The organism is Haematobacter genomosp. 1 (assembly GCF_002196855.1).
Lineage (GTDB): Bacteria > Pseudomonadota > Alphaproteobacteria > Rhodobacterales > Rhodobacteraceae > Haematobacter.
On sequence record NZ_NIPW01000012.1, the window covers coordinates 1 to 93,533 of the forward strand.

Genomic DNA, 93,533 nt, shown 5'->3' on the forward strand with positions numbered 1-93,533 from the left:
TGCACTGCTCACGCTCCTCCTCTCGCTGTCGCTCTCCCTGCTCGCATCGCCGCGCCGGCGATGGGTGGAGACGGCGGGGATGCTGCCGCTCGCCTCTTCCTCTCTGGTGATGGGCACGGGGTTGTTCATCCTGCTGAACCCGCTGGTCGATCCGGCGCAGCTGTCGCTCGGTGTCACGGCGGCGGTCAATGCGGTGATGGCGCTGCCCTTTGCCTTTCGCATCCTGCTTCCCGCCGTCCGGGCGGAGGAGGCAGGTTATGCCCGTCTGGCGGAGAGCCTCGGGATGCGCGGGGTGTCGCGACTCCGTCTCGTCACGCTGCCGCGGCTTCGGCGGCCGCTCTGCTTTGCGGGCGGGCTGGCGGCGGCGCTCTCCATGGGGGATCTGGGGGTGATCGCGCTTTTCGCCCGCGCGGACGAGGCGACCCTGCCCTTGCAGATCTACCGGCTCATGGGCGCCTACCGGATGGCGGAGGCTTCGGCGGCTGCGGTGCTGCTGCTTGCGCTGAGCTTCGGGATTTTCTGGATCATCGACAGGATGGGACGCGGTGCTGAGGCTTGAACAGGTCACGATCCGGCAGGGCGACTTCGTTCTCTCCGCCGATTTCACGGTGGAGGCCGGGCGGCGGGTCGCGGTCATGGGGCCGTCGGGGGCGGGAAAGTCCACGCTGTTGAACGCGATCGCCGGGTTCCTGCCGCTCGCTTCGGGCCGCATCCTCTGGGCGGGTGAGGATATCGGGGGGCTGCGTCCGGGTGCCCGGCCGATGACCGTGCTGTTTCAGGACAACAACCTTTTCCCGCATCTGACCGTCAGCCAGAATGTCGGGCTGGGTCTCCGCCCGGATCTGCGGCTTGGTGAACCGGAGCGGCGGCAGGTCGCCGCAGCCCTTGCCGATGTGGGGCTGGAGGGGTTGGGCGCGCGCAGACCCGCAGCACTTTCCGGCGGGCAGGCGGGGCGGGTGGCGCTGGCCCGCGCGCTCCTGCGGCGGCGGCCGCTCCTGCTGCTGGACGAACCCTTCGCCGCGCTCGGCCCCGCCCTCCGGGAGGAGATGCTCGCCCTTGTCGTCCGCATCGCGGCAGAGACCGCGGCGACCGTGTTGATGGTGACGCATGATCCCGCCGATGCGGAGCGGCTGGCGGATGAGGTGATCGTCGTGGACAGCGGATCGGCCTTTCCCCCGCGCCCGACGGCGGCATTGCTGGCCGATCCGCCCAGTGCTCTCGCACGCTATCTCGGCCAGCGGCGGAAATGAAAACGCGCGCCCCGGGGGGACGCGCGTTTTGTGTCCATGTCCGGTCCGGGTCAGACCTTCTTGTAGGCGTCCTTCGCGGCCTTCTTGACCGGCGCCCAGATGCGCTTGTTGGTCAGGTAGAGCAGCACCGCCAGCAACGCGAGGAAGATGACCGCCGTCCAGCCAGCCGTCTTGCGCTGCATCATCTTGGGTTCCGCGGCCCACATCAGGAACGCGGCCACATCCTGCGCCATCGCGCGCACATCGTTCGGCGCGCCGTCGGCAAAGGTGACCTGACCGTCTGCAAGGGGCGGCGCCATGGCGATCCAGCCGGAGGGGAAGGTATGGTTCTCGTAGAAGGTGGTGCCCGCCTCCACCTTCTCCTCGCCCGTATATCCGGTGAGGAGCGAGGCGATGTATTCCGGTCCGCCGATGCCCTTCGCGATCTGGTTGATCCCCAGCCCGTAGGGCCCGTGGAACCCGGCGCGGGCCTTTGCCATGAGGCTCAGGTCGGGGGCGTTGGGAAGCTGGTGGGGCGGGAAGTGATCCGCAGGCGTGCGCGGACGATCCTCCCCGGTTTCGGCATCCGTGATCGTCATCTGCGCGGCATAGGCGCGGATCTGATCCTCCGGCATCGCCGGGCCGCCGGGGTCGGAGAGCGAGCGGATCGGCACGAACTTCATGCCGTGGCAGGCGGAGCAGACCTCCGTATAGACCTGCAAGCCCCGTTGAAGCTGCATCCGGTCATAGGCGCCGAACGGACCTTCGAAGGAGAAGGAGAAGTCCTCCACATGCCCACCCTCCGCCGCCATGAGCGGGCTGGCGAGGGCGAGGGTGGCGACCGTGGCGAGCGCGAGTTTCTTCAGCATGATGTCTTCCTCACTCCGCCGGATGATCGCTCGGGATCGACAGGTCGGGCCGTGCGCCGGGCTTGCCGTAATGCTCGTTGAAATCCTCCTCGATGGTCGCGGGTGCGGCAGTCGGCTTCTCGATCACGCCGAGCAGCGGGAGGACGACAAGGAAGTACGCAAACCAGTAGGTCGCGGCGATGAGCGAAATCCAGGTGTAGATCCCCTCTGCCGGCATGGCCCCCACCCACATCAGCACCATGAAATCGACGCAGAGCAGGTAGAACCACCATTTGAACATCGGCCGGAACCGGCCCGAGCGGACGGAGGATGTGTCCAGCCACGGTGCCAGCGCCATGACCGCGATCGCGCCGAACATGGCGAGCACACCGAAGAACTTGGCATCCACGATGCCGAAGGTCACCCAGTGGACAAGTTTCACGACCCAGACATCTGCGGTGAAGGCGCGCAGGATGGCGTAGAACGGCAGGAAGTACCATTCCGGCACGATATGCGCGGGCGTGGCGAGCGGGTTCGCCTCGATGTAGTTGTCCGGGTGGCCGAGGTAGTTCGGCATGAAGCCCACGATGGCGAAGAACACCAGCAGGACCACGACGAGCGCGAACAGATCCTTGATGACGAAGTAGGGCCAGAAGGGCAGGGTATCCTTCTTCGCCTCCTCCTTGGAACCGCGCCGCACCTCGACCCCGGTCGGGTTGTTGTTGCCGGTGGTGTGGAAGGCCCAGACGTGGACGATCACCAGACCGGCAATGACGAAGGGCAGCAGGTAGTGAAGCGAGAAGAAGCGGTTGAGCGTGGCATTGTCCACCGCAGGCCCGCCCAGAAGCCAGGTCTGGATCGACTCGCCGATGCCGGGGATCGCGCCGAACAGGCCGGTGATCACCGTGGCGCCCCAGAAGGACATCTGCCCCCAGGGAAGCACATAGCCCATGAACGCCGTGGCCATCATGGCGAGGTAGATCAGCATGCCGATGATCCACGTCACCTCCCGCGGGGCCTTGTAGGAGCCGTAGTAGAGGCCGCGGAAGATGTGCAGATAGACGGCGACGAAGAACAGCGACGCCCCGTTCGCGTGCAGATAGCGGAGCATGTAGCCGCCGTTCACGTCACGCATGATATGCTCGACGGAGGAGAAGGCGAGGCTGACATGCGGCGTGTAGTGCATCACCAGCGCCACGCCGGTCGCGATCTGGAGCACGAGGCAGAAGACCAGCACGATCCCCCAGATCCACATCCAGTTGAGGTTCTTGGGGGTCGGGATCATGATCGTGTCATAGATCAGCGACACGACGGGAAGACGGGTGTGAAGCCACTTCTCGAAGCGGGTCTTCGGCTCATAATGGTCGTGGGGAATACCGGACATCTGGCTTACCCGAGCTTGATGGTGGTTTCGTCGGTGAAGGCGGCGACGGGAATGTGCAGGTTTTCCGGCGCCGGTCCCTGGCGGATGCGTCCCGCAGCGTCATAGTGCGAGCCGTGGCACGGGCAGAACCAGCCATCGAAATTGCCCGCGCCGTTGCCGAGCGGCACACAGCCCAGGTGGGTGCAGACACCCATCATCACGAGCCACTGTCCCGCATCGTCCAGCGCGCGGTTCTGGTCGGTCGCCTGCGCATCCGACGGTTTGTTGGCGTTGCGGGCATTGGTGTCCACGAGTTGCGACATCTCCACCCCGCGGGCCGATTCGATGTCGGCCTGCGAGCGGTGGCGGATGAACACGGGCTTGCCCAGCCATTTGACGGTGAGCTGCGTGCCCTCCGCCACATTGGCGATATCGACGTGGATGGAGGAAAGCGCCTGCACATCCGCGGAGGGGTTCATCTGGTTGACGAGCGGCCAGACCGCCGCGCCCCCTGCCACGACCGCCGCACCCCCCGTCGCGTAGAAGAGGAAATCCCTTCGGCTCGTCGTATGATCTTCTGCTTGGGACACGGAATCCTCCCTACCTAGCCGTCAGCACATGCTGTCGCCCCCGGGTTGTCCCCGGGGTCGCCTGCAAGGTTTCTAACGGTCAAATATCCGTGCGTCCAGAAGGCATCCCGCTTTCGTTGCCAAGCGCGAGCCTTGTGCAACAGCGGCGCCTGTGAACTGTCAGGGGCGCGTCGCCTCCATGGCGGGCCGCTGGTCGAAGCCGGTGAACCAGTGCGCCAGTTGCGGCCGCCCCGCCCGCCAGTCTCGCGCGCCGTGACGAAGGTCGAGATATCCGAGCGCGCAGCCCGTCGCGATCTGGCCGATGTCGAGCGGCCCGTGCAGGTGGCTCATCCATAGGGTTTCCAGCGTATCGAGCGCGCGGGACACCTTCTGCCACTGTCCCTCCAGCCAGGGAGCATAGTGCAGTTCCTCCGGCCGGAGCCGGTATTCCAGCGCCATGAGCAGGGCCGCATCCATGATGCCATCCGCCAGCGCCTCGAGCGTGAGCGTGGTCCAGAGCCGCTCTCCCACCGGATAGAGCGTGCCCTCCGCAACCGTGTTCAGATAGCGGCAGATCACCGGGCTGTCATAGATCGCAGGCCCGTCGTCCCGCTCAAGCGTCGGCAGCTTGCCCAGAGGATTGCCGGGAATCGGTGTCTCTCCCGTGCCCAGCGGATTGGTGGCGACGGTCACGCGCTCCACCTGCCCGGTGATTCCGAGTTCTGTGGCGGTAACCACACATTTGCGGGCAAAGGGGGATGCTGGGCTGTAGTAAAGGCGCATGGGTTCCATCCGTTCTGGCTCGCGCGGAGCCTAGGCGAGCGCGGGGCAGGGATCCAGTGCCCGCAGGGCTGCCCGCGCCATGCCGCGCTTGCCGCACAGCGTCAGCGATCCGCCGGCTGTTTCGCTCCACGCGCGCGGGATGCGGCCATCAGGATAGGCTAGCTGTAATGCCCGGAGATCGCCCCGGTCCACAGGGGCATGCTCCCCCGGCTCCGGCGCTGCGGTGACGTCCTGCCGGTTCCGGTCACGTGGTGGTAGCTTCGGGTGCTTGGAGCAACCTGCGGTCCGCCGGTGCGTAGCCGCGAGCATTTTCCGGTGTCCGCTATTCCGGCCGCGCGATTGCTGGTCGCCGTGCACGGGTCTGTCGATCCGCATGGGTAGTCAGTCTCAGAGGGTCACCCACAACACTTTACGCTCGTCCCGACGCATTTGGAGCGACATCTCATGGCCAGCGCGGCGCCAGCGAGAGCTGGGGCTCCGAGTCGCCTCCGCTGCCGGAGCAGGCCCGGCAATGCCTGCGCTTGGCCTGCTCCCGGAGAGCGCTCCGATCACTATGGCGGGGCGGTGACGCTGCTATCACCTTTCCATCCGCAGGAGGCCGCGCCCTCCCACGCGCGCCGGCGGCCCGCAGCCGGACATGAGCAGGCTGGTGAAAGGCTTTCCTGTCGGCGTTGGAGTGGAAATCTGACGAATCCAACCGGAAATCTACATGTTTCTGGTCATTCCGAGGTCCGATTTTCCAGTTTCCAGAGCATGGACAGGATACTTCAAAGCTTTTTTCATTAGCCTGTCAGCCTGTCAGCCTGTCAGCCTGTCAGCCTGTCAGCCTGTCAGCCTGTCAGCCTGTCAGCCTGTCAGCCTGTCAGCCTGTCAGCCTGTCAGCCGCGTTCCGTCATGGCCCGTGATCCGAGCCGGCACGATCTGACCCTCCGGCTGATCGGTCGCAAAGCGCACTTCCGTGAACTGCTCCGTCCGCCCGAGCCGCGGGTTCTCCATCAGGACCCTGTGCTCCCGGCCCGCCTGTTCCGCCAGATGGAGGCGCAGGCGCTCATCCCCCCGGGCGCGGAGCCGGGCGGCGCGGTCGCGAATCGACCGTCCGTCCACCTGCGGCATGCGGGCGGCGGGCGTGCCCTTGCGGGCGCTATAGGGAAAGACATGCAGGAAGGTCAGGCCGCAGTCGTCCACCAGTTTCAGCGAATTGGCGAACATCTCCTCGGTCTCCGTTGGGAAACCGGCGATGATGTCGGCGCCGAACACCATGTCAGGGCGCAGGCGGCGCGCCTCCTCGCAGAAGCGGATCGCATCGTCGCGCAGGTGGCGGCGCTTCATCCGCTTCAGGATCATGTTGTCGCCCGCCTGCAGGCTCAGGTGCAGATGCGGCATCAGGCGCGGCTCCGTGGCGATGGCCTGCATCAGCGCCTCATCCGCCTCGATCGAGTCGATGGAGGAGATGCGCAGGCGCGGCAGGTCCGGGACAAGCCGCAGGATGCGCTGCACCAGATCGCCGAGCCGCGGCTCTGCGGGCAGGTCCGCCCCCCAGCTCGTCAGGTCCACGCCCGTCAGCACGACCTCGTTGAAGCCGCGATCCACCAGCCGCTTGATCTGCTCCACCACCACGCCCGCCGGGACGGAGCGCGAATTGCCCCGGCCATAAGGGATGATGCAGAAGGTGCAGCGGTGGTCGCAGCCGTTCTGGACTTGCACATACGCGCGATGGCGGCCGAAACCGTCGATCAGATGACCGGCGGTTTCCCGGACCGACATGATGTCATCGACCGTGACACGCTCCGTCTCGCCGATGAAATCGGGAGCGCGCGCGATGCCGCGCCAGGTGTCGGCCTGCATCTTTTCGTGATTGCCGATGACACGGGTCACCTCCGGCATCGCGGCGAAGGTTTCGGGTTCCGTCTGGGCCGCGCAGCCGGTGACGATCACCGCTGCATCCGGGTTTTCCCGGCGCAGGCGGCGGATCTCCTGCTTGGCCTTGCGCACCGCTTCTGCCGTCACCGCGCAGGTGTTCACGATCACCGCATTGTCGAGCCCGGCGGCGGCCGACAGCTCCCGCATCGCCTCCGTCTCGTAGGCGTTCAGACGACAGCCGAGAGTGGCGAAGATCGGCGCGCGGGCATCCATCACAGGGCTCCGAGAAAGGCCGGGGTGAGCACCCCGTCAAACACATAGGCTGTCGGTGCGGTCATCCACACCCCGTCATCGCGCCAGTCGATCTCCAGCACGCCGCCATCGACATGAACCGACACGCGCCGTCCCGTCAGGCCGCGCCGCGCCGCCGCCACCGCCGCCGCGCAGGAACAGGAGCCGGAGGCGAGCGTCACGCCCGTTCCGCGTTCCCATATCCGCAGCCGGATGGCGTCCGGGCCGAGCAGGCTCACGAATTCCACGTTGGTCCGCTCGGGATAGAGGGGGTGGTGTTCGTACCGGGGCCCAAGCCGTTCCAGCTCCACCGCCTCTGCATCGGGGACGAAGAAGGTGCAATGCGGATTGCCCATGCCGGTGGCCACGGGATCCCTCTCGATCGGCAGGTGAAGCGTGTCCATCGCCTCCGCCAGCGGGATCTCCCGCCAGTCGAGCAACGGCGCTCCCATGTTGACGCGGGTCAGCCCGCCGCCCGCATCCTCCGCCGTGAGCAGCCCGCGCTCCGTCCGGAGTGCCAGCCGCGCCTTGCCGGTTTCGTCCATCAGGAACCGCGCGATGCAGCGCGTGGCATTCCCGCAGGTGGAGGAAAGCGAGCCATCGGCATTCCAGAAGGTCAGCCGCGCATCGACGCCGTCCTCCGCCTCGATCACCGCAAGCTGGTCGAAGCCGACCCCCCGGTGCCGGTCGCCAAGCGCGCGCGCCAGTTCCGGCGTGACATGCGCCGTCCGGCCTCGACCGTCGATCACGACGAAATCGTTGCCCAGGCCGTGCATCTTCATGAACGGCAGTCCGTCGGGGGTGCTGTTGTCCTTCATGCGCGACGATATACGCGAGCCCTGCACTTTTTGCCAGTGCCACGTCGGTTTTGCCCTTGACCCCGCCCCCACATGTTTCTAGTTACCCGCCTCACAGAGTGGGCCCATAGCTCAGTTGGTAGAGCAACTGACTTTTAATCAGTGGGTCACAGGTTCGAATCCTGTTGGGCTCACCACTAGATACAAGGGCTCAGGCGGAAACGTCTGAGCCCTTTGCTTTTGCGGACTACCATCGGGCTACCACGTCGCGCGATTTCGCGGTGCGCGGGGGATGGAGCGTAAACCCCGGATAACCATCACCTCGCGCCGGGAGGGCGCAGGAGGAGGTTCCGTCCCGCCAGTTGGCCTCCCCGCATCTTCGTGAAAGTCAGGGGCGGGTTGGGGAGAAGACGGCGCGCAGGGAGGGGCTGGGGCCGATGGTCAGGCGAGCTGCGCGCGCTTGGACGGCAGCGGAAGGGAGCAAATGCAAATGGCGGCTCTTCAAAATCGCTGTAACCTCTGTACCTTGTAACCCATATATCTAAATATATGTAATAACTACATAATTTCATAACGCGCAGGTTTCAAAAGCGGTTACAAAAATCAGATGGCTGTAACCACCTATCCATTTGAAATCATTCAATATATCTGATTTCAGGTGCCGCAACACCCTGGTTTTTCCCTCGATTTGCCCCCTCAGAATGGGCCTTTTTCCGTAAATCACCCGCATGAAAATGGCGGTCCCCCCCGCCGGTCCCGGGCCGGAATGCCAGATTTTCCGACCACCCCCCCCCGGGGGGTGGCACTGCCATCGGCTGGGCGGGATGGAGGCTCGCAAGGTCCGGAACTGGCGGGCGGGCGCCTGCGGCATCCGCCGCCTGCCACATCTCATCATGTTCATGTCTCCGCCGGTGCTGGCGCTCAGATGCGAGCGGATGGACCATGCGGCGCGACAGGATGCCTGCCCGACCGGGGCGCGGGGAGGGCTGCACCCGCTGCGAATACAGAAATCAATGTTTGAAGCAAGCGGGCGGGTGCTGCGCGGGGGGTTAGCAGGCCGAGGGAAACCGGCCCCCAGCCCGAAACGCAGAAGCCAGGCCATGCGCCCGGCGTGCGAGGGTTTCGGCCTGCGCACGCGGGAGCCCGCCGTCATATTCCATGATGGCCGCCCGCTCCTCGGCCAGCTCATGGGTAAGGAGCGCGTCGTCGTCTTGTAGTGACGGCGAAGCGGTCGCTTGGGCAAGGTTTCGTTGATGGCATCGACGCTGCGATCCCCGGCGTGGCCTGCGGGCTCTTCGGAAGAATTTGAGCGAATTGACAAAAAATCGTATGGAGTTTCGCCAAGCCTTGCTCTGTTCTCCTAAGAATCTTGTCTCCTAAGAATCTTGAACGAATACAGCAGCTTTGACCAGTATGTTTTTTGCCGGCTGCCTTTTATTTCATTTTAGACGCACCGCACGCGTCTATCTGGCCCATCTTTCAGACCACCTTCAAATTACGACCTCCCAGCGTTGTCATTCGCGTGGGATCGCTTCATGTTTATCTCACGCGGGTCCCGAGGTTCTCGACATTTATTTGCGGGCCGTAAAGTCCGTCTCGTCATGCGATGGATTGTTACGATCGTCGGTCGGCAGCCGGCGGACTGCCGCGAGGAGTTCCTCGATTGCCTGCTCTGCGGCCGCGAGCTTCAAACCCACCATCAATCCTTGCCGTCCAGCCATCGCGAGGAACACTCCCAGCACCTCATCAGAATGACTTTCCAACGCGACCAGATGCTCTCCGCTCGGACCGAATCTGCCGGCGAACCAGTTTTTTACCGTCTTTTCATTCGCTCCGGTCCAAGAGGGGACGACCTTCGCCCCCGCCCGACTATTTCCGAGGAATCGCTTCAAGGCTGATGCGATTTCATCTGCGAACCAATTTTCGGCCAAATGCTGGCCGTCCTCCGCATACCCGTTTTCGTTTGGAAAGAACTTGCCCTTTTTCGGAAACGACATTCCGACCTCCCTCGCGCTACATGGATGATGGAATCCAACAGAAGTTTCGCACGAATTGGATGAATTTGCTTGAAATAATGAGGAACAGGCGCTTGAGCAGTCGACCGTCGATCAATTCCGCGAAGAGCGAAGTGCCGCCGGATACGGATGTGCCTGCGGTTGCCTATGTCCGGATGTCGACCGATCATCAGAAGTACTCGACTGAAAATCAGCTCGATGCGCACCACCCCGGCGCTGGCCGAACGGCCGGTCTTACATGGGCGTAGCGTGCGGCACGTCGTGCAAGGCTGGCGCGGATCACCGACCGCCGGAGCCATACTCGCTTGGGTCGGCCGCAATGGACCATTCATCGACGATGATCGCCTCGCTGAAGAGCAGGACTTATTTCACTGTCTTGGCGTCGAAGTCACTGAAGGCGGCGTGGGAGAGGCCGCGCGCCGCATCAAGGCTGGCGAGTCCGCCGCGACTGTGAGTTTTCCCGGCGGCACGCCAGACTTCGCACGATCACCGCTCCCCGTTGTCCACGGTTTCGAAGACGAACCGTTAGCGGACTATCCAGTTGAAAACTTTTGGGAGATGGATGCTGCGGTCACGCATGTGCTTAACAAGCAGGCGCCCGCGACAAATTGGCAGGAAGATGGTTGAGGCCGCCCGGATGCGCTTTCCCAACCTTCTCCTTCCAAATGCGTTATACGAAGACGCCCGTCTAGCACGGGAGCCCTTCGATGCGACGATCCGCGACCGGTTCTACGCCCTGCTCGGGTATTTGGACGCCTACATGAGCGGACGCGACGAGTACGGCAAAGAGGGACCGATATCGAAGGATATACTGCAAACACATTTTCAGGGTGAGCGTGCGCTGTTCTCGCCGGAATCGGCAAGCAATAAGCGCAACTTTGAAAACGAAATGACCTTCGTCGACCCGGAAAGCGGCAGTACCATATTCGCGCACTTTCACGGCAAGATTAGCCACAGATTTTTCCGCCTGCATTTTGACTGGCCCGTACCGGCGACGGCTACACAGCTCAAAGTGCTTTACATTGGCCCGAAACTGACCAAGTCCTGACAGGCGTCGGCTGATCGGCGAAGCTCCGCTCCTGGCGCAAAGCCGCCGCCAGTCCAGCTTGCAGCGAAGGTCTGGCTCCCGCCCGGCGCGCCGAGGCCCTCGCACGTGCGGCGAGAACTTAGCACCTGCGGCGAAGGCCTGCTTCGTCCCGCTTCGCTTGCACTGACTGGTAAAGATTGGTCCGCGCAGCACAAACGGCAAGTTCGGGGAGGCTGCACTGCAGCATAGCACCGCCTGCGAGTGACCGGTAAGGGCCGGCTTCGACGCCGCGGATATAAAGTTAAGCAGACAAATACGCTGCCAGTCACGAACTGGACTACAGGATAGCGAACGCGTTGCGGTTCATCTGCCAGCCAGAAAGACCGCCTTTCTTGAAACAAAAGGCAAGACTTTCTGAAACGCCAAAAATCGGGAATGGTCGGAGCGAGAGGATTCGAACCTCCGACCCCCTGCTCCCGAAGCAGGTGCGCTACCAGGCTGCGCTACGCTCCGACCGTGGGAGGCGGACTAACCGATGACGGAGGGGTTTGCAAGGGGCCTTGCGGAGAGATTTGTCGGCTTGGAACATGTAGCGGGGTGGCGGCGGGAAAGGCAGGGGCTTGCGCCGAAGATTGGGTGGGGCAGGTGGCCCGGACGGCTGGCCTTGACGCAGCGGAGGGCTTACCGAACCCTCAGCGCGAGGGTTGGCGGGAAATCACCGAGAGCGGCTGGAATACCATGCCCTGCGGTGTCCGGGCGGTGAAGGCGGTGATGCCGAACACCCGCGCGACGGTCTCCGGGGAGAGGACCGTCTCCGGCTCTCCCTCGGCGACGATGCTGCCCGCATGCATCAGGATAAGGCGGGTGCAATGCCTTGCCGCAAGGCCAAGGTCGTGGAGCGAGGCGAGCACGGTGCCGCCCCGGGCAGCGATTCCGGCAAACACGTCCATGGCGTGGATCTGGGCGGCCGGATCCAGCCCGGCGATCGGCTCATCCGCGATCATGAGCGGCGTGTCCTGTGCGATCATCCGTGCGATGAGGACGCGGGCCTGTTCCCCGCCTGACAGCTCCGTGGCCGGCCGCTCGCGGAATTCCGTCAGGTCCAGCAGCGCCATGGCCTCCTCCACGATCTGCCGGTCCCTTGCCCCCGCCGGATGAGCCGCGCGGCCGAGGGCCACCACCCGCTCCACCGACAGAGGCCACGCGATCTCCCGGCCCTGCGGCATGAAGGCAGCCTGCCGTGCCCGCTCCGAAGTGGGGAGCGCGGCGAGAGAGGAGCTCCCGCCGCTGGGCAGAAGGCCGAGGGCCGCGCGCAACAGGGTGGTCTTGCCTGCGCCGTTCGGGCCGAGAAGACCCACGAACTCTCCCGGACGAATGCAGAGGTCGATGCCTGCCAGAACGGTGCGGCCGCCGCGACGGACGGTCAGGCCGTGGGTTGTCAGCAAGGTCATGTCGTCTCCCGCCGCAGCCGCCATATGAGATGGAAGAAGAACGGCGCGCCGACCAGCGCCGTGAGCACGCCCAGCTTCAGATCCCGCCCCGGCGCGATTGTCCGGGCGGCGATATCGGCGGCAAGGATCACCGCAGCGCCGCCAAGCGCGGAGGCCGGAAGCAGACGCGCAGGACTGGCGCCCACCGCGCGGCGCAGCAGATGCGGGACGACCAGCCCGACGAAGCCAACCGCGCCCGCCACCGCGGTGACGGAGCCGATCAGCGCCACCACACCGGCAAGCAGCATGAGCCGCAGCCGGGGAAGCGAGACCCCCATGGTCGCCGCCGTTTCCTCCCCGAGCGTGAGCGCCTCCAGCCCCCGGCGGGTGGCAAGGATCAGCCCGGTGCCGAGACAGAAGAACGGAAGCACCATCCAGACATGCAGCATGGAGCGGTCGGCGAGCGATCCCATCATCCAGAAGACGATCTCGTTCGCCGCGAAGGGATTGGGCGAGAGGTTCAGCACCAGCGAAGTCATCGCCCCCGCCAGCGCCGAAATGGCGATCCCGGCGAGGATCAGCGGCATGGCCCCGCCGCGACTGCCCGCGAGCATCAGGATCAGCACGAAGGAGAGCAGCGCCCCGGCGAGCGGTGCCGCCATGAAGAACGCGGGCGCGGCAGCGGCCAGCCCCGTCTGAAGCGCCAGCACCGCGCCGAGCGCCGCCGAGGCGGAGGTGCCGATCAGCCCCGGCTCCGCCAGCGGATTGCGCAGGAAACCCTGCATCGCCGCACCGGAGAGCCCGAGGCTCGCCCCGAGCAGAACCGCGAGCAATGCACGGGGCAGGCGTATCTCCTGCATGACGATCACCAGCAGGGGATCGCCCCGCCCCAGAAGCGCCCGGACGGCATCGAGCGGCGGCACCTCCGCCTGTCCGATGAGCAGCGAGGCCGCGAACAGCAGCGCCACCACCGCGCCGAGGGCAGGGAGCAGGCGGCGGGCAGTCACGGATACGCCGCCCTGTCCCGGAGCCGCCGGACCGCGTCGATCACATGCGGCGTGCCGCAAACCCAGTCGGCATCGGCCAGCGCCCCCTGCGCCGCCCCGGCCAGTGCGGCAAGGGCAGGGTGATCCAGAAGATCCTCGGCGCGGGACGATCCGGCATAACGCTCCCCCCGGATGATCAGGTCGGGATCGGCGAGCACCAGCTGTTCCAGCGACACCATGCCGCCGCCGCGAAGTCCAAGCTCCGACGCGATATTGGCAAGCCCCGCGGCGGCAAGGATCTCTCCCGCGAGGCTGCCATCGCCCGCCGTATAGCCGTTGGCATAATACAGCGCCGCGCGGCGCCGGTCGGCGGGCGGTTGGCCAAGCGCGGCGAGGTCGGCGTCGAACCGCTTGACGAGGCTTTGCGCCTCCGCCGTCCGGCCCAGAGCCGCGCCCATCCGCCGGACATTGTCGCGGATACCGGCGAGGCTGGTCTCCGGGTCAAACACCTCGACCGGCACGCCGATGCGGCGCAGGAGAGCGGTGGTTGCCGCGGAGCCGTAGCGCCCCGCCAGCACGAGGTCCGGTTGCAGCAGAACGATCTCCTCCGCCAGCCCGTGGTTCCGGGGGTAGCGGGCCGCCTCCTCCGTCATGGCGGAAGAGCGGGGATCGCTTGCGAGATGGCTGATGGAGACCAGCTGCCCCGGTGCCGCCAGCATCATGGCAAGCTGGTCGGTGCAGAGGTTCACCGAGACGACGCGCCTTGGTGCCATCCCGCCGGAGACGGCGGCGGTCCCTGCTGCGGGGCTGGACGCAGGGTCCTCCGCTCCGGCGTGTTTCTCCCCTGCGGATACCGGAGGGGCGGACGTGTCCAAGCGAGCGGCGCTCGGGGCCAGGGCATGGGGCGTCCTGCTGTCTGCCGAAGCGTCTTGCGCTGTTCCGGTCGCAAGGCCCGCGACAGCGGCAGAGGTTGCGAACAGGGGGGTCGGCCCCCGCTGCGCGGCAGAGACAAGGGCCAAAGATGCGCGACCGATGACGCGCTGTCGCGTGACGCGATCCTGCCGCGCGGCAGAGAGAGGAGTCAGAGACGCGCCCCTCCCCGGTGCGGCATCCGGCCCTCCTTCCGGCATAAGGGCGGCGCGTCCGGCGACTCCGGTGAGGAGGGTTTCTGCAACCGCCAGGGGTGCCGCAAAGGGTGCTTCCGATGCGATGCCCGAAACGGTTCCGGGAACCTTGAGCCGCCCCGCTTCAAGCCCCGCTCCGGTGGCCCCGGTGAGGGCGAATGTTTCTGAAACCGCCGATGCGCTGACCGAAGCGGTGCCGAGAGCCGCGATGCGCCCCGCTTCAAGCCCCGTATAGGGCACGGGCATCGACGTCAGGAAAGGTCGAGAGAATGGGGTAAGGACGGCGGCCGCAGGGAACGCGGGCGCCATCGAAGCGTCGGTCTCCGTCCGGGCGGCAAGCTCCGCGGCCTGCGCGGAAACCGCGAAGGTGAGAAGCGCCGTCCCGATGAGCCGTGCTACCATTTCGCCTCCAGCCCGAGATAGGCCTGCCGCCCTTGGTTTCGGAAACCCCAGACGTCCATGTACTCCTTGTCGAACAGGTTCACCACGCGGGCGGTGGCGCGGAGATTTTCTGTGAGATCGTAACCGGCGGCGAGGTTGACGAGCGTGTAGTTGCCCAGTTCCTTCGTCTCGTAGAAACCCCAGTACTGCGTGTCGTAATTGCCCGCCACGTAACGGATATCGGCGGTGAGCGATCCGCGACCGTTCAGCACCTGCTGCGTGGCGCCCAGACCAAGCTCATGCCGGGGGCGGCGCACTTCCACCGTGCCGTCAGGGTTCTTTGCGTCCAGATAGGTGTAGCGGACCGACAGACGCAGATCCTCCGTCGCATCGAACCGTCCGGCGATCTCCACCCCTTCCCGCGGGCTTTTGCCCTGCTGGTTGATGTAGCTCGCCCTCCCGTCCGGGGCGGCGCCATAGACATAGGTGATCTCGTCCTCCATCTTCTCGTTGAAGTAGGTGACGTCGATCAGCCCGCGTCCGTTCAGCACTTCCGTCTCGATACCGATATCGTAGCCGGTGTTGCGCTCGGGCTTCAAAGCGGGATTGCCGAGGGTGTAGCCGTCATTGGCGAAAAGCTCGTAATAGGAGGGTTTCACCAGCCCCCGCCCGGCAGAGGCATGTACCCGGAAGGCGCTGTCCGGGATCTGCCACGACAGGCCGATGTTCCAGCTCGTGAAATCCTCGAACGTGTCGAAATCGTCATGGCGGAGGCCCGCCTGCACATCCACGCCCGTGTCGAAGGAGCCGCGGTATTCCACGGCCACCGAATTGTTGGCGCGATCGTAGTCGCGGGCCGTGTCGTTCTCATCCTCCGACCGTTCGAGCATGAGGTTGACCAGGTGCCGCGCCTCGGCCACCGGCCGGCCGTCCAGCCCGTAGCTGAGCCGGTATTTCAGCGCCCGCGTCTCCCCCCGCGTCTCTGCGGCCTCCGTCGTGCCCTGCCGGAAGACCGAGTTCTGAAATTCCAGCCGGTTGACGAGCCGTCCTTCCAGCATTTCGTATTCGGCCCAGAGGGAGGCGGTGAACTCCTTGCGCTCCCCGGTGAGGTGCGGATCGTCGATCAGGTAATCGCGATAGCCGGTGGCGGCATAGTTGGTCGCGTCATAGCCGTAGTCTTCCTCGGAATGGCGCAGGGTAAAGCCGAGCTTCAGGGCCTCCGTCGCCTGCCAGTCGCCGGTCAACCCGATGGTGCGGCGGTCCGTCCCGTCCTTTTCGCTGCCGGTGAAGGCGGGGTTGTAGCCGTGATCGTCCCGCTTCGAGATGTTGAAGGACAGCCCGCCCCGCTCCGTCCGCTGGGTGACCCAGCCGGAGGCCGCATACCCGTTGCCGACCTCTACCGCGCCGCCGTAATGCGTGCCGATCTCTCCCTGCCGGGTGATGATGTTGATGACCCCCGCAGACGCGTTAGAGCCGAAATAGACCGACTGAGGGCCGCGCAGCACCTCGATTCGCTCGACATTCGCGGTTTCCAGCCCGGTCAGGATGTATTCGTCATTGCCGCCCGTCGCCGGAACCCCGTCGATGAGGATGAGCGTGTGGTTCGCCTCGGCGCCCCGGATACGGACCTGCGTGAAGCTCGGACCGGCAGAGGTGACGGAGACGCCCGGCACTCCGCGGAGCGCGTCCTGCACGGTGCGGATGCCGCGCTCATCGATCTCCGCCGCGGTTATCACGGTGAAGGCGCGCCCATAGGCGCCCGCGGCAATGGGGGTAAGCCCGCCCGACAACACGATGCTGTCCAGCATCACCGGAGAGCCGGCCTGGGCATGAGCGGCCAGCGGCGCGAGGGCGGTAAGAACTGTGAGTATCCTGATGCCGTTGAAGGTCATCGCAGGGGCCTTTCCAACGCAGTGCCGCATGGCGGCCCGCGAATTGCAGAATGGCCTGATGGGAGTCCCGCAGGCCGGTGACGTCACCTCTGCGGAAGGGCCGCTTTCCAGACGCCCCTCGCGCCGGAAATGGGTGAGCGCTGCGGCAGGTCTCCTGGCTCACGGGTCATTGCTCGGGCCGGTCTTCCCGGAGGCGGACCTCCAGTGACATTATGGGCCGTCGCTCGCCGCTCACAGTTGCGGGGGCAGCCGCGGTCTTGCCCGAAGGCGCACCGCAGTTCCCTTTTCATCCGGACTTGCCGGAACCGAAGCAGACCATGGATGATCCGCTCCGCCGATCCTTGTCAAGCGCGAAGGGGGTTACCCCTTCGCGGAGAGCCGGATCAGTTGGGCGAGTGCCCGTTGCCCATGCCGGCCTTGCGGGCCTCCACATTGAACACGACCGGGACTTCCCCGGCGTTTTCGAACACCAGAACCGCGTCCATCCGGTCGGCAGCGGACCACAGACGGGCTTTGGGCGCGGTGAAGCTCACATGCAGGCCGGTGGGGCTCAGCTTCACGGTCTCTCCGGCGGGAATGGTGATGGGGCCTGCGGAGGTGGTGGAAACCATGTTCCGAAAACGCTCCGCCGTACGGAGGCTCGCTTCACCCTGCGCCGGACGAATGGCGATCAGCCGGTCATCGGTCGCGCCCGTGTTCGTGACCGAGAAATAACCCTGCGGCGCCTGCCCGTCTCGGGTCGTCTCGAAAGCATAGGGATGCCCGACCGTCAGATCGCCGGCGCGGAAATCATGCGCGAAGGCGGGGGTGGCAAGCAGAAGCGACATCAGCGGAAGGCTGCGAAACATGGATACTCCAATCATACTGGGATCATACTGAGACCTGCCGGCGAAGCGGCGGGCACGCTCCCTAACAGAAAGGATCAGGGCATGCGAGGCGCGGCATCATGATTTTGCCATAATTTTGTGCATAGCTGCCATGATGGCGCGACATTATGTCGCGATGTCAGCCTGCCGGGCAGCCCAGCATATCCACCGCGCCCCTGTCGCCGATAAGCGTGATGCGCAGCCGGGAGCGGTCCAGCGCCAGCGTCTCTCCGGGAGGGGGAACGAGATCCGCGGATGCCGTCACGCCATGGGCCTCCCGCCGCGTATCGCTTTCCGACACCCAGACGGAGGGGTCCGGTGTCTCGAACACCGCAAGTTCCCGTCCGCCAAGCGGCGGTGCCTGAAAGGAGGCCGTCACGCGCAGGCCATCCGGGATTACCTCCACATGGCAGCGCAGGCTCTTTACCCCGGCCATGTCCGCATCCAGCGGGCCGGAGGCCAGGGCCGCGCGGATTGCCGGGTCCGGCTGTTTCGTCACCGGCAGGACGGCGTCAATGCGAAGATCGACCGGCACGCAGATGTCGCGGCAGACCCCCAGCATGACATGGCTCCGCAGCGAAATGGGCTGATCTGCGTTCCGGGCGCGGATTTCCAAGGGCAGGACCAGTTCGCGCGTATAGCCGACCGTGCGCATTCCGTTCAGCTCGAACACATGCGGCGCGGGCCAGTGCAGCGTCACCTCCGCCAGATTCTCCGACCCGCTCCAGTCAAAACTGGGCGGGATGCCCGCATCCCCCGGGGCGCGCCAATAGGTCTTCCACTGGTCGGCGAGCGTCAGGCGGATGGCCGCGACATGGCTGCCGTCGGCCTGCCGCCAGCCGGGCAGAACCTCTGCCTGCACCACGTCCTGCGGACGCGTTGGGGCGGCATGTCCCGCGAGGGCAGGCAGCAGCGTCGCTGCGGAAAAGGCGAGAAGGCGGAGCGGGCTGAGCATCATGGCGGGACTGTCGGCGGGATGTCGCGGGACTTGAAATCACATTCCGGCGACGAGATGGCATTGTCTCCCATGCGACGCAATCTCCGCTTGTGCCGATAGTCCGATGCGCCATCTTATGCTCATGAGCAGCAGGACCACGCATATGTCTGACCTGGGGGGCAAGCTCCTCATCGCGATGCCCGGTTTGGGCGATCCGCGGTTTGAAAGGAGCGTGATTCTGATCTGCGCCCATTCTCCGCAGGGGTCCATGGGGCTTGTCGTCAACAAGCCGGCCGCGGATATCAGTTTCGAGGCGCTGCTGGACCAGCTTTCCATACCCCACTTCGGGGGCCGCTGCCCTATCCATGTCGGCGGGCCGATGGAAGCCGCCCGCGGCTTTGTCCTCCATTCTCCGCAGATCGATGATGAGGAGGAGGCCGGGACGATAGAGGTCGGCCCCCACTTCGCGATGACCACCACGCCCGATATCCTGCGGGAGATCGCGCGCGGCACGGGGCCGGGGCAGGCGCTCCTGGCGCTGGGCTACGCAGGTTGGGGTCCGGGTCAGTTGGAGAACGAGATTCTCCGCGATGACTGGCTGGTGTGCAACGCGCTTCCCGACCTCGTCTTCGCCGCCGACAACGGAACGAAGTGGCTTGCCGCGATCCGGTCGATGGGCGTGGATCCGATAAGCCTGTCGGCCTTCGGCGGCAGGGCCTGAGGGTTCCGGCGTTCGGCGCGGTGGCCGCAGTGGCGGACCTCGCCATCGCAGTCCCTCCTGTGCGAGCGCGACCGATGTCGTCGCCTTGCGGGCATCCCGTCCGATGAGCATGCGGCTCAGCATCCGGTCCCCCATTCCTGAGGCGCGCCACCGGCCAATCCGGCGCAGCCTTTGAACAGAGAATGCGGCCCGAAGGGTTCCTGAGCCAGTCACCGCACAGCCAGATCATGGGATCTGACAAGGGTGGTGAAAAAGATCGGGAGGGTCATGCCTGCGCTGCGGGAATCGGCAGATCGGACCCGGACTTATCCGAAGCGTGTTTCGGGCGGGTGTTCGCAGACAGTAAAGGATTTCCGCTCCAACGCGGGTCTGAAAGCCTTTCTTCGGCAGCCTGCTAAGCTGATCGGCCAAACGGATCGGTCACGGGCCGCGGGGCGGCGGCCCGGCGCAACCTGTCGTTGATCGCGCGGCCCAACCCGCTTTCCGGGATGGGAGAGACGGCAATGACCGTTCCCGGGCCGGTGTCGATTTCCCGCATGTAGTGAAAGAGGTTGGCCGCAGCCTCCGTCAGATCGCCTGCGGGAGAGAGGTTCAGCGTGGCACCCGCATCCTGGGGCCCGAAGCCGAGCCATGCCTCCCCTGCCGCGGGGCGGGTGGCGAGGCGCATCTCGGCCCGCGGCGCGTAGTGGGAGGAGAGCTGCCCCGGCGCGACGGGCCGCGCCGGATCGGCCGCGGGCGCGGGGATCGCACGGCCCAAAGCGGCTTCCAGATCCTCGAGCGCCAGCCCGCCGGGGCGGAGCAGCAGCGGTGCCTCCAGCAGCCCGACGATCGTCGATTCCACCCCCACGGCGGCCTCTCCGCCGTCGATCACCGCTTCGATCCGCCCGTCAAGACCGTCGAGCACATGGGTCGCGCGGGTCGGGCTGACCCGGCCCGAGGGATTGGCGGATGGCGCGGCCAGAGGCCCGCCGAACCGGCGGAGCAACGCCTGTGCGACGGGATGCGCGGGCACCCGCACCGCCACGCTGTCATTGCCCGCCGTGACCAGCGGAGACAGCCCCGCTTCCGGCAGCAGGGGCAGGACGAGCGTCAGCGGCCCCGGCCAGAAGGCGCGGGCAAGCCGCTCCGCCTCCGGTGTCAGTCGGGCATAGCGGCCCACGCCTGCCAGATCGGCGACATGGATGATGAGAGGATTGAACCGGGGCCGCCCCTTCGCCTCGAAGATGCGCGCCACCGCGTGATCCTGCCGCGCATCGGCGGCCAGCCCATAGACCGTTTCCGTCGGCAGGGCCACCAGCCCCCCCTCTGCCAGAAGGCGTGCCGCGGTCTCTATCCCCGCGCCGTCGGGGGTGAGACGGCGTGTGGTTCCAGTGACGCTGCGTTGGGGCTTGCCGGTCATGTTGCTTTGTTTAGCCTTCGTGCCAGTTGATGCCGAGATACGCGCCCGGGCGGTCGCCGCCAAGGTGCGAGGGGAGAATTCGATGGCTTTTCGCGCGCCGGTGAAGGATCAGACCTTCATCTTCGATCATATCGTTGGTTTTCAGGGCCTCTCCGCCACAGAGCCCTATGCGGATGCCACGCGCGATCTGGCGCAGCAGATCCTCGATGAGGCGGCCAAGCTGGCGGGGGATGTCCTCGCGCCGCTGAACCGGGCGGGCGACCTGACGCCCGCAAAGCTGGAGAACGGCGTCGTCCGCACCTCTCCCGGCTTTGCCGAAGGGTATCGCGCCATCGCGGAGGGCGGCTGGGTCGGCATGTCGGCGGCCCCGGAATTCGGCGGGATGGGCCTGCCGATCACGCTGGCCACGGCGGTGAACGAGATGTTCTCCGGCGCCTGCCTGTCGCTGCACCTGAACCCCCTGCTCACCCAGGGCCAGATCGAGGCGCTGGAGCATCACGCCACGGATGAGCTGAAGCGCCTTTACCTGCCGAAACTGACCTCCGGGGAATGGAACGGCACGATGAACCTCACCGAACCCGGCGCGGGGTCGGATGTCGGCGCGCTGGTGACGAAGGCGGTGGACAACGGCGACGGCACCTTCGCGATTTCGGGGCAGAAGATCTTCATCACTTGGGGCGACGGGGATTTCATGCCCAATGTGTGCCACCTCGTGCTGGCGCGGCTCCCCGATGGCGGGCCGGGCGTCAAGGGGATCAGCCTGTTCCTCGTGCCGAAGCTGCTCCTCGATGAGGACGGCGAACCCGGACCCAGAAACGGCGTGCGCGTCGTGTCGCTGGAGCACAAGATGGGCCTGCATGGCTCGCCGACCTGCGTGATGGAATACGACAATGCGACCGGCTGGCTGATCGGCGAGCGGCACGGCGGCATCAAGGCGATGTTCACCATGATGAACAACGCCCGTCTCGGTGTGGCGACCCAGGGGGTCGGCGTGGCGGAGGCTGCCTGCCAGCAGGCGCTGGCCTATGCGCTGGACCGCAGGCAGGGCAAGACGCCGGTGCCGGGCGGGGGCACGATCATCGACCATGCCGACGTGCGGCGGATGCTGGCCGGCATGAAGGCGCAGACCTTCGCCGCCCGCTGCATCGTGCTGGACTGTGCTCTCGCCCTCGACATGGCCAAGGCCACGGGCGAGGCGGAGTGGGAGGCCCGCGCCGGTGTTCTGACCCCCATCGCCAAGGCCTTCGCCACCGATACCGGCAACGAGGTCACGCAGACCTCCATCCAGATCCACGGCGGCATGGGCTTCATCGAGGAGACGGGCGCCGCCCAGCTTGCCCGCGACGTGCGGGTCTGCGCCATCTACGAGGGGACGAACGGCATTCAGGCCGCCGATCTCGTCGGCCGCAAGATGATGGACGGGGGGGAGGCGATCAACCGCCTGATCGACGAGATACAGTCCGGGGCGGAGGCCGCGAAACCCGACCATCCGCAACTGGCTGAGGAGGTCTGGAACGCCGCCGAGTCGCTCCGTGAGGTAACGGACTGGCTCGTCGCCCAGCCCGTGAACGACCGCTTTGCCGGGTCCGTGCCCTATCTGCGGGCCTTCGCGCTGGTGCTGGGGGGATCCTACCACCTTCGGGCCGCCTGCTCCGATCCGGCAGAACGGGAGGCGCTGGCCACCTTCTTCATCCGCCGGATGCTGCCCGACCATGTTTCGCTCCTGCGGCAGGCGCATGAGGGGGCTGCGGGGCTCTATGCTGTCACGGCAGAGGAACTGGCGGTTTGAACGCGCTGCGCTATCCGCTGGAGGCGCCGCCCGCACCGGGTGACGTGGCCGAAATCGCCGAGGGCGTGTTGTGGATCCGGGTGCCACTGCCGCTGCGCCTCGATCATGTGAACGCCTATGCCTTCGACGATGGCGATGGCTGGACACTGGTCGATACCGGTTTCGACACGCCCCCCACGCGTGAGATGTGGGAGGCCGTCCTGTCGGGCCCGCTGGCGGGCCGGCCCGTCCGCCGGGTGATCGGCACCCACCACCACCCGGACCATATCGGCCTTGCCGGATGGTTCGTGGAGAAGCACGGGGCGGAGCTGGTCACCACGCGAACGGCCTTCCTCTTTGCCCGGATGCTGCGGCTGGAGGCCCATGATCGCCCGCCGGAGACACAGCTTTCCTACTGGCGGGCCTGTGGCATGGATGCGGCGATCTATGACAAGCGCGCGAACGACCGGCCCTACAACAGTTCCGATGTCGTCCATGCCATCCCCGGCACCTTCCGCCGCATCGCGGAGGGGGATGCCATCCACATCGGCGGGCGGGATTTCGAGGTGCATATCGGCAACGGCCATGCGCCGGAGCATGCGACGCTGTGGAGCAGTGACGGCAGCCTCGTGATTGCGGGCGATCAGATCCTGTCCACCATCTCGCCCAATCTCGGCGTCTATGCGACGGAGCCGGAGGCCGATCCGGTGGGCGACTGGCTGGAAAGCTGCACGCGTCTGGGCCGTTATGCTCGCGAGGGGCAGTTGGCGCTTTCCGGGCATAAGCTGCCGTTCTTCGGGACCGGGCCACGGCTCGCGCAGATGATCTCCGGCCATGTCGCGGCGCTCGACCGTCTGGAGGAGGCGCTTGCCACCCCGCGTCGTGCGGCGGAGTGCTTCCCCTTCCTGTTCCGCCGCCCGATCGGCGAGAGCGAGTATACGCTCGCGCTGGGGGAGGCGGTCGCCCATCTCAACCACCTGACCCAAACGGGCAGGGCGCGGCGCTACCGCGAACCGGGGAGCGAGGCGTGGCTCTGGAAGCGCACCTGACATGAGGTCCGGGATCCGGGGAGCCAGGGGTTGGGAGCCAGGATCTGGGGGTAGGATCTGCGGCCTCAGAACTGCGGGGCAGAACGGCAACGTTCTGTGCCAGTGACGCGGCTGGTCCTTCCGTCGGTGGTGACAGGGGCCTCCCGATAAGCTATCGCTTCGGAACGAAGAACTGACAGGAAGGCGAGATGATGCAGGACCACGCCCAATCCCCCGCCCACGAGCATGGCACGATGGATATCTCCGCGCAGGAGAAGACCTTCGAGGGCTTCATCCGCTTCATGACCTACGGGACGGTGGTTGTTCTGCTCCTCCTCATCTTTCTCGCGCTGACCACTCTCTGATCATGCGGGCATTCTGCGGGGCGGAGGTTGCCGTCCGATGAACGCTGCAGGCTGGCTGCGGCTTGTGGCCGTGGTGTCGATGCCGCTGTGGCTTGTCGCCTGCGGCGCGGCGGAAAAGACATGGGCACCCGATGCGGCGGTGCAGGCGGCGACCTATCGTTTCGATGGGCCGCCCATGCTGACGCTCTATACCGCGATCAACAACAACACCGGGGCGGGAGAGCACTCCGGCCTGATGATCAACGCCGATCAGCGCGTCCTTTTCGACCCTGCCGGAAGCTGGACACATAGCAAGGTGCCCGAGCGGAACGATGTCCATTACGGCATCACCGCAGGCGTGGAGCACTGGTATGTCAACTACCACGCCCGCCCGGCCTATCACGTGGTCCGTCAGGAACTCGTGGTGACACCTGCCGTCGCGGCCGAGGCCAAGCGGCTGGCAGAGGCCTATGGCGCGACGCCCAAGGCGATGTGCGCCCGCGCTGTCAGCAGCGTCCTGTCCCAGCTTCCGGGCTTTGAGGGGATCGGGCGGACCTATTTCCCGAAGACGCTGATGGAGGAATTCGGAGAGATGCCGGGCGTCGTCACGACCTATTTCTACGATGACGACGAGGACAATTCGAACCCGCTTCGGCAGCAGGACCATCCCGATCCGATTCGCTGACCGTGATTGACCGATCATCCTTCACGGCCTTCAGTGCTGGCCGTCGGTGCTTGTCATCGGTGAGGGCCGTCAGAAGAAATAGGGCAGTACCAGCGCCACGCCGCCGCCCAGGATCGCGGCAAGGGTGCTGCGCGTGATCATCCCGACCACGATCGTCGCCCCCGCCGCCATCAGGCGCAGCGGATCCAGCCCGCCGTCCGGCGCGTGCTGAAGGACGATGGGCATCGCGAGCCCCGGCAGCACCGCCGCCGCCGTGTAGCGCAGGTGGCGTTGCAGCCAGTCCGGGAAGGGCCGGTTTCCCATCAGCCCGAGGAAGGAGAAGCGGAGCAGGAACGTGCCCGCCCCGAGCGCAAGGATGATCCCCCAGATCTCCAGCTTGCCATAGCTCATTCCCGCACCCTCCGCCGCGCCAGAAGCTGCTCCACCGCCGCGCCCGCCATCATCGCGAAAACAGCCGCGACGAGCAGGCCGAGGTTGTAGGGGATAAACGAAAACGCAAGCGTGAGGACGACCGATACCACTGCCGCGGCCAGATGGGCGGGGTTGCGCAGCAGCGGTGCGATCATGGCGAGGAAGGTGATCGGGATGGCGAGATCCAGGGGCACGTCGGCCGGAATGAAGCCCCCCGCCGTCGCGCCGACCAATGTGGAGACGGGCCACGGCACCGCAGTGAACAGCACCGCGCCGAAGTAATAGGCCACCTTGTCGCGCAGCCGCATCGGCGCGCCGGTGTCAAACCGCAACGCGCTGATCGCATAGGACTGGTCCGTCAGGCTGTAGGCCGCGAGCGCCCTTTGCCACACCGGCATGCCGCCCAGATGCGGCGCGAGAGAGGCCGAATACATCGCCATGCGGATGTTCACCGCCAGGCCCGTCGCAATGACGATCAGCACGGGCGCATTGTCATTCATCAGTTGCAGGGCGCTGAACTGCGAGGCGCCCGCGATCACCAGGATGGAAAACCCCATGATCTCGATCAGGTTGAACCCCGCCGTGCGGGCCGTGATGCCGAACAGCAGCCCGAAGGGCACGACAACGATGAGGTAGGGCAGGCCCGCAACCACCCCCCGACGAAACCATGGATTGAGAAACATTGGCGCTGGTCGCCTCCGCCGACACCGCGCCACCATAAGGAGACGCGGTTCGGCTTTGCAACCACCCGCCGCCCGCTGACACACCGATATTGCGTCGCTGTGTCCGATGGCCGCTGACGGGACCGCCGGTGCGGATGGTTCCGGCCTAGTCGAATGTGCCCGCGACGCGGCCGAGCAGCATGAAGGCGCGGGCTGTGCGGGTCATGCCGACCATTGCCAGCATTTCATCTGGCACGGTGGGGGCGAAGTCAGACAGGCTGCGGTCGAACTGGCGCAGGAAGTGCTGCGCCGCGTCGCGGAAGACGGGATCGCTCCGCATCCGTGTGGCTGTCGCCGCCAGCACGTTCGGCTCCTCGATCGCACCGAGACCGGCGACGGACTGGCCCCGTGCACCCTCGCTGAACTGCCGCCAGAGCGCGCCGGGGGGCAGTTCCTCCGGCACGAGATCATCCATGTAGATCCCGTCCGCGCCCAGAAGGTTCAGCACGTCCTGCGCCGACCGGATGAGCTTGGCGGCGGTCGGATCCTCCAGTGCCCGGCGAAGGGTGCGTATGCCTTCCGCATCGTCGGGCGAATCGGGGAAGTTCAGAGCGCCGATGAAATCCGCTGGCGGCAACGGCTCCTGCTCCGCAGCTTCGGGGGCTGCCTGCTGCGGCACGGCGCGGGGTGGGGCGGGCTGACGGCGCGCCGGTTGCGCCGCGCGCGCGGCTGTGCCTGCCGTGAGCGGAGGAAGTACCTGCGCCGCAGAGGGCTGCGAAACGGGCGGTTGCGCAACCGGCGGCTGGCGCAACGGCTGGGCCGTTGCGCCGCGACGGAGGGCATCGATCTCCTGCTGCAGGCTGGCGGCTTCCTCCCGCAGGCGGCGGACCGTGCGCAGACTGGTCGCGATCAGCCAGATCAGCGCGACGGGCATCAGCACCGCCAGCGCGGCGACCAGCGCGGAAAGCGGTCGCCCGCCCTCGCTCCCGTCGCCCGTGAAGAAAAAGACCGCCGCGATCACCAGCCACAGCAGCGTGAGCGCTGCCGCGGCAATGTCGATCAGCGGAAGCTGGCGGAAGGCGCTCCCCTCCGGCGGCAGTCCTGCCGGGCGGGGGGAAGTCTGGTCGTCTTGCGGTGTGTCAGGCATGCGGAATGCGCTTGCGGCGCCCTCCTCAGATATAGCGGACGGTCACGATCTCATAGTTGCGTTCGCCGCCGGGTGTCTTGACCTCGACCGTGTCTCCCTCATCCTTGCCGATGAGCGCGCGGGCGAGGGGGGAACGGATGTTGAGAAGGCCGTTCTCGATATCGGCCTCCGTTTCACCCACGATCTGGTAGGTCTTTTCCTCTTCGGTGTCCTCATCGACGAGGGTGACCGTTGCGCCGAACTTGATCGGGCCGGACAGGCGGGACGGCTCGATGACCTCCGCCAGCCCGAGAATGGCCTCGATCTGGCCGATCCGGCCCTCGATGAAGCTCTGCCGTTCGCGGGCGGCGTGGTATTCGGCATTCTCGGAGAGGTCGCCATGCTCCCGCGCCTCCGCAATCGCGCGGATCACGGCAGGACGCTCGACCGACTTCAGATTGCGCAGTTCCTCGTCCAGCGCGGACTGACCTTTGCGGGTCATAAGGATCTTTTCCATCGTCGTCTTTCCCGGTCTGGAACAAAAGCACCCGGACGCGCTCGGTAAAGCGCGCGGGTGCATGCGTGTCATTTCTGCTGCACCTGAACCGAGACGGGCGTGGATTGCAAGCCTGATCCACACGGAGAGATCGCGCCGTCGGCGGCGCTTTGCCGCAAGGGCATTGCTGTCAGGCAGCCCGTGACGATTGACCCGTTGGCTACGGCCCGGTAACGCTGGCCCCTGACAAAAGCCAGTTCGCCTGCATCCGCAGGCAAGGGGGGACCAGCATGAGCGACGGAATCGAACGGGAATCGATGGAGTATGACGTGGTCATCGTGGGGGCCGGCCCTGCCGGTCTGTCCGCTGCGATCCGTCTGAAGCAGCTCGATCCCGACCTGTCCGTCGTGGTGCTGGAGAAGGGGTCCGAAGTCGGCGCGCATATCCTCTCGGGCGCGGTTCTCGATCCGGTGGGCCTCGACAAGCTGATCCCCGACTGGAAGGACAAGGGCGCGCCCGTCACCGTGGCCGTGAAGCACGACAGCTTCTACATGCTGGGCGAATCCGGCCAGATCCGGCTGCCGAACTGGCCGATGCCGAAACTGATGTCCAACCACGGCAACTATATCATCTCGCTCGGCAATCTCTGCCGCTGGCTTGCCGGTCAGGCGGAGGAGCTGGGCGTGGAGATTTTCCCCGGCATGGCCTGCTCCCAGATCGTCTATGGGGAGGACGGCACGGTGAAGGGCGTCGTCGCGGGCGAGTTCGGGCGTGAAAGCGACGGCTCCATCGGCGACAGCTATGAACCGGGGATGGAACTGCTCGGGAAATACGTCTTCATCTCGGAAGGCGTGCGCGGCTCTCTGGCCAAGGAGATCATCGCCCGCTACGACCTCTCCGCCGGGCATGAGCCGCAGAAATTTGGCCTCGGCATGAAGGAAATCTGGGAGATCGACCCGGCCAAGCACCGCGAGGGGACGGTCATCCACACGATGGGCTGGCCGCTCGGCAAGAACGCCGACGGCGGATCGTTCATCTATCACGCCGAAAACAACCAGGTGTTCATCGGTTTCGTGGTGCACCTGAACTACAAGAACCCCTACGTCTTCCCCTACATGGAATTCCAGCGCTTCAAGCATCACCCGATGGTGGCGGAGCTTCTGAAGGGCGGCAAGCGCGTGGCCTACGGCGGCCGCGCGATCACCGAGGGCGGCTACCAGTCGCTGCCGAAGATGGTGTTCCCGGGCGGGGCGCTGCTGGGCTGTTCGGCGGGCATGGTGAACGTGCCGCGCATCAAGGGCAGCCACAACGCCATGCTGTCGGGCATCGCGGCGGCGGATGCGGCGCAGAAGGCGATTGCCGCGGGCCGCACGGGCGACGAGCTTTCGGATTACGAAACCGAAGTCCGCACGGGCGAGATCGGTCGCGACCTGAAGAAGGTGCGCAACGTGAAGCCCCTGTGGTCGAAGATGGGGATGCTCGGCCTTGGTCTCGGCGGGTTCGACATGTGGACCAACTCGCTCTTCGGGGCGAGCCTGTTCGGCACCATGCCGCATCCCAAGACCGACGCCGCCGCCACGGCGGAGGCGTCGGGCTATGCGCCGATCACCTATCCCAGACCCGACGGCGTGCTGTCTTTCGATCGGCTGACGAATGTCTCCTTCAGCTTCACCAACCATGAGGAAAGCCAGCCCTGCCACCTCAAGCTGAAGGATCCGACGATCCCGATCAGCTACACCCTGCCGAAATTCGCCGAGCCCGCGCAGCGATATTGCCCCGCCGGCGTCTATGAGGTGATCGAAGGGGCGGAGGGGCCGCGCTTCCAGATCAACTTCCAGAACTGCGTCCATTGCAAGACCTGCGACATCAAGGATCCGCCGCAGAACATCACCTGGACAACGCCTCAGGGCGGTGACGGGCCGAACTATCCGAACATGTAACATTCGGGCGAGCATCCGCCCCGCCTGCGCGGGGCGATTGCCTTGCTGGCGCCCCACGGATACGGTCACCCGAACGTTCGATCTGTGGTGCTCCTGATGTTCCAGCTTTCCCGTCTTGCCGCCTCCCTGCTCTGCGGTACCGCCCTGCTTCTCGGGGCAACGACCGCATGGGCGGATGGCTACGCGGGGCCATACCTCGCCGGTCGCGCTGCCGCGGGGGAGCGGGACTACCGCGCTGCCGGCACCTATTTCCATGAGGCGCTGTCCCATGATCCGGGCAATGCCCAGTTGCAGGAGTTCGCGCTCCTCTCCGATATCGGCCGGGGGGAATTCGACGCCGCGCTGAAGGTGGCGCAGTCCATGCAGCGCGAAGGGCAGGACAGCCAGCTCGCGGATCTGCTGCTGCTCGTGGACATGATCGGTCGGAAGGACTGGGCAGCGGTCAAGGCCGATGTGCAGGGCGGGCCGAAGATCAGCCCGTTGATCGACGGGCTCGCGGGCGCCTGGGCGGAGTTCGGGCTTGGCCGGATGTCGGATGCGCAGGCCGCCTTCGACAAGGTTGCGGGCAACGAGCCGCTCAAGGCCTTTGCCCTCTATCACAAGGCGCTGGCGCTCGCCGCCGCGGGCGATTTCGAGGGCGCTCAGGCCATTCTGGGCGGCGAGACCGGGCGGGTGGCGAGCATCACGCGCCGGGGCGTCGTCGCACAGGTGGAGGTGCTGAGCCAGCTTGACCGCGACGCCGACGCCATCGCCCTGATCGACAGCACCTTCCAGGGCGACCCGGAGATGGACGGCTTCCGGGCGCGTCTGGAGGCCGGCGAAACGCTGCCCTTCGACGTGGTGCGCTCCGCGTCCGATGGGATGGCCGAGGCATTTCACGGCGTTGCGGGCGTTCTGGCGAACGGTGGCGGCGAGGATGGTTTCACGCTCGTCTATGCCCGCATGGCAGAGCACCTCCGCCCCGATTTTACCGAAGCGATCCTGATGGTTGCAGGCATTCTGGAAAAGCAGGGCCAGTATGACCTTGCGACAGTCGCCTACAACCGCATCCCCCGCAACGATCCGGCCTTCCACGTGGCGGAAATGGGCCGGGCCTCCGCGCTTTATGACGGGGGCCGGACGGAGGCCGCGCTGGAGGCGATGGAACAGCTGGCGAAATCCTCTCCTGATGTGCTGTCCGTGCAGGTGGCTTATGGCGACATGCTCCGCCGGCAGGAGAAGTTCGCCGAAGCCGCGCAAAGCTATGACCGGGCCATCGCCCTGCTGGGAACGCCGGGCCCGCAGCACTGGCCGCTTTTCTTTGCCCGTGGCATTGCGTTCGAGCGTTCTGGCCAGTGGCCGAAGGCGGAGGCCGATTTCCGCAAGGCGCTGGAATTGGCGCCGGATCAGCCCGCCGTGCTGAACTACCTCGGCTATTCCTACGTGGAGCGGCATGAACATCTGGACGAGGCGCTGGGGATGATCCAGCGGGCGGTGGATGCCCGTCCCGATGATGGCGCGATCACCGACAGCCTTGGCTGGGCGCTCTTCCGGCTGGGCCGCTATGACGAGGCGGTCGGCCATCTGGAGCGTGCGGCAGAACTGATGCCGGTCGATCCGGTGGTCAATGACCATCTGGGAGACGTTTTCTGGGCCGTCGGGCGCAAGCTGGAGGCCGATTTCCAGTGGCGCCGCGCCCTTTCCTTCAACCCGGAGGAAGATGAGGCGGCGCGCATCCGCAAGAAGCTCTCCATCGGCCTCGATGCGGTGCTGAAGGAGGAGGGTGCTCCTCCCATCGTGCGGACCGGCAACGCAGACTGATCCTCCCGTGGTGCCGCAAGCGACCATCGGGGAATTCGCACCCGCCAAGGTGAACCTCGCCCTGCATGTGACGGGGCGAAGGGCCGATGGCTACCATCTGCTCGACAGTCTGGTGGTCTTTGCCGGGGTGGGGGACAGGGTCACGGTCGCGCCCGGGCCGCTCTCCCTCACCGTGACGGGACCGCGCGCGAATGATGTACCGCGGGGGGAGGGCAACCTCGTGCTGCGTGCCGCGCGCCTGCTGGGAGCGGAAGCGGCGATCACACTGGAAAAGCGGCTGCCTGCCGCTGCGGGGATCGGCGGCGGTTCCTCCGACGCGGCGGCGACGCTCCGTGCGCTCGCCCGCATGACGGGGCGGGATGTGCCGGGGGCGGGGCTGTCGCTGGGGGCCGATGTGCCGGTGTGCCTCGGCGGCCGACCCGCGCGGATGCAAGGGATCGGGGAGAAGGTGGAGCCATTGTCCGGCCTGCCGAATTTCTGGCTCGTGCTGGCCAACCCCGGCGTGGAAGTGCCGACAGCCGCGGTCTTTGCCGCGCTCGCCCGGCGGGACAACGCGCCCCTGCCGCCGCTCCCCCGTCTCGCGGATGCCGCGGCGCTGGGGCATTGGCTGGCGGCGGAGACGCGCAACGATCTGGAAGAACCGGCCCGCGCCCGTGCGCCCGTCATCGCGGATGTAATCGACATGCTGGCGGCGCAGCCGGGATGCCGCCTCGCCCGGATGTCCGGCTCCGGCGCCACCTGCTTCGGCCTGTTCGATGGGGAGGCGGCGGCCGAAGCCGCGGCGCAGGCAGTGCAGAGGCCGGGCTGGTGGATCGCCGCCGCCCCCGCACTGCGGGAGCCGCCTGCGCTGTAGCGCTCAGTTGATCCGGGCGACCACGAAATCGGCAAGATCGAACAGCATGGCCCTGACCGGATGATCGGGCAGGGGGGCAAGCGATGTCTTCGCCCGCTCGGCCCAGGCGCGCGCTTCTGCTCGCGTTTCCTCCAGCACCCCATGCTGGTGGAGCAGCCGCAGCGCTTCTTCCAGGTCACCGTCCCGCTGGTCGCCCTTTTCGATGACGCGGGTCCAGAAGCCACGCTCCGGCACGCCGGCCTTTGCCACCGCCTTGATGACCGGCAGCGTCAGCTTCCGCTCCCGGAAGTCGTCGCCGATGTTCTTGCCGATCTCCTGGGTGGAGCCGCCGTAATCCAGCACGTCATCGACGATCTGGAAGGCGATCCCCACCGCATCCCCGTAGTCGCGGAGCGCCGCGACCCATGCCTCCGGCGCGCCCGCGATCACCGCGCCCGATTCCGTCGCGGCGGAGAAGAGCGCCGCAGTCTTGCCGCGCACCACCTTCAGGTAGGTGGCCTCTGTCGTCGCCAGATCCTGCGCGGCGGTAAGCTGGAGCACCTCGCCCTCCGCGATCGTGGCGGAGGCGTTGGACAGGATGTCCAGCACCCGGATGGACCCCGGCTCCACCATCAACTGAAAGGCGCGGGCGAACAGGTAGTCGCCGACGAGAACGGAGGATTTGTTGTCCCACAGCAGGTTCGCCGTCGGACGCCCCCGGCGCTGGCGGCTCTCGTCCACCACGTCGTCATGGAGCAGCGTCGCGGTATGGATGAACTCCACCGTCGCGGCGAGATGGATGTGATAGGGCCCGTCGTAACCGGCAAGCCGCGCGGCGGCGAGCGTCAGCATGGGGCGCAGACGCTTGCCCCCGGCTTCGATCAGATGCGCCGTCACCTCCGGGATCCGCGGTGCATTCTCCGATGCCATGCGCTCCCGGATCAGACGGTTCACCGCCGCCATATCCTCCGCCAGATAGGCGTTCAGCGCATCGAGAGGGCGCACGCGCGCCGGTTCCACGCCCGGCCTCGACAACCGGGGGGAAGTCACGTTTACTCCGCTCATGCGAGAAGTGCTGCGAACAAGCGACCCAACCGTCATCCCCTTTGCCGTGGCCTTGCTTCAGGGCGAGGGTATAGCCGCGTTTCCACTGGACGTCCACATGAGCATTCTCGAAGGATCCTTGGGCATTCTGCCGCGGCGCTTCATGGTGCGGGACGGCGATCTGAGCCATGCGCGCCGCGTGCTCATCGACAATGGCCTCACGGTCAGCGACTGATCCATGAAGGCGGCCAGCAGATGACGCAGCCTGTGAACGGTGTCCCTCCGCCGCGCTTCGCGGATGGTGACCTCACGTCCGACGGGTTTCTCGGCGGCCGGCTCCGCATCCTGCAACCGCGGGACGGCTATCGTGCGGCTGTCGATCCGGTGCTCCTCGCCGCTTCGGTGCCGGCGCGGGAGGGTGAGTCGGTCCTCGAACTCGGTTGCGGGGCGGGCGTGGCGAGCCTGTGTCTGGGCAGGCGTGTGCCGGGGCTGCGTCTGGCCGGGGTGGAGCGTCAGGCCGCCTATGCGGATCTCGCCCGCAGAAATGCCACGGCCAACGGCATCCCGATGGTGGTGACGGAGGGCGACATCGCCGCGCTTCCCCCACCCTTGAAGGCGGAAAGCTTCAACCACGTCATCGCGAATCCGCCCTATTATCGCGCGCAAGGCGGCACCCGCGCCAGCGATCCGGGGCGGGAGGCCGCACTCCGGGAGGAAACGCCCCTCGACCTCTGGGTGGAGACGGGGCTGAAGCGGCTTGCTCCCGGGGGGTATCTCAGCATCATTCAGGCGGCGGATCGTTTGCCGGAACTGCTCGCCGCGCTCTCCGCGCGGACGGGGGGTATCGTGGTTCTGCCGCTCGCCCCGCGGGAGGGGCGCGCGGCGCGGCGGATCATCTGCCGGGCACGAAAAGGCAGCCGGGCGGCGTTCCGCCTGCTTGCGCCTTTCGTGCTGCATGAAGGGGTAAGCCACGAGAGAGATGGCGAAAATTTCAAGAATGGTGTCTCTGAAATTCTTCGTGATGGCAAAAACCTGCCATTTCAGTAACAAATATGCTCATCCTGTCGCCGTTACGTCATATCGCCGTTTCATTCCGGGCGTGACACGACTCGTCTCCTGTGTTCCTATCCATCTGTGGATCACCAAAGGAGGAAGACCGTGGCAGTCAGTTCCCACCTGCAAGAGCTCCGCAAAAAGCACGCCGCGCTGTCGGCGCGCGTCGAGGAGGCGCAGCGCAGTCCCGCGACGGACGCGCTCCACATTGCCGAAATGAAGCGGCAGAAGATGCGTCTCAAGGAGGAGATCAAACGTCTTTCGACGCACTGATCTTCCGGCGCGCCTTGCCGGCGCGGGCGGCGAGAGCTGCTCCGCCGGTTATCAGCAGCGCAGCGACGAGCAGGGTGACACTGGCTTCGGCGATGCCTGCGATGATGAGCGCGAGCGTGGATAGCAACGGGGCTGCATAGCTTGCAACACCCAGCAGTTGCACATCTCCCCGCTTCATTCCCACGTCCCACGTATAGAAGGCGATGCCGACCGGCCCCAGTCCCAGCAAAAGGACAGAGGCCCAGCCCATAGGGCTGTCAGGCCAGATGGTCGGCTCGAATATCACATGCGCCACGGCGGAGAGCACTGCCGTGGCAATACAGAATACGGCCACGCTCTCCGTCGGCACGGTGCCAAGCCTGCGCGAGATGAGGGAATAGGCCGTCCATGTCAGGGCGCAGCCAAAGGCCAGCATCTGCCCCAGCCCGGATGCCGAACCGTCCGACCCTCTGCCCAGCACGATGAGCGCCGCGCCTGCAAAGGCAAGCAGCGCGCCCGCGACATGGGCCGCGCGAAGCCGTTCGCCGGGAAGCAGGGCGGAACCAAGCACAATGAACAGGGGCCAGAGGTAAGCGATCAGCCCCGTTTCCGCCGTCGGGCTGAGCCGGAAGGCAGAGAAATACAGGATATGGTATCCGAAAAGCCCGGCCGTTCCAAAGGCATAGACGGCGAGCGGCACCTGCCGCAGCCGATGTGCCGTGCCGGAGACGGCCATCCAGACCACGCCGACCATCCCGCCGATGCCGAAACACAGCGCGTTCAGCAGGAGCGGCGGGACCGGCGACGAGCCTATGGTGAAAAGGGCCAGCAGCGCCCAGAGGAGCACTGCCGACAGGCCGACCAGCGTGGCGCGGCTGCGGGGCGCGTCGAGCGGACGCGCCCCGCCTGCGTCAGACGAAGAACTGTCCGCCATTGGCCGTGATGGTCGAGCCCGTGATGAAGCCCGCGTCGTCGGAGGCGAGGAACACCACGCAGCGCGCGATCTCCTCCGGCTGGCCGAGGCGCCCGGTGGGGATTTGGGCCACGATGCTCTCGCGAACCTTCTCCGGCACGGCCATGACCATCTCCGTCGCGATATAGCCCGGTGCGATGGCGTTCACCGTGATGCCCGCGCGCGCGCCTTCCTGCGCCAGAGCCTTGGTGAATCCGAGATCGCCTGCCTTGGCGGCGGAGTAATTCGCCTGCCCCACCTGCCCCTTCTGCCCGTTGATGGAGGAGATGGAGATCACGCGGCCGAATTTCCGCTCCCGCATCCCCGGCCAGAGCGGGTGGGTCATGTTGAACAGTCCGCTGAGGTTGGTGTCGATCACCTCGCGCCATTGATCGGGCGTCATCTTGTGAAAGAGCGAGTCCCGCGTGATCCCGGCATTGTTCACCAGAACGTCGATCGGGCCGAGCGCCTCCTCCACTTCCGCGATTCCGGCCTTGCAGGCCTCGTAATCGGCCACCGACCAGCGGAATGCGGGAATGCCGGTGTCGCGGCTGAATTCCTCCGCGGCGGCGCTGTTGCCCGCGTAATTCGCGGCAACCTTGTAGCCCGCATCCCGGAGCGCGAGAGAGATGGCTGCGCCGATCCCCCTCGTGCCACCCGTCACCAATGCGACTCTGGACATAACTTCCCCCCTCTCCAGAAAAATCACTTGTGCGGTAATGGTAGTCCTGTGCCGCTCATCCGCGTTCGAGACACATCGCCACACCCATTCCGCCGCCGATGCAGAGCGTCGCGAGACCCTTCTTCGCGTCGCGCCGGGTCATCTCGTGCAGCAGCGTGTTGAGGATGCGGGCACCCGAAGCGCCGATCGGGTGGCCGATGGCGATGGCGCCGCCGTTCACGTTCACGATCTCCGGATCCCAGCCCATCTCCTTGTTCACCGCCAGCGCCTGCGCCGCGAAGGCTTCGTTCGCCTCCACCAGATCGAGGTCCGACACCTTCCAGCCCGCCTTCTCCAGCGCCTTGCGCGAGGCGGGGATCGGCCCGGTGCCCATGATCGCCGGATCGACCCCGGCGGTGGCCCAGGAGGCGATGCGCGCAATGGGTTTCAGGCCGCGCCGCGCCGCTTCCTCCTCCGTCATCAGCAGAACGCCCGCCGCGCCGTCATTGATGCCGGAGGCATTGGCGGCGGTGACGGTGCCATCCTTGGTGAAGGCGGGTTTCAGCTTGGCCATCGCCTCCATCGTCGCGCCGTGGCGGATGTATTCGTCGGCATCCACCGTCACATCGCCCTTGCGGGTCTTCAGCACGACGGGAACGATCTCATCCCGGAAGCGCCCGGCCTTCTGCGCGGCTTCGGCCTTGTTCTGCGAGGCGACGGCGAATTCGTCCTGCGCTTCACGCGTAATCTGGAACTTGGCGGCGACATTCTCCGCCGTCTGGCCCATGTGGTAGCCATTGAAGGCGTCCCACAGCCCGTCTCGGATCATCGAATCGATGAACTTGAGGTCGCCCATCTTGGTGCCCGCGCGCAGATGCTGCACATGGGGGGAAAGGGACATGCTCTCCTGCCCGCCCGCCGCGATCACGGTGGCATCGCCAAGCTGGATGTGCTGCGCCCCGAGCGCCACGGCACGAAGGCCCGAGCCGCAGACCTGATTGATGCCCCAGGCGGCTGATTCGATCGGCAGTCCGGCATTTACATGCGCCTGACGGGCCGGGTTCTGGCCCTGCCCTGCAGGAAGCACCTGGCCGAGAATGGTTTCCGACACATCCTCCCGCGCGATGCCCGCGCGCTCCACCAGCGCCTCCAGCACGACCTTGCCGAGCTCATGGGCAGGCGTGGATGCGAAAGAGCCGTTGAAGCTGCCAACCGCAGTACGGGCGGCGGAAACGATCACGACATTGGTCATGGCAATTCTCCCCTTGGGCCGGGATGCGTGCAGCACCGGCGCTTGTCCAATCTATGGCCGCTCGCCAAAGAGAGCGCAACACCGACGGCATTCACATCCCCCAGCTTGACCCTGACGCGAAAAAGTTCATTTTTCGTTCTCAAAAGGAGCGTTGCATATGAGCGTCGAGACATCGCCTGCCCGCTGCGGCTGGTGCGGAGCCGATCCGCTATACGTCGCCTATCACGATACGGAATGGGGCGTTCCGCTGCGGGACGGGCGCGCGCTGTGGGAGCTTCTGCAACTGGAAGGGTTTCAGGCCGGGCTGTCGTGGATCACCATCCTGCGCAAGCGGGAGGCGTTCCGGCAGGCCTTTGCCGGGTTCGATCCGGCGGTTGTCGCCGGGTGGGGGGAGGCGGAGGTGGCCCGTCTGCTGACGGATGCCGGCATCGTCCGGCACCGCGGCAAGATCGAGGCCACCATCGGCAATGCGCGGGCCTACCTTGCCCTTGGCGGGGCGGAGCCGTTCGCCGATCTGGTGTGGAGCCATGCGCCCCGCGACCACGTGCCGCCGGAGACCATGGCGCAGGTGCCGCCGAAGACGGCTGATTCCATCGCGCTGTCCAAGGCGCTGTCCCGCGCGGGATTCCGCTTCTGCGGGCCGACCACGGTCTATGCCTTCATGCAGTCGGCGGGGCTGGTCAACGATCATGTCGCCGCCTGCTTCCGTCAGGGGATCAGTGCGGGGGCCGGATCAGCGCCTCGATGACCGCCGCCGCCTCCGGCGTGTCCCAGTCGGCATCGCCGATCAGGCGGGCGACCTCCCTGCCGTCTGCATCGACCAGAACGGAGACGGGAAGTCCCAGCACGCCCATGTCGCGCGCCATCTGCATCTTCGGATCGCGCAGACGCGGTAGTTCCGTCACGCCGATCTCGTTGAGGAACTTGTCCACGCCCCGCGCATCCGAGCGACCGGTCGCCACGGTAACCACTTCGAAAGGCGTATCGGCCATCTTCTTCTGAAGCCGCTCGAGGGATGGCATCTCCTCCCGGCAGGGGGCGCACCACGTTGCCCAGAAGTTGATGAGCACCGGTTTCCCCCGCCATTCGGCGATGGAGCGGGGGTTGCCCGCCTCATCCTCCAGCGCGGCGGAGGAAATGTCGGGCGGGTTGGCGGAGAGGGTGAGCTTGCGCATGTCGCCCGCGCGGGCCGCTTCCATCGCCGCCAGATCGGCCGCGAAGACATGAGGCGTGTTTACGCCAAGCCCGAGGGCCGCGTATAGGAAAAGGGATCGAATGCGCATGTTTCCTCCAGAGGCCACGATGACCAGTATGACCGACAAGGGCACTTCCGACACGGGCGCGAACTCCATGTGGGGTGGCCGCTTCGCCGCAGGGCCGGACGCGATCATGGAGGCGATCAACGCCTCCATCGGGTTCGACCAGCGGCTTGCGGCGCAGGACATCCGCGGCTCGCGCGCCCATGCCGCGATGCTGGCGGTGACGGGCATCATCTCCGATACCGATGCGCAGGCGATCGGGGAAGGGCTGCTCACGGTCTTGTCAGAGATCGAGGGCGGCGCCTTCAAGTTCCGCACCGATCTGGAAGACATCCACATGAACGTGGAGGCCCGGCTGAAGGAGATCATCGGGGAGCCCGCGGGCCGGTTGCACACCGCACGGAGCCGAAACGATCAGGTCGCGCTCGACTTCCGCCTCTGGGTGCGGGACCAGACGGACGCGGTGATCGCCGGGCTGGAACTGCTGATCCGCGCCTTCCTCTCCCAGGCGGAGAAGGGGGCGGATTGGGTGATGCCGGGCTTCACCCATCTCCAGACCGCGCAACCCGTGACCTGGGGCCACCACATGATGGCCTATGTGGAGATGCTGGGGCGGGACATGGGGCGCTTTCAGGATGCCCGCACCCGCATGAATGAAAGCCCGCTCGGCGCCGCCGCGCTGGCCGGCACGTCCTTCCCCATCGACCGGGAGATGACGGCACAGGAACTGGGCTTCGACCGGCCGATGGCCAATTCGCTGGACGCGGTCGCGGACCGGGACTTCGCGCTGGAATTCCTCTCCGCCGCTTCCATCTGCGCCATGCACCTGTCGCGCTTTGCGGAGGAGCTGGTGATCTGGTCCTCCGCCCAGTTCCGTTTCGCGCGGCTGTCTGACCGGTTCTCCACCGGCTCCTCCATCATGCCGCAGAAGCGCAACCCGGATGCGGCGGAGCTTCTGCGCGCCAAGCTGGGCCGGATCCTCGGCGCGACGGTCGCGCTCTTCACCATCATGAAGGGCCTGCCGCTCACCTATTCCAAGGACATGCAGGAGGACAAGGAACAGGTCTTCGACGCCGCCGACAACCTGATCCTGTCGCTCGCCGCGATGGAGGGCATGGTGCGCGACCTGACCGCCAATGTCCCGGTGCTGGAGGCCGCCGCCGCCTCCGGCTTCTCCACGGCGACCGACCTTGCCGACTGGCTGGTGCGGGAACTGGGTCTGCCGTTCCGCGATGCCCACCATGTCACCGGCACGCTGGTCGCCATGGCGGAGAAGAAGGACGTCGATCTGCCGGAACTCACGCTGGCCGAGATGCAGTCGGTGCACCCCGGCATCCGCGACGATGTGTTCGCGGTTCTGGGCGTTCACAATTCCGTCCGCAGCCGCCAGAGCTATGGCGGCACCGCGCCCGATCAGGTGCGCCGCCAGATCGCCCGCTGGAAGGAGAAGCTGGCGTGAGGCTTCTGCCGCTTCTGGCACTGCTGGCGCTGTCGGCCTGCGGGGCCGACGGCGTGCCGCTCTATCCCGACGGAACGCCTGCCACCTATATCGACACGCGGGAGGAGGATGTCACGATCTCCCCCTCCGCCAACTGGGTGGAGCCGCCGCGCGCGCCGCGCTCCTGATGGCATCCGTGTTTGATGGCTAGATGGATGGCCAGACCGGTGGCCACGTGGGTGGCGAGACCGGTGGCCAGACGGGGGACCGGTGCCGGACAGGGTCGCGCCGGTCTGACCGTGTCGCCAGATATGGCCGTATCGCCCGGTTTGGCCGTGTCATCCGGTGCGCCGGGCCACACCGACCGCTGCTCATCCCGGAAACGGGTGGTGCGGGCTGTCATGTTGCCCCACCCATGCTGCCCCACCGTTCGAATCGGCCCGTTCTGTTCGGTGCCGGAAGGGCGGGGACTGGTGTCGGGCACGCGCCCGGAAGCGGTTCGGTGAGGAGACGTGGCTGCGGAGGGGCGGGGCTCGCCGGTTCTCGCCGGTTGCGTTTCAGCCGAGGAAATCCAGCACCAGCTTGGCGTTCAGCGCCACGATGATCGCCGCGATCGTCCATGCGGTGATGCCGAGCCAGCGGGGAGCGACGAGGGCGCCCATCTTCCGCCGGTCGCTGGTGAACAGCACCAGCGGCACCACGGCGAAGGAAAGCTGGAGGCTGAGCACCACCTGCGTCAGGATCAGCAACTCCCCCGTCGCGCGCGGCCCGTAAAGCAGGGTGACGGCGACGGCGGGAAGGATGGCGATGGCGCGCGTGACCATCCGCCGGATCCACGGCTTCAGCCGGATCTGGAGAAACCCCTCCATCACCGCCTGACCGGCGAGCGTCGCCGTCACCGTGGAGTTCAGCCCGCAACACAAAAGCGCCACGGCAAAGAGCGTGGGCGCGATGGCGGAGCCGAGGAGCGGGCCGAGAAGCTTGTGCGCATCGTCGATCTCCGCGAGTTCGGTATGTCCCGCACCGTGAAAGCTCGCGGCGGCAAGGATCAGGATGGCGGCATTGATGAGCAGCGCGAACATCAGCGCGATGGTCGAATCCAGCGTCGAATAGGTCAGCGCGGCCCGCTTCTCCGCCACCGTATCGCCATAGGCGCGGGTCTGGACGATGGCGGAATGCAAGTAGAGATTGTGCGGCATGACGGTGGCCCCGAGGATGCCGAGGGCGAGATACAGCATCTCCGGGTTCCGCAGGACTTCCGTCGTGGGGAAGAAACCGCGCAGCACGCCGCCCCAGTCGGGATGGGCAAGGAGGATCTGCACGCAGAAGCTGAAGGTGATCACCCCCAGAAGGGCGATGACGAACGCCTCCAGCCAGCGGAAGCCCTTGCGCTGCAACCACAGGATCAGGAACACATCGAGCGATGTGAGCAGCACGCCGAGTTCCAGCGGCACGCCGAACAGCAGGTTCAGCCCGATGGCCGTTCCGATCACTTCGGCGATGTCGGTGGCGATGATCGCGATCTCCGCCGCAGCCCAGAGGGGGACGGAAACCCATCGCGGAAAGGCATCCCGACAGGCCTGCGCCAGATCGCGGCCCGAGCCGATGGCCAGCCGGGCGCAGAGCGACTGGAGCACGATGGCCATGATGTTCGACAGCAGCGCCACGAACAGCAGGGTGTAGCCGAAGCGCGATCCCCCTGCGAGCGAGGTCGCCCAGTTGCCGGGGTCCATATAGCCCACGGCGACCATGTAGCCCGGCCCGATGAAGGCGGCGAAGCGCCGCCAGCGGCCCTTGGGCACCGCGACGCTCGAATGCACGTCCGAGAGCGCGGCCTCCCCCCGGTCCTGCCGCCAGCCGGAGCCGGAGCCGATCTCGCTCAGTCTGAAATTGTCCGGCATGGGGAGGTGCCTGAAATTGAGAAGCGTTCGCAATCTAGGCGCGCCCTGCGCCCTGTCAACGGAAATGCGGGGCAAGGAACAAACCCCGCAGCGGCCCGTTCGCTTCGGACAGCACAGGAGATGCAGATGGCGATGATCGAGACCCGCGACGGGACCAGGCTCTATGTGAAGGACTGGGGACAGGGGCGGCCTGTGGTGCTGCTGCATGGCTGGCCGCTGTCTTCGGATACATGGGACGATACCGGGATGGCGCTGGCTGCCGCGGGCCATCGGGTGATCGCCTATGACCGGCGCGGCTTCGGACGGTCGGAGCAGCCGTGGACGGGCTATGACTACGATACGCTGGCCGACGATCTGGCGGATGTTCTGGCGGCCACCGGCGCCGGGGATGCGGCGCTCGTCGGCTTTTCCATGGGGGGCGGAGAGGTCGCGCGCTACCTGTCCCGTCACGGCTCCGCGCGGATCTGGGCGGCGGGGCTGGTTTCCTCCGTGGTGCCCTACATGCTGAAGACCCCGGACAATCCCGACGGCACGCCGCAGGAGGTGTTCGACGAGATGGCAAAGGGCATGAGGGAGGACCGCGCCTATTTCTTCGCCGACTTCTTCAAGACCTTTTACGGCAAGACGCTGATGCAGGGCGGTGGTCTGCTGACCGGCGGCGTCAGCGACGAGGTTGTTCAATGGTCCTGCAATCTCGCGATGCAGGCGAGCCTCAAGGCCACGCTGGCCTGTGCGGAAGCCTTTGCGACCACGGATTTCCGCCCCGACCTGACGGCTTTCACCATGCCGACGCTCATCATCCACGGAACGGGCGACAAGACGGTGCCGATCGACGCCTCCGCCCGTGTCGCGGCGCGTGGCATCGCCAACAGCCAGCTTGTGGAGTATGAGGGCGGGCCGCACGGGTTGCAGGCCTCTCACAAGGAGCGGCTGACGGCGGATCTGCTGGCCTTCCTGCGCTGACCGCCGAAAGGACCATGACCCCTGCGCGGCCGTCCCGGCAATTGGCTCTCGCAGGGCGGTCACAACTTGCTATAACGGCAGGCAAAGCAAGGAGCCTGCCATGTCCCTCTCCCCCATCGACCGGGCCAAGGTCGTTGCCGCCCGCCGCGCCGTGGACTTCATCGAGGACGGAATGAAGGTGGGTCTGGGCACCGGCTCAACCGCTGCCTTCATGGTGCGACGGCTGGGCGAAGTGGTGCGGGAGGAGGGGCTTCGCGTCACGGCGGTGCCGACCTCCACGCGCACGGCGGATCTGGCGCGGGAACTCGGCATCCCGCTCACCACGCTGGATGAGGCCGGCTGGCTCGACGTGACCATCGACGGGGCGGATGAATTCGACGGGGCGCTCAACCTTGTCAAGGGCGGCGGCGGGGCGCTGCTGCGGGAGAAGATCGTGGCGACGGCCTCCGACCGGATGATCGTCATCGCGGATGCGGCCAAGGAAGTCGGCATGCTCGGCGCCTTCGACCTGCCGGTGGAGGTGATCCCCTTCGGCATGCAGGCCACCCGCACGCTGATCGAGGAGGTTCTGGCCGGGCAGGACGTGATGGGCCGCACCCTTACCTTGCGGATGGCGGGGGAGCGGCCTTTCGTCACGGACGAGGGCAACCATATCTTCGATCTCTCGCTCGCACGGATCGGCAATCCCGGCTCTCTGGCGCTCATGCTGAACCAGATCCCCGGCGTGGTGGAGAACGGGCTTTTCATCGACATCTGCGATACCGTGGTTATTGGCCATGCCGACGGGCGGGTGGAACTGCGCGACCTTGATGCCGGGACCGTCTCCATCGAACGGAGCGATCTGGGCGAGGGCGACAACATCTTCGCGGATCTCTAGGAGCAGTCGCATGTCCTTCGACCTCGACCTGTTCGTGATCGGCGCGGGTTCCGGCGGCGTGCGCGCGGCCCGTGTGGCGGCGCAGTCCGGCGCAAGGGTTGCCGTCGCGGAGGAATACCGCGTGGGCGGCACCTGTGTCATCCGCGGCTGCGTGCCGAAGAAGCTGATGGTCTTCGCCTCCTCCTTTCCGGCGGTGGTGGAGGATGCGCGGGCCTACGGCTGGGATGCGAGCATCGGCAGCTTTGACTGGAGCCGCTTCCGCAAGGCGCTGCATGACGAGCTGGACCGGCTCGAGGCGATCTACCGCGCCAATCTGGAGCGGGCGGGTGTCACCATCCATCCTGCCCGCGCGGTGCTGGAGGATGCACATACCGTCCGGCTCGACAGCGGTGAGCGGTTCACCGCGAAGCATATCCTGATCGCCACGGGCGGCGCGCCCTTCATCCCGGAGATCCCGGGGCGGGAGCTTGCCTCCACCTCCAACGACATGTTCCTGATGGAGGAACTGCCGCGCTCCATCCTCGTGGTGGGCGGAGGGTATATCGCCTGCGAATTCGCCTGCATTCTCAACAGTCTGGGCGTGGATGTGACACTGGCCTACCGTGGGCCGCAGATCCTGCGGGCCTTCGATGAGGAGGTCCGCGGCCATGTCTCCGCCGCGATGCGGGGCGCGGGCATCGACATCCGCACGGAGACGGATGTGGCGGCGCTGCACCCCGCTGCGGATGGCGTGCGCGTCGCCTTCGCCGATGGGGGACAGGGGGACTATGGGCGGGTGCTCTACGCCACCGGCCGGGTGCCCTCGACCGGCGGGCTGGGGTTGGAGGCGCTGGGCGTGCGGCTGCGCAAGTCCGGGGCCATCGCGGTGGACGAGTGGTCGCAGACCTCCGTCCCCTCCATCTATGCGGTAGGCGACGTGACCGACCGGGTGAACCTCACCCCCGTCGCCATCCGGGAGGGGCAGGCGTTCGCCGAGACCGTGTTCCACGGTACCCCCACGAAGGCGGATCATGACCTTGTCCCCTCCGCCGTGTTCACCCAACCGGAAATGGCCGGGATCGGCATGACGGAGCAGGAAGGGCGGGAACGGGGCGGAGTGCAGATCTACTCCACCGCCTTCCGACCGATGCGGACGCTCTTCGCGGGGCGGGAGGACCGGGTGCTGATGAAACTGGTGGTGGACAGCGAGAGCCGCCGCGTGCTCGGGTGTCACATCGTCGCACCGGAAGCGGGGGAGATGATCCAGCTTGCCGCGATTGCGGTGAAGATGGGCGCGACCAAGGAAGACTTCGACAGAACCGTGGCCGTTCACCCCACGATGGCGGAGGAACTGGTCACCATGAAGGCGCCCTCCCGGTCATGGTGACGCACCCTCCGGCGCTTGACATGAGCGGCGATAGTCCACAGTTGGCACCTCGCACCAGTGCGGAACCGAGGCGGAGAGGAAGGAAACCGGATTAATGGCAGGACATTCCGGCGGCCCCTGGGGGGGCGGAGGATCAGGCGGCGGTGGCGGCGACAACCGGGGGGACGATCCCCGCGGCGGGAACCGGCGCCCCGGTGAAGGTCCGCAGATTCCCGAACTCGACCAGATCATGAAGAAGGGGCAGGAGCAGCTCCGCGTGCTGATGGGCGGTCGCGGGACCGGCTCCGGCGGCCCGCGCCAGTCCGGCCCCGGTCTGGGCATCACGCGCAAGGGCGTGTTTCTGGCGATCGGCGCGCTGTTCATCGGCTGGCTCGCGCTCTCCTTCTATACGGTCCGGCAGGAAGAGCGCTCGGTCGAGCTGCTGTTCGGACGCTACTACAAGACCGGGGAACCCGGTCTGAACTTCGCGCCCTGGCCGGTGGTGACACGGGAGATCTTCTCCGTCACCGGCGAGCGCACGCTGGACATCGGCTCCAACGCCAATTCCCGCCGCTCCGACGGGCTGATGCTCACGCAGGACGAGAACCTCGTGGATACGGAGTTCCAGGTCGTCTGGAACATCAACGATCCGTCGAAATACCTGTTCAACCTCGCCGATCCGATGGACACGATCCGCGCCGTTTCGGAAAGCGCCATGCGCGACATCATCGCGCGCTCGCAGATGGCGCCGATCCTGAACCGGGACCGGGGGATCATCGCCTCCGACCTGCAACAGGCGGTGCAATCGACGCTGGACACCTATGACAGCGGCATCAACATCATCCGGGTCAACTTCGACCGCGCCGACCCGCCGTCCGAGGTGATCGACAGCTTCCGTCAGGTGCAGGCGGCGCGTCAGGAACGCGACCGGCTCCAGAATCAGGCGGATGCCTATGCGAACCGCGTGCTTGCCGGGGCGCGGGGGGAAAGCGCCCGCGTGCTGGAAGAGGCCGAGGGCTACCGCGCGCAGGCCGTCAACGTGGCGCAGGGTGAGGCGAGCCGCTTCGTCTCCGTCTATGACGAATACCGGAATGCGCCCGACGTAACCCGTCGCCGGATGTATCTGGAAACCATGGAGCGCGTCTTCGGCCGCGTGGACAAGGTGATCGTCGATGGCGTGAACGGCGAGAACGGGCAGGGCGTGCTGCCGCTTCTGCCGCTGGGCAACCGGGCCATGCCGCAGATGCCCGCCGCCGGCGCTGCCGGGGCCGCGACGACGAACGGGGGGAACAACTGATGAAACGCTCCACCATCGGCATTGTCGTCGTTGTTCTTCTGGCCGTTCTGGGCCTGTCCTCCATCTTCATCGTCGATGAGCGGGAACGGGTTCTGGTCCTCCAGTTCGGAGAGGTGAAGGCGGTTCGCGAGGACCCGGGGATGTATGTGAAGATCCCCTTCATTCAGGAAGTCGTCCGCTATGATGGGCGGATCCTGAGCCTGCCCACGCAACCGGCGGAGATCACGCCGCTCGACGACCGTCGTCTGGTCGTCGATGCCTTCGCCCGCTGGCGTATCGCCGATGTGGTGCGCTTCCGCGAGGCCGTCGGCGTCGAGGGCGAGCGCGCGGCACAGGCGCGGTTGGAGCGGATCCTGAATGCGGAAATCCGTGAGGTTCTGGGGTCCGTGCCGTCCGGGGCGGTGCTCTCGGAGGATCGGACCCCGCTTATGAACCGCATCCGCGATCAGGCCCGCGTGCAGGCGCAGGCGCTCGGGATCGAGGTGATCGACGTGCGCCTGACCCGCACCGACCTGCCGGAGCAAAACCTCGCCGCGACCTTTGCCCGGATGCGGGCGGAGCGGGAGCGGGAGGCCGCCGACGAGATCGCGCGCGGGAACGAGGCCGCGCAGCGTATTCAGGCGCTGGCCGACCGGACGGTGACGGAGCTTGTCTCCGACGCCCGCCGTCAGAGTGAGGTCGTCCGCGGTGAGGCCGATGCAGAGCGGAACCGCATCTATGCCGAGGCATTCGGCCGTGACCCGGAGTTCTTCGCCTTTACCCGGTCGCTCACCGCCTATGAGAATGCGCTTCAGCAGAACAACACCTCCGTGGTGATGAGCCCCGGAAGCGAGTTCTTCGAGTTCTTCCGAAGCGACAGCGGCACCCAACCCGCGAACTGATGGAAAAGGCCGGTCCCAGCGACCGGCCTTTTCATTGGTAGGCCTTTTCATTCGGGCCTTCACGAAGCGCTTGCTCTCTCCAACCACCCGTGAAACCCTTCATGTTACGAAGTTTCACACCGAATTGAGACACCGCGACGGTCGTTGATTTGCGGCGAAAGCGCACAGGTCCCACATAGGAGGAGACGGTTCGGGAGCTAGTTGCTTCGCCGAACCCTGAAGAGGAAGGAGCTCGGAGTGTCGTCCTTGGTCGTCAAATCACAATCGCTGCGCAGTGCCCCGGCGCGCGCCTTGCTGGCCCTTGGGCTGGTCGCCGGGCTGGGCCTGAGCACGGCGCTGGTGCCGGTTCTCGCGCCCCCCGCCTTCGCTCAGACCGCCCCGAACGGGACCCCGCTGAGCTTTGCCGACCTCGCGGAGCGGGTCAGCCCGGCGGTGGTCAACATCACCACCACATCCACCGTCGCCACCTCCACGCAGGGCGGGATCCCCGGCGTTCCCCCGGGATCGCCGTTCGAGGATTTCTTCCGTGACTTCATGCCCCCCGGCCAAGGTGGCGGAGAAGGCGCCCGTCCGGTTCCGCGGCGGAGCCAAGCGCTCGGCTCGGGCTTCATCATCTCCGCCGACGGTTTCATCGTCACCAACAACCACGTCATCGAGGGCGCGGACCAGATCCAGATCGAGACCTACGCAGGCGAGAAGCTGGATGCCAAGGTCGTGGGCACCGATCCCAACACCGACATCGCCCTCCTGAAGGTGGAGGATGCCAAGCAGCTTCCCTTCGTGAAATTCGGCGATTCCAACCGGATCCGCGTGGGCGAGCCGGTAATGGCCGTCGGTAACCCGCTGGGGCAGGGTTTCTCCGTTTCCTCCGGCATCGTCTCTGCCCGAGGGCGGGCGCTGCAGGGCACCTATGACGACTACATTCAGACCGACGCGGCGATCAACCGGGGGAACTCCGGCGGGCCGCTCTTCGACATGGATGGTGAGGTGATCGGGGTGAATACCGCGATCCTCAGCCCCAACGGGGGGTCCATCGGGATCGGTTTCGCCATGTCCTCGGCGGTCGTGTCCCGCGTGGTCGATCAGCTTAAGGAGTTTGGCGAGACGCGGCGCGGCTGGCTTGGTGTGCGCATTCAGGACGTGACGCCGGATATCGCCGAATCCATGGGGCTGGCGAGCGCGGGCGGCGCCCTCGTGACCGATGTTCCGCAGGGGCCGGCGGAGGTTGCCGGGATCAAATCGGGCGATGTCATCACCCAGTTCGACGGAGTGAAGGTGAACGATACCCGCGAACTCGTCCGTCAGGTCGGCGCCACGGAGGTCGGCAAGAAGGTGGAGGTCGCCCTCACGCGCGAGGGCAAGCCTGTGACGGTGGAGCTGACGCTTGGCCGCCGTGAGGAAGCCGAAGGCGCGAAGGTGGTTCCCGCAGCCGCTGCACCGCAGGCGCAGAAGGAGCAGACGCTTCTCGGCATGACCGTCACCACGCTGACGCCCGAAATGCGCAAGCAGCTTGAAGTGCCGAACGGCACCGACGGTCTGGTGATCACCGGCATCGACGATGGCAGCGAAGCCTTTGAAAAGGGTCTGCGCAACGGCGATCTCATCACCGAGGCGGGGCAGCAGAAGGTCTCCTCGCCGAAGGATCTGGAGGCCCGGATTTCCGAGGCCAAGGACGCGGGGCGCAAATCGCTTCTCCTCCTCATCCGCCGCGAGGGTGAGCCGCGCTTCGTGGCGCTCTCCGTCGATCAGGTGTGACATCATCAGGTGATATCTCCGGGGGGCCGGGTCCGTGTTTCGGGCCCGGCCCTTGTGCATGAGGGGCCTTCGCATGTTCAGCAACGAACGGTTCGCGTGATGGAGGCGCAGGCGCTTCGCATCGCGCGGCCGAGTGACGATCTGGAGGCCGTGGTCGCGTTTTACCGTGATGGTCTGGGATTTGAGGTCATCGCCAGTTTCGAGGCGCACGACGGGTTCGATGGCGTCATGCTGGGCAGGCCGGGACTGGCCTATCACCTTGAGTTCACGCGGAAGTCTGGTCATCCAGCGGGGCGTGCGCCGACACAGGACAATCTGCTGGTCTTCTACATCCCGGACCCCGCGGAATGGCAGGCGGCCGTCGGGCGTCTGCGGCGCGAGGGGCATGAGCCGGTGTCGTCTTTCAACCCCTATTGGGACAGAAGCGGCAGGACATTCGAGGATCCCGACGGCTATCGCGTCGTGCTTCAGAATGCAGCTTGGCCTGGACAGACCTGACGGGCTGCTGAAAAGGCTTTTGGCCTGCGCTTGAGCGGAAATTGTTCTAAATCTGACAAAAAAGCCGGAAATCCATATCTTTCGAAGGATTTCCGGTTCAATTTTCCGATTACCGGCACATGACACGACACTTCAGGATCTTGTCAGCAGCCCGCCACGGTCGAGTGGGTTGCACCCTGCCGGCCCCCCGTCAGGGCAGGGTCTCTGCTATTCCCCGCGTTCGATGCGGTAGTCGCGCTCGATATGGGCCGTCTGTCGCCCCCAGTCGGAGGCCTTCACCCGCTCCTGATGTGCAGTGAAGGCCGCGCGATCGACGAAGGCTTCCCTGACGGCGAAGCGCATGGGATCGGACATGGAACGCACGACCTCGAAGGACAGGCAACCCGGCTCCGCGCGGCTGAGCCGGGTGTGCTCATCCAGCAGCGCCGCGGCCAGATCGGCATCCGCCATCGTGGCGCAGAGCAGCCACCCGGTCAGCACCACGGTCTCGTTGTCCTCCATCCGCTCCTCCCCAAGGCATATGAAAAACCCCCGGAGGACTCGCCTCCGGGGGTTTCGGTATCACTGTCCCATCCTGCCTTAGCAGGAGTAATACATCTGGTATTCGATCGGGTGGGGGGTGTGCTCGTAGTTATACACTTCTTCCCACTTGAGGGCCATGTAGCCTTCGAGCTGGTCCTTGGTGAACACGTCGCCCGCGAGCAGGAACTCGTGATCCGCTTCCAGTTCGGTCAGCGCCTCGCGCAGCGAGCCGCAGACGGTCGGGATGGTCGCCAGTTCTTCCGGCGGCAGATCGTAAAGGTCCTTGTCGGAGGCCGGGCCCGGGTCGATCTTGTTCTTGATCCCGTCGATGCCCGCCATGAGCAGCGCGGAGAAGCACAGGTAGGGGTTCGCCGACGGATCGGGGAAGCGGGCTTCCACACGTTTGGCCTTGGGCGATTCCGACCACGGAATACGCACGCAGCCCGAGCGGTTGCGGGCGGAGTAGGCGCGCAGAACCGGGGCTTCGAAGCCGGGGATCAGGCGCTTGTAGGAGTTGGTGGACGGGTTGGTGATCGCGTTCAGCGCCTTGGCATGCTTCAGGACGCCCCCGATGAACCACAGGGCTTCCTGGCTGAGGTCCGCGTATTTGTCACCGGCGAAGAGCGGCTTGCCGTCCTTCCAGATCGACATGTTCACGTGCATCCCGGTGCCGTTGTCGCCGCGCATCGGCTTCGGCATGAAGGTCACCGACTTGCCATAGGCGGCAGCGACGTTCTGGATGACGTATTTGTATTTGAGCAGCTCGTCTGCCTGCTTGGTCAGCGAACCGAAGATCAGGCCGAGTTCGTGCTGGTTGGACGCCACTTCGTGGTGGTGCTTGTCCACCTTCATGCCCATCCGCTTCATGGTGGAGAGCATTTCGGACCGCAGATCCTGCGCCGGGTCGATCGGGTTCACCGGGAAGTAGCCGCCCTTGATGCCGGGACGGTGACCCATGTTGCCCATCTCGTAGGCGGTGTCGGTGTTCCAGGCGCCATCGACGGCATCGACCTCGAACGCCACCTTGTTCATCGACACGGCATAGCGCACGTCGTCGAAGACGAAGAATTCGGCTTCCGGTCCCCAGTAGGACGTGTCGCCGATGCCCGTGGACTTCAGGTAGGCTTCCGCCTTCAGCGCCGTGGAGCGCGGATCGCGGGAGTAGGGCTCCATCGTGTCGGGCTCGACGACGTTGCAGTGAATGCAGAGCGTCTTTTCCGCGTAGAACGGGTCGATATAGCCCGATTCGGTGTCCGGCATCAGCTTCATGTCGGACTGGTCGATGGATTTCCAGCCGGCGATGGAGGAGCCGTCGAACATGAAGCCTTCCGTCAGGAAGTCCTCATCGACCTGGTCCGCCATGACCGTCACGTGCTGGAGCTTGCCCCGCGGGTCCGTGAAGCGGATATCGACATATTCGACATCCTCGTCCTTCAGGATCTGGAGAACCTTCTCGTTGCTCATCTGGCGTCGTTTCCTTCTGTTGAGCAGTCCTTGGCCGGAGAGGCGCCACGCGCGCTCCCGGCGTATTCTTCTGGCGGATCAGACGGCGTCGTCGCCGGTCTCACCCGTGCGGATGCGGATGGCCTGTTCGACCGGCGAGATGAAGATCTTCCCGTCGCCGATCTTGTCGGTCCGTGCGGCGGAGATGATCGCCTCGACGGCGGCATCGACCTGATCGTCGGTCAGAACCACCTCGATCTTCACCTTGGGCAGGAAATCCACCACATATTCGGCACCGCGATAGAGCTCGGTATGGCCCTTCTGGCGCCCGAACCCCTTGACTTCGATCACGGAGAGCCCCTGAACACCGACTTCCTGAAGCGCTTCCTTCACCTCATCGAGCTTGAAGGGTTTTATGATCGCTTCGACTTTCTTCATGGTGTGGCGACTCCCTCGGACTATACCGTTGCTGTCAGACCATTTTCGCGGCGGCGGGACAATGCGCCTCCCGAAAGCTTCGGAGGGATAGCGGAAAATCGGCAAATAATCGCACATAAAATGTGCATTAAGATTACGCAGCGGGCGAAATGAAAACAGATTGGCATGAATTATGACAGAAGTTCTGACATCTGCCCAAATGCGCGCCATCGAGGACACGGCTTTCCGGTCCGGCGCCGCAACTCCGCTCGACCTGATGGAGCGGGCGGGGCAGGGGGTCGTTGCCGCCATTCTGGAGGAGGGGATGCGGCGGGGCGGCCTGCCGCGACGCGCGCTTGTGGCCTGCGGGCCAGGCAACAACGGCGGGGATGGCTATGTCGTGGCGCGGCTGCTGCACGGGCTGGGCTGGCAGGTGGAGGCGGCGCATTTCGGCGTGCTCGACCGCATGTCCCCTGCGGCCGCGGAAAACTTCCGGCGCTGGCGGCAAATTTCGGAAACCTCGCGCTGGGAGGCGGATAGCCTTGCGCAACAGCCGCCCGGCGTGGTGATCGACGCGGTCTATGGCATCGGCTTCCGGGGCCTGTGGGACCGTCCGCCCGTGCTGGAGCTGCTCGACCGTCTGTCGCGGCGGGAGGGCTGGCTGCGGGTCGCCGTGGACATCGCGTCGGGGGTGGATGCGGATACTGGCCGGCAGGGGGCGGAGATCGCGCCGATGGACCTGACGGTGACCTTTCACGCGCCGAAACGGGGCCACCTGCTTCTGCCGGGGGCGGAGATTGCCGGCCGGCTCGCCGTCGTGGACATCGGGCTGCGACCGGAGAACGACGCATGGCGTGGTGATCTCCCCCCGGTCAGGCGTCTGGAGCGGCCAGAGGCCGATACGCTGGACAAGGCGACCGCCGGCCACAAGTTCCGTCACGGCCATGCGCTGATCCTCTGCGGTCCGGTGGGCGCGGGGGGCGCGGCGCGGCTGGCGGCGCGGAGCGCGCTCCGGGTGGGAGCGGGACTGGTGACGCTGGTCTGTCCGCCGGAGGCCGTGGCCGAGAACGCGGCGCGTCTTGATGCGGTGATGATCCGGGCGGCCGCGGAACTCCCCGCGCTGCTGGCGGATCGTCGTGTCACCGCCCTTTGCCTCGGCCCCGGCTTTGGCGTCGCGCGGGCGGCGAGCGTGCTGGCGCAGGCCCTCACCGCCCCGGCCGTGGTTCTGGACGCGGATGCATTGACCGCGCTGGCAGAGCGGCGGGAGGATGCCGCTTGCCACCCCCGCCGTTCTGACCCCGCATGAGGGAGAGTTCGCCCGGCTGTTCCCCGACCTTGGCGACCGTCTGGCCCAGGGCGAAAGCCGCGTTGATCTGGTGCGCGAAGCGGCGGCGCGGGCGGGGGCCACCGTTCTGCTCAAGGGAGCGGTCACCGTGATCGCGGAGCCGTCCGGTGCGGTCTGGCTCCATGCCGCGGTGGCGGAGGAGGCCGCGCCATGGCTGGCCACGGCGGGGTCGGGGGATGTGCTCGCCGGGCTGATCGCGGGGCTGCTGGCGCGCGGGTTCCCTCCCGGTCGGGCCGCGCGGACCGCTGTCTGGTTGCATGCCGATGCGGCGCGCCGTTTCGGCCCCGGCCTCATCGCGGAAGACCTGCCCGACAGGGTGCCCGAGTGCCTGCGCGCGCTGGGTGTGGGTGCCAAAAGGAAGGGTGGCGCGGAGGGGCGGTAAAACCGCTTTTCCTCTCGCCGTCCTGCCGAAGCCTGACAGGAAATCACGGGCTGGAAGGGCCCGGTGGGAGCTGTGTGCCGGACCTCCGGGAAGGGCGGGAAGAGCACGACCGGACGCGACTGGAGGGTTGGCTGGTGCGGGCGAAGGGACTCGAACCCCCACACCTTGCGGTGGCAGGACCTAAACCTGCTGCGTCTACCATTCCGCCACGCCCGCACTCGTGTCTGTATCTAGTGCTCGGTGTGCCTCGTCAACTGGCACAAAACCTGTGACCAAAGTTGTGGCCACCCTGATCGCGTAACGCTGCTTTCTTCTTCCCATCCGCCCAAAACCTCAATAAAAGGCCACCCAATCGCGAGGTGAACAGATTTGGATTCTGGCGCCGCAAGGCGTGGGGGTTCGAGTCCCTTCACCCGCACCAGAGAGGAAAAGGACGGATATATGCAGGTCACCGAGACCCTGAACGAAGGCCTTAAGCGCGGTTACCAGATCACGGTGACGGCAGCCGAGCTGGAAGCCAAGGTGCAGGAAAAGCTCATCGAAGCGCAGCCCGAGGTTGAGCTGAAAGGCTTCCGCAAGGGCAAGGTGCCGATGGCGATGCTGAAGAAGCAATTCGGCCCGCGTTTGCTGGGCGATGCCATGCAGGACACCATCGACGGCGCGATGAAGGAGCATTTCGAGCAGTCCGGCGACCGCCCGGCCCTCCAGCCCGACGTGAAGATGCAGGACGGCGAGACCTGGAAGGAAGGCGACGACGTGGTCGTCAACTTCACCTATGAGGCGCTGCCCGAGATCCCGGGCTTCGACCGGGGGGAAATCGCGCTGGAGCGTCTGGTCGTGAAGGCCGATGACGCTTCCGTCGATGAGGCTCTGCAGAATCTCGCCGAAACCGCCAAATCCTACGAGGACAAGGACGGCGCGGCCGAGGATGGCGATCAGGTCGTGATCGACTTCGTCGGCAAGGTGGATGGCGAAGCTTTCGAGGGCGGCTCCGCGGAGGATTATCCGCTGGTTCTGGGCTCCGGCTCCTTCATCCCGGGGTTCGAGGAGCAGCTCGTCGGCGTGAAGACCGGTGACGAGAAGGACGTGGACGTCAGCTTCCCCGAGCAATACGGCGCCCCGCATCTGGCCGGCAAGGCCGCTGTCTTCACCGTCACCGTGAAGGGCGTGAAGGCACCGAAAACCGCCGAGATCGACGACGAGCTGGCGAAGAAATTCGGCGCCGAGGATCTCGCGCAGCTCAAGTCGCAGATCAAGGAGCGTCTGGAAGCCGAATACACCGGCGCAGCGCGTCAGGTGCTGAAGCGCGCGCTGCTCGACCAGCTTGACGGCAAGGTCGCCTTCGACCTTCCGCCGACGCTGGTGGAAGCCGAGGCGAACCAGATCGCCCACCAGCTCTGGCATGAGGAGCACCCGGAGGTGCACACCCATGACCACGGCAACATCGAAGTGAGTGATGAACACCGCAAGCTCGCCGAGCGCCGGGTGCGTCTGGGCCTGCTGCTCGCCGAACTGGGCCGCAAGGAGAACATCGACGTCACCGACGCGGAGATGACGCAGGCCGTGCTCGCGCAGGCCCGTCAGTATCCCGGGCAGGAGCGCGCGTTCTTCGAATTCGTGCAGAAGAACCCGCAGATGCAGCAGCAGCTCCGCGCGCCGATTTTCGAGGACAAGGTCGTTGACTACATCGTCGAAGGCGCGAAGGTGACGGACAAGGAGATCACGAAGGACGATCTCCAGAAGGCCATCGAGGCGCTGGACGAAGTCTGATCCCCGCCGTCGTCGCATGATCCGAAGGCCGCGCCGAAAGGCGCGGCCTTTCTCGTTGATGCCGCGTCTGCCAGTCGGGGGGGGAGCGTTCGGGAATGTGGAAGGCGACCGCATCCGCAAGATGCGGTCCGTGACGACGACTCGGCGACTTAAGTCCGCAGCTCGCGTTGCGGCACAGCGCAGCTTGCACGAGGGATGTTGTTATGGCTGGCAGCCCGACAATCCTGCCAAAGAGGGAAAGGAGGGGTGCTCACGTCCTTTGAGTGCCTTGCGCGGTCCCGTGAAGGGCGGGATAGCCCATGGTATCCGGCCCGATTGGGCTTCCGGGTGCATCGCGAGGGGGAACACGCCCCTCCGCTGACCTCCCCGATCAATACCGCAGAGCGCCTACGCGATTCCCTCTCCATGAGGGGATGGTATCATGGCGCCGGGTTCGGAGGAGATGACCGCTCTCGCAAGGCTGCCCAAGATCGCGGATGAACAGCGCGCGGCGACGAGAGGATGGAGCCCGTCGCGGCGCCGCCGGGCAGCACGGTGTCAGAGGTTACGGGCGCAATCGGAACGGCAAAGACCACGGCGCCACGCCTACGGCCCCCAAACAAGACGGGCGGCAAGGCGCTGGATCATGTGAGGGTGCATCGACACAAAGCCGGAGGGCAACGAGAGGCCCCCTGAGATGACTATTCGTGGGCGAGAACTCCTCACCGCAATTGGAGAAGCATTATCCGTTGTATCGCACGTGAAAGCTGATGTGCGCTACACCCTGCCGATGGACGGAGGCTGAATTGTCCGCGGCAATGTGACGGGACTTGGCAAGGGCGGATACCCGGCAGCAAAGCAAAAGGCCGCGTCCGTGGGACGCGGCCTTTCCACAGGTCGGCTCCAGAGGATCACTCCTCGTCGGAGGCCGCCCCGCCGAGGTCGTCGAACAGTTCCGCGATCTCGAAATCGGCCGCCGCTTCGGCTTCGGCAGCGAGTTCCTGGATCGACTTGCCGGACGCCTGAAGTTCCGCTTCTTCGGCGGAACGCGCAACGTTCACGGCGATGGAGACGGAAACTTCCGGGTGCAGAACGACGGTGACCGGATGGACGCCGAGATCCTTGATCGGGCGATCCAGCGACACCTGCGCGCGGTTCAGCGTGAAACCGTCAGCGGTCGCAGCATCCGCCACGTCGCGGGTGGTGACGGAGCCGTAGAGCGCCCCAGCATCGGAAGCCGAGCGGATCAGCACGAAGGTCTGACCGTCGAGCTTCTCGCCCATCGCTTCGGCGTCTTTCTTCGTCTCGAGGTTGTTGGCCTCGAGCTGCGCCTTCTGGCTTTCGAACTTCGCGATGTTGCCTTCGGTGGCGCGGAGCGCCTTGCCCTGCGGCAGCAGGAAGTTGCGGGCGTACCCGTCCTTGACGTTCACAACTTCGCCCATCTGGCCGAGTTTCTGAACGCGTTGCAGGAGAATGACTTGCATCTTTCTCTCCTTACTTCACAGCGTAGGGGAGGAGCGCAAGGAAACGCGCCCGCTTGATCGCCTGGGCGAGCTTGCGCTGGTTCTTCGCGGAGACGGCGGTGATGCGCGAGGGCACGATCTTGCCGCGTTCGGAGATGTAGCGCTGCAGCAGACGGGTGTCCTTGTAGTCGATCTTGGGCGCGTTATCGCCCCCGAACGGATCGACCTTGCGGCGGCGGAAGAAGGGTTTGTTGGCCATGGATCAATATCCTTTCGAGATCAGAAACGACGCGGACGGTCGCCGCGATCACCGCGGTCGCCACGCTCACGGTCGTCGCGCTTCTGCATCTGCACCGACGGGCCATCCTCGTGCTTTTCGACCTTCACGGTCAGCACGCGCATCACGTCGTCATGCAGACGGGCGAGACGCTCCATCTCCTGCACCGCCGCGGCGGGCGCGTCGGACTTCAGGAAGGCGTAATGCCCCTTGCGGTTCTTGTTGATCTTGTAGGCCATCGTCTTGACGCCCCAGTACTCGTTTTCAACGACCTTGCCGCCGTTATCCGCGAGAACCGTGGAGAAATGTTCGATGAGGCCTTCGGCCTGCGCGTTGGACAGATCCTGACGCGCGATGAGGACATGCTCGTAAAGCGGCATGTAGGCTCCATTGTCAGGCGCATTTCATAGGGCGGGACTTAACCTTCCGCATCCGCCCACGAGAGTCTGCGCCGGTTTCGTGACCAGCGGAAGGAAGGTCGCCTTATACACGGCAGGCGTCGCAGAACAAGGGCAAAGCGCGGTGCCAGGCGTTGCAGGACGGGTCGGGAGCGGGTATCCGCGAGACGCAAAAGGGAGATAGACATGCGCGCATTCGTGTTTCCGGGGCAAGGGGCCCAGACCATCGGCATGGGGCGGGCGCTGGCGGAGAGCTATCCCGCCGCGCGCGCGGTGTTCGCGGAGGTGGATGAGGCGCTCGGCCAGTCCCTGTCCCGCCTCGTCTGGGAAGGGAACCAGGATGAGCTGACGCTGACCGAGAATGCCCAGCCCGCGCTGATGGCGACCTCGATCGCCGCGATGCGGGCGCTGGAGTCGGAGGGCGTGGCGATCGGCGCTGCGGCCTATGTCGCGGGGCATTCGCTTGGTGAGTACTCGGCGCTTTGCGCGGCGGAGGCCATCGGCCTTGCGGATACGGCGCGGCTCCTGAAGCTGCGGGGCCGCGCGATGCAGGCGGCTGTTCCGGTAGGAGAGGGTGCGATGGCGGCCCTTCTGGGCCTGGATTTTGCGGCCGCGACCGAGGTTGCCGCGGAAGCTGCGGCGGAAGGCGGGGTCGTGCAGGCGGCCAACGACAATGATCCGGCGCAGGTCGTCATCTCCGGCACACGGGCGGCGGTCGAGCGGGCTGTCGAGATTGCCAAGGGGCGGGGAGCCAAGCGGGCGATCCTTCTGCCGGTCAGCGCGCCGTTCCATTCCTCCCTGATGCAGCCCGCCGCCGATGCAATGGCGGAAGCGCTGTCCGGGGTGGCGGTCGCAGCCCCGGCGGTGCCCGTCGTCTCCAACGTGCGGGCAGAGGCGGTAACCGACCCCGAAGCGATTCGGCAGCTGCTGGTGGAGCAGGTCACCGGATCGGTCCGCTGGCGCGAATCGATGCAGTGGATGGCGGGTCAGGGCGTGACCGAGTTCTGGGAAATCGGCGCGGGCAAAGCCCTTTCGGGGATGATTCGCCGCATTGCCAAGGAAAGCGTCACGCGAACCGTAGGCACGCCAGAGGAAGTCGCCGCGGCTGCGGCCTCCCTCAAGTAAAGGGTCAGGCGGCGGAGCTGAGCGCCCTCGGCGCCGTCGCGCCTGCCACTTTCTGGGCGATGAAACTGCAGATCGCGAGCTCGTCCTGCACCTCGTTCAGGTCGAGATAGGGTATTCCGGCATTCTGGAGGGCCTCCCGCCGGATCGAATCGCGCATCGGGCTGCAATGCGACCCCGCGCAGCCCAGAGCTGCGACAAGCTGTCCCATGTCGTCGATCACGGCGATGTCGAGCCGCTTGGACTTGATGGACAGGTCGGCACGAAGCAGGGCGCTGGTTGAGGTCGTGGTGACCGGCTGAATCGCCTCCTGCAGAGCGACCTGGGCCATGACGCGGTGTTCGGGAGCATATTCTGCCAACGCCGCTTCGACGAGCGGCAGCACATGCGCGGTGCTCCGCGGAAGGAGGGGCTTTACGGTGAATTCGACATTCCGCACCGCCTCAAGCTGCTTCAGCGGGTCGGCCATGGGGGATGGCGTCTTGCGGCGCGATCGTCCAAGAAAGTAGGCGGCGGCTGCGCAGGAGAGAACCAAAAGCAACGTGAGACCGATTCCCGCCGCGATGGCGGTGCCCGACAGGGCCGGGGTCAGCCTTGCGCCATCTAGCGAGATGCTGATTTCCTCCATCGCGATTCTCTCCCTCGCAGGATAGGAGTTGCCGTAAGGGCAACTCGCTGATGCGTCTGCCTATCGTATGCACGTAAAGATAAACAAGAGGCTAAGATGTTCAACCTTGAAGGGAAAAATGCGCTCATAACAGGCGCCTCGGGTGGCATTGGTGCCGAGATCGCCCAGATTTTGTACAATGCGGGTGCGAAGGTCGCGCTCTCCGGTACGCGGGTCGAGCCGCTGGAGGCGCTTTCGGCGAAGCTCGGAAATGCTCCGGTGCTGCCCTGCAACCTCTCTGATCGGGCGCAGGTGGAGGAACTCCCCAAGCGCGCGGTGGAAGCGCTCGGCAGTGTCGACATCCTCGTCAACAACGCGGGCATCACGCGCGACAACCTGTTCATGCGCATGTCGGATGAGGAGTGGCAGTCGGTGATCGACGTCAACCTGACCTCCACCTTCCTGCTCTGCCGTGGCGTGCTGCGCGGCATGATGAAGGCGCGCTGGGGCCGGATCGTGAACATCTCCTCCGTCGTAGGGACGACAGGCAACGCGGGGCAGGGCAACTACGCCGCTTCCAAGGCGGGCATGGTGGGCATGTCGAAGGCGCTGGCCGCCGAGGTGGCGTCCCGCGGGATCACGGTGAACGCGGTGGCGCCGGGCTTCATCGAAACGGCGATGACAGACAAGCTGAACGAGGCGCAGAAATCCGCACTGCTCGCCCAGATCCCCGCTGGCCGGATGGGACGTCCGGCGGAAATCGCCGCCGCCGTCCTCTATCTCTCCAGCCCGGAGGCCGCTTACGTCACTGGAACCACATTGCATGTGAACGGCGGAATGGCGATGATCTGAGCAGCAGGCCGTGGACCGGAAAGCAGTTGCCTCCGTCCGCTCCTGTGATATTAGGCCGCTGACCTGACCGGGAACTCCCGTACGTGCAGGGGTCCGGCATGCCCGGAACGTGACAAAGACGGGAACCTTCCCGACACCATATGAGGACTTGAAATGAGCGACATCGCAGATCGCGTTCGTAAGATCGTCGTCGAGCATCTCGGCGTCGAAGAAGACAAGGTCACCGAGAACGCTTCCTTCATCGACGACCTCGGGGCGGACAGCCTCGACACCGTCGAGCTCGTCATGGCTTTCGAAGAAGAGTTCGGGATCGAGATCCCGGACGACGCGGCCGAGACGATCCAGACCTTCGGCGACGCGGTGAAGTTCATCACCGAAGCCTCCTGACCCCAGGGGTTCGGACGAGACAGGAAAGGGCGCCCCGATGGGCGCCCTTTTCCGTTCGGCGGATGCGTTCGGCAGGAGCGGTTACTTGTGCTGCTGCGGATAGATGAAGCCGGTGACCGGATAGACCCGCCCGAAGCTTTCAGGACGGCTCTCCACCCGTACGGCGGACCAGTCGTTCTTGGCGGAAACGTCGATCACGGCCATGCGCAGCGATACTTCGTTACGGCTCCAGTTGGCGTGATCCACCTTGATCTTGCGCGGCGAGACCAGCTCGGAAACCATCGCGACATGGCCAAGCGGCATCCCCCGGGTCGCGCGGAAAGCCATGACGGAACCGACCTCCGGCGCATTGCCGCGGCCATACTGGCCTTCCGCCTTGTTCCACCACGTCTTTGCATCCCCCCGAAGGTTGATGCCGCTCGCCGTGCGCGCGAAGGGCACGCACCAGACGCGCTGCCCCTTCGCCTGCTTCTGTTTGACTTCCATCAGGGCGAGTTGCTCCCGCCCCGGCTCCATCCCCTGACGGCTGCCAATTTCCCGGGCAGGCGCGGCGCAGGCGCCCAGAACTGCGGCCGTCAGGAGAACAAAGGCCATCTGGCCGGTTTTTCCGACTCGTTTTCCGTTCATAATGTCCCTCAGACGCCGCCGGCTTGCTTTGCCGTGATCTCGCAATCCAGGGAGAATCCGGGATCCTCGGCACTTCGCAAGATGGCTGGGAAAGCGTTAGCAAACTCCTGCTGACGGATGGGAAAGTGCGGCAAATCTCCGCCGATGGCGCTCAGCAATCCGGGCCCGCCCGGAGCGGCGGAGGGTGCCGGAGCTCAGGGCGGAAGGAAACTGACGGAGAGTTGCCCCCGCCCCGCCTGCTTGGAGGCATAAAGCTCCCGGTCCGCGGCATCGAGAATCTCCGTACCGGTGGCGGCGGTCCGGGCGGGAACGATCACCGCCCCCAGACTTGCGCCCAGCCGGACCGCAGGCGCACCATCCAGCGTCCGGCGCGAGAAACGATTGCGCAGGCGGGTGGCGATATCCTCCAGCGGCGCGGCGGAAGTGACGCCCGGAAGCACGACGACGAATTCGTCGCCCCCGATACGGGCGGCATGATCCTGCTGGCGGAGCCGCGTGGTCAGGATACGACCCGTTTCCCGCAACACGTCGTCGCCTGCGGCATGGCCCAGCGTGTCGTTGACCTGCTTGAAGAAATCCAGATCCGCATGCACGAGCGCGAAGGGCGTGCCTGCGCGGATCACATCCTCCAGCACCCGCTCCATCGCGCGCCGGTTGCCGAGGCCGGTGAGCGGGTCCGTCAGCGCCTCTGCCTCTGCGCGGGTCTTGGCGCTGCGGAGGCGGTCGTTCCGGCCGCGCAGCTCCCCCATCACGGCGTTCTTCGCCTCGATCAGATAGAGCATCTCGACCGCAAGATCGGTCGGCGCGAAATCCGCCTGCGTCAGCCCGTGCATGCGCACGGCCTCGGCCACGCCGACGCCGAAGGAGAGGTTCAGGAACACTTCGCCCCCGCCCAGAGGCACGGCGATGCCTCTCAGCTCGCGGCCTCCGCGTCCGGGGAGCTGAAGGTAGAGACGCGGATCGTCCGACTGGGCAATATCCTCCAGCCGGATGCCGCGGGAGCCGTTGCGGAGGCTGAACACCTCTCCGAACGGCCGTCCGACAAGCGGCTCCGGCCCGGTGACACGGGCGATCGTCGGCCCTGCGGCGCGCACCTTCATGTCGGCGGCGATCCACAGGAACATCGGCATGAGCCGTGCGAGGGCGTCGCGGCTGAAGCGCATGTGGCAAGGGGTACGGTCCATCCTTCACCCCGCAAGATCGAAATGCCGGCCGGGCGTGTGGGACCAGTGCGGCACATCTATCTCTATCCGTTCTCCGCCTTGGGGCAGATCCTGCACCTCCTCCATCAGGACGAGGGCGCCGTATTCGTCCGCCATGGCGCGCAATACGCCGCTCGCCAGATAGCCTGCGCCGGGCAGGCGGAACCGGCAGGTGAGCCGGAAGCGACCGCCGCCGAGCTCCTCCATCTCCAGCCTCGGCAGATCGAGTTCCGGCAGTGCGAGACGCCCCCAGCCGGGCAGATGATCGACGGAGCGGAGGAATTCGAGAAAGCTGACACCGGAAAACCGCAGCAGGCGGCGAAAGGCTCCGCCGTCCTGCCCGGAGACGATATGGGTGCCCAAATCCTCCAGCAGGTCGCATCGCCGCCGGTTCAGCCGTTCGGCGGCGATGTCCAGCAAGCGGCAGGTGATGTCGTCGTCATAGACCAGGATCGGTTCGAAACCTTCCGCGTCGATTCGGGCCTCTGCCGCGAGGGCGGCCCAGAAGTCGTTGCCGAAGGTATTGCGCAGGTAGGAGTGCAGAGATCGGTTGAAGAGTCCGTGCATGGAAGGGCCCCCGGTTCAGAGGCAGCATTTCACAGCCGGGTTAAGAAAGTATCACGGAGCGCTGTCAGTCGAGGCTGGCGTCCAGTTCGCGGCTGCGCTTGGTCACGAAATCCGCCATCGCCTCCGCCCGGGCCGGATCGAGGGCGGGCGGCTCATAGGCGTCGAGGATGCGCCGCGCGCGCTTGGCCGCCCGCTCGCTGGCCCAGAGCGCGCCGTCCTCCTCCCACACCGGGTAGGGCCGCCAGTCGGAGGCGACAGGTTCGGGGAAGGCAGCCCCCGTGCCAGTCCCCGTGCCGCCCGCGCCGGGAAGCCCCGCCAGCAGATCCTCCTCCGTCCCACCGGAGGAGGTCTGCCAGTAGCGCTGGACAAGCTGGATCTGCTCACAGTCGAGAACGAACTTTTCCACGCTGGCGGCCGTCCCTCGCGACAGCCAGCCCGCCGCGTGATGGAGCAGGTTCGCGCCGGACCGCACCCCGCTCCACAGGCTGTTGGCTGTTTCCGCCATCGCTTGCGCATCGGCGATATTCGCGGTGGACGCCGCGGTTGCGCGGAAGGGCAGGTGAAGGCTCCGTGCGATCTGCCCCAGCGCCTCCGTCATGCGAAGGCTCTCTGCCGTGCCGAATACCGGTGCGCCGAAGGTCGGACCGAGACATGCGGACAGGGCGCCCAGAATGACCGGCGTTCCGGGGCGGACCTGCTGCACCAGGGCCACCACCGCCAGCGCCTCCGCGAGCGCGAGCGTCACCATGCCGGCGACCGTTACCCCCGAGCCGGCCTCCGCCATGACGAGCGGGGTCACCATCACCGCCTGCCCGGCCCGCGCGGCGCAGAGAGTGGCGGCCAGCACGCTCGCATCGAAGATGAGCGGGCCAGCGGAGTTGATATTGACATAAAGGCGCGGCTTCGCGGCGAAATCCGCCTCCTCCAGGCCGGAGGCGAACCGCGCCAGCGTCATCACGTCCCGCACCGCGGCAGGGCCGAGCGGATAGGCGTGAATAACCTTGTCCGTCAGACGAAGGGCCGCCTCCGCGCAGACGAGATGGCGCATGGGAGGGGGAATGTCCTGCGGCTCAACGGGATAGCCGCCAAGGAAATGGATGCAGTTGAAGCTCTGGGCAAGGCGCAGCAGATCTTCGCAGGCCGCGAGATCGCCGCTCCTGCGCCCGCGCTGCAGGTCCCAGACCTCGGTCGCGGAGGCTACCGCACCGAAGAGCATGTGCTGCCCGCCGACGGTGACTGCGCGCGCGGGGTTGCGCGGCTCCAGCCGGAAAGTCGCGGGGGCAAGGCGTGCCATGTCCGACACGAAATCGGGGTCGAAACGCGCGACGTTTCCCTCCACCCTCACCCGGGCGGTGTCCAGCGCCTGACGCAGACCGCCCTCTCCCTCCAGCCCCGGAAGCTCCACACCGCGCTCCGCCAGCAGGCGCAACGCGGCGCGGCGAATGCGGATGACATCCTCCGGCGAAAGCGGGGCGAGGGGCGGATCGGGGTTCTCCGGCATAGACCACGGCATCTGTCCCGGCACGGCATCGCTCGCCATTGACGCATTTCCCATCTGCAACCTCTCGCCAGAGACATGCTCTCCCCTTACGGGAAAGGATGGCCTGTTCGCGACACGGTCGTGTCGGTTTGGCGGCAAGCGTGGCTCAGGAGACCGATTCCCTGCCGGTTTCCGGGTGGGTCTTGGGCGCTTCGCCCTCCAGCCAGGCGGGGAGGCCGCCGATATTCTCCAGAACGACATCGGCCAGCGGGGCCAGGTCCTCTCTCCGAGCCGGTCCTGTCAGCACGCCCACCGTCCGCATTCCGGCCGCCCGCCCGGCCGAGAGGTCGTGGAGGCTGTCGCCCACCATCACGACGCGGCGGGGATCCAGATCGAAGGCGCGGGCAAAGGCCAGAAGCATGCCCGGCTCCGGCTTGCCGCCATGCCCGCTGTCGGAGCCTGCGACGAAGTCGAACAGGTCAAGCACCTCGGCCTCCGTCAGATGAGCGCGGGCCGGCGCCTCCGCATCGTTGGTGGCAAGGCCGAGGATCAGGCCGCGACGCTTCAGCTGCCGGAGCAGCGGGCCAAGCGGCACGGCGGCCCGCAGGGGGGCCTGTGCGGCCAGCAGGTTCATCCGCGTGACCAGCCCCGCCATGTTGGAACCGGGCAACAAAGGCAGCAGCTTCGCCGCGATCTCCTTCGGCGTGCCTGCGATGACGATGCTGTCTGGCGCGAAGCGGCGCTCCTCCAGATCGTAGCCGATGGCTGCTCCCAGGGACGAGGCGAGCGCCCTGTCCCCTCCGGCCAGATCCTCAAGCAACCGCGAAGACCATGCGGACCAGCTTTCGTTGAAGTCGAAAAGCGTCCCATCCTTGTCGAACACGATCGCGGCGATATCGGGGATGGTGGGGGGCATAGCTGTTTCTCCGCGAGCAAGGTGGAAACCCTGCCCGCTCCGGCTGGGCGTGGCAAGGCGATTGGCGCGACGCTCCCGGGCGGGCAGTCGGACGGGAAGCGGGAGCGGGCTGACCCACGCTCCGTCAGACTCCCGTATGCCCACTTACGCCCAGTCAGGCCTTACGCCCAGTCAGGCCCTACGTCCGGTGGCCTTACGCCCAGTCAAGCGCTTCGCCACCCGGGAGCCGTCGGCGGGCCCGCAGGATGGCCTCTGGCCGGACGCCTGCCTCTGCAGCGAATCCCAGCACCAGTTGATCTTCCGTCAGAAGGAAGTCCATGACTGCCGCCAGAAGCTCCGGCTCGCGAGCCGACCGCGCCACGCTTTCCGCCGAAGCCCCGGTGGCGCCGAGGTAGCGCTGCCAGCGGTCTTCATCGGCGGCCAGCCAGCCGAGCGCGGCGATGGCCAGCGTCTCGGCGGATTCACGCTCGTTTTGCATAAATGTCTCCTGATACGGAAAGGAAATTTTAACCAATTTCGTAAAAGGTCGATAAGCAGTCGGCAAGCAGCGGGCGGATATTGGAATGGTCGGAAAAATCCTGATCGTGGATGGGGTGGCGACGAACCGTATCGTCCTCAAGGTCCGCCTTGCCTCTGCCTGCTATGAAACGATTCAGGCGGAGACGGCGGCGCAGGGGCTGACGCTCGCGCGGAGCCTCAGGCCGGACGCCATCCTGCTCGATGTCGGCCTTGCGACGCCCTCCTGCGCCGAGATGTGCCGCACGCTCCGCAGGGATCCCCGAACCCGCCGCCTGCCGGTCATCGTCCTTGGCACTGCGGGAGGGGATCAGCGGCTGGCCGCCTTGCGCGCCGGAGCGGATGACGCGATGCCGCGACCGGTGGACGACATGATCTTGCTTGCGCGGCTTCGCAGCCTCCTCCGGGCCAGCGATCGCGCGGGCGACTTCGAGGAGGAGGTGCCGGGCTTCGGCCTGTCGGAAGCCGCGGATCCCTTTGAGGCCGCGGCCCATATCGCCGTCGTGACACTTGGCGCCCCCTCCGGCGATCTCTGCCCGCGTCTGGCGAGGGCGCTGGGCGGGGGGCGGACTCAGCACCTCAGCCGCGCGGATGCGCTGGGCAGTGAGGAGGCGGCCGACCTCTACCTTCTGACCGCCGTGGAAGGACGGGAGGAGGAGGCGCTGCAGCTCATGTCCGACCTTCGCTCCCGGCCCAGCAGCAGGGATGCGGCGATCTGCATCCAGTTCCCGGAGTCGTCGCGAAGCGCGCGGGCCATGGCGTTCGATCTCGGCGCCTCGGATGTGGTGGATGCCGATGCGTCGGAGGCCGAGCTGGCCTTCCGCCTTCAGGCACAGCTTCGCCGGAAGCGGCTGGCCGATCGCCGCCGCGCCTCCCTTCGTGCCGGGCTGCGGCTGGCGGTGACCGATCCGCTCACCGGCCTGCCGAACCGTCGTCACATCCTGCCGGAGATCGCGCGGACCTCTGCCGCCGGACGGAATTTCGCGGTGCTTGCGCTGGATATAGACCGTTTCAAGGTAGTGAACGATACCTGGGGGCATGCGGCAGGGGATGCCGTGCTGGTGGAGCTTGCCCGCCGCATCGGTGCCACGATCGGCAATTCTGGTGTTCTGGCGCGTATCGGGGGCGAGGAGTTTCTGGTGCTGCTGCCGGATGCCGCCCTGCCGCAGGCGCAACAGATGGCCGAGGATATCCGCCGCGTGACCGCCGCTGGCCCCGTGTCACTGCCCGACGGGGCCGAGGATGTGCGCGTGACGCTTTCCGTCGGCGTGGCGACCGGTGCCGCGCGCGAGGGGGCGGCGGAGATCATCCGCCGCGCGGATCAGGCCCTGCTCCGCGCGAAGGCGGAGGGACGCGACATGGTGAGCGTGAGCCTTTCGGCAGCCTGAGCGGAAGCCCTTTTATGGGTCTTGGCCGGGTCTGGCGCAAATTGGTCAGAGGCAGCGCGGGCGCCTGCCGTGGGTGCGGGTATTGCGCCATCCGGCTTGGCCTTCTGTCACGCGCCAGTTCGGTACTCCGGCGCGGGGAAAGGTCATACGGCGCGCAGCGAGGACGCGACGGCCGGATTTGCAGCACAACACGCGCCGGAGGTTCATAACCGCAGGGGCGCGCGCAGGGGGCCGGAAACCGGAGCGCCTTCAGAGGGAAAAGCTTGTCCCGCAGCCGCAGGAGGAGGAGGCGTTCGGATTCTCGATGGTGAACCGCGCGCCGATCAGCGCTTCCGAGAAGTCGATCACCGCGGAGGAGAGGAAGGGGAGGGAGACACTGTCCACCAGCACCCGCGATCCATCCTTCTCGATGACCAGATCGTCGGCAGTCGCCTCATCCAGCCGGATGTCATACTGAAAGCCCGAACAGCCGCCGCCCTCCACCGCCACGCGGAGGGCCTTTCCTTCTCCCGTTGCGGCGTTGATCTCTGCGATGCGGGCAAAGGCCCGGTCGGTCACTTTGGGGGGAAGGGTCAGACTCATGGGAAAACCCGTATCATTCCGGTCATCCCTGCAATATAGGTGGGGGCAAAAGACGGCACAAGAACAGGCAGACCCATGCTCGCGCCCTATGCCTGCCTCCCCGACCAAAGCCGGGGGCGGCTTCACCCCGAACGGATGTCCACTTTCCGTTCGCCCTTTCAGCGGGACCGGGACCGGATCATCCATTCCTCCGCCTTCCGCAGGCTGAAGCACAAGACGCAGGTCTTTGTCGAACACGAAGGCGATTACTACCGCACGCGGCTGACCCACAGCCTTGAGGTGGCGCAGGTGGCGCGGACCATTGCGGGCGTGCTCGATCTCAATACCGAACTGGCGGAGGCCGTGGCTCTGGCGCATGACCTCGGCCATCCGCCCTTCGGCCATACCGGCGAGGATGCGCTGGCGGAACTGATGGCGCCCTATGGCGGGTTCGATCACAATGCGCAGGCGCTCAGGATCGTCACGTCTCTCGAACGGCACTACGCCGATTTCGACGGGCTGAACCTGACATGGGAGACGCTGGAGGGCCTTGCCAAGCACAATGGCCCGGTGGAGCCGCCCTATTCCTACGCTCTGGCAGAGGTGAACGCGGGCTACGACCTCGACCTGTCCACCCATGCCAGCGCGGAGGCGCAGGTGGCGGCGGTGGCCGATGATGTCGCCTACAACCATCACGACCTGCACGACGGGCTGCGCTCCGGCCTGTTCGACGAGAACGACCTGATGGAACTGCCGCTGACCGGCCCGGCCTTTGCGGAGGTGGATCGCCTCTATCCCGGCCTCGACCCCACGCGGCGGCGGCACGAGGCGCTGCGGCGGGTGTTCGGCGTCATGGTGGAGGATGTGATCGCCGTGGCGAGAAACCGGCTCACTGCGGCGCAGCCCCAGTCGGTGGACGAGATACGCGCGATGGAGGGGCCGATCATCCGCTTCTCCAAGCCGCTCTTTCAGGAGTTGAAGGCGATCAAGTCCTTCCTGTTCCAGCGCATGTATCGCGCCCCCTCCGTCATGCGGGAGCGGGCGCGGGTGACGCAGGTGGTCCGTGACCTGTTTCCGCTCTTCATGAACGATCCGGCACTTCTGCCTGTGGAATGGCAGGTGGATGTGGCGCGCGCGGCGGATGAGACGCAGCTTGCCCGCGTGGTGCTCGACTATGTCGCGGGCATGACCGACCGTTTCGCTCTTCAGGAACATGCGCGGCTGTTCGGGGAGACGGCCTGACGGCAGCACCGGCGGGGAGTGCCGCGCTCCGGCCTGACCCGGGGAGGTTGGCCCGGGTGCGAGGGGGTGGGTTCCCCCGTCAGGTTCTCCGGTCAGGCACCGAACAGGTCGTCCAGCGTCGCGGGGCGGTCCTCCGGCTCCTCCTCTGTCTCCGACTGCTCCTCCGCCCTGTCCGGGGCGTCTGCACGGTCGAGCGGCACGCGGTTGTCGAGCAGACCTGCCGCCCGCAGCTCCGCCAGACCGGGAAGGTCGCGGGCGGAAGCAAGGGCGAAGTGATCCAGAAACGTCTCCGTCACCATGAAGGTCACGGGGCGTCCCGGGGTCAGCCTGCGGCGGCCGAAGCGTATCCACCCCAGCTCGAACAACTGGTCCAGCGTGCCGCGCGACAGGGCGACGCCACGGATTTCCTCGATCTCCGTCCGGGTGACGGGTTGGTGATAGGCGATGATCGCCAGCGTCTCAACCGCCGCGCGGGACAGGCGGCGTGTCTCCACCACCTCGTCCCGGAACAGGCCGGAGAGGTCCGGCGCGGTGCGGAAGGCCCAGCCCTCGCCCGCACGGCGGAGTTCCACGCCCCGGCCTTCGTAGCGGCGGGCAAGGCGGGCGACAGCCTCCGCCGGATCGCAGCCGTCCGGCATCCGCTCTGCCAGCGCGCGGGTGGTGAGCGGATCGGCAGAGGCGAAGAGCATGGCCTCCACCATCCGCTCCTGCTCCTCCATCGCGGGTGGGGGAAACAGCCCGGTCATGCGCGCCCCTCGCCGAGAGCGCGGATCTGGATGGGCGCGAAGGTGCTGCCCTGCCTGATTTCCAGCCGCCCCTGCCGTGCAAGCTCCAGCGTCGCAGCAAAGGTCGCGGCTGTGGCGGAGCGGCGGCGTCCGGGGTCCTCCACCCAGCCATCGGGCAGGTAGCGGCGCAGATCCATCCAGCTTCCGCCATAGCCGATCAGGTCGCGGAGACGGGCGAGCGCCTGCTCCATGGTAAATACGTTCTCCCGGTCGAAGGCATAGGGGCGGAACTCCTCCTTGGTGCGGAGCCGGGCATAGGCCTGCATGATATCGGCCAGCGTCGCCGTATAGCGCGTCGTGCGCGCCGCGACGACGGGTTCGGACCGTCCGCGCGGGAACATGTCCATGCCGACGCGGGGCCGGGCCATCAGGCGCTCCGCCGCCTCCCGCATCGCCTGAAGCCGCTCCAGCTGGAAGGCCAGATGCGCGGCCATATCCTCCCCCGAGGGGCCGTCCGCTTCCGGGTCCGGCGGCAGCAGCAGGCGGGATTTCAGGTAGGCGAGCCACGCGGCCATCACCAGATAATCGGCAGCAAGCTCGATACGGAGCGCGCGGGCCTCCTCCACGAAGGCCAGATACTGCTCTGCCAGTTGCAGCACGGAGATGCGGCGCAGGTCCACCTTCTGGCTGCGGGACAGGGAGAGGAGGAGGTCGAGCGGGCCTTCGAAACCCTCCACATCGACGATCAGCGCCTCTGCCGCGCGCCGCTCGGCAACGGAGCCGGCCGCGTCAGGGTCCACCGATGCGGTGGTGGTCGTCTGAGCGCGGGAGTTGTCGGCGAGAAGGATTGCGCTGGCCCTGCCCGCCGGGGCGGTCACGAGAGGGGCGGGGGGCTGTTTCGGGCCAGCGGCTGCGGAAAGCGCGCCCGGGGCTTTTGCCGGGGCCTTTGCCGGAAGCGAAGGGGCGGATGCCGCGTCACCTGCCTGGCCGCGTTCGGCCCCGGCCTCCGGCGTGCCTGTGCGGGGGGCTTTCGCCCGCCCTTTGCCGGATGTCTCAGCCACTCACCGGCTCCGCCAGCAGCCGGTCAAGCTCCGCCCGGAGCGCGGGGAGATCGGCCGCATCAGGCGCGTGGCGGGCCGCGAGCGCCCGCTTCCCGCGCTCCGCCGCGATCCCCTCCATCCGGCCGGAGGCGGTGACCACCTCCACCATCTCCGCGCGCTTGCCGTTGCAGTGCAGGATCACATCGCATTCCGCTGCAATTGCCAGGCGGCTCCGCTCCTCCAGACTGCCCGCCAGCGCCTGCATGGAGATGTCGTCCGACATGATGAGATTGCCGAACCCCATGTCCTGCCGGATCGTCTGCATCACGATGGGCGAGCAGGTCGCCGGGCGCTCCCCATCCAGCGCGGGGAACACGATATGCGCCGTCATCGCCATCGGCAGATCGTTGAGCGCGCGGAAGACGGCGAAATCGGTTTCCTCAAGCTCCTCCAGCGGCGCGGTGACGGTGGGCAGCGACAGGTGGCTGTCCACCGTTGCGCGGCCATGGCCGGGGATGTGCTTCAGCACCGGAAGCACCCCGCCCTCCAGCAGTCCGTCCGCCACGGCGCGGGAGGCCGCGGTGACGGTCGCCACATCCTCGCCATAGCAGCGGTTGCGGAGGAAGGGATGCGTCGCCGGCCCCGCGATGTCGGCAAGGGGGGCACAGTTCGCGTCGATCCCCACATCGCGGAGTTCCGCCGCGATCAGCCGATAGCGGAGCCACATGGAGCGCACGCCCTCCGTGCCCGCCCGCGCCATCTGCTCCAGCGGGGGCAGCCACTCCGCCCAGTGCGGCGCGCGGAGCCGCTGGACGCGCCCCCCTTCCTGATCGACGAGCACCGGCGCCTCCCGGCCCACGGCATCGCGCAGATCGTCGGTCAGGCGGCGGACCTGCTCCGGCGTCTCGATATTGCGGGCAAAGAGGATGAAGCCCCAGGGGTCGGCCTCGCGGAAGAACTGGCGTTCGTCGGGCAGGAGGGCGAATCCCTCGCACCCCAGAATGGTGGCTCCGGGCATCAGCGTACCGTTACGGGAATACAGGCGGCCTGTTCGGCCAGAAGGGCGGTGCAGAAGCGTCTCGCATCCGCATCGTCGGCGAAGCCTGCGGCGCGCAGGCGATAGAAGGTGCGTCCGCCGCTTTCCGCGGGCTGGATGACGCGGGAGCGGGCGCGGAGCAGCGCACCGAATTTCGATTGCAGCCGCGCCCATTCCCGCTCCGCCGTCGCGGCATCGTCAAAGGCGCCGAGCTGCACGAGCTGATCGCCGGTCCTGAGGCTCGACGCCTCCACCGGCTGGGCGACCGGCTGCACCACCGGCGCGACTGCCGTGCGGCGCGGCGGGCGGGGCATGGGGCGCAGATCGGCGGAGAGCCGGGCATTGGAGGCGGGCGGATTGGCGGCGGGCGGCGGCGGTTCCTCCGCAAGCGGCTCCTCCGCCGGGTCTTCGGGCGCGAAGATATCAGCGGGGAGGGCAGCCACGGCCTGCGCCACGGCATTGTCCACCGCAGCATCATCCACGGCGGCGGCAACCTTCTCCTGCACGGCTTCGGCCTGCAAGGCGGCGGCGGGACGATCCTCCTCCTCCAGCGTCACGGGGCGCGGAGCGAGGACGAGACGATCAGGCGGCGGCGCGGCCGACCCCTCTGCCGCGACGGCATTCACGGCAAGACCCTGATAGGAGGTCGTCAGCCCGCCCGGATCCTCCGGCGCGATGCGCATGGGGCCTTCCAGCGCACGGATGACCGGCACGCCCGTCACATCCCGCATGGTAAGCTGGTAGCCCCAGACGGCCAGGCCGATCAGCAGCGATACGGAAACGACCGTTCCCGCCAGATTGACGAACCCTTGCAGGCGCGCCGCTCGCCCTTCCTGCGGAGGGTCTTCCGTCGTCTGGTACTCGTAATCCGCCATGGCTCCGCCTCTCATACCGACGGAGCCGCTCCTCCCCGCAACGGGGAAGGAGGCGTCCTGCTGCCCGCCGCGCCGGCGGCGCGCTTGTTCTCAGCGCATTTCCTCGACCGGCGTGACGCCAAGGATACCAAGGCCCGCGGAAATGACAACGGATACGGCCCGCGCAAGGGCGATTTTCGCCTGCGTCGCGTTGACGTCATCCTCCTGGACAAAGCGGAGCGAAGGCTCGTCATTGCCCTTGTTCCAGAAGGCATGCAGTTCGGACGCCAGTTCATAGAGATAGAAGGCGATCCGGTGCGGCTCGTTGTTGCGGGCGGCAATTTCCACCAGCCGCGGCCACTCGGCGATCTTCCGCGCCAGTTCCGTCTCCGCCGGATGGCGGTTCGGGGCAAGGTCGGTATCGGCGAGCGTCACGTCATCGACGTCGATCCCCATCTCCGCCGCCTTGCGCAGCACGGAATTCACCCGCGCATTGGCGTATTGGACGTAGAAGACCGGGTTGTCCTTGGATTGCTCCAGCACCTTGTCGAAGTCGAAATCCAGCGGTGCATCGTTCTTGCGGGTGAGCATCACGAAGCGGGTCACGTCGGGGCCGACCTGATCCACCACGTCGCGCAGGGTCACGAAGGTGCCCGCGCGCTTGGACATCTTGAACGGCTCGCCGTTCTTGAACAGCTTCACCAGCTGGGTGAGCTTGACGTCGAACTCCACCTTGTTGGCGGAAAGCGCAGCAACCGCTGCCTTCATCCGCTTCACGTAACCGCCGTGATCGGCACCGAACACGTCGATCAGCACGTCGAAGCCGCGCGAGATCTTGTCCCAGTGATAGGCGATGTCGGGGGCGAAATAGGTCCAGGCGCCGTCGGATTTGCGGATCGGGCGATCCACGTCATCGCCATAGGCGGTGGAGCGGAACAGCGTCTGCTCCCGCGGCTCCCAGTCGTCGGGCGTCTTGCCCTTCGGCGGTTCCAGCACACCCTTGTAGATCAGCCCCTCGGATTGCAGCCGCTCCAGCGCGCTTTCGATCCGTCCGGTGCCATAGAGCGACTTTTCGGAGAAGAACACGTCCATCTCGATGCCGAGGAGCGCCAGATCCTCTCGGATCATCTTCATCATCTCACCGGTGGCGAAGTCGCGCACCTCGTCCAGCCATTCGGCTTCGGGCTTGTCGAGCAGCGAGGTGCCGTATTTCGCCTTCAGCGCCTCCCCCACCGGGATCAGGTAATCGCCGGGGTAGAGCCCCTCGCGGATCTCGGGGTCAAGGCCGTTGGCCTCCCGGTAGCGCTCATAGGCGGAGCGCGCCAGCACATCGACCTGCGCGCCGCCGTCGTTGATGTAATATTCGCGCGTGACGTCATAGCCCGCGAAATCCAGCAGACGCGAAAGCGCATCCCCGAACACCGCGCCCCGCGTATGGCCGACATGCAGCGGCCCCGTCGGGTTGGCGGAGACGAATTCCACGTTGACCTTCTTGCCCTCGCCGAGCGTGGAGCGGCCGAAATCCGCGCCGTCCGTCACCGCGCCGCGAACCACCGTGTCCCAGACCCAGGGGTGCACCCGCAGGTTCAGGAAGCCCGGACCGGCGACCTCGGCCGCGGCGATGCGGGGATCGACCGTCAGCTTCGCCGCCAGCGCCTCGGCGATGTCGCGGGGTTTCATGTTGGCGGGCTTTGCCAGAACCATGGCGGCATTCGTCGCCAGATCGCCGTGGGCAGCGTCGCGCGGCGGCTCCACCGTCACGGCGGAAGTGTCCAGCCCGGCAGGCAGAAGGCCCTCAGCGGTCAGATCCCCGAGGCTGTCGACGACAAGGGCGCGAATGGTGTTGAATATGTTCATCGGGCAATCCTTTGCTTGGTCGGGACATATCACGGCAAGACGCAAGGTCAACTGACCCGCACCGCCGGTCCCTGACCGCTCCGGTTCGTTTCTGCCTTTGACATATTGACCGCGGCGGCGGGGTGCAACCCGGCGCGGAGGGATTCCGCTGCGTAAAACCTCAGCGGAAATGCTTGGCGAGCTTCAGCCCCTGGCCCTGATAATTGGAGGCGATGCCCGCACCGTAGAGCCTGTCCGGCAGCTCGGCCATCCGCTCATAAACCAGCCGCCCGACGATCTGACCATGTTCCAGCACGAAAGGCGCCTCGTGGCAACGCACCTCGAGCACGCCGCGGGAACCGGCGCCGCCCGCCGCCGCATGGCCGAAGCCCGGATCGAAGAAACCTGCGTAATGCACGCGGAACTCCCCCACCATCGCGAGGTAGGGGGCCATCTCGGCCGCGCAATCGGGCGGGATGTGCACCGCCTCCCGGCTGACGAGGATGTAGAACGCGCCCGGATCGAGGATCAGCCGCCCATCCGTGCTGTGCAGCTCCTCCCAGAAATCGGCCGGGTCGTAGCCGCCGATCCGGTCGAGGTCGATCAGCCCGGCATGGGGCTTGGCCCGGTAGCCGACCAGCGTTCCGCTGTCGGGCTTCAGATCAACCGAGAAGCCGAGCCCCTGGTCGATAACCGGCTTCCCCCCGGCGACGAGCGCGCTTTTCGCGTGGAGCGCGGCGAGTTCCGCATCCGTGAGCACGGCATTGCCGCGTTTGAACCGGATCTGGTTCAGGCGCATTCCGGGCCGCACGAGAACGGAGAAGGAGCGGGGACAGATCTCAGCGTAAAGCGGCCCCTCATAGCCGGGGGCAACCCGGTCGAACTCTGTCCCGCCGTCGGTGATCATGCGGGTAAGGAGGTCAAGCCGCCCGGTGGAGCTTTTGGCGTTCGCAACGGCGGCGATCCCGTCGGGGAGGGCGAGACGTTCCTCCAGCGGCACCAGATAGACGCAGCCCTTCTCCAGCACCGCGCCGGGGCGGAGGTCGATCTCATGCATGCCGAATTCGGCGATCCGGTCCTTCACCGTCCGCCCCCGGCCTGCAAGGAAAGAGGCGCGCACGCGATAGGCGGTGCCGGACAGGCGGAGATCAAGGCTCGCGGGTTGTATCTGGGCGGGGAGAACGGGTGCTCCGGCGGAGATCACGCCATCGGCAATCATCCGGGAGATCGCGCGATCAGGGAGAACGCCGGTGGGCAATGTCACATCATGCACCCCGGTCATCCCCAATCTGCTGCGGAATTCAATGGTCGGGCCGGCGAGATTCGAACTCGCGACCTTCCGCCCCCCAGACGGACGCGCTAACCAGACTGCGCCACGGCCCGACGGGCGCATACATAGCGACTTTGCTGGCAGGGGCAAGCGGCAAAGCGCAGTTTCTGCGCGCAAAAGTCACGGCGCCCGCGGGAGACGGGCGGCGCCTGCGGGGCGATGTCACCCCGCCTGACGCATCCTGTCCCGGAGCGCGAGAAGCCGCGACTGCAGCGGGGCCGCTTCGGGCAAGGCCGCGAGCGGCAACTGGCGGAGGCGGGCCAGCAGCGCATGCGTATCCAGCCAGAGAACCGCTGCGGGATGCGGCGCGTAAGGGGGCGCATCTCCCACCGAACCTGCAGCGACCGGCAGGCCCGGCCCAGGGGCGGGATCCGGGTCCGGTTCCGGCTCGGGTGGCGGGCCGGGTTCGGGGATGGGGTCGGGAATCGGCGAAGGCTCCCGCGCGGCGCGTGCCTCGCGCGGGCGGAGGGTGCGGACCATCGCGGTCGGGCGGAGGGGGGCATCATAGGCGGTGCCCATCTCCTCCCCCAGGCCGATCGCGATGACATGCTGAATGCCCCGTTCGCGCAGGATCTTCTGCACGCCACGGATGGTCAGCCCTTCTTCATGCAGCAGCCGCTGGATTCCTGCGATGAGGGTCAGATCCTCCGGGCGGTAGTAGCGCCGCCCGCCCGCCCGCTTCACCGGCTTGATCTGGGTGAAGCGGCTTTCCCAGAAACGCAGCACATGGGCGGGCACGCCGAGCTCGTCGGAGACCTCGCTGATCGTGCGGAACGCCTCAGGTGATTTCTCGACCCCGATCGCCAAGATCAGCCCCGGTTTCCGGCGGCGACGCGATCCTTCATGATGTGGGAGGGCCGGAAGGTCATCACCCGGCGCGGCAGGATCGGCACCTCATCCCCGGTCTTCGGGTTGCGGCCCACGCGGGCGGACTTGTCGCGCACGGAGAATGTGCCGAAGGAGGAGATTTTCACCTGCTCGCCCGCCACCAGCGCGTCCGACATGTGCTGAAGCACGCTCTCGACGAGCGCGGCCGACTCGTTCCGAGACAGGCCGACCTCGCGGAAGACGGCCTCGCTCAGATCCATGCGTGTGAGAGTGCCTTGGCTCATGGTCTATCCTCGCAACAGATCACTGGAAATCCATATGACTGTCAGGGATTAAGCCGGCCAAGTCAACATGCCGGTCACCAGCGGATGACGACCGACCCCCAGGCAAGCCCGCCGCCGATCGCCTCCGTGACGACGAGATCGCCGCGCTTGATCTGCCCGTTCGCCTTGCCCACCGACAGGGCGAGCGGAATGGAGGCGGCGGAGGTGTTGCCGTGATCCTGTACGGTCACCACGACCTTTTCCATCGTCAGGCCCATGCGCTGTGCCGTGGCCTTGATGATGCGCAGGTTCGCCTGATGCGGCACGATCCAGTCCACGTCCTGCGCCTCCAGCCCCGCCTTGGCGAGCGCGGCATGGGCCGTCTCGGCGAGCTTTTCCACCGCCTGACGGAAGACTTCCTTGCCCTGCATCTTCAGCACGCCCGCGGTCCCCGTGGTGGCGACGCCGCCGTCCACGTAGAGGATGTCGCGGTAGCGCCCGTCCGAATGCAGATCGACCGAAAGGATGCCGCGGTCGCCGGGCAGGCCATTGCCGGTCGTGGCTTCCAGCACGAGAGCGCCCGCGCCGTCGCCGAAGAGCACGCAGGTGCCGCGGTCCGTCCAGTCGAGGATGCGGCTGAACGTCTCCGCCCCGATGACGAGGACACGCTCCGCCTGACCGGACAGGATCATGCCGTTCGCATTGGCCAGCGCAAAGACGAAGCCCGCGCAGACCGCCTGAACGTCATAGGCAAAGCCCGTCGTCATGCCGAGCCGCTCCTGCACCATGGTGGCGACGGAGGGGAAGGTGAGATCGGGGGTGGAGGTCGCGACGATGATGGCGTCGATGTCGCCCGGTTGCAGGCCCGCATCGGCAAGCGCTGCCCGTGCGGCCTCGGCGGCCATGCCGGATGTCGCCTCCCCTTCCGCAGCGAAATGCCGGCGTTCGATGCCGGACCGGCTGCGGATCCATTCGTCGGAGGTTTCGAGCGTCGCCTCGAATTCGGCATTCGGGACGATCCGGGCGGGCAGGTAATGCCCCACGCCCCGGACGGCGGCACGTCTCGTCATTCGGTGGCTCCGCTGCTGGTGGATCCGGCGGTCTCGCCGGTCTGGAGGGTGGCGAGCGCCGTGGCGACGCGGGAGGCGAGGCGATCCTGGAACCCCGCACGGGCGAGCCGGATGGCGAGGTTGATGGCCGCGGCCATCGCCGTCGCATCGGCGGATCCGTGCGACTTCACCACCAGCCCGTTCAGCCCGAGAAAGACGCCGCCGTTCGACCGGCGCGGGTCCATCCGGCGGGAGAATCGCTTGAGCGATGGCATCGCGAGCAATGCCGCCATGCGGGAGAGCGGTGTCTTCTGGAACGCTTCGCGCAGCGAATCGGCCACCAGCTTGGCAGTGCCTTCCGCCGTCTTGAGCGCGACATTCCCGGTGAAGCCGTCCGTCACGATCACATCGGCCCTGTCGCCCAGAATGTCGTTGCCTTCGACGAAACCGATATAGGCGAAGTTGCTGATACCGGCGGCGGTGGGCATCAGCTCATGCGCGGCCTTCAGCTCTGCCCGACCCTTGTTCTCCTCCGTGCCCACGTTCAGCAGGCCGACGCGGGGTTCCGCAAGGCCGAGCGCGTTTCGGGCGTAGGAGGCGCCCATGACGGCGAACTGCACCAGATCTTCGGCATCGGCGCGCACATCGGCGCCCATGTCGAGCATGACATTGAACTCATGCGCATTTCGTGAGGGCCAAGCGCTGGCGATCGCGGGGCGGTTCACGCCCGGCAACTTTCTGAGCCGCAGCATGGAGACCGCCATGAGCGCGCCGGTATTGCCGCAGGAGACCGCCGCCGCGGCCTCTCCGTTCCGCACGCTGTCCACGGCGGACCACATGGAGGTGCCCGCGCCGTTCCGCATCACGTAGGACGGCTTTTCATCCATCGTGACAACCCGTTCGGTCGCACGAATCTCGCAGCGCGCCGCAAGGGGCTTGCGGCGCGCAACGAGCTTTTTCAACTCCGCCTCGTTCCCGTGAACGAGGAACGAAACGTCGGGATTCTTTTCAGCGCTCTCCACGATGCCATCGACGACCGCCGAGGGGCCGCGATCACCGCCCATCGCATCGACGGAGATGACGATGCGTGTGGTGTCCGTCTGGGGCTCCATGCGGTCCGTAACTCGTGGTGGCTTTCTGCCGTATCCCGACTGCGACTTATGCCGCGTCTTCGTCCAGATCGACGTCCTGACCGGCGGCAACCACTTCACGTTCGTGGTAGTGGCCGCAGGACGGGCACACGTGATGCGGGCGCTTCAGTTCGCCGCAATTCGGGCAGTCGTTCGGATTGGCGGCGACGAGCGCGTCATGCGCACGGCGCATGTTGCGACGGGAGCGGGTAACGCGATTCTGAGGGACAGCCATGTCACAACCTCGACTCTGGGGGACAGGCCCCTTTGATAGCACATGAGCCAGCCGCCCTCTTCCTTCCGGGAGCGTGGCAGCCAGCGGTTAAACGAGGCCGGGAACATAGCCGGATTCGCGGTGGGCGCAAGCCCTTTCTGGTCCGCCATCAGGGCGGACCCGGCGGTTCAGTCCTTCTTTGCCAGCTTTTCACGCAGTTGCGCAAGAGAGGCAAAGGGCTTGACGTCGCCGTCGCGCATCGGCGCAACACCCGGTTCGGTGAATACCTGTTCGCCGATCTCCACGCCGTCCGCCCGCGGATAGAGCGGCATGGCAAGGGCCAGCGCCTCTGCCATGACCGCGCCCGGGTCGATGGTGGACCCGAGCGGCTCCGCATCGGTATCCTCGGGGATCTCAGCCTCTTCCGCCGGGGGTTCGGGCGGATTGGCGAGATACCGCCGCTCCACATCTTCGCTGACATAGGTGGTGACCGGATCGAGCGTCACGATGCAGGGCTGAACGACTTCTGCCGTCAGATGCCCTTCAAGCACCCAGTCCTCCCGGCCGAGGGGCCGAATTTCGCCGCGGAAATGCACACCCGAGAGGCTGGAGGCCCCAACGGCGGCGGCAAGGTCGGCAAGCTCCTCCCCATCCGGCTTGAAATCGAACCGGGTGGGCTTGCGCGGGCCGAGGCTGTTGATGCGGATCGGATGGGAAAAGGACAGGGGCATGGGCGCTCCGCGATCTCGAGGCCCGTGGCGGGCGGTGGCAGGATGCAGCGTTCGCCGCAGCTCATCCCTCCAGATAGGCGAAGCAACGGCAGGCGCAAGCACCGCATTGCTGCATCCGACGAAGGGTATATCTTCCTTCCTTGAACCAGAGCGTGACCTTCTGTAAGCCATGGGGACGCTTGGAAGCAAAAGACAAGGGGACGGAATGGTCAAGCTCCGGTATCTGGCGTGGCGGAGCGTTGCCTGCCTCGCCCTGCCGTTCCTGGTGGCCTGCAGCCCCGTCTATCGCGACCATGGCTATGTTCCGACGGAACATGAGCTGGAACAGGTGCGCGTTGGCGTCGATACGCGCGAGACGGTCGCCCAGTCCATCGGACAGCCGAGCACGCACGGGGTGATGGGTGATTCCGCCTGGTATTTCGTGCAGGACCGCTTCCGCAACTATGGCGCGCTGGCGCCGGAGAACGTGGACCGGCAGGTTCTGGCGATTTCCTTTGCCCCGAGCGGCCATGTCGCGAATATCGAGCGATTCGGCCTGCAGGACGGCAATGTCGTCGTCCTGTCGCGCCGCGTGACCGAATCCGGCATCTCCAACGTCAGCTTCGTCACCCAGCTCCTGCGCAACCTCGGCACTCCGAGCCTTGACCAGATACTGCCCGAAGACCGGTAAGACCGCGCCGCGTGGCGCGACCTCACCGGCTGCCGGCGCGTCAGCGGACGAGGGTCATTCCTTCGGCTCGTGGACCAGCGCCACACCGTTGATGCAGTAGCGCAGCCCCGTCGGCCCCGGCCCGTCGGGGAACACATGGCCGAGATGCGCGCCGCAGTTGTCGCAATGCACCTCCACCCGCACCATGCCGTGGCTGCGGTCCACGCTCTCGCCCACGGGAGCGCCCTCAGTCGGGGCGGTAAAGGCGGGCCAGCCGCAGTGGCTGTCGAACTTCTCCGCCTGATCGAACAGTTCCGTGCCGCAGCCGACGCAGCGATAGATGGCGGCACCCTGCGGGAAGGCGTCGTGGCTGAAGGGGCGCTCCGTCGCCTGCTCCCGCGTGACGCGATAGGCAAGATCGGAGAGCTGTGCCCGCCATTCGGCCTCGGTCTTCTGCACGGGGAGGGGTTTTTGTTTGATGTCTGTCATTGGGGTCCTCCGGTGATCCGCGACGTGCGGTTGTTTTCAAGGTAGGGATGGAGCGGGGACGCTCCAACCCCGGGGGCCGGGGCGGGCGTCAGCGGCGTCGGCGGATCACCGGAACGTGCGTCCGCCGGAGCCGGGTCGCGGCCGCCGGATGTGGAGGAGCACCCTCCGTCGCCCGCCAGAACGCCGGGCCGCCGAGCCGGAGCCAGAGCGGCACCGCGAGCAGACCTCCCACGACGAAGCCGCCCACATGCGCCCAGTGCGCGACCCCGGCATCCGCCTCCGCAGTGAAGGCACCGGCAACGATCTGGATCACGAACCAGTAGGCCAGCACCAGGGAGGCGGGCAGAGTGATGATCCGTATGAAGAAGATGAAGATGACGAGAAGATCGACCCGCGCCTTCGGGAACAGCAGGAGATAGCCGCCCATCACCCCGGCGATGGCACCGGAGGCGCCCACCATCGGCACGGAAGACGTCGGCCCCGCCGCGATCTGCAACGCTCCCGCACCCAGCCCGGAGGCGATGTAGAACGCCAGAAACGGCAGCCGCCCCATCCGGTCCTCCAGATTGTCGCCAAAGACATAGAGGAACAGCATATTGCCGAGGAGGTGCAGGAAGCCTCCGTGCAGGAACATCGACGTCAACGCGGTTTCCGGTCTCTCTCCCGCCATGAAGCGGGCGGGCACCAGTCCCCAGCGGTCGTAGAAGGCAGCCAGCCCCGCCGGGTCCGCCATCAGCGGCAACATCATCACGAAGACCGCGACGTTGAGCGCGATCAGCAGCCAGGTGACGATCGGCTGACGGGAGGCGGGATTGTGATCGCGAAACGGGAACATGCGTCATTTTCTCCGGCACGCGGCAAGGGTCAAGGGCGCGATGGGTTTCGCAGGCAGCCGCGGGCGGTCATGCGACATCCGGCGCCGGTCTGGCCGCGCCGGGGCACGGGCGCGTTCGGCATCTCCCTTCCTCCGCGCCGGGCACGCACCTGCGTCGCCGCCGGCGCCTCCGTGCGGAAGCCTGCACCGACCCACTGACGCGGGCCGGAACATGGGATAAGCAGGGGGCCGAAGGGAGCCGCACCATGAAAACCATCCATATTCTCAATGGCCCGAACCTCAACCTCCTCGGTCGCCGTCAGCCGGATATCTACGGACACGAAACGCTCGCCGATGTGGAGACCGCCTGCGAAAAGCTGGCGCATTCGCTTGGGCTTTCCATCGTCTTCCGGCAGTCCAACCACGAAGGGGAGCTTGTGGACTGGATCCATACCGCGCGGGAGGAGGCGGTGGGCATCGTCATGAACCCCGCGGCCTATACCCACACGTCGGTGGCGATTCTCGATGCCTTGAATGCCTTCGAGGGGCCGGTGATGGAGGTGCATATCTCCAACGTCCACAAGCGGGAGAGCTTCCGCCATCACTCCTATGTCTCGCTCCGGGCCGACGGGGTGATCGCGGGCTGCGGGACGGAGGGCTACCTTCTGGCGCTCCGCCGGCTGGCGACGCTGGTCGCAGACTGACGACGGATCGCGCTTCGCAGTGGCGCGGCGGAGAAGCCTCCGCCCCGCCGCATGATCGGCCTCGGACCGCCCGCTTCGACAGGAAGCGCCGAGGCCCCGCGAGAGCCCGCGAGGCGATGCCGGCGCGCCACATCGGCCAACTTGTCGCTGGCGGAAAAAGGGTCGCGCGTTTAAGACCGGTGCGCAATTCTGGCGAGAGGTGCCCCATGTCCGACATCCGCCCGCAACCCGGTATCATGGAGATCGCTCTCTATGAAGGCGGAGCATCGCATGTCGCAGGTCAGACGGATGCGATCAAGCTCTCGTCCAACGAAAACCCCTTCGGCCCTTCCGATCGCGCGAAGGAGGCCTTCTCCCGGGCCGTGCACAGGCTGCACCGCTATCCCTCGACGGATCATGCGGCGCTCCGTCAGGCGATCGGCGAGGTGCATGGGCTGGAGCCGTCCCGGATCATCTGCGGCGTGGGATCGGACGAGATCCTGAACCTTCTCGCGCAGGCCTATGTCGGGCCGGGGGATGAGGTTGTGTTCACCGAACACGGCTTCCTGCTCTACCGGACTTCTACGCTGGCCGCGGGCGGCACGCCCGTCGCGGTGAAGGAGCGGGAGCGGACGACCGATGTGGATGCGATCCTTGCCGCCTGCACGGAGCGGACGCGGCTCGTCTATCTGGCCAACCCCAACAACCCGACGGGCACGATGATCGGCCTGCCGGAGCTGGAGCGGCTGGCCTCCGGCCTGCCGGAGGGGGCTGTCCTCGTGCTGGACGGCGCCTATGCCGAGTATGTGGAAGGCTATGATGCCGGGGCCGCTCTGGCGACGCGGATGTCCAATGTCTTCATGACGCGCACGTTTTCCAAGATCTATGGCCTTGGCGGTCTGCGGATCGGCTGGGGCTACGGTCCGAAAGAGATCGTGGATGTGCTCAACCGCATCCGCGGGCCGTTCAACCTGTCCAGCGCGCAGCTGGAGACGGCGGAGGCGGCTGTCCGCGATCAGGATTACGTCGCGCGCTGCCGGGCGGAGAACGCCCGTCTGAGGACATGGCTCGCGGCCTCGCTGGCGGAGAAGGGTGTGCCCTCGGACATTTCGACGGCGAATTTCATCCTTGCCCGGTTCGCGGACGAGGCGGAGGCACAGGCCTGTGACACCTACCTTCAGTCGCAGGGCCTGATCGTGCGGCGCGTGGCCGGTTATGGCCTGCCCAACTGCCTGCGCATCACCGTGGGAGACGAGGCATCCTGCCGCCGCGTGGCGCATGCGGTCGGCCAGTTCAAGGCGCGCGAAGGCGGAGCGGTCTGATGGCGGTGCTTTATGATCGTGTGGCGCTGATCGGGCTTGGCCTCATCGCCTCCTCCATGGCCCATGCGATACGGAAGGCCGGCCTCGCGCGCGAGATCGTCGGCTATGCCCGCAGCGCGGAAACGCGGGCCACGGCGCTGGAGATCGGCCTGTGCGACCGGGTGACGGAGACGGCGGCGGAGGCGGTGGAGGATGCGGATCTCGTCGTGCTCTGCATTCCGGTGGGCGGCATGGGCGATGTGGCGCGGGAGATCGGCCCGCATCTGAAGCCCGGCGCGACGCTGACCGATGTCGGTTCGGTCAAGCAGGCGGTGATCGACGCCGTGGCGCCCTTCGTGCCGGCGGGGGTGGAGTTCATCCCCGGCCACCCGCTTGCCGGGACGGAGCATTCCGGCCCCCGCTCCGGTTTCGCCGAGCTGTTCCGCAATCGCTGGTGGATCCTCGTGCCGCTTCCGGGCGGATCGGACGCGGCGCTGGAACGGCTGGAGGCGCTCTGCCGCGGCATGGGCGCGAATGTGGAGACGATGGATGCGGAGCATCACGACCTCGTCCTCGCCGTCACCTCCCACACTCCGCATCTTATCGCCTATACGATGGTCGGCGTTGCAGATGATCTTGGCAGGGTCACCGATAGCGAGGTAATCAAGTTCTCTGCGGCAGGCTTCCGGGACTTCACGCGCATTGCCGCTTCCGATCCGACGATGTGGCGCGATGTCTTCCTCACCAACCGGGAGGCCACGCTGGAGATCCTCGGGCGGTTCACGGAGGAGCTTTTCGCGCTGCAACGCGCGATCAGGATGGGGGACGGCCAGATGCTCTTCGACTATTTCACCCGCACGCGTGCCATTCGGCGCGGCATCATCCAGGCGGGCCAGGATACCGCCGCCCCCGACTTCGGGCGCACGAAGGCGGGCGACTGAGTGAAGCGGCGGCGCGCGCTCGCCCTCTGGCTCTGTCTCACGGGCATCGCTTTGGCGGGTGCCGCCGCTGCGGGGCCGCTGCGGTCCGACGTCCCGAAGACGCGCCCTTTCGCATCCGGCACCACCCCGGCAACGCCCGGTCCGGGCGGGGCGGTGCTTTCCGCAACGCGCCCGCTGCCCCGGCCCGCAGGGCTTGCCGCTTCGCAGGGGAAGGCCGTTGCGGCGGGGGAAGGGATGGCGCTGCTGGACGCGCTGCTCCGCCCCATGCCCCGCCCGCCGCAGATCGCGGCGAAGCGCATGCGGGAGGCCGCGCCGCTGGTGCAGAACGTGTCCTTCATCGCCCCTGTGCCGCCCGGTGCCACATCGCGGCAAGGCTCCGGCCTTTGCGGGGTTCCGAAGCTGACCGGACGGCGGATCGCCCCTGTCACCTCCCGTATTACCGGTTGCGGCATTCCCGAAGCGGTGGAGGTCACGGCGGTGGATGGCGTCCAGCTCAGCCAACCGGCGATGGTGGATTGCCCGACGGCGACCGCCCTTGACCAATGGGTGAGGACGGCGCTGAAGCCTGCCGTCGGGCGGCAGGGGGGCGGAGTGAAATCGCTCCAGATCGCCGGGACCTATGCCTGCCGTCCGCGCAACAATCTGGCGGGCGGCAAGATCTCCGAACATGGGCGCGGCAAGGCGGTGGATGTCGCGGCAGTGGTTCTGGCGAATGGTCAGGCGCTCAATGTCGCGCGGGACTGGGGCAGGGGGCAGGCGGGGCAGATCCTGAAGACCGCCCACAGCAAGGCCTGCGGGATCTTCGGGACCACTCTTGGCCCCGGATCCGACGGCTATCATGAAGACCATCTGCATTTCGACACCGCCGTCCGCCGCAACGGCAGCGCCTATTGCCGCTGACGCGGCGTGCCGTTCGTCTGGCCGGGACGGGTGGCTTGAGCGGGTGGCGTGCTGGCGGCGGAGTGCACTGCCCCGTCGCCACGGGCATCGTCCAGCGCCGGGCCGTGGCCGCGCGCGGCGATCCGCGGCGGCCTGAAAAGCTGAAAAGGCCTGAAGCGCCATGCCTATGCTTGGGAAGCCGGCCCGGGGCATCGCCAAGATGTGCAGGATTTTCGGCCGGATTTCATCGGAGTGCGAGGGACTGCCGCGCCATCACAGGCCTCGAAGCCTTCTCAGCCGGCATGAACAGGGTGCTGAGAAAGATCTCTGGGTCTGGCGGGGTGAAATCCAGCCCGAAATCCATGCATTATTGGTGATTCCGGGGCTGATTCCCCGATTTCCAGAGTATGGTCATGACACTTCAGAGCTTTTTCGGCAGCCTGTTAACAGAGTGCTGAAAAAGACATGGGTCTATCGGCCTTACGTTGGAAAACCAGAAAATCTGTCCGGTCACGAACCAAAACCTGCGGTTCCCGGGGTAGATCGTCAACCATATAGGGAAAGTCTCCGCCCCGGAGCAACCTAGGACTACCTTCTCAACGCCTCTTAAGTCCACCGCTTCCGTCAGGCGCGCCCGGACGCGAAGCATCAGGATCATGAGGGGTGCACCATGGACGCCGGACGCGGCTGATTTCCGTCCTGACCCGGCGGGGTTGCGACCGGCTCCGTGCACAGCGCGTCGGCATGCAGGATCACCGGTCGCCTGACCCTATCGCCAAAGCCTCCTGCCAGCAGCACCCCGGTGACGGGGCCTATCCCCGCCGTTCGCGCAGCACGGGCGGGATGGTCGTCAGCGGAACCGGGCCAAGGAAAACCACGCCGGAAGAGACGCGCAGCGGCACGTCCAGCGTTTTTGCCCCGAGCGTGGTTCCCGCCATGACGCGCAGCGCCACTTCGGCCACCGAACGGTTCTCCTCCGGCACGATGCCGAGCGCGATGACGATGTTCAGGATCGTTTCCCAGCCGCTCACACGCAGATGCAGCGTTCCGTCCGCCAATCCCTCGGCGCCCATGGCCAGATCGCCGGAAAGCCGCAGGTTGGCGTTTCCCCAGATGACGCCCGCATCGCGGATGCCGATCGCCCGAATCTCCGGCGTGACGCCGTTCCGGTCGAACATCGCCCGGTCGAGCGGCGCATCGAGAGTGAGCGAGGCATCGAGCGTCACCGCCTCTATCGCATCCGGCAGGCGGCTCCGCGGATCGATGTCGAGCCTCAGTGTGCCGCCCGGCGCAAGCTGCGCGGCAGAAAGCGAGAGGTCATAGGTGTCGGCCGCGGCGCCCGGCTGCTCTGTCGGCTGCAGGGCCGCCACGACCTTCGGCAACGCCAGCGACCATCCCCGGTCGGAAGCAAGCGTCACCGCCTCCCCCTCCGTGACCAGCCGTTGCAGCGCCATGCCGGGCGGCAGGCGGGTGCGGATGCTGCCCTGCATCCGGGCGGAGGTGACGGCGAGCGTCTGGTCAGGGAGGTGGATGGTCTGGCTGTCGGGCAGGGTGGCGATGATGTGAGTGGGTTGATAGGCCAGCGCCTGCAACCGCAGGAAGGGGGCCTGCCAGCCGTATCCGCTGCGGGGGTCGCGGATGTCGGGCGCGGTCAGTTCCAGATCGAAGCGGTAGGGAAACCCCCGGACCGACAGGCCCTGATGTCCGATCGCCATGCCGCGCTGCTGCTGCTCCGCGATGAAGGCCGTCGCACCATGCTCCACCTTCGAGGCGGCGAAGAACCACCATCCCGTCCAGCCGAGCAGCAGGAGGAGGGCGAAGCCGAGGATGAAGCGCATGGTCTTTCCCTTCACGCTGTGCTCCTTCTGTCTATATCGGGAGGCGGCGAAGCAACAGATGGGGACGCAGGTGGCGGAGATCGCATTCTGGGTATTCGGGTATGGATCGCTGATGTGGGAGCCGGGGTTCCGCCCGGTTGCGCGGCAACGCGCGCGGCTGGAAGGCTGGCACAGGTGCTTCTGCATGCGCTCCATCCACCATCGCGGCACGGTGGAGGCGCCGGGGCTCGTCCTCGCGCTCGACCGGCAGGGGGGCGCCTTCTGTGACGGTGTGGCGCTGGCGGTTGCCGCGGAGGAGGCGCCGGAGGTGCTCGCGATGCTCAGGGAGCGGGAGCTTGTCAGTTCCGCCTACCTCGAGACCTCCCAGCTCGTGACGCTGGAGGATGGCAGACGGGTGGAGGCGCTGACCTATGTCATCGACCCCGACCATGTGCAGTATTGCGCGAACCTGCCGCTGGAGGAGCAGGCCCGCATCATCGCCGCCGCGGCGGGCGGGCGCGGCCCGAACAGCGAGTACCTGCACAATACCGTCGGTCATCTGGAGACGCTGGGCTTCGAGGATGCCGATCTGATGTGGCTTGCCGCGCGTGTGCGGGGTCTGGCCCCGGTCAGTTGAGGAAAACCCGCGCGATCCACGGCGCGATGAGCGAGGTCAGCACGGCGTTCAGCCCCATGCCGATCCCGGCGAAGGCGCCCGCCGTCTCGTTGACCTGAAACGCCCGTGCGGTGCCCACCCCATGCGCCGCGACCCCCACCGCGAAGCCCCGCGCCCGCCAGTCCCGCACGCCGAGCGCGTTGAGCAGCGGCGTGACGACGATGGCCCCGATGATCCCCGTGAGCAGGACCAGCGCCGCGGCGAGGGTGGGGGAGCCGCCGATCTTTTCCGTGATGCCGATGGCGACCGGGGCGGTGACCGACTTCGGGACGAGCGACAGCAGCGTCTCGTGGCTCGCCCCCAGCAGATGCGCGATGACCAGCACGGACCCCATGGCGGTCAGCGATCCGACGACCAGAGCCGCGACAAGGGGGATAAGGGCTGTCCGCAGGTTCGGCAGATTGTCGTAAAGCGGGAGCGCCAGACACACTGTCGCCGGGCCGAGCAGGAAGTGGACGTATTGCGCGCCCTCGAAATACACCGGATAGGGCGTGCCCGTCGCCAGCAGCAGCCCGCCGATCATGATGACCGAGAGCAACACCGGGTTCACGAAGGGCTTGCGCCCCGACGCACGGAAGGCCGCGTCCGCGATCACATAGGCGCCGAGCGTGAGGGTGAGCCACAGCAGCGGCGCGTGGGACAGGTAGCTCCAGATCTCCGCGAAGTCAGTCATGCCGCGCCCCCTTCATCAGACGCGCGACCGCGACGAAGGTCACGGCCCCGGCCGCGATGGCGAGAATCGTGCTTCCGACAAGCGCCGCGCCGATGGCCAGCCCCTCGCTCTCCAGCAGCGGCAGATGCCCGATCACGCCGACACCGGCAGGCACGAACAGCAGCGACAGGTTGCCGAGGATGCCGGTCGCCACGGGCCGGATCGCCCGGACCAGCCGGGGCGACAGCACCAGCGCCACGGCCATCAGCACCATGCCGACGACCGGGCCGGGCACCTGGATCGGAAACAGCCGGGCCAGCGCCTCGCCGACAAGCTGGCAGGCGAGGATGAGGAACAGAGGCAGGATCATGGAGGGCGACCTTTTGCGGATGGCCAGAGGCTACGCCCGCAGCGGCAGGGGGTAAGCGGACGCGCCTGCCGTATGGGCTCCCCCGGAAGCTACGCCCGCCGGGGCGGGAGGCGCAAGACGGGCCGGGGCTGGTCCGGCAGGTGTGGCGGGGGCCTCACCAGACTGCGGGAGACAACGCTTCTGCGCTCACGGTTTTCTCCACGACCCGGTATTGCAGAGCGATCCGGCGAGCGCGGGGAGCCGTGCCGGGCACAGGCGCTCCGGGACGCGTCGCGTGGAACGGCGGGCATGGTGGAAAGCTCCGCAGAGTCTGCGCGTCCGGCGTCGGGGAGGCTCAAACTGCGGGAGACAACGCTTCTGCGCTCACGGCCTTCCTCCACGATCCGGTATTGCAAAGCGATCCGGCGAGCGGGGGAGCCGGGCCGGCACCGGCGTTCCGGGACGCATCGCGTGGAACGGCGTGCATGGTGGAAAGCTCCGCACGTTCTGACAGAGCTCCCGGCAGGCTCCGGGCGGTCCCCATCCCGTCGAGCAGCCGGGGAGGCTCAGGCGACGGGAGGGCGGCGCTTGCGCGCTGACGGTCTTTCTCCACGACCCGGTATTGCAGAGCGATCCGGCGAGCGTGGGGAGCCGGGCCGGGCACAGGCGCTCCGGGACGCATCGCGTGGAACGGCGTGCATGGTGGAAAGCTCCGCAGGGTCTGCGCGTCCGGCGTCGGGGAGGCTCAAACTGCGGGAGGCAACGCTTCTGCGCTTACGGTCTTTCTCCAGGTGAAGGATGTCGGGCGCGCATAGCCGGGATGGGCTGTCTCCGCGACGCGGTGGAACCCCATCCCGGCAAAGATCGCGTGATTCTCCACCAGTTCCACCCGCGTCTGGAGTTCGAGCGCCGCGTAGCCGAGCGCACGGGCGCGTGTTTCCGCCAAGGCCACCAGCCGCCGGGAGAGGCCCTGTCCGCGCGCCGCCGCCGCCACCGCGAGCTTGCCGAGATAGAGTGCCTCTGCCTGTGGTGTCAGAAAGACGCAGGCCTGCAGCTCCCTGGGCCCGTCGATCAGCCAGACCTCCCCCGTTTCCGCCTGCTCGGCGATGGAGGCGACCGACATCCGGTGCATGGAGGAGGGCGGGTCGATCCGCGCGTCCATATAGGCGAAGCTCTCCCGGATCAGCCGGAGGATCTGCGGGAAATCTGCGGAGGTCGCGATACGGGGTGTCATGGGCCGGAGGTTTGCCTGTGTGAGGATGCGGGAGCGCCGAAGCGGAGGGCGTTGCGATCTCTGCGGGCCTTTCGCCCGACCGATGCCGCCGAGGTCAGGATCCGGGATCGGACAGGTGAAGCCAGGGCAGACGCTCCTCCACGAAGTCATGGCCTTCGGGCGCGAAGGCGGCGGAATCGTCCTGCGAACAGGCGTAGAAATGAATCTCGCCGCCCTTTGCCGGACGATAACCCATGGGGGAGCCGCATGTGGGGCAGAAATAGCGCGTGACACCGGGGGAGGAGGCGTAGCTCGCCGGTTCTTCGCCCGTCCAGCGCCAGCCGCCGTCCCTGACTGCAAAGAAGCTGGTCATCGGGGAGGAGGTCGCCCTGCGGCAGCTTTCGCAGTGGCAATGGAGCTGCCAGAGCACCTCTCCCTCCGCGCGGTAACGGATGCGGCCACAGAGGCAGCGGCCCTCCCGCGGGAGGGATTTTTCCATGAACAGGCTGTCCGGGTGGGGATCGTAGTCGCCGAATGGCCCCCGCTCGCGGTAGCCGAGCGCGCGATAGAGCGCCACGGCGGCAGGCAGCGCCGGGCCGGTCTCCAGCCGCATCAGGCGGCTGCCCGCGGCATGGGCCTCCTGCTCGAGCGCGATCATGAGGCTGCGTGCCACGCCCCGCCCGCGGGCGGCGGGGCGCATCCAGAGCCGCTTGACCTCTCCGTAACCCGGCCTGGCCACCAGCGCCACGCAACCGAGCGCCTGCCCCTCCTCCCGCGCGATCAGGAAGACGCCGGGGGAGGCGGCGATCTCCTCCGCCGTCAGGGTGAAGATCCCGCCCCCCGGAAACACCGCTTCCATATGCGCCTGACTTTCCGCGACAAGGGCGCGTCCATCCGGCGTGAGGGGGCTTTCGGCGGCGATCGAAATCATGTCTGGGTCCAGATGTTGTGGCAATTCCGGGTCTGACTGCCGCCGGTGGGGATGTGATCGACAGGCAGCAGGTTTCGCCCTAGGATGCCCGCTCCACTCCAGAGGGAAGGTTCTCCTTGCGCTTCGTACGGCTCAGGCTCAACGGCTTCAAGAGTTTCGTCGATCCGACCGACCTCGTCATCGCCGAGGGGCTGACGGGGGTCGTCGGGCCGAACGGCTGCGGCAAGTCGAACCTGCTGGAAGCGCTGCGCTGGGTGATGGGGGAAACCCGGCCAAGCGCGATGCGCGGCGGCGGGATGGAGGATGTGATCTTTGCGGGCGCGGCCTCCCGCTCCGCGCGGGGCTTTGCGGAGGTGGCGCTCAGCATCGACAACAGCGAGCGGCTGGCCCCGCCTGCCTTCAATGACACCGATGCGCTGGACATCGTGCGGCGCATCACCCGCGATCAGGGTTCGGCCTACCGGGTGAACGGCAAGGATGTGCGGGCGCGGGACGTGCAGATGCTGTTCGCGGATGCCTCCACCGGCGCGCATTCGCCCGCGCTGGTCCGGCAGGGCCAGATCGCCGAGCTCATCAACGCCCGCCCGCAGGCCCGGCGGCGGATACTGGAGGAAGCGGCGGGGATCTCCGGCCTTTATCAACGCCGGCATGAGGCGGAGTTGCGGCTCTCCGCCACCACCCAGAACCTTGAGCGCGTCGATGACATGCTGGAGCAGTTCCTCCAGCAGATGCGCGTGCTGGAGAAGCAGGCGCGGCAGGCGGCCCGCTACCGGGAGATCGGCGCAGCGCTTCGCCGGGCGGAGGGCGCCTTGTTGCTTGCCCGCTGGCAGGAGGCTGTCGCCGCCGCGGAAGCCGCACGGACCGGGGCGGAGCAGGCCTCCCGCAAGGCCGCGGAGACAGGGGCCGCGGCAGAGGAAGCCGCCACCCTCCGCACGGACCTCGCCGCCGAAATCCCGGGGCTGAGGGAGGAGGCCTCCATCGCCACCGCTGTCGTGGAACGTCTGCGTCTCCAGCAGGCGGCCCTTGCGGAGGAGGAGGCACGCGCGGGAGAGGCGGTTGCGACCCTGCGCGCGCGGGCGGACCAGCTTGCCGCCGACCGGGAGCGGGAAGCCGCGCTCCACCGGGACGCGGGCGAAACGCTCCGGCGGCTGGAGGAGGAGGCGCGCGCGCTTCTGCAGGCGGGCGATGGCCATGAGGAACGTCTGGCGGAGGCAGAGGAGTCGGCAGAGGCCGCGGCAGAGGTGCTGGCCGAAGCAGAGGCGCGGCTCGTCGGGCTGACGGAAACGCTGGCCCGTGCCGTCGCCGATCATGAGAGCGGCCAGAGGCGGCTCTCCGCCGCCGAGACCATGGCGGAACGGAGCCTCCGGGACGCCGCCCGCGCCACCGTGCAAGCGGAGGAGGCCGAGCATCTCCGGGCGCGCGCCGTCGAAGCCGCGGAGGCTGCGGCGGAGGGGCAGGAGGCAGGTGCCTGTGCCGTGGAGATCGCGGAGGAAGCAATCGTCGCGGCGGAGACGCGGCTCCGGCGCGTTCAGGGAGAGGAGAGCGAGGCCCGGACCCAACGCACTGCCGCCGAAGCCGTCGTGCGCGCGATCTCGGCCGAAGTCACGACGCTCGGCCGGATGGTGGAGCAGGCGCGCGGCAAGAGCGCCCGGGTTCTGGATCAGGTTACCGTCTCCGCAGGCTATGAAAAGGCGCTGGGCGCGGCGCTCGCCGATGACCTAGACCTGCCGGAGCGGGAGAGCGACGGGTCCGGCTGGCGTCACCTGCCGCCGCTGCGGGAAGGGGGACTGCCCGAGGGGGTGGAGCCGCTGGCCCGGCATGTCGATGGCCCGCCGGCGCTTGCCCGCCGGCTGGCGCGCATCGGCGTGGTGACGGCTGATCGTGCGGCGGCGCTGCTCCCGGCGCTCATGCCCGGAGTACGGCTCGTGACGCGGGAGGGGGATCTTTTCCGCTGGGACGGGCTCGTCCGTGTCGCGGGGGACGGCGTGTCGGATGCTGCGCGGCAACTGGCACAGCGCAACCGCCTCGCCACGCTGCGGGTGGAACTGGCGGAGGCGGAGGCGCGGGCGGAGGCGCTCTGCGAGGGGCATGAGGCGCTGGCGGACGCCCTTGCCGCCGCAGCCGCGGCCGAGAAATCCGCCCGGATGGCCCGCAAGGAGGCGGAGCAGCGGCTGGCGGAGGCAAGCCGGGCGCTGAACCGGGCGGAAACGGAGCGTTCGGTGGCGGAAGGCCGGATGGAGACGACCCGCCTCGCCGCCCGCACGCATCGTGAACAGGCGGAGCGCGCGGCGGAGGAGGTGGAGGAGGCCCGTGCGGCCATGACCGCCTTCCCGCCGCTTGACGGATTGCGCGAGGATGCCGCCGCCGCCCGGCGCGCGGTAGAGCAGGCGCGGGCCGCCACGCTGCACCGCCGTGCCGCCACGGAGGATATCCGCCGTCAGGGCACTGCGCGGGAGCGGCGGGCGGTGGAGGTTTCGCGCGAACAGGCGCGCTGGACCGAACGGCTCGCCGCGGCAGAGGACCGTGCCCGGGAGATGGACGGGCGGGAGGCGGCCGTCGCCGCCGATCTTGCCCGCGCCCGTGCCGTGCCGGAGGCGCTTGC

Annotated in this window: 97 protein-coding genes, 4 tRNA genes and 1 riboswitch; of the genes, 41 read left to right on the forward strand and 60 right to left on the reverse strand. The window is 66.7% G+C overall.

Going from position 1 to position 93,533, the window contains the following annotated elements:
- Positions 1-559, forward strand: a 559-nt coding sequence (locus CDV49_RS09215; RefSeq protein ID WP_143413149.1) for an ABC transporter permease subunit, incomplete at its 5' end; no start/stop codon positions are given.
- Positions 546-1,250 carry a thiamine ABC transporter ATP-binding protein gene (locus CDV49_RS09220; protein ID WP_088215258.1) on the forward strand — a complete coding sequence of 235 codons (705 nt, stop codon included), beginning with the start codon at positions 546-548 and terminating at the stop codon, positions 1,248-1,250. The genes CDV49_RS09215 and CDV49_RS09220, both read left to right, overlap by 14 nt.
- A 50-nt stretch (positions 1,251-1,300) precedes the next feature.
- Here CDV49_RS09220 and CDV49_RS09225 read toward each other — a convergent pair whose 3' ends face one another.
- The 6 genes from CDV49_RS09225 to dapF form a co-directional block, all read right to left on the reverse strand.
- Positions 1,301-2,098, reverse strand: a complete 798-nt coding sequence (locus CDV49_RS09225; RefSeq protein WP_088215259.1) for a cytochrome c1 — start codon at positions 2,096-2,098, stop codon at positions 1,301-1,303.
- A gap of 10 nt (positions 2,099-2,108) precedes the next feature.
- On the reverse strand, positions 2,109-3,461 hold the full coding sequence (petB, locus tag CDV49_RS09230) for a cytochrome b (protein WP_088215260.1): 1,353 nt from the start codon (positions 3,459-3,461) through the stop codon (positions 2,109-2,111).
- Between the two features lie 5 nt (positions 3,462-3,466).
- Positions 3,467-4,030: a ubiquinol-cytochrome c reductase iron-sulfur subunit gene (gene petA, locus CDV49_RS09235; protein WP_035741682.1), complete on the reverse strand. Its 564-nt coding sequence runs from the start codon at positions 4,028-4,030 to the stop codon at positions 3,467-3,469.
- A 159-nt stretch (positions 4,031-4,189) separates the two neighbouring features.
- On the reverse strand, positions 4,190-4,792 hold the full coding sequence (locus CDV49_RS09240; protein ID WP_088215333.1) for a glutathione S-transferase: 603 nt from the start codon (positions 4,790-4,792) through the stop codon (positions 4,190-4,192).
- An 870-nt stretch (positions 4,793-5,662) separates the two neighbouring features.
- On the reverse strand, positions 5,663-6,925 hold the full coding sequence (gene mtaB / locus CDV49_RS09245) for a tRNA (N(6)-L-threonylcarbamoyladenosine(37)-C(2))-methylthiotransferase MtaB (RefSeq protein ID WP_088215261.1): 1,263 nt from the start codon (positions 6,923-6,925) through the stop codon (positions 5,663-5,665).
- On the reverse strand, positions 6,925-7,725 hold the full coding sequence (gene dapF, locus CDV49_RS09250; RefSeq protein WP_306424940.1) for a diaminopimelate epimerase: 801 nt from the start codon (positions 7,723-7,725) through the stop codon (positions 6,925-6,927). The genes mtaB and dapF overlap by 1 nt, the downstream gene beginning before the upstream one ends.
- 136 nt (positions 7,726-7,861) lie before the next feature.
- Between dapF and CDV49_RS09255 the strand changes: the two genes are divergently transcribed.
- Positions 7,862-7,937: transfer RNA gene (locus tag CDV49_RS09255), tRNA-Lys, on the forward strand.
- 1,374 nt (positions 7,938-9,311) lie between these two features.
- Here the strand turns inward: CDV49_RS09255 and CDV49_RS09260 are convergent.
- Entirely contained in the window at positions 9,312-9,737 is a 426-nt protein-coding gene (locus tag CDV49_RS09260; protein ID WP_088215263.1) for a hypothetical protein, read from the reverse strand.
- A 216-nt stretch (positions 9,738-9,953) separates the two neighbouring features.
- Here CDV49_RS09260 and CDV49_RS20160 point away from each other — a divergent pair, with 216 nt between their 5' ends.
- Positions 9,954-10,382 (forward strand): hypothetical protein, encoded by a 429-nt coding sequence (locus tag CDV49_RS20160; protein ID WP_218821927.1) that lies wholly within the window; start codon positions 9,954-9,956, stop codon positions 10,380-10,382.
- Positions 10,375-10,803 (forward strand): hypothetical protein, encoded by a 429-nt coding sequence (locus tag CDV49_RS09270; RefSeq protein ID WP_088215265.1) that lies wholly within the window; start codon positions 10,375-10,377, stop codon positions 10,801-10,803. The genes CDV49_RS20160 and CDV49_RS09270 overlap by 8 nt, the downstream gene beginning before the upstream one ends.
- A gap of 415 nt (positions 10,804-11,218) precedes the next feature.
- Here CDV49_RS09270 and CDV49_RS09275 read toward each other — a convergent pair.
- The 7 genes from CDV49_RS09275 to CDV49_RS09305 all read right to left on the reverse strand — a co-directional run bounded on the left by CDV49_RS09275 (position 11,219) and on the right by CDV49_RS09305 (position 18,419).
- Positions 11,219-11,295, reverse strand: a tRNA-Pro gene (locus CDV49_RS09275).
- A gap of 179 nt (positions 11,296-11,474) precedes the next feature.
- The gene (locus tag CDV49_RS09280; protein ID WP_088215266.1) at positions 11,475-12,233 is read right to left on the reverse strand and encodes an ABC transporter ATP-binding protein; all 759 of its coding nucleotides are present in this window, start codon (positions 12,231-12,233) and stop codon (positions 11,475-11,477) included.
- Positions 12,230-13,219 carry a FecCD family ABC transporter permease gene (locus tag CDV49_RS09285; RefSeq protein WP_088215267.1) on the reverse strand — a complete coding sequence of 330 codons (990 nt, stop codon included), beginning with the start codon at positions 13,217-13,219 and terminating at the stop codon, positions 12,230-12,232. The genes CDV49_RS09280 and CDV49_RS09285 overlap by 4 nt, the downstream gene beginning before the upstream one ends.
- A complete protein-coding gene (locus CDV49_RS20865) occupies positions 13,216-14,724 on the reverse strand; it encodes an ABC transporter substrate-binding protein (protein WP_256947294.1) in 1,509 nt (502 codons plus the stop codon). The genes CDV49_RS09285 and CDV49_RS20865 overlap by 4 nt, the downstream gene beginning before the upstream one ends.
- The gene (locus CDV49_RS09295) at positions 14,718-16,595 is read right to left on the reverse strand and encodes a TonB-dependent receptor plug domain-containing protein (protein WP_088215268.1); all 1,878 of its coding nucleotides are present in this window, start codon (positions 16,593-16,595) and stop codon (positions 14,718-14,720) included. The genes CDV49_RS20865 and CDV49_RS09295 overlap by 7 nt, the downstream gene beginning before the upstream one ends.
- 127 nt (positions 16,596-16,722) lie before the next feature.
- Positions 16,723-16,920: riboswitch (cobalamin riboswitch) on the reverse strand.
- 58 nt (positions 16,921-16,978) lie between these two features.
- Positions 16,979-17,443: a copper chaperone PCu(A)C gene (locus tag CDV49_RS09300; protein WP_179209158.1), complete on the reverse strand. Its 465-nt coding sequence runs from the start codon at positions 17,441-17,443 to the stop codon at positions 16,979-16,981.
- Between the two features lie 157 nt (positions 17,444-17,600).
- The gene (locus CDV49_RS09305; protein WP_256947295.1) at positions 17,601-18,419 is read right to left on the reverse strand and encodes a protein-disulfide reductase DsbD domain-containing protein; all 819 of its coding nucleotides are present in this window, start codon (positions 18,417-18,419) and stop codon (positions 17,601-17,603) included.
- Positions 18,420-18,561: 142 nt separating this feature from the next.
- Between CDV49_RS09305 and CDV49_RS09310 the strand changes: the two genes are divergently transcribed.
- Positions 18,562-19,119 (forward strand): YqgE/AlgH family protein, encoded by a 558-nt coding sequence (locus CDV49_RS09310; RefSeq protein ID WP_256947296.1) that lies wholly within the window; start codon positions 18,562-18,564, stop codon positions 19,117-19,119.
- A gap of 394 nt (positions 19,120-19,513) precedes the next feature.
- Here CDV49_RS09310 and CDV49_RS09315 read toward each other — a convergent pair whose 3' ends face one another.
- Entirely contained in the window at positions 19,514-20,518 is a 1,005-nt protein-coding gene (locus tag CDV49_RS09315; RefSeq protein ID WP_088215270.1) for an L-threonylcarbamoyladenylate synthase, read from the reverse strand.
- 82 nt (positions 20,519-20,600) lie between these two features.
- On the opposite strand from CDV49_RS09315, the gene CDV49_RS09320 reads away from it, so the two are divergent.
- The 4 genes from CDV49_RS09320 to CDV49_RS09335 all read left to right on the forward strand — a co-directional run bounded on the left by CDV49_RS09320 (position 20,601) and on the right by CDV49_RS09335 (position 24,343).
- Positions 20,601-22,307, forward strand: a complete 1,707-nt coding sequence (locus CDV49_RS09320; protein ID WP_088215271.1) for an acyl-CoA dehydrogenase — start codon at positions 20,601-20,603, stop codon at positions 22,305-22,307.
- On the forward strand, positions 22,304-23,335 hold the full coding sequence (locus CDV49_RS09325; protein WP_088215272.1) for an MBL fold metallo-hydrolase: 1,032 nt from the start codon (positions 22,304-22,306) through the stop codon (positions 23,333-23,335). Before CDV49_RS09320 ends, CDV49_RS09325 begins: the two co-directional genes overlap by 4 nt.
- Before the next feature lie 188 nt (positions 23,336-23,523).
- A complete protein-coding gene (locus tag CDV49_RS09330; RefSeq protein WP_306424941.1) occupies positions 23,524-23,679 on the forward strand; it encodes an aa3-type cytochrome c oxidase subunit IV in 156 nt (51 codons plus the stop codon).
- Positions 23,680-23,716: 37 nt separating this feature from the next.
- Positions 23,717-24,343: a hypothetical protein gene (locus CDV49_RS09335; protein WP_088215273.1), complete on the forward strand. Its 627-nt coding sequence runs from the start codon at positions 23,717-23,719 to the stop codon at positions 24,341-24,343.
- 69 nt (positions 24,344-24,412) lie between these two features.
- Here CDV49_RS09335 and CDV49_RS09340 read toward each other — a convergent pair whose 3' ends face one another.
- The 4 genes from CDV49_RS09340 to greA all read right to left on the reverse strand — a co-directional run bounded on the left by CDV49_RS09340 (position 24,413) and on the right by greA (position 27,059).
- Complete coding sequence (locus CDV49_RS09340; RefSeq protein ID WP_088215274.1) at positions 24,413-24,733, reverse strand: AzlD domain-containing protein; 321 nt, start codon at positions 24,731-24,733, stop codon at positions 24,413-24,415.
- Positions 24,730-25,437, reverse strand: coding sequence for an AzlC family ABC transporter permease (locus tag CDV49_RS09345; RefSeq protein WP_088215275.1), 708 nt, complete (start codon positions 25,435-25,437; stop codon positions 24,730-24,732). The genes CDV49_RS09340 and CDV49_RS09345 overlap by 4 nt, the downstream gene beginning before the upstream one ends.
- Positions 25,438-25,582: 145 nt before the next feature.
- Positions 25,583-26,563, reverse strand: a complete 981-nt coding sequence (locus CDV49_RS09350; RefSeq protein WP_088215276.1) for a hypothetical protein — start codon at positions 26,561-26,563, stop codon at positions 25,583-25,585.
- A 25-nt stretch (positions 26,564-26,588) separates the two neighbouring features.
- A complete protein-coding gene (greA, locus tag CDV49_RS09355) occupies positions 26,589-27,059 on the reverse strand; it encodes a transcription elongation factor GreA (protein WP_035708809.1) in 471 nt (156 codons plus the stop codon).
- A 269-nt stretch (positions 27,060-27,328) separates the two neighbouring features.
- Between greA and CDV49_RS09360 the strand changes: the two genes are divergently transcribed.
- From CDV49_RS09360 to CDV49_RS09370, 3 genes are all read left to right on the forward strand, one after another.
- Positions 27,329-28,978 (forward strand): electron transfer flavoprotein-ubiquinone oxidoreductase, encoded by a 1,650-nt coding sequence (locus tag CDV49_RS09360; RefSeq protein WP_088215277.1) that lies wholly within the window; start codon positions 27,329-27,331, stop codon positions 28,976-28,978.
- Between the two features lie 96 nt (positions 28,979-29,074).
- Positions 29,075-30,778, forward strand: a complete 1,704-nt coding sequence (locus CDV49_RS09365; protein ID WP_088215278.1) for a tetratricopeptide repeat protein — start codon at positions 29,075-29,077, stop codon at positions 30,776-30,778.
- A 7-nt stretch (positions 30,779-30,785) separates the two neighbouring features.
- Entirely contained in the window at positions 30,786-31,631 is an 846-nt protein-coding gene (locus CDV49_RS09370; RefSeq protein ID WP_373447795.1) for a 4-(cytidine 5'-diphospho)-2-C-methyl-D-erythritol kinase, read from the forward strand.
- Positions 31,632-31,634: 3 nt separating this feature from the next.
- Here CDV49_RS09370 and CDV49_RS09375 read toward each other — a convergent pair whose 3' ends face one another.
- The gene (locus tag CDV49_RS09375; RefSeq protein ID WP_256947299.1) at positions 31,635-32,573 is read right to left on the reverse strand and encodes a polyprenyl synthetase family protein; all 939 of its coding nucleotides are present in this window, start codon (positions 32,571-32,573) and stop codon (positions 31,635-31,637) included.
- Positions 32,574-32,673: 100 nt separating this feature from the next.
- On the opposite strand from CDV49_RS09375, the gene CDV49_RS09380 reads away from it, so the two are divergent.
- The 3 genes from CDV49_RS09380 (at position 32,674) to CDV49_RS09390 (ending at position 33,980) form a co-directional block, all read left to right on the forward strand.
- A complete protein-coding gene (locus CDV49_RS09380; RefSeq protein WP_088215280.1) occupies positions 32,674-32,889 on the forward strand; it encodes a putative signal transducing protein in 216 nt (71 codons plus the stop codon).
- A gap of 20 nt (positions 32,890-32,909) precedes the next feature.
- The gene (locus CDV49_RS09385; RefSeq protein WP_088215281.1) at positions 32,910-33,701 is read left to right on the forward strand and encodes a tRNA1(Val) (adenine(37)-N6)-methyltransferase; all 792 of its coding nucleotides are present in this window, start codon (positions 32,910-32,912) and stop codon (positions 33,699-33,701) included.
- Between the two features lie 111 nt (positions 33,702-33,812).
- A complete protein-coding gene (locus CDV49_RS09390; protein WP_088215282.1) occupies positions 33,813-33,980 on the forward strand; it encodes a YdcH family protein in 168 nt (55 codons plus the stop codon).
- On the opposite strand, the gene yddG is transcribed toward CDV49_RS09390, so the two are convergent.
- From yddG to CDV49_RS09405, 3 genes are read right to left on the reverse strand one after another with little or no spacing between them, the layout of a single operon-like run.
- Positions 33,958-34,893 (reverse strand): aromatic amino acid exporter YddG, encoded by a 936-nt coding sequence (gene yddG / locus CDV49_RS09395; RefSeq protein WP_088215283.1) that lies wholly within the window; start codon positions 34,891-34,893, stop codon positions 33,958-33,960. The genes CDV49_RS09390 and yddG overlap by 23 nt on opposite strands.
- Entirely contained in the window at positions 34,871-35,593 is a 723-nt protein-coding gene (locus CDV49_RS09400) for a beta-ketoacyl-ACP reductase (protein ID WP_035741638.1), read from the reverse strand. The genes yddG and CDV49_RS09400 overlap by 23 nt, the downstream gene beginning before the upstream one ends.
- A gap of 55 nt (positions 35,594-35,648) precedes the next feature.
- A complete protein-coding gene (locus tag CDV49_RS09405; protein WP_088215284.1) occupies positions 35,649-36,824 on the reverse strand; it encodes an acetyl-CoA C-acetyltransferase in 1,176 nt (391 codons plus the stop codon).
- 157 nt (positions 36,825-36,981) lie between these two features.
- Here CDV49_RS09405 and CDV49_RS09410 point away from each other — a divergent pair, with 157 nt between their 5' ends.
- Positions 36,982-37,572 carry a DNA-3-methyladenine glycosylase I gene (locus tag CDV49_RS09410; protein ID WP_088215285.1) on the forward strand — a complete coding sequence of 197 codons (591 nt, stop codon included), beginning with the start codon at positions 36,982-36,984 and terminating at the stop codon, positions 37,570-37,572.
- On the opposite strand, the gene CDV49_RS09415 is transcribed toward CDV49_RS09410, so the two are convergent.
- Complete coding sequence (locus CDV49_RS09415; protein ID WP_088215286.1) at positions 37,541-38,107, reverse strand: TlpA disulfide reductase family protein; 567 nt, start codon at positions 38,105-38,107, stop codon at positions 37,541-37,543. The genes CDV49_RS09410 and CDV49_RS09415 overlap by 32 nt on opposite strands.
- 28 nt (positions 38,108-38,135) lie before the next feature.
- Between CDV49_RS09415 and argH the strand changes: the two genes are divergently transcribed.
- Positions 38,136-39,542 carry an argininosuccinate lyase gene (gene argH, locus CDV49_RS09420; RefSeq protein WP_088215339.1) on the forward strand — a complete coding sequence of 469 codons (1,407 nt, stop codon included), beginning with the start codon at positions 38,136-38,138 and terminating at the stop codon, positions 39,540-39,542.
- Positions 39,539-39,709: a hypothetical protein gene (locus tag CDV49_RS20470; RefSeq protein WP_179209159.1), complete on the forward strand. Its 171-nt coding sequence runs from the start codon at positions 39,539-39,541 to the stop codon at positions 39,707-39,709. The genes argH and CDV49_RS20470 overlap by 4 nt, the downstream gene beginning before the upstream one ends.
- Before the next feature lie 369 nt (positions 39,710-40,078).
- On the opposite strand, the gene CDV49_RS09425 is transcribed toward CDV49_RS20470, so the two are convergent.
- A complete protein-coding gene (locus tag CDV49_RS09425; protein WP_088215287.1) occupies positions 40,079-41,422 on the reverse strand; it encodes an Nramp family divalent metal transporter in 1,344 nt (447 codons plus the stop codon).
- A gap of 126 nt (positions 41,423-41,548) precedes the next feature.
- Here CDV49_RS09425 and CDV49_RS09430 point away from each other — a divergent pair, with 126 nt between their 5' ends.
- From CDV49_RS09430 to CDV49_RS09460, 7 genes are all read left to right on the forward strand, one after another.
- Entirely contained in the window at positions 41,549-42,385 is an 837-nt protein-coding gene (locus CDV49_RS09430; RefSeq protein ID WP_088215288.1) for an alpha/beta fold hydrolase, read from the forward strand.
- 100 nt (positions 42,386-42,485) lie between these two features.
- A complete protein-coding gene (gene rpiA / locus CDV49_RS09435) occupies positions 42,486-43,262 on the forward strand; it encodes a ribose-5-phosphate isomerase RpiA (protein ID WP_088215289.1) in 777 nt (258 codons plus the stop codon).
- A 10-nt stretch (positions 43,263-43,272) separates the two neighbouring features.
- A complete protein-coding gene (gene gor, locus CDV49_RS09440) occupies positions 43,273-44,628 on the forward strand; it encodes a glutathione-disulfide reductase (protein ID WP_088215290.1) in 1,356 nt (451 codons plus the stop codon).
- A 94-nt stretch (positions 44,629-44,722) separates the two neighbouring features.
- Positions 44,723-45,904 (forward strand): FtsH protease activity modulator HflK, encoded by a 1,182-nt coding sequence (hflK, locus tag CDV49_RS09445; protein ID WP_088215291.1) that lies wholly within the window; start codon positions 44,723-44,725, stop codon positions 45,902-45,904.
- Positions 45,904-46,785, forward strand: a complete 882-nt coding sequence (hflC, locus tag CDV49_RS09450; RefSeq protein ID WP_088215292.1) for a protease modulator HflC — start codon at positions 45,904-45,906, stop codon at positions 46,783-46,785. Before hflK ends, hflC begins: the two co-directional genes overlap by 1 nt.
- A 246-nt stretch (positions 46,786-47,031) precedes the next feature.
- Positions 47,032-48,540: a DegQ family serine endoprotease gene (locus tag CDV49_RS09455; protein ID WP_373447796.1), complete on the forward strand. Its 1,509-nt coding sequence runs from the start codon at positions 47,032-47,034 to the stop codon at positions 48,538-48,540.
- Between the two features lie 99 nt (positions 48,541-48,639).
- Positions 48,640-49,038 carry a VOC family protein gene (locus CDV49_RS09460; protein WP_088215293.1) on the forward strand — a complete coding sequence of 133 codons (399 nt, stop codon included), beginning with the start codon at positions 48,640-48,642 and terminating at the stop codon, positions 49,036-49,038.
- A gap of 207 nt (positions 49,039-49,245) precedes the next feature.
- On the opposite strand, the gene CDV49_RS09465 is transcribed toward CDV49_RS09460, so the two are convergent.
- The 3 genes from CDV49_RS09465 to CDV49_RS09475 form a co-directional block, all read right to left on the reverse strand.
- Positions 49,246-49,539, reverse strand: coding sequence for a putative quinol monooxygenase (locus tag CDV49_RS09465; protein WP_088215294.1), 294 nt, complete (start codon positions 49,537-49,539; stop codon positions 49,246-49,248).
- Between the two features lie 78 nt (positions 49,540-49,617).
- Positions 49,618-51,024 carry a type I glutamate--ammonia ligase gene (gene glnA, locus CDV49_RS09470; protein ID WP_088215295.1) on the reverse strand — a complete coding sequence of 469 codons (1,407 nt, stop codon included), beginning with the start codon at positions 51,022-51,024 and terminating at the stop codon, positions 49,618-49,620.
- A gap of 78 nt (positions 51,025-51,102) precedes the next feature.
- The gene (locus CDV49_RS09475; RefSeq protein ID WP_035741620.1) at positions 51,103-51,441 is read right to left on the reverse strand and encodes a P-II family nitrogen regulator; all 339 of its coding nucleotides are present in this window, start codon (positions 51,439-51,441) and stop codon (positions 51,103-51,105) included.
- 172 nt (positions 51,442-51,613) lie between these two features.
- Between CDV49_RS09475 and CDV49_RS09480 the strand changes: the two genes are divergently transcribed.
- Together CDV49_RS09480 and CDV49_RS20985 are read left to right on the forward strand one after the other, a co-directional pair.
- Positions 51,614-52,726: an NAD(P)H-hydrate epimerase gene (locus tag CDV49_RS09480; RefSeq protein WP_306424942.1), complete on the forward strand. Its 1,113-nt coding sequence runs from the start codon at positions 51,614-51,616 to the stop codon at positions 52,724-52,726.
- Positions 52,689-53,147: an ADP-dependent NAD(P)H-hydrate dehydratase gene (locus CDV49_RS20985; protein ID WP_306424943.1), complete on the forward strand. Its 459-nt coding sequence runs from the start codon at positions 52,689-52,691 to the stop codon at positions 53,145-53,147. Before CDV49_RS09480 ends, CDV49_RS20985 begins: the two co-directional genes overlap by 38 nt.
- A gap of 132 nt (positions 53,148-53,279) precedes the next feature.
- Here CDV49_RS20985 and CDV49_RS09485 read toward each other — a convergent pair.
- Positions 53,280-53,363, reverse strand: a tRNA-Leu gene (locus tag CDV49_RS09485).
- A gap of 225 nt (positions 53,364-53,588) precedes the next feature.
- Between CDV49_RS09485 and tig the strand changes: the two genes are divergently transcribed.
- Positions 53,589-54,917, forward strand: a complete 1,329-nt coding sequence (gene tig / locus CDV49_RS09490) for a trigger factor (RefSeq protein ID WP_088215296.1) — start codon at positions 53,589-53,591, stop codon at positions 54,915-54,917.
- An 890-nt stretch (positions 54,918-55,807) separates the two neighbouring features.
- Here tig and rplI read toward each other — a convergent pair.
- From rplI to rpsF, 3 genes are read right to left on the reverse strand one after another with little or no spacing between them, the layout of a single operon-like run.
- Positions 55,808-56,380 (reverse strand): 50S ribosomal protein L9, encoded by a 573-nt coding sequence (rplI, locus tag CDV49_RS09495; protein ID WP_088215297.1) that lies wholly within the window; start codon positions 56,378-56,380, stop codon positions 55,808-55,810.
- A 10-nt stretch (positions 56,381-56,390) separates the two neighbouring features.
- Positions 56,391-56,618 carry a 30S ribosomal protein S18 gene (gene rpsR / locus CDV49_RS09500; protein WP_035708741.1) on the reverse strand — a complete coding sequence of 76 codons (228 nt, stop codon included), beginning with the start codon at positions 56,616-56,618 and terminating at the stop codon, positions 56,391-56,393.
- Between the two features lie 20 nt (positions 56,619-56,638).
- Positions 56,639-57,016: a 30S ribosomal protein S6 gene (gene rpsF, locus CDV49_RS09505; RefSeq protein ID WP_035708738.1), complete on the reverse strand. Its 378-nt coding sequence runs from the start codon at positions 57,014-57,016 to the stop codon at positions 56,639-56,641.
- A 204-nt stretch (positions 57,017-57,220) separates the two neighbouring features.
- Here rpsF and fabD point away from each other — a divergent pair, with 204 nt between their 5' ends.
- Complete coding sequence (fabD, locus tag CDV49_RS09510) at positions 57,221-58,159, forward strand: ACP S-malonyltransferase (RefSeq protein ID WP_088215298.1); 939 nt, start codon at positions 57,221-57,223, stop codon at positions 58,157-58,159.
- A 4-nt stretch (positions 58,160-58,163) separates the two neighbouring features.
- Here the strand turns inward: fabD and CDV49_RS09515 are convergent, their stop codons facing one another.
- On the reverse strand, positions 58,164-58,784 hold the full coding sequence (locus CDV49_RS09515) for a DUF2726 domain-containing protein (RefSeq protein ID WP_088215299.1): 621 nt from the start codon (positions 58,782-58,784) through the stop codon (positions 58,164-58,166).
- A 96-nt stretch (positions 58,785-58,880) separates the two neighbouring features.
- On the opposite strand from CDV49_RS09515, the gene fabG reads away from it, so the two are divergent.
- Both fabG and CDV49_RS09525 read left to right on the forward strand, forming a co-directional pair.
- Positions 58,881-59,615: a 3-oxoacyl-[acyl-carrier-protein] reductase gene (gene fabG, locus CDV49_RS09520; RefSeq protein WP_088215300.1), complete on the forward strand. Its 735-nt coding sequence runs from the start codon at positions 58,881-58,883 to the stop codon at positions 59,613-59,615.
- Between the two features lie 153 nt (positions 59,616-59,768).
- Positions 59,769-60,002 (forward strand): acyl carrier protein, encoded by a 234-nt coding sequence (locus tag CDV49_RS09525; RefSeq protein ID WP_035708729.1) that lies wholly within the window; start codon positions 59,769-59,771, stop codon positions 60,000-60,002.
- 81 nt (positions 60,003-60,083) lie between these two features.
- On the opposite strand, the gene CDV49_RS09530 is transcribed toward CDV49_RS09525, so the two are convergent.
- The 6 genes from CDV49_RS09530 to CDV49_RS09555 form a co-directional block, all read right to left on the reverse strand.
- Entirely contained in the window at positions 60,084-60,596 is a 513-nt protein-coding gene (locus CDV49_RS09530; protein ID WP_088215301.1) for a CHAP domain-containing protein, read from the reverse strand.
- 227 nt (positions 60,597-60,823) lie between these two features.
- Complete coding sequence (locus tag CDV49_RS09535; RefSeq protein WP_088215302.1) at positions 60,824-61,813, reverse strand: GGDEF domain-containing protein; 990 nt, start codon at positions 61,811-61,813, stop codon at positions 60,824-60,826.
- 3 nt (positions 61,814-61,816) lie between these two features.
- A complete protein-coding gene (locus CDV49_RS09540) occupies positions 61,817-62,398 on the reverse strand; it encodes a heme NO-binding domain-containing protein (protein ID WP_088215303.1) in 582 nt (193 codons plus the stop codon).
- A 64-nt stretch (positions 62,399-62,462) separates the two neighbouring features.
- Entirely contained in the window at positions 62,463-63,938 is a 1,476-nt protein-coding gene (locus tag CDV49_RS09545) for a trimethylamine methyltransferase family protein (RefSeq protein WP_179209160.1), read from the reverse strand.
- Positions 63,939-64,044: 106 nt separating this feature from the next.
- Entirely contained in the window at positions 64,045-64,794 is a 750-nt protein-coding gene (locus CDV49_RS09550) for an HAD family hydrolase (protein ID WP_088215305.1), read from the reverse strand.
- 193 nt (positions 64,795-64,987) lie between these two features.
- Positions 64,988-65,272 carry a DUF3572 domain-containing protein gene (locus CDV49_RS09555; RefSeq protein WP_088215306.1) on the reverse strand — a complete coding sequence of 95 codons (285 nt, stop codon included), beginning with the start codon at positions 65,270-65,272 and terminating at the stop codon, positions 64,988-64,990.
- A gap of 85 nt (positions 65,273-65,357) precedes the next feature.
- Between CDV49_RS09555 and CDV49_RS09560 the strand changes: the two genes are divergently transcribed.
- Positions 65,358-66,698 (forward strand): diguanylate cyclase domain-containing protein, encoded by a 1,341-nt coding sequence (locus CDV49_RS09560; RefSeq protein WP_088215307.1) that lies wholly within the window; start codon positions 65,358-65,360, stop codon positions 66,696-66,698.
- 249 nt (positions 66,699-66,947) lie between these two features.
- Here CDV49_RS09560 and CDV49_RS09565 read toward each other — a convergent pair whose 3' ends face one another.
- A complete protein-coding gene (locus tag CDV49_RS09565) occupies positions 66,948-67,274 on the reverse strand; it encodes a HesB/IscA family protein (protein WP_179209163.1) in 327 nt (108 codons plus the stop codon).
- Positions 67,275-67,355: 81 nt separating this feature from the next.
- On the opposite strand from CDV49_RS09565, the gene CDV49_RS09570 reads away from it, so the two are divergent.
- The gene (locus CDV49_RS09570; protein WP_088215309.1) at positions 67,356-68,501 is read left to right on the forward strand and encodes a deoxyguanosinetriphosphate triphosphohydrolase; all 1,146 of its coding nucleotides are present in this window, start codon (positions 67,356-67,358) and stop codon (positions 68,499-68,501) included.
- A 92-nt stretch (positions 68,502-68,593) separates the two neighbouring features.
- Here CDV49_RS09570 and scpB read toward each other — a convergent pair whose 3' ends face one another.
- The 13 genes from scpB to CDV49_RS09635 form a co-directional block, all read right to left on the reverse strand.
- Positions 68,594-69,247 carry an SMC-Scp complex subunit ScpB gene (scpB, locus tag CDV49_RS09575; protein ID WP_088215310.1) on the reverse strand — a complete coding sequence of 218 codons (654 nt, stop codon included), beginning with the start codon at positions 69,245-69,247 and terminating at the stop codon, positions 68,594-68,596.
- On the reverse strand, positions 69,244-70,026 hold the full coding sequence (locus CDV49_RS09580; RefSeq protein ID WP_088215341.1) for a segregation and condensation protein A: 783 nt from the start codon (positions 70,024-70,026) through the stop codon (positions 69,244-69,246). The genes scpB and CDV49_RS09580 overlap by 4 nt, the downstream gene beginning before the upstream one ends.
- Positions 70,027-70,279: 253 nt before the next feature.
- Positions 70,280-71,284 (reverse strand): beta-N-acetylhexosaminidase, encoded by a 1,005-nt coding sequence (gene nagZ, locus CDV49_RS09585; RefSeq protein WP_088215311.1) that lies wholly within the window; start codon positions 71,282-71,284, stop codon positions 70,280-70,282.
- The gene (locus CDV49_RS09590; protein ID WP_088215312.1) at positions 71,284-72,177 is read right to left on the reverse strand and encodes an SPOR domain-containing protein; all 894 of its coding nucleotides are present in this window, start codon (positions 72,175-72,177) and stop codon (positions 71,284-71,286) included. The genes nagZ and CDV49_RS09590 overlap by 1 nt, the downstream gene beginning before the upstream one ends.
- A 90-nt stretch (positions 72,178-72,267) precedes the next feature.
- Complete coding sequence (gene argS / locus CDV49_RS09595; protein ID WP_088215313.1) at positions 72,268-74,013, reverse strand: arginine--tRNA ligase; 1,746 nt, start codon at positions 74,011-74,013, stop codon at positions 72,268-72,270.
- Positions 74,014-74,173: 160 nt separating this feature from the next.
- On the reverse strand, positions 74,174-75,274 hold the full coding sequence (locus CDV49_RS09600; RefSeq protein ID WP_088215314.1) for a 2'-deoxycytidine 5'-triphosphate deaminase: 1,101 nt from the start codon (positions 75,272-75,274) through the stop codon (positions 74,174-74,176).
- A gap of 23 nt (positions 75,275-75,297) precedes the next feature.
- Positions 75,298-75,375, reverse strand: a tRNA-Pro gene (locus CDV49_RS09605).
- A gap of 109 nt (positions 75,376-75,484) precedes the next feature.
- Complete coding sequence (locus tag CDV49_RS09610; RefSeq protein ID WP_088215342.1) at positions 75,485-76,123, reverse strand: MerR family transcriptional regulator; 639 nt, start codon at positions 76,121-76,123, stop codon at positions 75,485-75,487.
- An 8-nt stretch (positions 76,124-76,131) separates the two neighbouring features.
- Positions 76,132-76,434: an integration host factor subunit alpha gene (gene ihfA, locus CDV49_RS09615; protein WP_035708692.1), complete on the reverse strand. Its 303-nt coding sequence runs from the start codon at positions 76,432-76,434 to the stop codon at positions 76,132-76,134.
- A gap of 74 nt (positions 76,435-76,508) precedes the next feature.
- Entirely contained in the window at positions 76,509-77,483 is a 975-nt protein-coding gene (locus CDV49_RS09620) for a beta-ketoacyl-ACP synthase III (protein ID WP_088215315.1), read from the reverse strand.
- Positions 77,480-78,574, reverse strand: coding sequence for a phosphate acyltransferase PlsX (gene plsX, locus CDV49_RS09625; RefSeq protein WP_088215316.1), 1,095 nt, complete (start codon positions 78,572-78,574; stop codon positions 77,480-77,482). The genes CDV49_RS09620 and plsX overlap by 4 nt, the downstream gene beginning before the upstream one ends.
- Positions 78,575-78,620: 46 nt before the next feature.
- Positions 78,621-78,827 carry a 50S ribosomal protein L32 gene (rpmF, locus tag CDV49_RS09630; protein WP_084684014.1) on the reverse strand — a complete coding sequence of 69 codons (207 nt, stop codon included), beginning with the start codon at positions 78,825-78,827 and terminating at the stop codon, positions 78,621-78,623.
- 167 nt (positions 78,828-78,994) lie between these two features.
- Positions 78,995-79,537 carry a YceD family protein gene (locus CDV49_RS09635; RefSeq protein WP_088215317.1) on the reverse strand — a complete coding sequence of 181 codons (543 nt, stop codon included), beginning with the start codon at positions 79,535-79,537 and terminating at the stop codon, positions 78,995-78,997.
- 205 nt (positions 79,538-79,742) lie between these two features.
- Here CDV49_RS09635 and CDV49_RS09640 point away from each other — a divergent pair, with 205 nt between their 5' ends.
- A complete protein-coding gene (locus tag CDV49_RS09640; protein WP_256947298.1) occupies positions 79,743-80,207 on the forward strand; it encodes an outer membrane protein assembly factor BamE in 465 nt (154 codons plus the stop codon).
- A 54-nt stretch (positions 80,208-80,261) separates the two neighbouring features.
- Here CDV49_RS09640 and msrB read toward each other — a convergent pair whose 3' ends face one another.
- Together msrB and CDV49_RS09650 are read right to left on the reverse strand one after the other, a co-directional pair.
- Positions 80,262-80,675: a peptide-methionine (R)-S-oxide reductase MsrB gene (gene msrB / locus CDV49_RS09645; RefSeq protein ID WP_088215319.1), complete on the reverse strand. Its 414-nt coding sequence runs from the start codon at positions 80,673-80,675 to the stop codon at positions 80,262-80,264.
- An 88-nt stretch (positions 80,676-80,763) separates the two neighbouring features.
- A complete protein-coding gene (locus CDV49_RS09650; RefSeq protein ID WP_088215320.1) occupies positions 80,764-81,510 on the reverse strand; it encodes a rhomboid family intramembrane serine protease in 747 nt (248 codons plus the stop codon).
- A gap of 245 nt (positions 81,511-81,755) precedes the next feature.
- Between CDV49_RS09650 and aroQ the strand changes: the two genes are divergently transcribed.
- The 4 genes from aroQ (at position 81,756) to CDV49_RS09670 (ending at position 85,314) form a co-directional block, all read left to right on the forward strand.
- Entirely contained in the window at positions 81,756-82,193 is a 438-nt protein-coding gene (aroQ, locus tag CDV49_RS09655; RefSeq protein ID WP_088215321.1) for a type II 3-dehydroquinate dehydratase, read from the forward strand.
- Positions 82,194-82,399: 206 nt separating this feature from the next.
- Entirely contained in the window at positions 82,400-83,494 is a 1,095-nt protein-coding gene (gene hisC, locus CDV49_RS09660) for a histidinol-phosphate transaminase (RefSeq protein WP_088215322.1), read from the forward strand.
- A complete protein-coding gene (locus CDV49_RS09665; protein ID WP_088215323.1) occupies positions 83,494-84,414 on the forward strand; it encodes a prephenate/arogenate dehydrogenase family protein in 921 nt (306 codons plus the stop codon). The genes hisC and CDV49_RS09665 overlap by 1 nt, the downstream gene beginning before the upstream one ends.
- On the forward strand, positions 84,415-85,314 hold the full coding sequence (locus tag CDV49_RS09670; RefSeq protein ID WP_088215324.1) for an extensin-like domain-containing protein: 900 nt from the start codon (positions 84,415-84,417) through the stop codon (positions 85,312-85,314). It begins immediately after the preceding gene.
- Positions 85,315-86,105: 791 nt separating this feature from the next.
- On the opposite strand, the gene CDV49_RS09680 is transcribed toward CDV49_RS09670, so the two are convergent.
- Positions 86,106-87,146 carry a DUF2125 domain-containing protein gene (locus tag CDV49_RS09680; RefSeq protein ID WP_143413151.1) on the reverse strand — a complete coding sequence of 347 codons (1,041 nt, stop codon included), beginning with the start codon at positions 87,144-87,146 and terminating at the stop codon, positions 86,106-86,108.
- A gap of 43 nt (positions 87,147-87,189) precedes the next feature.
- On the opposite strand from CDV49_RS09680, the gene CDV49_RS09685 reads away from it, so the two are divergent.
- Entirely contained in the window at positions 87,190-87,747 is a 558-nt protein-coding gene (locus CDV49_RS09685) for a gamma-glutamylcyclotransferase (protein ID WP_088215343.1), read from the forward strand.
- Here the strand turns inward: CDV49_RS09685 and CDV49_RS09690 are convergent.
- The 4 genes from CDV49_RS09690 to CDV49_RS09705 all read right to left on the reverse strand — a co-directional run bounded on the left by CDV49_RS09690 (position 87,740) and on the right by CDV49_RS09705 (position 90,931).
- Positions 87,740-88,459 carry an LrgB family protein gene (locus CDV49_RS09690; protein WP_088215327.1) on the reverse strand — a complete coding sequence of 240 codons (720 nt, stop codon included), beginning with the start codon at positions 88,457-88,459 and terminating at the stop codon, positions 87,740-87,742. The genes CDV49_RS09685 and CDV49_RS09690 overlap by 8 nt on opposite strands.
- Entirely contained in the window at positions 88,452-88,808 is a 357-nt protein-coding gene (locus CDV49_RS09695) for a CidA/LrgA family protein (RefSeq protein ID WP_088215328.1), read from the reverse strand. The genes CDV49_RS09690 and CDV49_RS09695 overlap by 8 nt, the downstream gene beginning before the upstream one ends.
- A gap of 724 nt (positions 88,809-89,532) precedes the next feature.
- On the reverse strand, positions 89,533-90,021 hold the full coding sequence (locus tag CDV49_RS09700) for a GNAT family N-acetyltransferase (RefSeq protein WP_088215329.1): 489 nt from the start codon (positions 90,019-90,021) through the stop codon (positions 89,533-89,535).
- Positions 90,022-90,115: 94 nt separating this feature from the next.
- The gene (locus tag CDV49_RS09705; RefSeq protein ID WP_088215330.1) at positions 90,116-90,931 is read right to left on the reverse strand and encodes a GNAT family N-acetyltransferase; all 816 of its coding nucleotides are present in this window, start codon (positions 90,929-90,931) and stop codon (positions 90,116-90,118) included.
- A gap of 116 nt (positions 90,932-91,047) precedes the next feature.
- Between CDV49_RS09705 and CDV49_RS09710 the strand changes: the two genes are divergently transcribed.
- Positions 91,048-93,533: AAA family ATPase (locus CDV49_RS09710; protein ID WP_088215331.1), on the forward strand; the 2,486-nt coding region annotated here is incomplete at its 3' end.

Excerpts from the sequence above, each read along its gene's own strand:
- yddG (WP_088215283.1), bottom strand. The coding sequence starts at position 34,893 with ATGGCGGACAGTTCTTCGTCTGACGCAGGCGGGGCGCGTCCGCTCGAC.
- CDV49_RS09690 (WP_088215327.1), bottom strand. The coding sequence starts at position 88,459 with ATGACTGACTTCGCGGAGATCTGGAGCTACCTGTCCCACGCGCCGCTG.
- CDV49_RS09665 (WP_088215323.1), top strand. The coding sequence starts at position 83,494 with ATGGCGGTGCTTTATGATCGTGTGGCGCTGATCGGGCTTGGCCTCATC.
- CDV49_RS09335 (WP_088215273.1), top strand. The coding sequence starts at position 23,717 with ATGAACGCTGCAGGCTGGCTGCGGCTTGTGGCCGTGGTGTCGATGCCG.
- hflK (WP_088215291.1), top strand. The coding sequence starts at position 44,723 with ATGGCAGGACATTCCGGCGGCCCCTGGGGGGGCGGAGGATCAGGCGGC.
- CDV49_RS09400 (WP_035741638.1), bottom strand. The coding sequence starts at position 35,593 with ATGTCCAGAGTCGCATTGGTGACGGGTGGCACGAGGGGGATCGGCGCA.
- hisC (WP_088215322.1), top strand. The coding sequence starts at position 82,400 with ATGTCCGACATCCGCCCGCAACCCGGTATCATGGAGATCGCTCTCTAT.
- argH (WP_088215339.1), top strand. The coding sequence starts at position 38,136 with ATGACCGACAAGGGCACTTCCGACACGGGCGCGAACTCCATGTGGGGT.
- CDV49_RS09590 (WP_088215312.1), bottom strand. The coding sequence starts at position 72,177 with ATGGCGGATTACGAGTACCAGACGACGGAAGACCCTCCGCAGGAAGGG.
- CDV49_RS09360 (WP_088215277.1), top strand. The coding sequence starts at position 27,329 with ATGAGCGACGGAATCGAACGGGAATCGATGGAGTATGACGTGGTCATC.
- CDV49_RS09300 (WP_179209158.1), bottom strand. The coding sequence starts at position 17,443 with ATGTTTCGCAGCCTTCCGCTGATGTCGCTTCTGCTTGCCACCCCCGCC.
- CDV49_RS20865 (WP_256947294.1), bottom strand. The coding sequence starts at position 14,724 with ATGGTAGCACGGCTCATCGGGACGGCGCTTCTCACCTTCGCGGTTTCC.
- rpsR (WP_035708741.1), bottom strand. The coding sequence starts at position 56,618 with ATGGCCAACAAACCCTTCTTCCGCCGCCGCAAGGTCGATCCGTTCGGG.
- CDV49_RS09475 (WP_035741620.1), bottom strand. The coding sequence starts at position 51,441 with ATGAAGAAAGTCGAAGCGATCATAAAACCCTTCAAGCTCGATGAGGTG.
- CDV49_RS09280 (WP_088215266.1), bottom strand. The coding sequence starts at position 12,233 with ATGACCTTGCTGACAACCCACGGCCTGACCGTCCGTCGCGGCGGCCGC.
- CDV49_RS09600 (WP_088215314.1), bottom strand. The coding sequence starts at position 75,274 with ATGACCGGGGTGCATGATGTGACATTGCCCACCGGCGTTCTCCCTGAT.
- greA (WP_035708809.1), bottom strand. The coding sequence starts at position 27,059 with ATGGAAAAGATCCTTATGACCCGCAAAGGTCAGTCCGCGCTGGACGAG.
- CDV49_RS09240 (WP_088215333.1), bottom strand. The coding sequence starts at position 4,792 with ATGCGCCTTTACTACAGCCCAGCATCCCCCTTTGCCCGCAAATGTGTG.
- CDV49_RS09375 (WP_256947299.1), bottom strand. The coding sequence starts at position 32,573 with ATGGCGGCGGTGAACCGTCTGATCCGGGAGCGCATGGCATCGGAGAAT.
- CDV49_RS09340 (WP_088215274.1), bottom strand. The coding sequence starts at position 24,733 with ATGAGCTATGGCAAGCTGGAGATCTGGGGGATCATCCTTGCGCTCGGG.
- mtaB (WP_088215261.1), bottom strand. The coding sequence starts at position 6,925 with ATGGATGCCCGCGCGCCGATCTTCGCCACTCTCGGCTGTCGTCTGAAC.
- CDV49_RS09620 (WP_088215315.1), bottom strand. The coding sequence starts at position 77,483 with ATGACGAGACGTGCCGCCGTCCGGGGCGTGGGGCATTACCTGCCCGCC.
- CDV49_RS09385 (WP_088215281.1), top strand. The coding sequence starts at position 32,910 with ATGACGCAGCCTGTGAACGGTGTCCCTCCGCCGCGCTTCGCGGATGGT.
- CDV49_RS09640 (WP_256947298.1), top strand. The coding sequence starts at position 79,743 with ATGGTCAAGCTCCGGTATCTGGCGTGGCGGAGCGTTGCCTGCCTCGCC.
- CDV49_RS09460 (WP_088215293.1), top strand. The coding sequence starts at position 48,640 with ATGGAGGCGCAGGCGCTTCGCATCGCGCGGCCGAGTGACGATCTGGAG.
- argS (WP_088215313.1), bottom strand. The coding sequence starts at position 74,013 with ATGAACATATTCAACACCATTCGCGCCCTTGTCGTCGACAGCCTCGGG.
- CDV49_RS09635 (WP_088215317.1), bottom strand. The coding sequence starts at position 79,537 with ATGCCCCTGTCCTTTTCCCATCCGATCCGCATCAACAGCCTCGGCCCG.
- CDV49_RS09535 (WP_088215302.1), bottom strand. The coding sequence starts at position 61,813 with ATGGACCGTACCCCTTGCCACATGCGCTTCAGCCGCGACGCCCTCGCA.
- msrB (WP_088215319.1), bottom strand. The coding sequence starts at position 80,675 with ATGACAGACATCAAACAAAAACCCCTCCCCGTGCAGAAGACCGAGGCC.
- gor (WP_088215290.1), top strand. The coding sequence starts at position 43,273 with ATGTCCTTCGACCTCGACCTGTTCGTGATCGGCGCGGGTTCCGGCGGC.
- CDV49_RS20160 (WP_218821927.1), top strand. The coding sequence starts at position 9,954 with ATGCGCACCACCCCGGCGCTGGCCGAACGGCCGGTCTTACATGGGCGT.
- CDV49_RS09270 (WP_088215265.1), top strand. The coding sequence starts at position 10,375 with ATGGTTGAGGCCGCCCGGATGCGCTTTCCCAACCTTCTCCTTCCAAAT.
- aroQ (WP_088215321.1), top strand. The coding sequence starts at position 81,756 with ATGAAAACCATCCATATTCTCAATGGCCCGAACCTCAACCTCCTCGGT.
- CDV49_RS09530 (WP_088215301.1), bottom strand. The coding sequence starts at position 60,596 with ATGGCCTTTGTTCTCCTGACGGCCGCAGTTCTGGGCGCCTGCGCCGCG.
- CDV49_RS09345 (WP_088215275.1), bottom strand. The coding sequence starts at position 25,437 with ATGTTTCTCAATCCATGGTTTCGTCGGGGGGTGGTTGCGGGCCTGCCC.
- CDV49_RS09415 (WP_088215286.1), bottom strand. The coding sequence starts at position 38,107 with ATGCGCATTCGATCCCTTTTCCTATACGCGGCCCTCGGGCTTGGCGTA.
- dapF (WP_306424940.1), bottom strand. The coding sequence starts at position 7,725 with ATGAAGATGCACGGCCTGGGCAACGATTTCGTCGTGATCGACGGTCGA.
- CDV49_RS09310 (WP_256947296.1), top strand. The coding sequence starts at position 18,562 with ATGTCTGACCTGGGGGGCAAGCTCCTCATCGCGATGCCCGGTTTGGGC.
- scpB (WP_088215310.1), bottom strand. The coding sequence starts at position 69,247 with ATGACCGGGCTGTTTCCCCCACCCGCGATGGAGGAGCAGGAGCGGATG.
- CDV49_RS09480 (WP_306424942.1), top strand. The coding sequence starts at position 51,614 with ATGACAGAAGTTCTGACATCTGCCCAAATGCGCGCCATCGAGGACACG.
- CDV49_RS09545 (WP_179209160.1), bottom strand. The coding sequence starts at position 63,938 with ATGGCGAGCGATGCCGTGCCGGGACAGATGCCGTGGTCTATGCCGGAG.
- CDV49_RS09540 (WP_088215303.1), bottom strand. The coding sequence starts at position 62,398 with ATGCACGGACTCTTCAACCGATCTCTGCACTCCTACCTGCGCAATACC.
- CDV49_RS09225 (WP_088215259.1), bottom strand. The coding sequence starts at position 2,098 with ATGCTGAAGAAACTCGCGCTCGCCACGGTCGCCACCCTCGCCCTCGCC.
- CDV49_RS09295 (WP_088215268.1), bottom strand. The coding sequence starts at position 16,595 with ATGACCTTCAACGGCATCAGGATACTCACAGTTCTTACCGCCCTCGCG.
- CDV49_RS09425 (WP_088215287.1), bottom strand. The coding sequence starts at position 41,422 with ATGCCGGACAATTTCAGACTGAGCGAGATCGGCTCCGGCTCCGGCTGG.
- tig (WP_088215296.1), top strand. The coding sequence starts at position 53,589 with ATGCAGGTCACCGAGACCCTGAACGAAGGCCTTAAGCGCGGTTACCAG.
- CDV49_RS09650 (WP_088215320.1), bottom strand. The coding sequence starts at position 81,510 with ATGTTCCCGTTTCGCGATCACAATCCCGCCTCCCGTCAGCCGATCGTC.
- CDV49_RS09695 (WP_088215328.1), bottom strand. The coding sequence starts at position 88,808 with ATGATCCTGCCTCTGTTCCTCATCCTCGCCTGCCAGCTTGTCGGCGAG.
- CDV49_RS09570 (WP_088215309.1), top strand. The coding sequence starts at position 67,356 with ATGCTCGCGCCCTATGCCTGCCTCCCCGACCAAAGCCGGGGGCGGCTT.
- hflC (WP_088215292.1), top strand. The coding sequence starts at position 45,904 with ATGAAACGCTCCACCATCGGCATTGTCGTCGTTGTTCTTCTGGCCGTT.
- CDV49_RS09405 (WP_088215284.1), bottom strand. The coding sequence starts at position 36,824 with ATGACCAATGTCGTGATCGTTTCCGCCGCCCGTACTGCGGTTGGCAGC.
- CDV49_RS09365 (WP_088215278.1), top strand. The coding sequence starts at position 29,075 with ATGTTCCAGCTTTCCCGTCTTGCCGCCTCCCTGCTCTGCGGTACCGCC.
- rplI (WP_088215297.1), bottom strand. The coding sequence starts at position 56,380 with ATGCAAGTCATTCTCCTGCAACGCGTTCAGAAACTCGGCCAGATGGGC.
- nagZ (WP_088215311.1), bottom strand. The coding sequence starts at position 71,284 with ATGCCCGGAGCCACCATTCTGGGGTGCGAGGGATTCGCCCTCCTGCCC.
- CDV49_RS09350 (WP_088215276.1), bottom strand. The coding sequence starts at position 26,563 with ATGCCTGACACACCGCAAGACGACCAGACTTCCCCCCGCCCGGCAGGA.
- glnA (WP_088215295.1), bottom strand. The coding sequence starts at position 51,024 with ATGAGCAACGAGAAGGTTCTCCAGATCCTGAAGGACGAGGATGTCGAA.
- CDV49_RS09685 (WP_088215343.1), top strand. The coding sequence starts at position 87,190 with ATGGGGACGCAGGTGGCGGAGATCGCATTCTGGGTATTCGGGTATGGA.
- CDV49_RS09380 (WP_088215280.1), top strand. The coding sequence starts at position 32,674 with ATGCGAGAAGTGCTGCGAACAAGCGACCCAACCGTCATCCCCTTTGCC.
- rpmF (WP_084684014.1), bottom strand. The coding sequence starts at position 78,827 with ATGGCTGTCCCTCAGAATCGCGTTACCCGCTCCCGTCGCAACATGCGC.
- CDV49_RS09260 (WP_088215263.1), bottom strand. The coding sequence starts at position 9,737 with ATGTCGTTTCCGAAAAAGGGCAAGTTCTTTCCAAACGAAAACGGGTAT.
- CDV49_RS09515 (WP_088215299.1), bottom strand. The coding sequence starts at position 58,784 with ATGGAGGAAATCAGCATCTCGCTAGATGGCGCAAGGCTGACCCCGGCC.
- fabD (WP_088215298.1), top strand. The coding sequence starts at position 57,221 with ATGCGCGCATTCGTGTTTCCGGGGCAAGGGGCCCAGACCATCGGCATG.
- CDV49_RS09705 (WP_088215330.1), bottom strand. The coding sequence starts at position 90,931 with ATGATTTCGATCGCCGCCGAAAGCCCCCTCACGCCGGATGGACGCGCC.
- CDV49_RS20985 (WP_306424943.1), top strand. The coding sequence starts at position 52,689 with ATGCCGCTTGCCACCCCCGCCGTTCTGACCCCGCATGAGGGAGAGTTC.
- CDV49_RS09550 (WP_088215305.1), bottom strand. The coding sequence starts at position 64,794 with ATGCCCCCCACCATCCCCGATATCGCCGCGATCGTGTTCGACAAGGAT.
- ihfA (WP_035708692.1), bottom strand. The coding sequence starts at position 76,434 with ATGAGCCAAGGCACTCTCACACGCATGGATCTGAGCGAGGCCGTCTTC.
- CDV49_RS09315 (WP_088215270.1), bottom strand. The coding sequence starts at position 20,518 with ATGACCGGCAAGCCCCAACGCAGCGTCACTGGAACCACACGCCGTCTC.
- CDV49_RS09430 (WP_088215288.1), top strand. The coding sequence starts at position 41,549 with ATGGCGATGATCGAGACCCGCGACGGGACCAGGCTCTATGTGAAGGAC.
- rpiA (WP_088215289.1), top strand. The coding sequence starts at position 42,486 with ATGTCCCTCTCCCCCATCGACCGGGCCAAGGTCGTTGCCGCCCGCCGC.
- CDV49_RS09700 (WP_088215329.1), bottom strand. The coding sequence starts at position 90,021 with ATGACACCCCGTATCGCGACCTCCGCAGATTTCCCGCAGATCCTCCGG.
- fabG (WP_088215300.1), top strand. The coding sequence starts at position 58,881 with ATGTTCAACCTTGAAGGGAAAAATGCGCTCATAACAGGCGCCTCGGGT.
- petB (WP_088215260.1), bottom strand. The coding sequence starts at position 3,461 with ATGTCCGGTATTCCCCACGACCATTATGAGCCGAAGACCCGCTTCGAG.
- plsX (WP_088215316.1), bottom strand. The coding sequence starts at position 78,574 with ATGGAGCCCCAGACGGACACCACACGCATCGTCATCTCCGTCGATGCG.
- CDV49_RS09330 (WP_306424941.1), top strand. The coding sequence starts at position 23,524 with ATGATGCAGGACCACGCCCAATCCCCCGCCCACGAGCATGGCACGATG.
- CDV49_RS09555 (WP_088215306.1), bottom strand. The coding sequence starts at position 65,272 with ATGCAAAACGAGCGTGAATCCGCCGAGACGCTGGCCATCGCCGCGCTC.
- rpsF (WP_035708738.1), bottom strand. The coding sequence starts at position 57,016 with ATGCCGCTTTACGAGCATGTCCTCATCGCGCGTCAGGATCTGTCCAAC.
- CDV49_RS09410 (WP_088215285.1), top strand. The coding sequence starts at position 36,982 with ATGAGCGTCGAGACATCGCCTGCCCGCTGCGGCTGGTGCGGAGCCGAT.
- CDV49_RS09560 (WP_088215307.1), top strand. The coding sequence starts at position 65,358 with ATGGTCGGAAAAATCCTGATCGTGGATGGGGTGGCGACGAACCGTATC.
- CDV49_RS09305 (WP_256947295.1), bottom strand. The coding sequence starts at position 18,419 with ATGATGCTCAGCCCGCTCCGCCTTCTCGCCTTTTCCGCAGCGACGCTG.
- CDV49_RS09525 (WP_035708729.1), top strand. The coding sequence starts at position 59,769 with ATGAGCGACATCGCAGATCGCGTTCGTAAGATCGTCGTCGAGCATCTC.
- CDV49_RS09465 (WP_088215294.1), bottom strand. The coding sequence starts at position 49,539 with ATGGAGGACAACGAGACCGTGGTGCTGACCGGGTGGCTGCTCTGCGCC.
- CDV49_RS09320 (WP_088215271.1), top strand. The coding sequence starts at position 20,601 with ATGGCTTTTCGCGCGCCGGTGAAGGATCAGACCTTCATCTTCGATCAT.